The sequence below is a fragment of the Natronotalea proteinilytica genome (genome assembly GCF_055379935.1).
Window position 1 is genome coordinate 461,371 of record NZ_AP043947.1, and the last position, 115,343, is coordinate 576,713.

Consider the following 115,343-nt stretch of genomic DNA (forward strand, 5'->3'; position numbering starts at 1 on the left):
CTGGATGATGCGTGGCGCCTGCCGAAAGGTCAATGTGGGTGTACGCCTCGCCATTGGTCATATACCGCACCGTACGGATGAATTTCCACGTGTACACGCCAAAAGAGATCACCAAGAGCCCCGAGGTCATGTACACGCACACCATGAGCACCGGCGCATCGGCCCGTAAGATGGCCGCCAGCACGGTAATGGCCAACCACGTAGTGGCCGCCTTCCCCAGCCAGGCGCTCATCACAATTTTGCCTACGCGCCGCGCCAAAATAGCACTTCCCGCCACAATGGCCCCATCACGCACAACAACCAGCGCCAAAAACCAAAGCGGCAGGTTGGGCTCGGTGGGTCGAAAGGTAAGCGCCAGCACGGTAAGCACCGCCGCCACTTTGTCCGCCAACGGATCCAGAACCTTTCCCCAGTCTGATACCGTATTGAGCCAGCGAGCCAGGCGACCGTCAAACCAATCGGTGAGGATGGCGATCAGCACCAGCCCCACGAGCCACTCCAGCGACCCTTCGAGCCAGATCAACCCCGCAATGGGGAAGACCAGCGCGAGCCGCACGAGGCTCAATGCGTTGGGTAACGTCCAAAAACGGCCCAGATCGGGCCATCCGGAAGCCGGTTGGGTCATGGGTTCAAGGGTTATGAAAGGATGTGGAGACCAACATGCGACACGCGCGCCTCTTTCGAAAGCGTTTGAAGGGCCATCCTGTTCAAATCCACTAAAACTTTTTTCCGACGAATCGGCCCGTTCGGATTGTATGCTACCTATCGATATGCGGTAGCCCGCACCAACGCACACGTTCCCACCTGCTGCCTCCTCTATGCTTTTCGTCTTGTGCCTGGCTGCGTTTTTTGTCCAAATGGGATATTTAGGGTGGGTGATGTGGCACACCCCGCATGCTCCCCAGCACGGAACGCCGCCGTCAGATGCTGCTTCCAGTGCGCTTCCTCCATGCACCGTGGTAGTTGCTCTACACAATGAGCGCGACGTGCTCCCAGATGTCGCTGAGGCGCTTCATCGCCAAACGCACCCGGATGTTCACGTCGTATGGGTCAACGACCATTCGACCGATGGCACAGCGGACTGGCTGAACGCACACACTGCCGATGATTCGTCAGCCCATGTTGTGCATCATACCGGACCGCAAGGCAAAAAGCATGCACTGGACACGGGCATCGCGGCGGCTCCCACCGAACTCCTTGCCTTCACCGATGCCGACTGTACGCCGCCTCTTACCTGGCTCGCTACCTTGGCCCAGCATCATACCGCTACGGATACGCCCACGGTGCTGATTGGCCCGAGCTTGCCTGCTACGCCTCGCACGCTCTTAGAACGTGTTGCAGCCTACGAAACGTGGACAGCTACAATACCTATGTTGGCAGCAGCCCAGGCCGGGCGTCCATACATGGCGGTGGGCCGCAACCTGAGTTATCCCAAAGCAGCCTACAAGCAAACCGAAGGGCACACGGCACACGCTCACCTGCTCAGCGGTGACGATGATCTGTTTGTACAAGCCGCCCACCGCGCTGGCATTCCCTGTCAGGCTGTATGGACCGCCGCTGCCGAGGTCCCGACCACCGCCCCCGCGTCCTGGGGGACATGGCTTCGCCAGCAACAACGCCACACGTCCAGCGGACGCGTCTACGACCGCAGCCCTGCAGTCCATCTGTCGGGCTACTACGCCGCAGCCGCTGTGCTCTGGCTCTCGCCTCTGCTCATCGGCACGGTGGGCGCCGGACTGCTTGCACTTCGCCTGATTATGCTGTCCACGCTCGTGCAGCGCGCCGATGCGCTGTTTGCTCCACGCGCCCCGATGCTTGCCTTTCCGCTGTGGGATGCGCTGCATACGTTCATTCGCATTGGCACGGCCACCGCCGGACTCCTGCGCCCTCCCACCCGCTGGTAACCCGCGTCGCGGTGAGATCCCGAATCAGGTCCGGGACGCTGGAGCGTCCCAGTGGGCGTGGCGACGCGGAGCATCGCCACGAGAGTACAAACAGTGCACATGATCGCCAGTCCTTTCCAATCAGGTCTCCCTCTCTGACGTACAGGTTTAGCGACGTAAGCACACCCATATCCCGGGCGGCCATTGTACCACGCTAAACATGTACCACAGCGTGCTGTGACGCCTCCAGGGCCTGTTCGATGTTCAGCAGCTCCTGGCAAACCAAAAGCCCTGCCCATTTCGGGGGAGATCTTTACTCACTGCGTTCGTCAGTCGCTTCGCTCGTGTCAGGCTCCGCTTCGCTACGCTCAAGATGACAATGCATGTACGAAGGGGTGCATGCCCAAAACCGTCGTGTGAACTCACTTACACTACACGACATCGTCTTCTGACTGCTCGGGCGGAGTCAACAGTTCATCGCCTTGCTCAAAGTCCGGACTCATCGCCACCATCATCTTCCGAAAGCGCTCAAGCTGCGAGAACGAAAGCCCTACATCCAACCCGCCGACTTGGATGGTGAGCGAGCGTGTTTGCAACATCGCTCGGAAATCATCGATGGGAAGCGAAAGACGCATAAACTCGCCAATGCCGACAAACTCTGGATCCTCGCGCTTCGACACGTTCGTCCACCGATATTCCCAATTATCGGCGCGAATCGACACATCATCGTAATCGAGCCACTGTACGTTGTGCGTACCACTCGACAACAGCATCCGTACCGACTCGGGCGTACAACCTTCGCCCTCGCATGTAGCTTGGGCCTTCACATAGATGATCTGCCGTCCCGAGGTGCCCAGTCCGCTGCCGCCGCGTTCAATCCGTACCGGACGTGTTTCATAGACCGATTGGTCATGCTCAGCATTGTACGTCGTCTGTACCGTTTCACCTGTAATGGTGCATCCCGACGATAGCCCCATGAGCAGCGCCAGACAAAAAGCCGTTCCTGTAAAAAGTAGAGACCGCATATCAATATAAGATGTTGAGAAGAGGGTAGCGTTAGGTCATGGTTCAAGGAAGAGTGGCACCTAAGTAAGTCGGCAGAAATACGTTTACACCTTGTCATCGCGAGGAGGAAGCCTGCGACCGACGTGGCGATCTCATGCCGTGCGATTGGGCAGTACCACCCAGTTTGAAGGCACAAGATTGCACTCTACACAAGATTGCACTCTAAAGGCACGTCCTCGGCTGCGCGCACGGCGCCGCGTCATTAGCCCCCTTGTAATGACAGTACGTAACGATACGTTTGTAAGCTTACCTGGTTAACCCCACATTCGTTGAGCTTGCATATTTACTGCACATAATAGTCGTAAGACAATCCAAAAACAAGACCGGGGCCTCAGATGGTTGAACGTCGCTTCTGTTGGTCCGCTTTTCAAACCGTCTCCCGTTCCCGGCATTGCATCCGCCGTTAGCAACTGCTACGTTGTAACTCTACCGGGCCTTGTGGCCGATCTTTTCGCTACGATATTGCACATATAGACCTATGAGCGACCTTTTTGACACCATCGTGTCCTTGTCCAAACAGCGCGGCTTCATCTTTCAGTCGTCCGAGATCTACGGCGGCCAGGCGGCCACGTACGACTACGGTCCGCTGGGCGTGGAGCTGAAGCGCAACGTAAAAGACCTCTGGTGGCAGGAGATGGTGTACGGCCACGGCGATATTGTTGGGCTGGATGCGGCGATTATGATGCATCCGAAAACGTGGGAGGCCTCGGGCCACACCGAAGCCTTCAACGATCCGCTGATTGACGACAAGGCCTCCAACCACCGCTACCGCGCCGATGAGCTGATCGAAGACTACATCCGCGACCTTCGCCAGGATGGCGACATGGAGCAGGCCGAGGCGGTGTACGAACGTCTCGTGGCCGCGCTCAACAGCGATGACATGGCGGGCGATCTGTACGATATTATTCAAGATGAAGAAATTCGCGCCCCCCGCTCCGGTGCCTTCGATTGGACGCCCGTGCGGCAGTTCAACCTGATGTTCGAAACCCACGTGGGCCCCGTTGCTGAAACAGGCGACCGCATCTTCCTGCGTCCGGAGACGGCCCAGGGCATCTTCGTGAACTTCCATAACGTACGCGAGCCGGCGCGGCAGCATGTGCCGTTTGGCATCGCGCAGATTGGCAAAGCGTTCCGCAATGAAATTGTGGCGCGGCAGTTTGTCTTCCGGATGCGCGAGTTTGAGCAGATGGAGATGCAATACTTCGTAAAACCCGGCGAGCAGCTCGACTTCTTTGCAGAGTGGCGCGAGAAGCGCATGGCGTGGCACAAGCGCTTGGGCGTGCGCCCCTCGAAGCTGCGCTTCCACGAGCACGAGCAGCTCTCGCACTACGCCGACGCCGCCGAAGACATCCAGTACGAGTATCCCATTGGCTGGAAGGAGGTCGAAGGCATCCACTCGCGCACCGACTACGACCTGAAGCGGCACCAGGAGTACTCGGGCAAGAATATGACCTACTACGATCCGTTCGACCAAGAGAAGTACATCCCGTACGTCGTCGAAACGTCGGTCGGCCTCGACCGCACGGTGCTGATGCTGCTTTGCGATGCGTACGACGAGGACGAAGCAAACGGCAACGACCGCACGGTGCTGCGCTTTCATCCCGAGGTCGCACCCATCCGTGCCGCCATCTTCCCGCTCTCCAAAAAGAAGGGCCTCCCCGACATCGCGCACGAAATCGAAGACGACCTGCGTCCGCATTTCAACGTGATGTACGACGAGCGCGGCTCCATGGGCAAACGCTACCGCCGCATGGACGAAGCCGGCACGCCGTTCTGCATTACGGTAGATTTCGAGACCCTCGACGACCAGCAGGTTACCATCCGCGACCGCGACTCGATGGAGCAAGACCGGATTGCCATCGACCAGCTCACCGCCTACATCAACGACCACTCCACCGGCTGGAGCCGCGAGGAGGTGTAGCGCTTCAGAGTAGCGGTCCAATGTTAAGTGATTGACATGCGGTTTACATGATTGCAGCCCGCTCAAACCCCCTCTGTCTGCCGAGCTTCGCCGCAGGCGTGATCCTGTGGACATCTCCCCCTTGGCCAAGGGGGAGAAACCCGTAGGGAGAGGGGGTTCGACCGATACGAGGCTGCAATTTGCAACTGTCTCATCACTTAGCCTCTATCCACTACCCGCCTCAGTTTTGGGCACAGGCGAATGCGCGTGCGCACCAATCAGTGCCGCTGCACGCCACACAACGCATAGCCGCTCTGGTGTCTCGCTCTCCATGGCGAGCACCGGAGCGGCACGTGTATGGGCGTACACCTGTCTTCATTCCTGCGATACTGAGTCATCCTCTTTGTTGTGTTTTTTAGCGCCACAACACGTTTTTCCTTTACGATTTCTCCCCTTTCATTTTTACTTTCTCTCTCGTATGAACCATTGGTACGCTTCATTGAGCATCGGACTGCTTTTCAGCGGCCTGCTCATCGCTCAAACAGCAACGGCCCAACAAGCTTCGAATCCCTCTTCTGCATCAGTGGCCGACACATCTGATGCAAAGCCTCAATCTGTGCAACGGGGATACGCGGCGGCTTCCGTTGATAGCACAGACATGGGCCCCATTGCGTTTTCGGTCAACCGCGCGCTGCAAGGCAAAATCGCCGGGGCCTACGTCACGCAGAACTCCGGCAACCCAGCGGGCGGTATGTCGATGCGCCTACGCGGACCCAGCACGATTCTCGGAGACACCACCCCGCTCTATGTGCTGGACGGCATTCCCATAAGCAACGCCTCGCGCGAGCTCATTGACCTGGGCGGCGGGAGCCAGAATCGCCTCATCGATCTGGCACTGCATGACATTGAGCGCATCGACATTGTGCGAGGTGCTACGGGTGCCGCTCAGTATGGACCGCGCGCCAACAACGGTGTCGTGGAGATTTTTACCAAGCAGGGCACCTCCGGCGCGCCCCGTGTCACGTTTTCCACGCGAGCCCAGACCGAATCGGTGCGTAATACGCTCAACGTCAACATGGCACAGAACGCACAGGGCCAGTTTCTGGATAACGATGGTAACCCACTTCCCGAGGGCGAGCGCCGCTGGGACTGGCAGGACTTTATCTTCGACCGGGCTTATGGCACCGAGCAGGCCCTGTCCATATCAGGCGGATTCGGCGACACACGCTACCGCGCCTCGGGCTCTCATTTTGCCAACCAGGGGATTATCGAAGGCAATCACTTCCGCCGCATCAACGGACGCCTACGGATTGACCAGCAACTGACCGACTGGGCTGCGCTTACGGGAAGCGCCACCTACGCACGGAGCAACACGCAAGACATCCCCAATGGCGGACTCAACCGGGCATATGGTGCGCTGACCGGGTTTATCGCGGGCCCAAATACCTTTGACCCGCGCCCCAACGTCGATGGATCGTTTCCTGACGATGGCTTCCGGCTGAACCCGCTGGAAGTCATGGAACGCTTTGACTTCACGCAGGACACCGATCGATTTATTGGAAGCGCCGCCCTGAATCTGCGTCCGACGGAAAATCTGAGTGTCGACTACGTGATCGGACTGGATACGTATACGCAGGATGCGACTGCGATCGTACCCTCCGGTTTCCTCAGGTTTCCAAACGCTCCTGCCGATGCCCGTCCACGATCTGCGCGCAGCAGCACCTACACCCAGCAGCGCATCAGTAGCACACTGGATGTTAGTTATAGCACCGACCTTTCGAGTACGCTGCGCTCCACAACACTGATAGGCGGCAGCGTGCAACTCGAAACCAGCACGACGGACACAGAGGAGATTCAAGGAAGGCCTGAGGACCCCTTTTCCCAAGGTTTCAGCACGTTCGATACCGATTACGATGTGTACAGTGGGTTCGTGCAAGAGACGCTGACCTGGAAGGACCGCCTCGTTGTTACGGGCGGCTTACAGGTTGCTACGTATCCTTCGTTTGAAGACAGCGGGGCTTCGTTTTATCCGAGTGCACGCCTTACTCACAGGCTTTCTGAGCTGCAGTTCTGGAGCGGTACAGGGCTTGATCGCCTGTTTCCGCGCTTTACGCTTCAAAGTGCACTCGGCTTTTCGGGCGGCCCGGCGTCCGTCCTTCCCTTTTACCGTGCCGTGCCTGAAGGCGTGACACCTGAGCGGCAGCGCGAGGTAGAGATCGGTGCAGACGCGCACCTCTTTACCGACCGCGTGGCCGTGGAAGCCACCTACTACAGGCAGCGTACCAGCGACCTGTTGGTAGGCACGGGGTCGGAGTTAGACCCGACTTTTTCCGGATCATCAACTGGATTCGGCTTTCAGTCTCTCCTAAAAAACGCAGGCACACTCACCAATCGCGGCATCGAGTTGTCGGTGCAGGCACAGGTCGTGGATCAGGCGCGTACGGACTGGACGACCACCATTAATTTCAGCCGCAACCGAAACGAAGTGAGCGGCCTCCCAGAGGATAATCTTAGATTCTCGAACTCTTTTGAGCGGTTGTGGGCGGTCAATGGGGAACCGCTCGGGGTTTTCTACGGCTTTCAGTTTGACCGCGACGCATCCGGTAACGTGATGGACCGTGAGGGCAATATCCTCGTCAAGGATGACGAGGGGCTCTGGCGTCTGCGTGATGATTCTGCCTCCGAGACAGGACAGAGTGGACTTCTGGGCATAGGAGAGCGGGGTGTTATAGGCGATCCGCATCCCGACTTTGTTGCGTCGTGGATCAACGACGTGAGCATCCGCAATTTTGATTTGCGCATGCAGTGGGACGCAGTTGTTGGGCACGACGTGTTCAACTTCACGAGGTACGAAGGGTCTTGGCCCGTCTTAGGGGTAACGGAGTTGTACCAGCAAGAACTTGAAGGAGATTTGCCATCGGGGTACGCATCGGCTGCCCGGCTTGTCCACGAGCATTGGGTCGAAGACGGCTCATTTCTGAAACTGCGCGAAGTCAGCGCCGCATACACGCTGCGTCCGGCGGCCGCACGGATTGAACGCGTGCGCCTCACCCTTGCCGCGCGTAACGTGCTCTCCATCGACGGGTACAGCGGATACGACCCGGAGATCAACGTAGGCGGACAACGTACCGGCGTTCGCGGACTGGACTTTGCCGAGGTCCCCATTCCTCGCACGTTCTCGCTGGGCGTTACGGCCGTGTTTTGATGGATTTTAGGGGATACGCGGGCGAAGTCTCCTGACAACTATCCCGTCGCATCTCTCGTGAATGTCTGCCAACGCCAGAAGGGCTGCTTCGTGTAGAGGCAGCCCTTCGGCGCTTGGGGATAGAACGAACGCACCGTTCGCGAGGAAGCCCTGCAGCGCTACGTCGAGTCTCTGTTCAATCACTCAACAAAGAGACTCAGAACGGATTGTGCTATGGATTCAGAAGGCGCAGAGCTCCCCATCGTCCTGTCATCCCGGACAAGGCGCCCCTGGCGCCGCTGATCCGGAGCCGAGCGAAGCGACGCACAAAGTAATCCATTCCGCCGGTTGAAGGCTGCCTTTACGTCCGGCACGCACCTATCTATTAGGGGATGGATCCCAGATCGTCGCTACGCTCCGTCTGGGATGACCGTGTAGGGGCATAAATACGCTTCTGTACGTTCAACGGCAGATACATGGGGAGATACATGTATAGCACAACGCGTACTCAGACACCTCGTAGAACTCCGCTACGGCAGCACCTCTTCCTTAACCTGTCCCACGCGCCAGTGGGATTCGAAATCGTGGTCGGGGTGCGCAAAAAAGATGTCGCCCGTCTCCGGGTCAACCGCCAGCAAGCGTGGCGTGTCTTCTACTTCGAAAAGCACGTCGCCTTCTGTTGTTACAGCAGCCAACACACGGTTCAACTGCCGTTCGTTCTGGTCATCAAAGTACGAATTGGTGAACTGAATCAGCAGCGTTTCATCGTTTAGCCAGAAGAGGGTGTTAAAGAGCGAACGACGTACCAGCTCTGCCTCCCACTCGTCGCGCGTAGGTTGCTCCTCGGTTTGCTCAACTTCTTTGAACGCGGAAAGAGCGGGTTCAACATCGCCAAGATGGGTCCCGTCGATATCGAAAAGCGCAATGGTGTTCGAGAGGAGAAAGCCCGCCGCAATGCGCTCTGAATACACATCGGTGTTCACAATGGGAGAGATGTCGTACAAAAATCCCGCATGGCTTCCAAATGCATCCGGCAACGGATAGAAACTCTTCGTTACCTCACCAGCCGACGGATCCAGATGGTGGAGGAAATCTGGCGTGCCTTGACGGCCTTCGGTAGAGCCAACAAACAATACCCGTCCGTCTACTGGAAGCGGCTCTATGGAAAAGGTACTTGACGTAGAAACTCGACTGTGGCGCTCTATCAGGGTTCTATTCTCGTCCAACACGGAAAGTGAGCCGTTTCCACTGTTGGGCACAAGCAGGGAGCCCCCTTCCATTCTCAGCGGTGCCATCGGAAACCAGAACCCTTCGGGGGCTTCTGGATCGTCTTCACCGAGATAGCTCAGGAGTTCGCCGGCGCGGGTGTACTCGCGAATTTGATTTTCCCTCGTGTCACCGATCAAAAACCGATCAGGTTCTACGCGCACATGAACGCGATCAGTAAAGACCTCTTCATTTTCTTCGAGTGTGATTGTATCGGTCCACTCAACAACGTCGTTTAGATCCTGCGCTTCGCTTACTATAGAAAATAATCCTAAAGTTATGGCAACTAAAAGTATTCGCATTTTATATTGCTCGTTTTGTTTAGGTAACACCATATAATGGGGGAGCCCTTCTAAGATAAGAAGAACTCCCCCATAACCATTTTTCTACTTTAGACCTTCATAGTCTGTTACCTTATGATTGCACCCTCACATGAGTTTGCACAGCATGTGTCGGTCTCACAGAAAAAGTCTTCGCAACCGTTAGCGTTACCATCTCCATCCGACCTCATCTGCTTATCGCAATTCATTGCTCGTGCCTCGACCGTGCAACTACTGGACTGCTCTCCTAAGAGATCTGCCTCAGAATCGAAAGACAGCAACTCAAAGGCTAAGAAATCTGCTGCCACAACTTCATCAGAGAACTCCACTTTGGGCTCTACTGGAACTTCATCTTCCAGTGGAGTGACTTCAGAATCTAAATTAAAGCCGAAAAGCAAGAACGTGCTTACCAAGATTGATACTACTAAACTGCTGTATTTCACGTTACCTGTCTAATTGTTATTAGGTTTTGACTAACTTCATTTGGGAGTATAGCAGTTTTAAGGGGGGGCAAGACTATAATGTTACAAACAAGCAACTTGCCATTCAAGGGCAGAAATTAGCCGGAGTTAGTGGTCCAGTTGTGGTGGCATGCGGCAATAGTGGGTTGACGAAACGTATCTTGAGAAACAACCCTTCGTCCTGCCTGAGCTTACAGAAGTGAGAGCGCTCTGGCCGAATGGGGAAGCCCCTTTGGTTTGGAGACTATCACGAATCCGCAGAGCGCTCGTCTTGCATGCGTTTCGCCAAGACAAATGTTTTCAGTACATCGTTGATGCGGCTCTGGTAGCCTTCGCCATCGTGCTTGAAGTACCTGACGATGTCTTCATCAAGCCGAATTGTGATGCGTTTCTTTTCCGAAGTGGGTACCACCGCTTGCGCGATCCGAAACCAGTCCGCATCCACTGCATGCGTGTCGGGATCTGCGGCGATGTCCTGCTGGATTTCGGCATCCGTCTTTGCTTGGAGGGCCTCCCAGTCGGTTTGGCTCTCCATGTCGTCCAACTTGTCAGCGGATACGGTTGTAATAGAGGGCTCGCTCATGGTCTCGTGCGCGTCGTGCTGAAATAATTCGATAGCGATTGTTGCGTTGTTTGATATGCGACCACGGCATAAACGTCGCGGAGGTGCGTGCCCTTACGGAGCAGATTCCCGAGACCGGCGTTAGATCCCCTCAAGACACCGATGAAAAGACAGCACCCCCGTCATGGATATACCCAAAAAGATCGTCACGGATGAAAACCAACAGCCCGTAGCCGTCCAGATTGATTACGCGGACTGGCTGGAGATTGAACGTGTGCTCGACCTGGAATCGACGAGCGCAGCGTCTTCAACGAAACAAGGGGGGAAACAGGATGAGTCGTCGCTGAACGAACTCGCAGACGCCGCCGCACCGCACTGGCAGAGCGGCGATGGCCTTGAATACCAGCGTCGCATCCGCGCCGAATGGACGCGTCCTTGGGATCCGGAAGCGGAGGAAGGTCAATCAGCGACGACATGACTCTACTTCTGGGTTCAGTTATCCTTATCGACTACTTGAATGGGATCGACGCATCTCGTGCATACGTTGAGATGCACGAACCGGATACAGCGATCTCTGTCGTTATCATGTTTGAGGCGGTGCCGTACCGCGTGTAAAAACATCGCTTGGTAGCGGTAAGATGTTAAGTGGTCTACATCATCGCGACTCGCTCAAACCCCCTCTCCCTTATTCCGCTTCGCTCCATCAGTCGCCCTGCGGGCTCGTATCGGGTTTCTCCCCCTTGGCTAAGGGGGAGATGTCCACAACCTGAGATGGTGATAATCGTTGATGATCGCTTGCCTGTCCTGAACTCGATTTAGGATCTGGATGACATTCGAGGGGGTGGCATTTGGGTTGAAAGGAGCCTTCGTCTCCAGCACCGTCCCCCCCGACACGTCATCCTGAACTTGATTCAGGATCCACTCGCCCGAGCAGACGCCCAGGTGGGTTCTTCAGGTGGGTTCTTTTTGTGGGGTCCAACAGTCTCTCATTGAACAGACGGTGGGGAAGTCAAATTTCCCATCAACGAAATATCAGAGAGAAAGTTATGTGTAAGGACTAGCCTTAGCCAAGGGGGAGATGTCCACAGGATCACGTCTGCGGCGAAGCTCGAAGACAAAGGGGTTCGAAGAAGACAAAGCAGCGGTGTCCAATCGCTTTATCATTTAGCGTCTATCCACTACCCATCGCTTGTTGATCGCGGCTCTCTTACCCCACCCGAACCCGATCATCAACCGGGTACTGGTGGTGGGCCCACTGCTGTACGCGTCCGTCGGTGTCTACGATTACGTCGATGCGTCCGAGGCGGATGCCGGCCCAGCCGACCTGCGCGATCTGCGTTTCGGCACTGTGGTCGTGGGGCACCACGTGCGGCTCATCCAGAAAGGTATGCGTGTGTCCGCCCAGAATCAGGTCGATGCCTTCCACCTGCTCGGCCACGCGTACATCGCTTACGCGGTCGCTGTCGTACTGGTAGCCCAGGTGCGAGAGGCATACCACCAGATCGCAGCCGTCCGCGCGGAGCTGCTGCACCATCTCGCGAGCCACGCCGACCGGGTCCTCGTACGATACCCCTTCGTGCAGCGAAGGCAAGACGAGTCCGTCAAATGCGATGCCGAGCCCAAAGAGCCCGACCTTCAGCCCGCCAAAGGTGCGCGTGGTGTAGGGCGCTACGTGCGGCTCCATTGGAGAGCCGTGCACGTCGTAGTTCGACGAGACAAACTCGAAGTCGGCATGAGGCAGCGCCTCCATGAACCCGTCCACGCCGTTGTCGAAGTCGTGGTTGCCCAGCGTAGCGATGTCGTAGTCCATGGCCGACATCGTTTTGAACTCGATCTCGCCCTCAAAAAAGTTGAAGTAGGGCGTGCCCTGAAAGATGTCGCCGCTGTCGAGGAGCAGCACATTGTCGTTGCGAGCGCGGATGTCGTCGATGAGCGCAGCGCGGCGAGCCACACCACCCAGCCCCGCGAAGCGTCCGCCGTCGTCGGGGAAGGGGTCGATGCGCGAGTGGGTGTCGTTGGTGTGTAGGATGACGAGGTGCGTCCGATCGCCGGACGCCGCCATGCTGAGTCCGGGCCACAGCGCGGCGCCCGCGGTAGTCGCTGCAAGGGTGCGGAGGAAGTTGCGTCGGGTGGTAGCCATGGTAGGGGCAAGGCAGTTGGATGAAAGAAAACAATGCGCATCCACTAAGAAACGCTGCAGGCGCTACTCGATGCGCTCGATGCGGCCTTCGATTTCGGCGGTGAGGGTGCCCAGGTCGCGGAAGTACTCGATGAAGGCGTCGCGCAGCAGCATGGGCAGCTCTTCGCGTGGCGCCTCTTCAAGCACGGGTGGACCGCCGCCATCGGCGAGGTAGTCGGATGTGACCACGCGGTACTCGGCTTCGAGGTCAACCGGCGCACCGTCGATCTGGAGGTCCTCAATGTCGCCCGAGTTGGCATGTACGCGGAAGGAGAATCCGGCGATGGGTTCGCCGCCGTAGATCTCCATGATCTGCTCGGCAAACGTTATGACCTCGGCCCCCGAGAGCGTGACCACCACCAGGCGGTTTTCGAAGGGCATCAGTTCGTAGACCGTGCCCACGGTAATATCGCCGGGACCAATGGGGATGCGCAGGCCGCCGTTGTTGGTCATCGCCATGTGCACGGGCCCCTCCGACAGCTCGCGAGCGTGGTGCAGCAAGGCATCGGCAGCCAGGTTGCCGAGCGGCCCTTCTGGATTGCCCTCGGTGAGCTCTTCGGGCGCATGGGCGATCACCGTCTCGACCTCGGCTTCCATCTGGTCGCGATACGGAGTCACGAGGGCTGCGACCTCTTCGTCCTGCTCCAGCGAGTCGGAGATCTGTGTATACGAAATGTCTACGCGGCTAGTGGGCTCGTCTGACTCGTCGGCAGCCGGTTCGGTAGTGCCGCAGGCGGTGGCCACCACGAGCAGCGGCACCAGCAGCCAGGCGGGCACGCGCAAGAGAAGGCGATTCATAGAGCAGTCGGTGGGTGGATGCAAAGTAAGACGGGGTGGGTACAGCCCAACAATACGAGAGCTGCTCCGCACGGATCCACACTACGTACACACAACAACAGCATCAGCCTGCAGCGTGGCGATGTCGTCTGGTATGCATCCCAGCTGGTTACGCAGCACGTCAGCGGTGTGGGCAGCGTACCGAGGCGGGGGCAGGATCGAAGTCGAGGGGGCGTCGGCGGCGTATTGGCGGAGTCCAGGGGGATGCGCCGCGTCGTCGCTTCGCATTACCATATCCTCGGCATGCGGATCGGCAAATACGTCGGGGAGGGGGCGCACAGCACCAGCGGGTACGGTACGGGCTTGCAGGGCATCCAGTAACGCGTTGCGGGGGTGCGTCCGGATGGCGCTCCGCAGCGCAGCATCAAGCGCCTCGCGATGCGCCACACGGGCCGCGTTGGTGGCGAAGCGGTCGTCGGTCACCAAGTCGGGACGTTCCAATACCTCGCAGAGCGCAGCAAACTGCCGGTCGGTGCCCACCGCTAACACGATAGCAGACCCATCGGCGGTCGAATAGGCCGTGCCGTACGGGGCAATGTTTGGGTGCGCCGATCCCATCCGCTGCGGCACGTGGTTCGCCACCAGGTAATTGGTCGCCTGATTGGCGAGTCCGCTAACGGCGGCCTGCATGAGCGATACCGGCACGTATCCGCCTTGCCCGGTCTGTGTGCGGCGCAGGAGTCCGACGAGCAGCCCCTCCTTGAGCTGATGCGCGGCCAGCACATCCATAAGCGCAACGGGCATTTTGGTGGGTGGACCGTCGGCAGCTCCGTTCATCGCCATGAATCCGCTCTCGGCCTGGATGACGGCATCGTAGCCCGGACGCGGGTTGTCCGGTCCATATCCGGTGATGTGTCCATACAGCAGTGCCGGGTTCAGCGCCCGCAGCGTGCCGGGATCGGCGCCAAGTGCTTCGGCGCGACCGGGGCGGTAGTTGGCGATCACGATATCGGCATCGGCGGCCAGCTCGTGGAGCAGCGCCTGTCCGGCATCGGTCGATAGATCGATCGCAACCGACTGCTTGCCGGCGTTGCAGGCACAGAAGTACGCCGATCGGCTGTCGGGCGGCGTCTCGCCGGGGGCTGTCCACCGCCGCGTGACATCGCCCTGCGTACGCGGATTTTCGATTTTGATGACGGTCGCCCCCAGCTCGGCAAAAAACTGCCCGACGCTAGGTCCGGCCAACACGCTGGCGAGTTCGAGAACGGTGTACGAGTCAACCATGCTTTGCCTTTTTGGGATACAGACACACTGCAGTTGTCTCAACCGGACGAACCGTCATAGGGGTCCGTGCCTGTTTCACGTTATGTTTACAGTAGAAATGGGTCGAAGCGATACAGGCATCGGGTGCGATGTAGTTTGGCAGCCAGGTGGTGATGCCTATTCATCGATTGCATACCATCAATCCATCATACTGTTATGGCACAGGGCATAAACAAAGTGATTCTGATTGGCTATTTAGGAAACGATCCCGAACTTAAACATACGAACAGCGGTACGGCTTTGTGCACGTTCCCGGTGGCTACAAGCGAGTCGTTTACCAATCGCAACGGGGAACGCGTTGAGCGTACCGAGTGGCACAACATTGTAGCCTGGGGGCGCCAAGCGGAAACGTGCAGCGAGTATTTGGAAAAGGGCCGTCAGGTGTATGTGGAGGGCCGTTTGCGAACAAGCTCCTGGGAAGACAACGACGGCAATACGAAGTATCGCACAGAAGTCAATGCGGATCGGGTTGTGTTCTTAGGCGGACCGAGCACGCGGCGCCGCTCCTCGGACTCCCCACAAGCGGTTGCACAGGTAAGTGAGCCGCCGATCGACGCGTATACAACAGTCCCGAGCACCGCCACGGATGTCGATTCATAAACGGGCTTAGATGCACGACTACCTTTTTGTCATTCTGTTTTTCATGACCAACACGCGCAATTATGTCTGTCAATAAAGTGATTCTCATTGGACGGCTCGGGCAAGATCCGGAGCTCAACTATACAAACAGTGGTACCGCTGTGTGCAACATGCGGCTGGCCACCAACGATAGCTACACGAACCGTGATGGCGAGCGGGTCGAAACCACCGAGTGGCACGATGTGGTGGCGTGGGGCCGCCAGGCGGAAACGTGTGGCGAATACCTTTCAAAAGGACGCCAGATTTATGTGGAGGGCAAGCTCGAAACGCGTTCGTGGGACGACCGCGATGGCAACACCCGGTATAATACGGAGGTGCGTGCACGCCAAGTTACCTTCCTGAGCGGCGATGGACAGGCGCCCGGTGGCGGCGGCGGTGGCAGAGGCGGCCAAGACCGCATGAATCAAGATCGCGGATCCAGTAGCTTCGACCAGAGCCGTCAGCCGCGTAAAGGCCAACAAGGTGGTCCGGGCGGAGGCGGCAACCAGCCACAGCGTCAACAGCAGCAAAAGCAGCAACAACAGCAAGAAGAATCGTTTGAACCCGATGATGACTTGCCGTTTTAGCGTCTTTTGATCGGAGATCTGTTTTGTGAATGCTGCAACGGTGGGGGCGCCTGTCCGGGCGTCCCCACTGGTTGTTGTGGGGGAATGCCTCATTCTGTGTGCAACCTGTAATCCTCCTTGATAAATCTACGATTATTTCGAGATTGTAGACTATATCCCCCAAAACGAGCGATCTTTCGGCGCTCCGCCGGGTACCGTTACATATGCGTACCATGTTTTGATGATAGCGGCCCCTACCCTATGAGTATTGCTCCCTACCTCTCCGACGACATCCGGTCGTCTGTTGACTTTGCTTCGTTTCTCAACACCTTTCGTCACAAGCTCCGCACGGTCTTTCGCGAGCGGGGCGACTTCAACGCGGTGAGCGTCAATCGCGGGTTGCCTCCGTACATGTTGCGTGAGGTGCAATCGGCTACGCCGCTGGCTGCGTTTATCCCCGAAGAATACGGCGGACGCGGAGGGCACATTCACGAATGCCAGGCTATTTTGGCGGCAGCCTCCTACGAGTCGCTTGCGCTCTCGCTCACCTTTGGCATTAACGGCGCCCTATTTCTGCAACCCGTTACGAAATATGCAAATGAGGACGTAAAAGGGCCGATCTTTGAGCGCTTCTTGAAGGATAAAAACATGGGCGGGCTCATGATTACCGAGCCCGAGTACGGCACCGATGCGTTGAACATGAAAACGTCGTACGTTGAGACGGAGAACGGATACCATCTTGAGGGGATCAAGCACTGGGCCGGCCTCACCGGATGGGCCGACTTCTGGCTGCTCACTGCACGGCGCCAATCATCGAGTGGCCAACTTAGCCGCGATATCGACTTCTTCATCGCCGACATGAATCAGCCCGCGCAAATGGTGGAGGTGGAGGAGATGTACGAAAATCTCGGCCTCTATCTCATTCCGTATGGGCGGAACCGGCTTGACCTTACCGTGCCCACCACCCACCGGCTCGAACCCGAAAGCACGGGCATCAAGATGATGCTGGATACGCTGCACCGCAGCCGCATCGAGTTTCCTGGCATGGGCATGGGCTTTTTGAAGCGCATCCTCGATGAATCGCTGGCTCACTGCAAAGAGCGCTTCGTAGGCACCAAGTCGCTGTTTGACCACGATCAGGTGCAAAAACGTCTGGCGTGGATTCAGGCTGCGTTTACGGCATGCTCTGCGATGTGCCTACACACCAGCGAAACCGCGCAGATCGAAAACAACATGGCCAGTAGCAACCTGGCTCCCAACGCGACCAAAGCTGTTGTCACCGATCTGATGCAAGACGCCGCCCAATCGTTCTTGCAGCTCTCGGGCGGCAAAGGCTATCGCCTCGACCACCCTGCCGGACGCGCCACGGTAGACAGCCGCCCATTTCAAATCTTTGAGGGCTCCAACGATGTGCTCTACCAGCAAATTACGGAGACCGTACTCAAATCGATGCGCCGTGCGAAAGAGTCGAACTTGGGCACCTTCCTAAGTGACCTCGACGCCATGCACCGTGCGGCTGACCGCTTTGGCGAAGCCCTCGACTTTTCGCTGGATAGCTCCACGCTCTCGCAGCGTAAAAGCGTAGAACTCGGGCGCGCCCTTGGTCGCATCACCATCATGGAGTACATCATTGAGCTTGGCGATCGAGGCTTCCGCAGCGACCTGATCTCGAATGCGCTCCACGTGATGGAGCAAGAGGTGCACCGCCTACTCTGCTCGTACCAACGCGCTCCCGAACCGCTGGCCGTTGATGCCTATGACGATGAAGAGAGCAGTTGGCTCAACTTCGTAAAGGCGTAGTAGTGCGCTGGTAGTGCTGTGTCACAGGCCAATCTTCGGGTAACACATGGCCACCTAACGTACCGAGAATAACTCACAATCTTGTCATTGCGAGTGCAGCGACGCAATCTCATGCCATCAGGCCGGGTGCAGCCGCCCAATCCACGGCATGAGATCGCACCCCAGGAGTACTCGTTCGCTAGCGCTCACAGCGCCGCGTCAGTCGCAGGGCTCCCTCCTCGCGATGACAATGTTGGACCAGGTAGCGGTAAGGTATTAAGTGATTGACATGTGGTTTACATCATCGCAACACGCTCAAACCCCCTCTGTCTTCGAGCTTCGCCGCAGGCGTGATCCTGTGGACATCTCCCCCTTGGCTAAGGGGGAGAAACCCGTAGGGAGAGGGGGTTCGAACAAGACAAAACTGCGGTCTCCAACCACCTTATCATTTAGCGTCTATCCACTACCTTGGACCATAACATTCAGGTGTGACAAAGTAGTGGTATTCGTTTTCCCACAGGAGGAGCCTCACGGGCTTTTCATTGGAATGCGGTACGCGAATGCTTAGATGCTACCTACATTGGAGACAAGCTCATCGCTATCTCCTCCTATGTTTTCTCCGACTGGCTTCGCTTTCCTATGGCCCGCTTTGGCATTGTCACGTTTCCCGGATCGAACTGCGACCACGACGCCTACCATGCTGCCAAGCATGTGCTGGGGGCAAAGGCTTCCTTTTTGTGGCATCAAGACCGCGACCTGGCTGATGTGGATGTTGTGGTGCTGCCGGGTGGGTTCTCCTATGGCGACTACCTGCGCTCGGGAGCCATCGCTCGGTTTTCACCCATCATGGAAGCCGTTATTGAATTCGCTCACGACGGCGGATACGTGCTCGGCGTGTGCAACGGCTTCCAGGTGCTATGTGAAGCCGGACTCCTCCCCGGCACGCTCGCCCGCAACGATTCGCTGCGGTTTGTTTGCAAACCTACCACCGTACGCGTAGAACGCACCGACACGCCGTTCACCCGTCGGTATGCGCCCCGCCAGGTGGTGTCGCTTCCCGTAGCTCATGGCGAAGGCCGCTACGTGGCCGACGACGAAACGCTCGATGCGCTTGAAGCCAACGATCAGGTTGTCTTCCGATATACCGATGCACAAGGCCGCCCCGATCCAACCGCTAACCCGAACGGATCGGCGCGCAACATTGCTGGCATCTGCAATGCCAAACGCAACGTGCTGGGTCTGATGCCCCACCCCGAGCGCCATGTGGAGGCCCTGCTCGGCTCCGACGACGGACTGCCGCTCTTTCAATCGCTCCTCGACACCGTCGCCGACGAAGTGCCTGGGCATGCAATGGGGTAAGAATCTCCACAACGTTATCTTGCGGTTCTGCCTACTCGCCGTGCACGCATGCCCGGCCTATCGGTGCTTGTGCTCAACTGACTCCTCCTTGTTTGTATGCCGTTTGAGGACCCGATTTCGCTGCTCGATGTGCCGGTAACCAGTGCCCTGTTACTGGCCAACATTGCCATCAGCTGGTACGTGCTGTACGTCAATCCTCGGTTGATGGAGCCCCTCTCGTTTCAGCCATATCGGGTGTTTGAGAATGGGGAGTATTATCGCTTTGTGACAGCCGGGTTTGTGCACGGCAGCGTAGGCCACCTGGCGGTGAACATGATCACGCTCTTCTTCTTTGGCCCGGTGTTAGAAGGGCTGCTGGGCTCGTTCGACTTTTTCCTGCTGTATGTCATCAGTGAGGCGCTTGCCCATACGGTTGTCTTTACATACCACTACACCGACCCCCGGTATGCATCGATTGGTGCTTCGGGCGCGGTAAGCGGTGTGGTGTTTGGCTTCTGTCTGTTTTTTCCGCTGGAGCTGCTCTATCTCTTTTTTGTGCTGCCCATTCCTGCCCTTCTGTTTGCGGTAGGATACGTCGTGGGCTCCATCTATGCGTTCCAGAAGAACCGTCGCGATGGCCAGCGGGGCGGCATTGCGCATGAGGCCCACATCGGCGGAGCCATTGCCGGGGTCCTCGTCACCATTGCGCTGGATGGACGGGCAGTTACGTCGTTTGTCGATTCCATCTCGTCGCTTCTATAGCCGTCGTACCCGGAGGCTGCTCCCAACAGACTACCGATGTAGTCCACGCAGCGGATCGTCGGCATGCAGAAACTGGCCGTGGAAGTTGAGCGGGATAGCCTGTGGCGCCTCAGCACGCGCAATTTCGGTGAATGAAGTCGCGTCAAGCACGAGCAGAAAAGAACGCTCGGCAGCTGCATCAAGTACCACCGAAAGTACCACCCCGTCGTCTTCTTTCGTTCCGTTTGGATCAGCCACAAACACGGGCTCGCCCGGAAAGCAGTCCGGAGCGTGCCAGTGCTGCGCGGTGCCGGCCGACACATCCACCTTGACAAGTTCATCGGTGAAGTGCCCTGGGGTGCGGTTCCCGGCTCCATAGGCATAGCGATATGCCCGTCCGTTGTGCTTTGCGTAATGGATGCGAGGCACCTCTATCCCCACATCGCAGAGACGCTCGTGCGTAACGGTGTGCTCGTTGAGATCGACCCGAAGGCGTTCGGGGCGGGCCATCTCCACATCGGTCCAGCCGCTACGTAGCGCATCCAGATACATCCGATCTACAATCCGCGCATCCGGGTAAGCAGCCATGTCGATGCAGAGGGTGTCGTCGTCCTCAAACGCATTGATGTGATGAAACGCAAACATCGGATCGGTAGAAACGGTGGTGAGGCGCTGTCCGGTATCGCGTTCAAACACATGCACCTGCGTACCGCGCTCGGGCTGCCACTCGAAGTTCTCGATGAACGGGCGTCCGGTAAGCAGCACCTGCAGCGGATCAACCACGAGCGGAAAAGCGACCAGCGCCAGGTAGCGGGGCGTCATCGCAAAGCTGTGCATATACGCCGGGCGGCGCACGGTGTGGGTGCCCAGTTCGTGGCGTGTATTGGTGGCGGCGTCAATGCGGAAAAGGCGATACGTGCTGGTTGGCTTCGAGAAGTCCACGACATAGCTGTAGAGCGTGCCATCGGCAGTGCGATGTGGATGCGCCGTGGTGAGCGGACCGCTAAGCGTGTCGTCGAAGGAGTGCACGCCCAGCGTATCGAGCGTGTACGGATCGAAGCGAACGGGCATCGGCGTTTCGGTAAGCGCCACCCAATCGCCTGCCAGCCGGTGGATACTCACGTTGGCGTTGTCGGTAAGCTGCGGACGAAACACCGTCATGACGCGCTCAAACAGCGATCGACATGGATCCGTGGCAAATGCCGACTGCGTGATGCGATGCTCGGATTCGGCCTCGGTATAAGCGCTGCTTCGCAGAAAGCGGTTCCGATACGACACACCGTCGCCTGTCAGCGTAAAGGCGTGCAACAGCGCCAGTCCATCAAACCAGTGGTTATAGCTGTCGTCGCCCACCTCAAACTGTCCGGGACCATTGCGCACGAGCGTGCCGCGCAGCCACGGGGGGAGCGTGCCTTTTACAGTGAGGGACTGGGCCTCAGGATGTTCGGGCTGGGACGTGAGTCCGAGGGCGTAGGGAGCAGGCATCGTAATGAGATAGCAGCGGGAGACGAACGCGACGTATGCTCTCCACCCGTGGGATGCGAACACGTTTCAACCTGCAGCGCACCACGGTCAAACGTATCAGCTTTGTTGGCAGCAGAGGGGCCTCCACCGATAGGTAGAGATGTGAGCGAGGCGTTCTTGCTTGCCACGCGTTGGTAGCCTACCTTAGTCAGAGCCGCTACGTAACTCAATAAAACTATGTTTACACCTTGTCATCGCGAGGAAGGAGCCCTGCGACTGACGTGGCGCTGTGAGCGCTAGCGAACGAGTACTCCTGGGGTGCGATCTCATGCCCTCGACCTGGGCGGTGCCGCCTGGTTCGATAGCACAAGATTGCGTCGCTACGCTCGCAATGACATAGTCAAAGATACTTTTGTGGGTCTACTTAGTCTGCAATCTGTTGTATTGAGAACCTTGCTATGTCCCGATCTTTTCTGAGTTGGCTGTTGGTGCTCATAGTTGCTGGGGGTACCGGTGCCATGGTTGGATGTGATGCTGCGTCAGGACCTTCCGATACGGCCAATGGCTCCGACCCGGTAAATGGAGAAGGCGGACTGTTTATCATCGGCGGCGGAGCGCAACCTGATGACATGGTGGCTCGCATGATTGCCGAAGCTGGCGTGGATACAAGCGGGCAAGCCGTCATCCTGCCCATGGCTGATGCCGATCCGCTCGATGCCATTGACGAGGTGAAGGCGCGCCTGGAGGCCGCCGGAGCACAATCGGTGCAGGGTGTGCATCTTGCCGGCGGCAACCATCCGACAGACGAAGACCTGGATGCCATTCGGTCGGCACAGCTCATCTACCTGACGGGGGGCGATCAGCGACGGTTTATGGACCGGGTGGAGGAGACCGCGATTCCCGATGCCATCCACGAGGGATACGACCAGGGGGCGATCGTAGCGGGCACCAGTGCCGGCGCGGCTGTGATGGGGGGACACGTGATTACTGGCGATGAACAGCGCTATGACGAGTATCATCCAACGTACCGCACCCTCGAATCCGAAAACCTGATTGTGCGTGACGGACTCGACCTATGGCCGAATGCGATCATCGATCAGCACTTCATCTATCGTAGCCGCTACAACCGCTTGCTCACTGCCGTGCTCGAAAAGCCATCGTTTATCGGCGTCGGGGTTGACGAATCCACCGCCCTCTTGGTAACTGACGAGCAGGCAGAGGTGGTGGGCGACTGGCAGGTCGTTGTTGTGCAACACCCCACCGGTACGACCGCGACCAAAGACAGGCTGTTGGGCGGGCGCGGTCTCACGATTGATATATACCTGCCGGGGGATGCCGTATCTGATCTGTTGTGAGGAGGGCCTGTACATCTATTGGGCTGAACACACCGCAGGGCCAATCCAACCAAGAGCTCTACGATACGTACGGAGACGCGTACATCATTAACCAATATCAGAGGCGCACACCACCATGTCAACGCTGAACTCCTTTCGTAATTCGCTGATTGAGGGCGACTGTCTGGATGTGTTGCCCACACTGCCTGACAAATCGGTGGATATGATTCTGTGCGATCTCCCGTATGGCACCACCCGTAATAATTGGGATAGTGTGATACCATTGAAGCCGCTCTGGGAGCAGTATCTGCGTGTCATAAAAGACCGGGGCGCTATTGTGCTTACCGCGCAGGGCTTGTTCACAGCCAAACTCATTATGAGTCAGGAGCAGCACTTCAAATATCGCATCATCTGGGTCAAATCCAAAGCGACTAATTTTCTGAATGCCAAGCGGCAACCCCTCCGAAAACATGAGGATATCTGTGTCTTCTACAAGAAAGCACCGACGTACAACCCCCAGATGAGCGAGGGCGATCCGTACGACAAAGGGGTGCGTAAAGACCAGTTAACAGGCAGTTATGGCGACTTTGATCCAGCGCATATCAAATCAAGCGGCGCGCGCTACCCCACCGATGTTGTGTATTTCAAAACCGCAGAAAGTGAAGGCGAGGTGTGGCACCCGACTCAAAAGCCCGTGGCACTGGGGCGCTATCTGGTGCGCACGTTTACCAACCCGGGGGATGTGGTGATGGATAATGCGTTTGGCAGCGGTAGCTTTCTTGTTGCTGCCCACCTGGAAAATCGCGACTACGTCGGGATCGAAAAAAACGCCGAGCTTAAACGCTTCAAGGGGCGTGATCTTGATTGTATGGCCGTTGCGCGTGAGCGTCTCAACGCTGCAAATGCAGAGAACGACCCTGCGACTTTGCGTAATCCGACAAATGCATCTCCTACGGAAGCAACCCTCGATCTATTTGCGGATGAGGGGTCCCCGTCGTAGTAACGGAGGAATAGCCCATCCGGTCTTTTAATCTCGCATTGCTTCGAAAGTTATATGTCCGTTGTATACAACGAGCGTAGTTGGGCTATTGACTTGATTTCGTATTTGAGTCAGCGTATTCAAGAGAAGCAGTTGGGCATTCGCCGTATAGGAGGAGAGCACACCGTACAGGATACAGAAGGCCCTCTATTCCCCGATGTGCTCCTTTTTGGAGATCGTGCTGGACAAACGATCTTGCAGGGGTGGGAACTTAAAATGCCAGACACATCCATCACCGACTCTAAACTTATCGAAAACGCCTGTGAAAAGGCAAGACGGCTGAGGGTGAACAGCTTTGTGGTTTGGAACGTCAACCAGGCCGTGTTACACGTCTCCGATGATGATCTAGAGGGGTATGCTCCCAAGCAAACCTGGACGCTTGCAGGACCACCCATCAAAAATCGCAGCAATGTTGCGCAGCGAGAGTCAGATTGGAAGCAACTCGCCAATCGGATGTTGCGTGACGTGGGAAGGTTTTTTCAGCGAGGGGTACTGCAGGACCGAACATTGATCGAAACGTTTTCTGATGATGCATTGATCGAGGCGCTGTTTTCTAGTGCTTCTGAAACAGCCCATCAGTTGCAAAAAGTTATGCGGCGCGATAATCAGTTTCGATCTCGTGTCGAATTGTGGTGGGCGAAGGTTCAGTCTGAGTACGCCACACGTGACCAAGTCGACGTCCTTGCCCATCGCGTGTTGGCAGGATGGATTGGCAAAATCATCTTCTTGCATGTTCTGAAGTCAAATTGTACTACTGCCTATGCTGCAAACGATCTGCACGCAGAAACGGAAATAAAGGATGCATTCAATTTGCTAAAGCAGGTAACAGAGTCATGTAATTTTGCACAGGTATTTAGCAAGCATCTTGGCGAAGAGCAGATCCCACAGCATGCATGGAGGCGTCTGTTAGAGCTGAACGACTTCTTTGCAACAGTTGATATTGAAGCCGTTGGGACAAAAGCCTCCCAGGCTTTGTTGCACAGTACTGTGTCGGTCGCCCAACGAAAAGCCGCTGGACAGTTCACTACCCCTCCATCGCTGGCACGCTTTCTTGTACGTGTGGCTGTGCGTGATCAGACAAAAATGGTGTTTGATCCCTGCTGTGGCACTGGCACAATTGCCGCCGCCGCGTATAGTGAAAAGCGATCGCTTGGGAAGTCTTCAAGTAATGCCCGAGCAACAGTGTGGGCGAGCGATAGGTTTGCATTTCCGCTTCAGGCCGCTACGCTGGCTCTTGCCGATCCAGAGCATATGGGACATGTGCTCCACATCTTCCAAAGCGATGTGTTAGACCTGTACCCCGGAAAGCCTATCACTTTTCATGATCCCCATACCGGTTCCGATATTGAAAAACCACTTCCTGATGCACATTGCGTCGTTTCTAATTTGCCTTTCGTGCAGTTTGAGGACGTCGAAACGTCTAGCTCTACAATTAAGCGGATTAATGAGCATATCGCAGCCGAGACAAATGAGACTGTTCAGTTACCCCGGCGTAGCGATCTATACGCATACCTGCCATTCCACATCTGGACACTTTTAGAGAACGAGGGGCGAGCAGGGCTCATTTTGTCAAATGCTTGGTTAGGTACGGACTGGGGACAAGCCTTCCGTGATGCACTACATATGTTCTTTCATGTCGAAAAGGTTATCGTATCGGGAGAGGGACGGTGGTTTCAGAATGCTGATGTTGTGACGAGTCTTCTTGTACTGAGCAAGCGCAAACCGATACAGGCGCCTCCTGACGATGAAGAGACGGCCTTCATTACCGTCAAGAAAGATATTTCTGAGCTTACAAACCAAGAGGCACGTCGCGTTGCAAGTTATGCGACGCTTGACCGTGCAGAAGACAATTGGACAGATGTAGAAACGTATAGCACGTCAGAAATCCACAATCTGAAGCAGACGGGTGTTGAGTGGACCGCCCTCTTTGCCGATGTGGAATGGTTGGCATCCGTTCATAAAAAGATGGTTGCGGCGTCGGACATTTTTGATATTGGACGAGGCGAACGCCGCGGATGGAATGCTCTGTTTTACCCATCGGATGAGCATGATATTGAAGACCAATATCTCAAACCCGGACTAAAGCAGCCCGCAAAAGCAAAAGGGCTTATCGCAGAGCCCGACATTGAAGTGTTTAGCTGCACGCGAAGCATCGAAGAGTTAAAACAACTGAATCACTCTGGGGCGTTGTCTTGGATTCAGCGGTTTCAGCACGAAACCAACACCAAAGGTACTCCGCTTCCTGACGTGCTTGCACGATCAGGGCTTCATTGGTATGAAATGAAGGCGACCCGTATGGCTGATCTGGTACTTCCTGTAAATCCATTCAAACGGTTGTTTATTCCAAAACTAAGAGAGGCCTCCTTTGTCGATCAGCGGTTTACTCGCTTCTCGCTTACTGATGCAAACGTATCTACAAATCTTTGTCATGCGTTGATGAACAGCGTGGTTGGATTATTTCTGATTGAAGCACTGGGGTTTGGGCGTGGACTTGGGGCCCTTGATTTGAGTACGACCCGAACAAAGCGACAACTTCATCTTCTTGATCCCCGGCGTTTGAATAAAGCACAGAAAAGGCGCATCCGGGAAGCCTTCCGACCGCTGAAGCAGCGCGCTGTCCATCCGCTTCCAAAAGAACTGGAACAAAGAGACCGCAAGATCTTCGACGCGACTGTGTTGAAAGCCTTCAATATCAGCAGCTACGCACCAGAGATACGAAATGCTCTGATGCGACTCTATTCCATCCGAATGGCTGTAGAAACATCACGTTAGACATACCAACACCCCACCCGAGAGCCCTCGGACAGGGTGCATTTGTGGTAGTAGACGTAGCCGTCAGCGTTTTAGTTACCCGCAGAGAGCGTGGTGCCGTACACATCGTCAATGGCTTCGGCCGACACAGTCGCAATCGTTTCGTGCGTGCTGCTGCTGGGATGCACGCCATCGAGCGAGAAGGCCGGGCCGAAGAAGTTGGCTGGATCCGTGACATCCGGAAACGGCGGAATGTCGCCGTCATCACGGAGGTCTTGCAGCACCTCATTGGTCGGCGCATACGCCCATCCGCGATCCTGGGCTTCGGCCTGAATGAAGCTGTTGAATGCCGCAACGCGTTCTTGTAGCATTGTGATTTCGCCGCCATCCAACACGCGTTCGTCGTCGGCGCAGTTCAGCGTTACATCCTCGCCTTCAAGGGCTGCGGGGAGCAGGTCGAGCAACGCATAGTTGGCGGGAACCAGCGTGGTGGTGCCTTGCGCCCCCGCCTCACAACTGGCATCCACGGTAAACGAGCCCCAGGCTGGGCTTTCAGAGTCGCCAAACGCATTGATTTGATCCTCAGCCTGGGCATACGCGGCCCCTACCGAGAAGTGGGGGATCAGCGTCACATCCGCTACGCCGTACAAGATACCGCCTTCTACACCGCTCTCTTCGAGCGCATCCAATGCCTCCGTGTAGCGGGCCTCGAAGTCAGCGGTAGAGGTGAGGTTGTCATCGGTTACGATGCCCGACAGTGCTGTGGGGAGCACGTCGTTGTTGCCGCTCCAGATGCTTACGAATGTCGGTTCAGCAGCAAGGGCCGCCTCCACCTGCGTGCGTCCGCCCAGGAAAAACTGCGTAAGCGCGTTGATATTGCTGGCCTCGTCAACATTGTTGGTGAGGTCAATAACTGCCGAGCCGGGCACCGCAACGTTGTTGAGACGCGTGGGCAGCGGCGTTTCACGTAGAGCACACTCTACATCGCCGGTGCGCTCGCCGGTGATCGGATCAATGATGGGTGGCGGACAGCCATCGCCCGCGAGGGTGGGGATGTCGAACGGCGTGCCCATTTTTTCGGCGAGGAGCACGGGGTAGGCCTCGCCTTGCGTGGTGGCGGAGATACCGTTGGATTGAAAGCCGGCGGTGATGCTGTTGCCCAGCGATACGTAGCGGGCAAACAGGTCGTCTTCAACAGGGGGAGGCGTAAGGCTGTCGTCATCGCAGCCGGTAAAAACCAGAACAGCGGCGAGCAGCACGCCAAGCAGCGTCGAGTAAGAAGCGCGTTGAAAATCAATCATGGGAGACAGAGGCTATAGGTTACAGCGAGAGGGCGAAGGTGAGGCCAACGAGATGCGCGTCGAAGCTGTACAGGCCGTTGGTATCGGGGCGACCTTCAGCAAGTCCACGCGTGCGCCCTCGGCGATCGTTTTGGCCGAGGTATTGATAGGAGGCATCCAGGCGCAGCATGTCGGAGGCTTGCCAGCCTACGCCCACCGTAATGTGGTTGCGGTCGTTTTCGGGGAGCAGCGGTGTAACCACCTCATCGGGGGCAGCGGCTTGGTTGAAGAGATAGCCCCCACGCAGCATCCAGGCATCGGCCAGCTGATACTCGGCTCCCAAACGAATCGCGTTGGTATCGTCGTAATTCTCCTGACGGATCACCGGCTCGTCCTGGTTTTCAAACTCAAGCACGATCTCGTCGAAACTCGACCACTGCGTCCACTGATAGTCAGCCAGCACGGTAAGGCGCTCGGTTACATCCACGCTCGCCCCTAAGACGACCTGCGCAGGCATCGTAAGCGATGTTTCGAGGGATTGGTCGCTCAGGGCAGCGCCGTCAGCAAACGGACCGGCCACCAGCGGACTCTCCCCGCCCAGGAAGTCATCAAGTGTGGGGTTGTCGATACCCGGGAATGCGCCTCCAGGAAGTCCAATGATGTTGCGGAATTGCTCGGTGAGAGGCAACCCGGTCTCAATTTGGTCGAAAGTCGCATCCCCTTCGTAATCGAGTTGCACCGGAAACAGCATGCGTCCCCCCAGGCGAATGCGGTCGGTCACTTTATACTTAATGCCAAAGTGACCGCCAAACCCAATCGTGCCCGACCCCTCAAGCTGCGAGTCGGCAAACGCAGTGTGGAAAGGCACGCCGAGTTGGCCAAAGGTGATGCCTGAATCCCCCAACTCCTGACTAGAGAGATCCACGAGTTGATTCAGCTCTACGGCACCAATAACCACGATAGGGCCACCGCCAATGGAGATACGGTCATCAAACTGATACGACACCGTCGGCTGAATATAAATGGATTCGACGCTATTGTCGTATCCTTCGAAAGCCCCGTCGAAGCTGCGGTCCCACTCTGTGGCCAGCCCGTACGGCACGTACACGCCCAGACCAACCGCCCACTCCGGACTAAAGCCGTACGACGCATACAGGTGCGGTACCGGAATGGGGCTGTTCTGCAGGTCAGTGGTTCGTCCGATGATGTCATCGGTGAAAGAGCCGCCCGCAGCAATGAGCGTGGCCCCGCCGCTGATGGTCCAGCCTTCGGAGCCAGCGAGCAGAGCCGGGTTGTAGAAAATGCCCGATGCGTCGTTGCACGAGTCGGCCACACCCGTGCCGGCACGGGCCATGGCGCAGGTGCCTTGCTCATAGACGCCAAAGCCCTGTGCGGATGCGTTCTGGAGCGGGTTCATCCAAAGGAGGGCGGCCCAAAGAATAGCCAGTCCGCCTGCGCGGAGCATCAGCCCATAATCAGGGAGTACACGGTGGTTCATAATTGGATATGGCCTTGTAAAACAATGGGGGAATATACGCCGATGCACAACCAACGAGAAAGGTCGGAGAGCGGGTAAGCACGTTGGTAGCGCTTTTACATGGTAGAAAGCCGGTGTGTAATATGCAACCAGAATGGAGGACTGATTCGCAAGATAAAGGCGTCCGGCTCGTTTGGCTATCGTCGTGGGGGCTCCACATCTGGATCGGTATCGGGCGGGGCGCCGTCGCCTTCGACTGGACTGTCGGGCGACACGGGGTCGTTCTGTTCAGAGGGCAGAGGCTCACGTTCGGCCTGTACGGGCATCGCAGACGCTGCGTTTGCAGATTGCTCTACGACAACAAGTGCTGCTACATCGGTAGCATGCCCGCCGCCCAGTGCAGTTGTGTGCACCACGCGGGCGCCATTATCCAGCGCTTCGTTAAGCGCCGCCATTCCATGTACGGTCTCGCCGGAAACGCGAATGAGAAACGCCTGCTGGGTTGATTGCGGCATTGAATAGAAAGGCGTCAAGGAAAGAAAAAGCCGAAATCTATATGCGGCAGAGGAGAGAACGGGCTGCAACTCCGTGTCCATCTACCAATATTATTTCTCCACACGCCCTGCTCCCGTTCATGTTGCTATTCTCATGGCTGCTCCGCCCCGTGTTGGTTTGATCTATGACGTATTCGCGTCGTATGTGTGGTCTGACGATGATCCGCCGGATGCCGATGCCGAGTTTGAGCCAATGGAAACGGTTGACGTGCTCGCCAGCGCGCTTGAGCGATGCGGAGCGCATCCGGTGCGCGTGGGCACGGCGCGCGACTTGCAGCAGGCGCTGTGCACGGGGCTCTCGTTAGATGCGGCGCTTACCATTGCCGAGGGGAACGGCACCCGCAATCGGGAAGCGCACGCGCCGATCTTGCTGGAACTGGCCGAGATTCCGCAGTGGGGCTCCGATGCGCTTACGCTGTCGCTTACGCTCGATAAAGCATGGACCAAAGATCTGGTGGTACGTGCCGGGTGGTCTACGCCCGCCTGGACCGTCTTCTCTGGGCCTGAGGAGGTCACCGATGAACAGCTTCCGGCGCCGTTTCCACTTTTCGTGAAACCGCGCTACGAAGGCACCTCCAAGGGCATCATGCCTACCAGCAAAGTCACATCCATGGCCGCGTTGCGCGATGAGGTCGATCGTCAAACCACGATGTATCAGCAAGATGTGATTGTGGAGGCATTTGTAGAGGGCGGCGAGTTTACCGTGGCCGTGGTGGGCAACCAGCCTCCCAAAGCACTGCCTGTCTTGCAGCGTGCGATTGAGCCCGACACGGGTATTGGCGTTCATGCGTTGGAACGTCGCGGCGGTCCAGGTCGTGATTGGACGTACGAACTGCGTGGCACGCTGTCGGAGTCGCTGGAAGCCCGGTTAGAGGCAGCCGCCCTGGGCATCTACCAAAAGCTGGAATGCCGCGATGTGGCTCGGCTCGACTTTCGCGTGGATGCAGCAGGACAACCACAGTTTCTGGAGATTAATCCGCTTCCCACATTCGCGCCTGATGGCACCTTCGCCATTATTGCTGAATTGATGAACCGGTCGTATCCCGACTTTTTAGCGGAGGTGCTAGAGCAGGGATTGCGGCGGCTGGATGTGCTCCCGGCGTCGGCGGCCCGTCGCTAACCCACTTCAGAAACCTGTTTATTCAGTCGCTGCGTACGATTGTCCATACTACGGTTGTCCATACTGTTGAACCCCCTTACCCGCACCGCTTATGTCTTCGCCTTCCTTCGCTTCTGATGTGATGCCAGATCGTGATGTCGATTCTGAATCGTGGACGGACTGGCGCTGGCAGATGCAGCATCGCATCGATTCGGTAGAGGCGCTGCGGGAATGGATTGCGCCTACCGCCGAGGAAGAGGCAGGCATTCGCGAAACCGAAGAGGTGTTTCGGTGGAACATCACCCCGTACTATGCCGCGCTCATGGATCCCGATGATCCGCAGTGCCCGGTGCGTCGGCAGGTGGTGCCGCATATCCACGAGATGAATGATCCCCTGGTTGATGATCTCGATCCGCTGCAAGAGGTGGCCCACTCGCCGGTTAAAAACCTGGTGCACAATTATCCCGACCGGGTAGCCTTTTGTGTAACCGCCGAATGTGCCGTGTACTGCCGCTTCTGCTTGCGCAAGCGCATGGTGGGCGATGCCGATTTTTTCTTGCGCACGGGCGAGTTGCAGGAGGCGATCGATTACATTGCAAACACGCCTGCCATCCGCGATGTGCTGCTTACCGGCGGCGATCCGCTTACCTTCAATGAAGCTCATTTGGAGTGGTTGCTTGAGCGGCTGCATGCCATTGACCACGTTGAACTGATTCGGTTTGGCACGCGCATGCCGGTGAAGTTGCCGTATCGTATCACTGACGCGTTGTGCGAGCTGCTGGCGTCGTATCCGCCAGTGTGGGTGAACACGCATTTCAATCATCCTAAAGAGTTGACAGAAGACGCTACCGCCGCGCTGCACCGGTTGGTGGACGCCGGGATCCCTGTAGGGAACCAGACCGTGCTTATGAATGGCATCAACGATGATGTGGCCACCATGAAAGCGCTCTGTGAAGGACTTGTAGCGCGCCGCGTGCGTCCCTACTATATCTATCAAGCACAGGTTATTGGGGGGACAAGCCATTTGCGCACATCCATTGAAACCGGGATGCAGATTATGCAGGCCCTTCGAGGCCATACAACCGGATTTGCTATTCCCACGTATGTACTTGATACTCCTTATGGAAAGGTGCCTCTTACCCGTTCGTGGGTAGAGGGCCGAGCGGGCGACTATGTGATTATGGATACCTATGATGGAACCACATGGGCCGAGCCGAATCCTTTACCCAACCCCGAAGCCCTCAACTTTGCCTTGCCTTCTGTGGCATACCCTCCTGAAGCGAAAACAATTCCCGATGCACGCGCTACAGCGTAACCGACGACACAAGGCGGGCGTCTCCTATAAATTCACCAAATTGCCGGTAGCAAACGCCATCTGCAAACAGTTGATAATTGACATTGCCGGTGTCTCCATATAAATTTTGACATTGCCTCTCATTGGTTGCTAGGCTGTCTCCCCACGCCAGCCACATTCCTTATATGATTATACGCGCGCTCATCGGACTTGCCGTATGTGTGGTCCTTCTGGCTTGGCTGGGAGAGATGCCGCAACTGTACGCTGTAGCAGGTGGGGTTGGAGGTATTGCATTAGGGCTTGGTTTGTATCGGGTTTGGAACTCATCGAGTGCACATCCGAAGGGGGCCGCTGAGCTGACCGATGAGGACCTAAACCCAACGGCATCTTCTCCTGAGGACGAGGAGCCGCCTCCCGTATCCGACCCAACACCAACAGGTTCTGCAGAGGCAGAGGAATCAAGATCTCCTGGTGCTCCCCCTTCAACCTCGGCGAATGGATCATCGTCGGCACCTCCAGCCGAGGTGGCATCAACGGAGACGCCATCTCACTCTGCATCAGACGGTATGGGGGCGGAACAGTCGGAACTTCCGCCTCACAATCCACGCGTTACGGCGCTGGTGCAGGCTCTGCGCCACACTCTTCAGGCGCACACCGTAGCGCTATTTGTTCAAGAGGAGATGATGACCCTCGAATACGACATTGCTGGCATCGATAGCACAAGCAATCATGTGCAGCATCACGGCAGTTTTTCAACGCCTTATCCGCTGTTGGGGGCTGGCATGTCACGCAATGATGTAACCGTGCAGCAGTTAGGGAATCATCCTGAACTGCGCAATGCCCTCAATTATTACGATGGCCCTGTTTCAATAGACAAAATAGCATTTGCCCCGGTTCGCTATCGTCCGGATGCGGCTACGACGTACTTTCTAGTGGTTGATGCGCCTGCAGATATTCCGTTAGAGCATCGGCGTACCAAGGCTTTGATTGCGTCGGGGGCTGATATGTTGGTACAGATATTGAATTACGATCCGGACGCGTTGCGTGAGCCCGTGACTGCTTCGTCTGATTCCGCGTCGGCGTCGGCTCCTCACGTAGACCAAGACGAACCGGAAGAGGGATCGGCGCAGCCTGCCCCCGACCGTCCACAGCAGTCGTCAGATGCGAGTTCACGTCCGTCGCCGTCAACCGAGTCAGAGCCGCCTTCTGATGAAGTAGAACGGCCCGGCCCGCGACCGCGCAATGAAATTATTGCCGAGGAGGTCGACAAAGCAGACATGGAGGACCGGCCCATGGGTTTTGCCCTCGTGTTGGTAAATCGCTATGAGATTATCGCCGAGCATGGTCAGGGAGCCATCAACGAGGCCGAAGAGGCCCTGCATGATGTGCTCCGCGAGAGTGCCCCGGGGTATCGGATAGAGCGCTTTGGAGAGCTTATGTATGGTGCATTCCTACACACTTCAATCGATGCGATAGGAGAGTGGGCATTGTCGTTGCATCGGGCTATGCTGCGTACGGACGGCCCGCTTAAGGGCGGCGTAAGTATTGGGGTTGTGATGCTAGCGCCCCGACATGAAAAGGCACAAGACTTGCGAGATGATGGGCTCCGTGCACTACACGAGGCGCACCGTAGCGGATCGCCCGTGCTGTTTGAGTAGCGATATTTGAGGAGGCAGTGCGGTGTCGAAAGATCTCCCCCGAAATGAGCAGGGCCGCTCGATCGATCAGAGCCTGCTGAGCGTCGGGGAGATGGTTCCACCGAATGCCATTCGGCGGCTACATGGGCCTCCTCAGTCGGCCTTCGCTCACCATGACAGGTTTTTTGGAGGGAGTTGGGGCACAGAGTTTAGCACGGTTCCCGTACCTAAACAATCACGTGTGACAGAGCAGTAGTAAGTACAGTCAGACAGCGTTTTGGGGTATACCGCCGGTTCGACCGAAGCGTGCCGACAGAGTTCGGAGTGGGGGAAATCGCCACTCATTCGCTGGAAACGGCCATTCAGGCTCTTTCTCTCTCCCGAAAAAACTGGGAGGAGTTTAGATTTGAAACCCCAAGTTGGCCCGTGATCTTACTTAGCGGCATCAGGGTGACCTGCGGGCGCGACAATATGCTGTGTCTCTTGGCGAGGACCACAGGTATGACTTACGCTTCTCCGCGCCGATAGGCCTCTGGGACGCTCCAGTGGAACGCTTCAGCGTCCTCAATCCACATCTGGTGCGTTACCTCGGGTCCATTACGTCGGAAGCAGAACATCCGTTTGTCCGTCGCGACGCAGAAGGGCCAAAGGTCATGCCGGTTGTACATCGCGACGAGGGCGTGGCGTTGCTCTCGGGGGCAATCTTTATTCGCTGCGTTCGTGGGTCTCGTCGGCTGTTGTATCGGGGGCCGCCTGTTGAGCCATTTCCCAGTCTCCTACGTCAGCGCGTACGCTTTGGAGCGAGTCGACAACGGCTTGGTACACATCGCGGTAGGCGGCGGGATGCTCGGTGTAATGCGCCTCGGCGGCCTCAAACGTGGCAGCATCAACGCCATGCCAGGCGAGTACCGTGTCACGGGGAATGGGGCTCACTTCATCGTCGACCTCGCCCCGCATCTCAGCAAGATGAAGATCAACGAGCACGGCCGTCATGGCGTCGGGGGGAAGGGGCGGATCCGGATCGCTGGCACATCCGGAAGCCACGCCGCCCACAGCCAGCATGAGCACGATCGCTCCCGGTATCCAGCAGCGAGGGGCTAAACAAATCAAACGGTTAATCATCGGCAGCGAGCGTAGCTTCATCCTCGTCATCCGATGCCCCTTCTGCCTCCACACGTGTTCGGAAGGTGTGAGCAATGACCTCCATCTGTCGGAGGAAATCGCGCTTGTCGTGCTCGGGGGCAAAGACATGGCCATCGATCATATACACGCGATCGGTATCCTGATCGTAGAAGGTGTAGTTGACAAATGGTCCTCCGGCGCCGCGTTCCTGCAAGGTTTCTGCGTCTTCGTCTGCGCGGTACACCATATGCCAAAGTCCACGGGTTTGGTAGCCATACCGCCCTAAGTGATCGACCTCGTGGGTGTTAAGCGGACGGCGATAGTCGGTGCGAACAAAGCTGCCCAGATTGCCCCGGATGTACTTTTCGTTGAGCGAGTCGCGCCGTTCGTAAATCCACTCGGGGGTCATTTCGCTGGGCGACATGCCATCCACGTAGTGGATCATGAGCTCGCGTCGTGAGTCTGCCAGCACGCGACGCAGCCACATGAAGCCGGTGTTTTCAGTGGTCGTGTCAATCGCAATCTGATAATCATGCTGTACATTGACGGCAAAGTCGTGCCGTGTCATAAGCGTGTCTTCCAGATCGAACTGACGCGCTCGCCTAAACATATCGCGCTCCATGCGTTCGAGCGTGATCTCGTGGAAGTCCGACCGGACGCGTTCGCCGTGGCGCTCCAGCGCATCGATGAGCTGCTCGGTATCGGCAGCGGTCATGTAGTAGATTTTCTGGCTGCGCCGCCACAGGTCGGGGCGCGATACGATCGCGGGGTTGCCATCGCGAACGGTTTCGAGCGCATCGTCAGAGAGCCGATTCCGCAGAAAGTTGGCCAGGTTCGACTGATCGCTCAGCGGCGCGATAAACACCACGTTTTTGTGACCCTGCACCATGTCGAACACCCGGTCAGAGTCCAGATGGACTTGCCGAAGGTCAAATTCGCGTTCGGGAGCGGGCAGGGTTTCTACATAAGGCGCCAGATTATCGCGAATGGATTGCCCCAACCCGGTATCCCAGTGTACGCTATCGACAACCACCATAATTTCGCTTTCCTGACCGGTGGCCCGAGGGCGGTAGTCGCCATCCAAAAACCCATCGCATCCGGCTAGCACCACAATGGCCAGCGCGAGAATGCCAATACTGCGAAGTGTGTACGTCATCATAGTGGGATTCCGTTAGGCGGGAGCATGCAGGGGATGCAAAAGCCGTAAACTTCTATGCTTCTGGATTGCTCCCCGCAAGAACTGGACCCTCTTTTAGCGCACGCGCAAACTGGCGGATGCGGCTGTAGCGTTCTTCGTCAGACAGCGTGTCGTCATCCCAGCAGGCCTCGATCTCTTGGATCAGCGCCGATCCGACGATGAAGCCATCGGTGTGCTGGGAAAGCTCCATCGCGTCGTCGTGGGTGGCGATGCCGAATCCAACCAGGAGCGGATTCTGTGTAACCAGCGAGCGGGCGCGTTTCAGATACGACTGTACGGCCCCGCGCCCGTCAAGACGCGAGCCGGTAAGCCCCGTAACGGACACTGCGTACACAAAGCCGGTCGCCAGTTCGTCGACGCGCTGGATACGTGCGTCGGAGGAGTTGGGTGCGATCAGGAAGACCAGGTCGAGCCCAGCAGCCTGCGCGTGCTCGGTGAGCACTTCGGCTTCCTCGGGCGGCACATCGGGCAGGATCAGTCCGTCGACCCCGGCCTCGGCGGCGCGGGTGCAGAACGTATCCATGCCGTACTGCAGCACCGGATTGATGTATCCCATAAGGAGCACGGGCGTATCGCTCTCTTCACGGAACGTAGCGACCGTGTCGAACGCGTCGTCCATCGTAACGCCATGCGAGAGCGCGCGGGCGCTGGAGCGCTGGATCGGCAGGCCTTCAGCCAGCGGGTCGCTAAACGGCATGCCCAGTTCGATGAAGTCGGCCCCGCCCGCGTCGATCGCGTGCAGGATCGGGACGGTGGCCTCGGGGGTCGGGAAGCCGTTGGTGGTGAAGAGGCCCATCGCGGGGGTGCCATCGGCACGGCAGGCGGCAAGGGTGTCAGAAAGTCGAGACATTGGGTTAGGGGTGGAGGGTTGGACGGGTGGAGGAGGCGTTACCGGTGCTTGGCGATGGTTTGCATGTCTTTGTCGCCCCGGCCTGAGCAGTTGAATACAATGATGCCCTCGGGACCGACTTCACGGGCGAGGCGCTCCATGGGTGCCATGGCATGGGCGGTTTCGAGTGCCGGAATGATCCCTTCCTGCTCAGACATCACACGCACACCGTCCATCGCCTCCGCGTCGGTAGCCGACACGTACTCTACGCGTCCAGTGTCTTTGAGATGCGAGTGCTCGGGGCCGATGCCGGGGTAGTCGAGTCCAGCAGAAATCGAATGCGCGATTTCCACCTGCCCGCGCTGGTCCTGGAGCAGATAGCTCATGGCGCCGTGCAGCACACCTGGCGTGCCCTTCGAGAGCGTTGCCGCGTGGCGTCCGTTGAGCCCCTCGCCGGCGGCCTCTACACCCACCAGGCGCACGTCTTCGTCGTCGATATACGGATAGAAGATGCCCATTGCGTTTGAACCACCGCCCACGCAAGCAACTACGGCATCCGGACATTCGCGTCCCTCATGTTCGTCGAGCTGTGCGCGCGTCTCGTCTCCGATAACGCGATGGAAGTTGCGTACCATCATCGGGTAGGGGTGGGGGCCCACCACCGAGCCGATGATGTAGAACGTGTCGCTGGGATTGGAGACCCAGTCGCGGATGGCTTCGTTCGTGGCGTCTTTGAGCGTGCGGCTGCCGCTCATAGCCGGACGCACCTCGGCGCCCATCAGCTCCATGCGTTCTACGTTCAGGCGCTGGCGCTCCATGTCTTCCTCGCCCATGAACACGATGCAGTCCATACCAAACTTGGCGCACACCGTGGCCGTGGCCACGCCGTGCTGTCCGGCGCCCGTTTCGGCAATGATGCGCGTCTTGCCCATGCGGCGCGCAAGCAGGATCTGCCCGATCGTGTTGTTGATCTTGTGGGCACCGGTATGGCAGAGGTCTTCGCGCTTGGCGTAGATTTTCGCGCCGCCGTAATAGTCGGTCAGACGGTCGCAGAAGGTGAGCGGGGTCGGGCGCCCTACGTACTCGCTCAGGAGCGTGCGATACTGGGCATCGAACTCGGGGTCGGCCTGGGCGTCGGCGTAGGCCGCGCGCAGCTCTTCAAGCACCGGAACGAGGATTTCTGGCACGAAGGCCCCGCCGTATGGGCCGAAGTGGCCCGTTTGGTCGGGAGCCGCATAGCGTGTGTCTGAGGAGGTGGCGTCAGTAGCTACAGCAGGAGCGTCGGACATGGGTTAGGGGGTTTTGGGTGTAGGAGAAAGCAGGCAGGATGTACAAGGGATGCAGCGGGCTACGGGGCGTCTGCCGTGTCTTCAGCGAGTTCGTCTTGTACGGCGCGAAACGTGTCGAAGAACGTGTCGATCTTATCGAGGCTTTTCACGCCCGGGGCGGTTTCGAGTCCACTCGACAGATCAACTGCATACGGACGCATGGTATGCACGGCGCGCTCTATGTTGTCGGCATTGAGTCCGCCCGCCAGGAAGAGGCGGTAGTCGGCGGCCAGGTCGCGCGCTAGCCGCCAGTTGAAGGACTCGCCGGTGCCGCCCCACACACTGCTGTTGTGTGTATCGAGCAGAAACGCCTCAACCACGTCGGTGTAGGGGGCCATGAGCGCGCGCAGCTGATCAGACGACGCATCGTGGCGTACGCGAATGGCTTTGATAACAGGCCGATCGATCTGTGCACACACGGCAGGCGGCTCGGTGCCATGCAGCTGTACGTGGGTGAACCCGGCTGTCTCTACCGCGTGGTTCACGGCATCGGCATCGTCGTTCACAAAAACCCCTACTGAGTTGATGCCATGCACCCACTCCAGAATCTTGGCTACCTGCTTCGGACGGATATAGCGCGGGCTCTCTTCATGCTGGATGAAGCCGAGGTAGTCCGCGCGTTTTCCGGCCAAATACCGGGCCGCTTCAAGGTCGGTAATGCCGCAGACTTTTATCTTTATTGGCATGGCTCGTTTAGGGATGGACGGGTGGAGGGATGGATGGGTTGGAAGGTTGGAGGAGCACGCTTACTTACCTACATACGTCCACACCTCCACACTTACTTCTGTTGGGCAATGGCGATTTCGCGCGCTTCGTTGCGCAGGTCGGTCAGCGCCTGGCCGGGGTCGTCGGCACGCATAAAGTGTTCGCCGATGAGCACACCGTTTACGCCGTTCTGGCGGAGGCGGACGAGCGTTTCGGGGTCGCTTAATCCGCTCTCCGATACCCAGCCCAGGTTGCGTGGTACGTGCTGGAAAATGTCGAGTGAGTTTGCGATATCCACCTCAAACGTGTGCAGGTTGCGGTTGTTGACGCCAAGCAGGCTTACCTGGTCGAAGTCGATTTTGTCGAGATCCTCGTGGGCGTACACCTCGACCAGGCACGAAAGTCCGAGTTCTTTAGCCTGCGCATGCAAGTCGTAGAGCGCTCCGGCGTCTAGCGCAGTAGCAATCAGTAGCACCGCATCAGCACCAACGGCTTTTGCCTCAATGAGTTGATACGGGTCTACGATGAAGTCCTTCCGCAAAAGCGGCGTATCGGGCACATGGGCACGAATCCACGCTAGGCTCTCCAGCGACCCCTGAAAGTGCAGCGGTTCGGTCAGCACAGAGATAGCAGCGGCGCCGTGTTTGGCATACGACTGCGCAATCTGGGCGGGCTGAAACGATTCCCGGATCACGCCCTTCGAGGGGGAGGCCTTCTTCACCTCCGCGATGAACGACATGCCGCGCTGCTTTAGCGCCTTAGCCAGTGACAGAGGCTCGTGGTCGTCAAAGAGCGGACGCTTTTTCAGTTCAGCGGCTGGTGTGGTTCGCTTCCGCTTGGCAATGAGCTCGCGGGTGTCGGCAACAATGTCGTCGAGAATACTCACGGATACGAGGCGGGGTTAGCAGGCAAAGGGCGGGCGGGGTTACTTCGGCGCGTCGTTGGAGGCGTCGATCAGAGATTCTAATGCAGACTGGGCGGCGCCCGAGTCAATGCTTTCGCGGGCTGCGTCGAGGGCTGCATCCAGCGTGTCGAAACGGTCGCTGGTGTGCAAGGCATAGCCCGCGTTCAGGACGACCACGTCGCGGCGCGGGGAGGTGTCAGAACCGTCAAGGATGCCGCGTAGGATACGGGCGTTCTCGTCGGCATCGTCGCCTTGCAGCATCGTGTTCGAGGCACGCTCAATGTCATGCTTTTCAGGGCCGACCTCGCGACTGATGGGCATGCTGTGACGTCCGTTGGCGTCGTACTCAAATAGCGTGGTTGCATCTGCTACCGAGAGTTCATCCATTCCATCGTTCGAGTGGACGGTAATGACGTGTTCGCTATCCAGGCGACGCAGAATCTGTACCATGAGCTGAGCGGTGTTCAGGTCGAATGCACCGACCAACTGCCGAGATACACCTGCGGGGTTGCAGAGCGGCCCCAGAATGTTAAAGCAGGTGCGCACGCCCAGGGATTTGCGCACCGGCATAACGTGGCGCATGGCCGGGTGAAAGTGCGGAGCGAACAGAAACGCAATCCCGGCTTCGTTGAGGCAGTACTCCACGCCTTCTTTCTTCAGGTTGATGTCGATGCCCAGCGTTTCAAGGACATCAGCGGAGCCGGACTTTGAGGAGACCGATCGGTTGCCGTGTTTGGCAACGGTGACGCCGGCTCCGGCGCAGACGAAAGCGGCGGTCGTAGAGATGTTGAACGTGCTGGCGCCATCACCTCCGGTTCCGCACAGGTCAATCGCATGCGGATCATCGCAGTCCACCGAGATCGCAAACTCACGCATCACGCGGGTGAAGCCGACGAGTTCATCCAGATGCTCGCCGCGAGCACGCATGCCGATGAGCAGGGCGGCGACGTGTTCAGGTTGGGCTTCGCCCGACATAATGTGCTGCATGGCGTCGGCTGCGGCGTCTTCGGTAAGCGCCTGGCCGTTGGCGATGGTCGTAAGGTGTTCGTGCATGGGGGACTGGAGGGCGGTGAGACGAGAAAACGAGAGGGTTATCGTTGTGGCGTGACAGCAGGCAGGCGGCGCATCCAGTTGGCAATGAGCGCAGGACCCGCCGCTGTTTTGACGCTTTCCGGGTGAAACTGAATACCTTCGATAGGCCACTCCACATGACGGATACCCATTACGATATCGTCATCGGTGGCAGCGGTGATGGTAAGTTCATCGGGGATGGTGTCGCGGTCGAGGATGAGTGAGTGGTAGCGCGTGGCAGTAAACGGCACATCAACGCCTTCGAAGATGGACTGTCCGTCGTGGGTCACCTCACTCGTTTTGCCGTGCATGAGCGAGGGCGCATGCACCACATCTGCACCAAAGACTTCGCCCATCGCCTGATGACCCAGGCACACGCCCAAAATGGGGGTGGTAGCGCCCATCGCTTCGATGAGCGGCTCGGTGATGCCCGCATCGGCAGGGCGCCCTGGGCCCGGTGAGATCACGATACCATCGGGGTTAAGCGCCTGCACCTCTTCCACCGTCAGGGCGTCGTTGCGCTCCACCACGATGTCGTCGGTATGCTCGCCCAGCAGGTGCACCAGGTTGTACGTAAAGCTGTCGTAGTTGTCGAGGACGAATATCATGTTTAGGGGTGGAGGGATGTAGGGGTGGATGTAGGTGTGAGGGACTACATGGCGGGGTCGTAGGGTACGTCGGTTTCCCGTGCTTGGTTGGCCGGTCCGCACCCGGAATCGGGGTTGGACATCATTTTTACCAATCCGCCCAAGGTGATGCGTAGTGTCTTCTCCAGTTTGGCGGCTTCTTCTGAGCTAAGGTAGCCACTGGCTTCAGCAAACTCGATCCAGACTAAGGTCTCTGCAGCTTCGCTTCCGGCATCGCTGATTTTGCTAACAAAGTGCTTCGGGTAACGCCGCTTGAACCAGGCTTCCCCGATATTGGCACAGATAGACCGCGATGAGCGACGAATCTGATCAGTCAGAGCATACTTTTCCTCAGACGGCCAGCGCTTCGATACCTCAAAGATCGCCATCGACGCCGAAAACGCCTGCTTGTATACGCGTAACTCCCTGTAATCCGTAACCATCGCCCTCTCGTTATTTTCCTGCCTTCCTACTTACACACCTCCACACATCCACCCTTCCACCCTTTTACACCGTCGTTGTCATCATCCCAGTGGCTTCGCGGACGCGGGCCATCAGGGGCTCGGCTTTGGCACGGGCGCGCTGGGCTCCGTCGCGCAGCACGTCGCGTACGTAATCGGGGCGCTGTTCTAGTTCGTGGCGGCGTTCGCGGGCTTCAGCGAAGCGGTCGTCAATCAACGACAGTAGTTCGTTTTTAGCGTGACCGTATCCGTATCCACCGGCTCGATATTTTTCGGCAATGTCGGCACGGGTATCGGCGTCAGCAATGAGCTTGATGAGCGCAAACACATTGCACTGGTCGGGGTCTTTCGGCTCATCAAGCGGAGTAGAGTCGGTGACAATGCTCATCACCTTTTTCTTGAGCGTCTTCCCTTCGTCGAAGATGCCAATGGTGTTGCCATAGCTTTTCGACATCTTGCGTCCGTCGAGGCCGGGCACCACCGACACATCGTCGAGGATGTACGGCTCGGGCAGCGTGAAAATCGGATCGTCGGGGCAGAACGTATTGTTGAAGCGCTGTGCCAGGTCGCGTGTAATCTCAATATGCTGTTTTTGGTCGGCTCCAACGGGCACGCGCGTACCGCCATACATAAGAATGTCGGCGGCTTGCAGCACGGGATAGTTGAGCAGCCCCGCATTTGGATTGAGCCCTTCGCTGACTTTCTCCTTGTACGACACGCCCCGCTCAAGCCGCGACACCGGAATCAGGTTGTAGAAGATCCAGGCCAGTTCGGTGACCTCGGGCACATCGCTCTGGATAAACAGCGCAGCTTCATCGGGGTCGAAGCCAAGGGCCAGGTAGTCCAGTGCCACATCCATGGTGTATTGGCGCATCTTGTCGGCATCGTGCAGCGACGTGAGCGCGTGGTAGTTGACGATGAAGTAGTACGCTTCGTGCTGCGTGTGCAGGTCAAGATGCTGACGCAGGGCGCCGTAGTAGTTGCCCAGGTGCAGGCGTCCAGAGGGTTGGATGCCAGACACAACGACAGGATCGGGGGCGGATGATGGATCGGATGCTGAGTCGGTCATGCGAGGGGGCGTGCAAACAGGTGATCGGGAGTTACGACAGGCGTTTGGCCATGCGTTTAATGACATCAAGGCGCTCGTCGCTGTTGTCGCGGACAAGCTCTAAGATGGCGCGGGTGCGCATCTGGTGTTCGATGTTGCGCCGTTCGTCATGGAGGCGATCGCGAAAGGCTTGCTCGCGTTCAACGAGCTCATCGAGGGCGTCGGGCAGATTGTTGCCCAAATCAACATCGCCCGGTTCGATGTCGGTGCCGTTGTAGGCAGTGCCCCCGGCGCTGAATACCGTTTCGCTGAGCTTGCCCACATCCGCGCGGGCCGTTTTGAGCAGGCTTTCAAGGGCCTCCACAACGCGCCGATCATCGGCTACACGAATGACGGCACGGTAGGCATGGTTGAGCAGAATGTGCTCTTTGATAAACGGATTGATGCGCTCTACAGTCTCTTCGCGGCTGATGGTGCGACCCATCCATCCGCGTCCGAGAAGCGCTTCGGCGATTGGATTCGGCATAGTAAACGGTTATGACAAAATGAGCAAAAAGGGAAGGCGGGAGGTAAGCAAACGGGCGCAGCACTTTGGCCCGATGCTTGGTTTTAACATAGCAAACGAGTCGGGCATCTGCGGCCAGGCCACTGGGTTTTCAACAGCGCCTCAAAGCAAGTCGGTGGTAGCTATGTGCAGGGCTTCGTGCAAGGCGGCGGCTTTGCTGCGTGTCTCCTCAAATTCGGCGGCCGGATCGCTATCGGCCACGATGCCGGCCCCGGCCTGTACGTATACGGTGTTGTCTTGCACCACCATCGTACGAATGGCAATACAGGTGTCGAGGTTGCCCGAGAAGTCGAGGTACCCCACCGCGCCGGCATAGATGCCACGACGCGTGGGCTCAAACGCGTCAATGAGTTCCATAGCGCGCACTTTAGGCGCTCCACTCACCGTGCCGGCAGGAAAGCAAGCCTGCAGCACATCCATGGGCGTTTGGTCGGATTGCACGATGCCGGTAACCGACGATACAATGTGCATCACATGTGAGTAGCGTTCGATGAAGGCGTACCGGTCTACGCTAATGGAGTTAAAGTTGCACACGCGGCCCAAGTCGTTGCGGCCCAGGTCGACGAGCATCAGGTGTTCGGCACGCTCTTTTGGATCGGCGGCCAACTCGTCGGCCAGGGCCTGATCGGCGGCTTCATCGTCGCCACGCGGACGCGTTCCCGCGATGGGGAGCACCTCGGCCTCGCCGTCTTCGACGCGCACCAGCACCTCGGGCGAAGATCCGACCAGCGCAAACTCATCGAAATCGAGGTAAAACAGGTAGGGCGATGGGTTGACCTGCCGTAAGGCGCGGTACAGGTTGAATCGGTCGCCGGTAAAGGGGGAGGCGAAGCGCTGCGACAGAACCACCTGGAAGATGTCGCCATCGACAATGTGCTGCTTGGCATCACGAACGGCTTGCTCGAACGCATCGCGCTCGAAGTTGGACTCGATTTCGGGGTCAGGCAGGTCGAGCGGTTCAGGATGCGGGGCAGAAGCGTTGAGTGTGGTTTCGAGGGCGTCGAGCCGTTTCTGTGCGTCATCGTATGCCGCACGGAGCGGCGTGTCGGGATACACGAACGCGCTGGCCATCAGCACGAGTTGGTGGCGTACGTGGTCAAAGGCGGCGAGGCGGTCGTAAAAGCCCCACACGGCATCGGGCAGGTTGAGGGTGTCGGGTGGGGCGTCGGGCAGGTGTTCGATGAGGCGCACGGTGTCGTATCCCATAAACCCGACGGCTCCCCCACGCAGGCGGGGCAGCTCGGGCGGTGCGACTTCGGTAAAGGGGGTAGTGAGACGCGTAAGCACGTCGAAGATCGTGCCCGAGGCGTCCAGGTCCTGCTGCCCGTCGACGGCGCGTCGGGTGGTGATGTTTACCGAGGCGCCATGGTCGGTAGCACGCACGAGGCGGTATGGGTCGCCTCCCAGGAAGGAGTACCGCGCCAGCTTTTCGCCGCCCTCCACGCTTTCGAGGAGAAACGGATAGTCCATGTCCTCGCGCAGCGCCAGAAAGGCTGCCACAGGCGTAAGCAGGTCGGCACTGCGGCGTCGGTGCACTGGAACGACGAGCGGACCGTTTGTTGTGGTGCGGGCCTTGTTAACATGGCGGGTAAACGCATCGAACGTCATAGCAAAGGAAGGCGATATCAATAAAAAACCCCCTGTCTGCAATAGACAGCGGGTTAGCGAGCACAGCAAATCAACGCACAGGAGGTGCTACGTACGTGCGGGGTGCCCAGTAACCCTGGTACCCCGCCACCAAGCGGCAATGTGTTGGGGGCGTGTATTCATCATGATATGTATATACGGCATGTCTACAGGGGTTGCAAACGCGGCGGTTGAAAATCGTGTTTGGTGCTTCCTTGTAGAGAGATTATGCCGTTTGAGGGGAGGCTTCGCGTCGGCGGCGCTGGTACATGGCCTCTACAATAAGCATGTGGGGCAGGGTGAGCACGCTGATCAGAATAAAGAGCAGCGCGATCATTTGCTCTTGCGCACCAAACGCCTCATTGACCAGGTAGAGTCCCCCAAGGCCCACAAACGAGATCACCGTAAAGAGAGCGGCCTTGCGGTAGAAATAGCTGACGGTGGCGCTACGTCCGTGCGATTGAAAGAAGCGCAGCACTTCAAGGATGTGACCCAGCGAGTGCCAGAGTCCGAAGTACACGGCAAACCCAACCAGCGGATGCGCGGTGATGAGGAGAGCAGCCAGCACCCCGGTGTTGAGCACTTCGCGTCCCAGGTCTACGGGATGTGCGTTTGACCATGCGTAGGCGGCTCCCAACCCAATGAGATGCTGTGCTACGAGTCCAGCCAGCAGCCCGTTAGGCGTGGTTGCAACGCCGGGCCATGTGCTTACGGCCACATCGGCAATCGCGATGAAAATGGGATCGACCACCTCCGGAAAGGCCACAATCGGAAGGCCAATCAGCATGATGCCGCGAGAGGTGTAGAGCATGGCATGGCCGGGCGCTGGCAGACCCCAGTACGCCAGATCGGCCTGCCCAAAGTGGTAGATGGTAAGCAGCAGAAAGATCGCTAGGCTCACGATCGGACTGATCAGCCACAGCACGCCATAGCCTGCCATCAAGGCCAGGTATACGGTATAAAACTTTGCCTGATCGCTCCACGACGGCCCCAACCCGTACAGATCGGCAGCTACAATGTGGTCAACGGCGCCATGCGGAATGCCGGTAAGCGCCACCATCACCATAAGCACGACAAAGGCAACCGACCCCAGGGCCAGTCCGCCCCACACCGAAAGCAGAATAGTGGCCAGTGTGCATAAAAGCACTACGCCGTAGATGCGAGGCTTGCGCAGGGCGGTATCATCGGCAGACATAAGCGAGGGTGACGTGTGCAAAAATGATCATCTGTATACATGCACAGCCCCGCATCAAGTGCCCGCTGGAAACAGATGGGATCTAACAATTCCGGAAAAGACACAATGGTATCATGCGAACGATGCTGAACAGACGAGCCCATGTAGCGTTAGCAATGGTTCGAACGATGCATTCATAAATCCCCTCGACCGCTGTGGCTACGGCACAACAAGGAGACGAAGTAGAAATTGAATACATCGGACGGTTTGAGGATGGCACCGTCTTCGACGCATCGGAAGACCAGGGGGCTATTACGTTCACGCTGGGGGGCGATGCAGTCATTGAAGGCTTGCAGGACCTGGTCGAAGGCATGGAGCCGGGCGAAACAAAGGTAGCTGAAGTGCCGCCTGAAAAGGCTTACGGGGCCCGCCGTCCTGACATGGTCAAAGAAATTGACCGTGCTCAGTTTCCAGATGATATGGATCCGGAAGTGGGAACGGCGCTGCGGTTGCGCATGGACAACGGCGAGCGCGTAAGTGCATTTGTTGCGCGCATCACCGAAGATACCGTCACCATTGATGCCAACCATCCCCTGGCGGGCCATACACTCACGTTCGAGGTTAAGCTTAACAAGATTCTGGATCCAGCTGCCTCGACCAGCGATTGATTGCTCTCGCATAATAAACGTGCCGCGGAGACGCGCATTGCCCCGATCAGGCTCCTGCTTTCATGAAGGCAGGGGCTTTTTATGTGGTGGGTATTATGGAGGCGACAGATCAGCTATTAAGGGGCGGTCTGCGTCTATATACGCCACCTGCTACGTCATTTTCAACGCCTCATTCTGCTCGCGTCATGATCAACAGTTACTTTACGCTACGTGCTCTGGTCAACCACTGGCACGACGATCTGGTTGGGTGCCGGGTGCACGATGCCTTTTCGCAGGTCAAGAATGAGTTTTCATTAGCGCTGACCGGTGCCGAATCCGACTGGATGCTCCGGTCGTCGGTACAACGACCGCTGCTTTTTCTGTTTCGTACCGAGGGCATCAGCAAGAAGAAGCGCAATGTAGCCACCCTCTTTCGCGGGGCACGGGGCCGTGTGATAACAGATGTGCGTATTGCGCATCTCGACCGCATGGTCATGCTCGACCTGAACGACGACTCTCGGCTGGTATGGCAACTGTTCGGGGCACGGGCGAATGTGTTCTGGGTGGATGCGCAGGGCCTCATTCAAGACGCGTTTCGCAACGCGGATCGTCTTGTAGGCAGCGAGGCGCCTACCCCACGTGCCGCCCCCATGCCCGACACGCTCGACGACTTCTTGGGGCGGTGGCGTCCCAATCGCAACAAAACGCGACAGGCCATTCAGTCGGCGGTGCCGCTGTTTGGACGCCTGCTTGCGCGGGAGACCGTCTACCGGGCCGATCTTGATCCGACTGCTGATCCGGAGACGGTGAGTGACCAAGAAAAAGAGGCGCTATACACCTCCGCCCAGACGGTGTTGTCTGATTTGCAAACGCCTGCGCCTCGGCTGTACGGACACGGGCCGTTCCCCGATGCTTTCTCGTTGATTCCATTGCAGCATCGGTCGGACGAGCGGGAGGGGTTCTGCGATGTGGATGAAGGCGTGCGCGTGTCGGTGCGCCGGATGCTGGCAAAGCAGCACTTTGACCGCCTCTATGATCCACTCGACGATGCGCTCACACGGGCGGCCGAGCGTGCACAGCGCACCACCAACAAGATGATGGACGAACTTGCCTCGGAGAGCCGGGCCGATCGGTATGAGCAGTGGGCGCACCTGCTCATGACGCAGCCGGACGTTGAGCCCGGTGCTGAGGAGGTCATGCTTCCGAATATGTTCAGCGAGGACGACGAGACTGTCACGATTCCGCTTGATCCGGCCAAGTCTCTGGTCGAAAATGCCGAGTACTACTACGACCGGGCGCGTCGCACACGGCGTTCGCGCGAGGAAGCCGAAGCGCGCCTCGATGATGCGATTGCCCGCGCCGAATCGGCCCAACAGCTGTTGGATGATTTGCATGCCATCGATACGCTCGACGGTATCAAGCGCTTTCGGAAGCAACGCACGGATGCGCTGGCTCCGTTTCTGGACTCCGGCAGCGCCGATCTAGACACATTTCCGTTTCGGCGGTTTGACCTGGGCGGGGGCTTTGAGGTGTGGGTCGGCAAAAATGCGCGCCAGAACGACGAGCTTACGTTTCACACCGCGCAGAAGTACGATATCTGGATGCATGCGCGCCAGGTGCCGGGATCGCATACGGTGCTGCATCTGCCGAACCGCGACGCCGATCCCGGACGCAAGCGCCTGGTGCAGGCGGCGCAGATCGCTGCGTATTACAGCAAAGCACGTGGCAGCGGGGCTGTGCCCGTTATGTACACGCGCCGCAAGTATGTGCGGAGTCCCAAAGGCAGTGCGCCGGGTGCGGTGACCGTGCAGCGCGAGGATGTGATGATGGTGGAGCCGGGGCTGCCGTAAGTCAGCTACGGAAGCGGGTAGTCATTTTCGATCCAATCTACCACCGCTTCAGCTCCAAATATATTATGCACCTGTTTCCGCTGCTCTAAATGAGGAATGTTGTATTCGTCAAATCGATAGGTGTCCTCGAATACAATGATGTGAGGTGTACCAGCAGTCGACACTTCGCTGTTAAAGTTGTGCAGCAGAGTCTCATTGTTGTAACGGGCTCCCAGACTCACCTCATCCCACTGCTCTGCATTATGGCGCTGCATGAAAGCCAGACCATCTTCTACCATCTCATCCATTGCAGCGAACACAAACTTTGTTGGCATGTCATGCACATTTTCAAAACCTCGTGGAAGCTTCGAAATGGCATCGACAACTTCATCGCGCGATGAGAATCCGCATGACGAGGCCCCCACGTAGTAGACCAGATAGATTTGCTCGTGCCCTCGATACGATACCTCTTCATCGGAGTTCGAACGATCTTGTGCCTGACATGCTATTCCTGTTACACTTAGAAGAATAATCAGGCAGCATGTGGTAGCAAATAGTTGTTTCATCTCTAAAGCTCTGCATCAGTTCAATTGATATTGAAATGTGGCAATCTGCAATGGTGTCTCTTCCCCGTTCACGTAGTCCGGGTCCGCGGTAGCATAAAGATGACCGTTGCGTCCCCCAATGAGAAACAAGTCATCAGGAACGTACACCGTAGCCCGTGGCTCGGCGTGTCCATGCTCGTACACATGCACGCGCTGCGTATCTACGTCCTGACCATCTGGCTTGTACGTTGCCACCGCATAGGTTCTATCCGTAAGTGCATACACATCTGACACGCGCCAGCTCTCGCTCCACCACGCAGCGTGCTCATCGGTGTAGTCGTACGGATTCAGATCAGCGGGGAATGTTGAATCTTCTGGTAGTCCCTGAAGTGTAGGGGTGTCGTCTATGAGTGCAAGGTCGTCCTCGTGATACCACTGCACTGGCGGTTCGCTTGGCAAGACCACAACAACCTGACCGTTGCCCAGTCCGGCCAGCCCACCGAGATTAAACCGGCTGGCAAAGACTTCGTATTCGCTACCCGAGGACACCTGAGCTTCATGAACGGGTTCGCCCTCCAGCGTATGCTTGGCGAGACGCATCTCGCCACCCGTGCTTGAAAGCGTGATGAGATGCGACTGCATCACCTTCATGTCAACCATGCTTGTTGGAAGGGTGAACTGGCGCGTGTAGGTGTAGGCACCTTCCGAACCATCCGGCGCAAAGACGCTTACCGTGCGCCCATCTACATCAAACGCGTACAGGCGACCTTGTGCATCCGCGTCGAGATATGCCAACAGCGAAAACTCGCCCGGGCCGTCGCCCGCCTGGCCGAGCGTCTCCTGAATGTCTCCGTCCGGCGTAACCAGCAGGATGCGCCGGTTCCCGCTGTCGGCCACTGCGATCAGCGAGTCGCCAATAGGCACCACTTGGCGTGTGGAACTGGGCGGCATGAGCGTATCGGGCGCCGTAACGGTGATGCGCGTTTCCTCGCCGAACACGTCTGACCACGACAGGTCGGTGGTAGCATCAGGCTCTGCACCACAGGCGGAGATAAGCATAATAAGCATGAAGAGCCAACCCAATATTTTATTTTCTTTGTCCATACACAACAAAATGAATATCAAGAAAAAAGCGTGGTAAGAGACTCCTATTATTGAGACTCTTACCACGCATTGCATATCACGAAACTGAGTGAGAATGATTATTTACAGCAACTAAAGTTACCATCTCCCAAGCAGTAGTCAGTATCAATAACACAGCCATCTCCGCAACACACTTCTGCCCAATTACCGGACTGTGTTGAACTTAATTCGATGGAACTGTAGGCGCTTGCTAATACGTCTGGAGAAAACACCAAAGCAACTCCTATGCAAAACGGGAAGACGATGAGAGGAATGATGAAAAGTTTTTGCGAGCTTAAATACTCGGCAATTAAATTCATAGCTAAACATGTCAGCTGTTATTTTCTAACTTACTTCACTTTCAAATGAAGTAAGAAGAAATGAGAAAAGAAAGCCGGAGGGGGGGGGGGGGGGGCTTGTCCATTATTTCACAATTGCTCCTCTTGAATTATGACATGCAGTTTAACCGTTCCAAACGTTAAGTAGAGCAAGACACGAAACAGTGACCGTGCAGCGCGAGGATGTGGTGATGGTGGAGCCGGGGCTGCCGGGATAACCTTCTGCACCTGCACTACACATCATCAGGGGGCGCCACGACAATGGCCAGTTTTTGCTCCGTGGGGGATACCGCAATACGAGACGGTGTGGCGGGGGCCCAGTCGTAGACTTCGCACCATTCGGCCGTCTCTGCCTCCCACTGATAGAGCGCGGTGCCCGACGTCATGAGCAGATGGCCATCGGGCGTCCAAGCATGGTCGGCGTCGCCCTCAAGAGCGGGGGCGTGGACCTCAATGTCAGTGGGGCTACGCACTACGATCAGTGAGTCGCCGTCTTGGGTACGATCGACTGCACTGATTGCGTGATCGGTGTGGGGGAGCGCTTGGAGCGATGGGCCAATGTCGGTACGCAGGGTATCAACTGTACCGGCGTCAAGGTCAGCCCACTGCAGGGTGGGAGGCTCCCCGAGCACAAACATGGCTACACGATCGGGATCGGCCCAGGCAAAGTAGCCCACGGGTTCGACGTCTGGCAGAAGCAGCGTTTCGTCGAAGTTGCTGCCCATGGGAAGTTCCCACAGGCGTTGGGCTCCGTCGTCTTCCACACGTACAACGGTGAAGGTGGTATCAGTACGTGGCGTGGGAGAGTATTCGCTGGTTTCGGTGACGGTACGTGCTTGAGGCGTATCGTCATCCAGCGGCCATTCGTAGATGTCGGTTGCGCCCGCGCGTTCTGAGGTATACAGAAATGATGCGCCATTGGCAGTGAACTGCGGCTGGTTGTCGTAGCCGGTCCGCTGAGTGCGATTCACCAGCGTATCCAGCACAAGACGTCCATCGTTGATACTGTACGTGGCCAAGTGAATATCTGTGTTGGGGGCTTCGGAGGGCGTATCGGTATCAGAAGCACACGCACCGAGCCCAATCAGAAAGGGCAAGACCAGAGCAAACAGCCACGCACGAGATCTCATCAGGCCGAGAGGGTGTCAGATTCAAAGAGGAAGGGCGGCAGTGGGCAGGCCAGCGCTTCGGCTACAGCCATGAGCAAATCGGCCTCGGCATCGGTGACTTTATCGTTGGCGAGCACGCACCGTGCGCACGCATCAATGACTTGCTCTTTGAGGGCCGGGCGCGTTTGAGCGAGACGGTCAAGGGCATCGTCGAGGCGTTGCGGCGGAGCGCTCACACGCTTGTACGACGACGGGTCGGTGACATCGTCGAATGCAGCAAGACCTGCTTGAAAGTGCTTGCTGGCTTCTCGATTGGAAGATGCGCCGGCTTGGGCAATCATCGAGAGCAAGGCGATGGCATCGTCCTCGATCTGGCTGAACCGCTTGAAGCGTGCTCGGCTATCGGAAGGATTGGCCAGGTGGTCGAGGCGATGGCGAATGATGGTTTCGAGTGCATACTCGAAGACGGTCAGTTGGTCATCGGCGCGAACCAGATCCTGTACCAGGTCGTGAATCTGGGTGCGCTGATCGTCGGAGAGGTCGCGCAACGCGGGCGCGGCTACGTTGATAAGCGGCAATCGCAGCCGGTGCGGCAGGTCGTGAAGGTCGTTGAGCAAGCGCTCCACCTCGTTCACTACCTCGTCGGGGGCGCGTTTTTGGAGGAGGGTTTCTTGGGCGGTACGCGCATTGGGGTCGGGGTCGAGCAAGAAGCCGTATATGATAGCCGTGGCGCCGAGCGGTTCGTGAGCCGCATCGAGCAGATCATCGGGGAGCGCTGCCCGGATTTTCGCACCCATATCGACCGCGTCGGCGGTCAGTTCACCGGCTTGGTTCACCACATCTTCCGGCGTGGGTGGCTCCTTCGATGCGCTTGATGCCGCGGCGCCCGCCGCCCCAGCGGCAAGACCTGAAACCCCTGCGGCTTGTGCAGCCTGCGAGCTATCACCACCCGACGTAGATCCGGGCTTGCGCTGCTGCTGTTCGGCATCGAAGTCGGAGTCGATTCGCTTGATGCGTTCGTCTAGCGGGGGATGTGTGGCAAATGCACCGCTTCCAAACAGCTTACTCGACACGCCGTCGCTGAAAAACAGGTGGCTTGACTCCTCGGCCTTTGTGTGCTCGATGGTTGACCCGGCGTCGTATCCGGCAATTTTTTTGAGTGCGCCTCCAATGCCATTCGGGTTGCGGGTGAACTGCACCGCCGAGGCATCAGCCAGAAACTCGCGCTGGCGCGACACCGCACTTTTGATGAGGCGCCCACATAGCAGGCCCACACTGCCAATGATTAGCAGTGCTATTCCGGCAGCAATCATGACCAACTGCGATTTGTTGTCGTCGCTACGGCGGCGGCCCATACTGCTGTAGAACGTGGCGCGCAGCAACGTACGCCCGAGGATAGCAATGAGCAGAATGCCGTGCAACACCCCCATCAGGCGGATGTTGAGACGCATATCACCGTTGAGGATGTGGCTGTACTCATGCGCAATGACACCCTGTAGCTCCTCCCGATTTAGTTGCTCCATGCAGCCACGGGTTACTCCAATGACGGCATCGTCGAGCGTGTATCCAGCCGCGAAGGCGTTGATGCCTTCCTCTTCGAGTAGATAGACTTCGGGAGCCGGCACCCCAGAGGCAATGGCCATCTCTTCAACGATATTGCGAAGCTGCTTCTCGTTGAAGTTAGACGGATGTTTGCCAATCGGACGTCCATCCAGGGCTTCGGCTACCACATGGCCGCCTTGCTTCAGTTGGCTCACTTTGAAGACGCTTCCGCCTCCAACAATGAGCACTGTTCCCCCGGCAATTAGCACAAACAGGCCGGGCTGAATCGGTGAAACGGCGCCTTCAGCCATGAACATAAGAAGGATGACGCCTACAACGTAACCCACCACAATGAGTCCAGCGACTGCTGCGATGAACAGAAAAATGAGCCGCGTGGTGTTGCGGCGGGCCTCATCTTGGCGTTCAAAAAAGTTCTTCATGGGGGCGTAAAGAAACTACAGGGGCTTTTGCACAATCCGTGGTCTATAACCTACTGCTGTGTCACAGCTGAAAGTTAGGGTCCAAAATTGTCATCGCGAGGAGGGAGCTTGCGACCGACGTGGCGATCTCATGCTGGTGATTGGGCGGCTACATCCGACCTGACAGCAATGAAGATTGCACTTCAGGAGCATCTGTTCGGTACGCTCACAGCACCACGCCGGGCGTAGTTTTCCTCTTCGCGATGTTAACACCGAACCATAACATTGCAGGTACGACCATGCACAGAAGCAGGGGTACGGTTAGTCGAACGAGATTTCGGGGACCTCGCGAGCGGCGGGGTCTTCGAGCTCGAAGTATTCGGCTTCGCCAAAGTTGAACAGACCGGCGAAAATAACCGTGGGGAAGCTGTTCCGGGCCGTGTTGTACCGCATTACCGAGTCGTTGTACGACTGACGCGCAAACGTGAGCTTCTCCTGAGTGGTTTTTAGGTCTTCCTGGAAGCGCATCACGTTCTCGTTTCCTTTCAGCTCCGGGGTGTCTTCCACCTGGATCTGCAGCCCACTCATCTGGTTTTCGAGGAGCTGCTCGGCAGCAACCAGCTCTTTCATTGCCTTCGAGTCGCCGGGATTGTCAGCTGCTTTCTGGCGGGCATCCTCTGCTTTCTGTCGCGCACTGGTGATTTTGTCAAAGATCTCCGCCTCATGGTCCAGGTAGCCTTTTACAGCACCCAAAAGCTGCGGGATCATCTCGTGGCGATTCTGCAGCTGTACGTCAATTTGCTTGAAAGCATTTTCGTACTGCTGGTCTAATTTCACCAGCTTGTTGTATTGACTGGCCGCATACAGCCCAAGCACAATAAGGGGAATAAATATCACCGCTAAGATGACGATGATGATAATAATTGTGGACATGGTTGGTCAGGGGGCTAACAAACAAAGGAATGCGAAAAATAGGGGGCCAGTGACACATGCGTATTTGCAGTGCGCAAACGGCCATGATGGGGACGGCTTCTCACATAAGATGCATCACTATGCCCCCATAAGGTTCCTGAATCGGCGAAATTCTCTGCTTGACTACCTGAGTACAGTCACGTGTCAATGTTTGAGTTCAAGGGAAATGACAGCCTGCACGATAATAACAAAACACCTGTCATGGTGAACGAGGGCCGACGGAGGAGGCCCATGTAGCCGCCGAATGGCATTCGGTGGAACCATCTCCTCGACGCTCAGCAGATACTGGCGAACCAGAAGCCCTGCTCATTTCGGATAAGTAGACCCACAAAAGTATCTTTGATTATGTCATTGCGAGGAGCGCTAGCGACGCGGCGCTGTGAGCGCAGCGAACGAGTGCCTTTAGGGTGCAATCTTGTGCCATCAAGCCGGGCAGCACCGTCCAGGTCGGGGGCATGAGATCGCCGCGTCAGTCGCAGGCTCCTTCCTCGCGATGACAAGGTGTAAATATATTTCTTTTGAGCTACCTAGTCTATGCACACAACTCGAGATGGTGATAATCGTTGATCACGGGTTGCAATCTGGACTTGTTGTTGACGGGTTGCAATCTGGACTTGTTGTTGACGGGATCATTAACGTATTGGCCAGAACGAGGGACGGCGCCAGCGGGACCTCGTGCGGCCGATGCCTGTTCTGGATCCTGGATCGCGCTCGCAGGCTCGCTTGCCTGTCTGGAACTCGATTCAGGATCCATTCCCCCGACTATTCCCCCGAGAAGACGCCCAGATGGGTTCATTCTGCGTCCAGGCTAAACTGAACCCACACGGTTGAGCGAGCTGCTACGGGTTCTCCACGAACCTGTGCAGGTTCAAAGTCGGCCTCACGCACAATGCGAAGGGCTTCTTCATCAGCACCGTAGCCAATCCCGCGCAGCACCTCCGCCTCACGTACCGTGCCATCGGGATTAATGGTTGCTTGAACGTAGACGCGCCCTTCGACGCCTCTCTTAGCTGCACGCGATGGGTACGACACCTGTTCGGTAAGGGCGCGCAGGCCTCCTACGGGAGCAGGATCTTGCTCGGTGACGGTGTACACCCGGTCTCCGGTGGCTTCGTCTTCTTCGTAGCGCTGCTCATCAGCGTCGTGATCGGCCAGACGTTCAACTTGTTCATCGGACGAATCCACAGCTTGATCAGCGTCTTGGGACGGATCAGGGCTGATTATCAGCCACATGGCAAGCGCCCCGATAAGCATTGACGTAAGAACCACTCCAGTCAGGGTAGCGATGTGAGAGAAGGATCCAGTACTCGTGCCCTCATCAAAAGAGGACGGGTCGGAGCCGGTCGGAGAGTTAGAGCGTGATTCAAACATCGTATTTAAGGTTGAGTCCCTGTCCTTATGAGCAGCAATAGCCTTATAGGAAAAGCTATCAATTTACCTTAAGTTAAAGAGGTCGTCACCAATTATCAACATGGTCTGCGAGTAACCGATGTGGATGTTCAAGTCCGGATCGTCTCTAGTGGCGATCTTATGCCGTTGATTGGGGGGCTGCATCCGGCCTGATAGCATGAGATTGCACCCCAGGAGCACTTCCTCCTTAGGGTCAGGGCGCGTCGCTGCGCTCGCAATGACAAAGGGGGCGTTTTTCTGGGAGCACATGCATTCCCCGAAGAGTGACCTGTGACAAAGCACTACCTTCGCCGTAGTGAACCGGGGTGAGCGTGCGGCGGGATCTGTAGGGCGCTCATCCGGTATTTATCGTGCATAATGTACACGAACCCTTCACGTCCGTCAGGGCATGGTTATGGCAACAACTGTTGATGTACCGCGCGACACCTCTGCTCTCGACGCTGTCATGCGCCCCGTGCTCCCCTGCCAGCGCATGCGGATCCAGTTGGAAACGCCCCTCTCCGACGAAGCATTCCGCGCGCTCTGCGCCAAGAACGAAGGCCTCTCCATCGAGCAAAACCCTGACGGCACCCTCACGCTTATGAGCCCTATCGGCGGTCTCTCTTCTGCTCGTAATTCGGTCATCACCCGCTATCTGGACGAGTGGAGTGCGGAAAACAAGGACGGAGTCTCATTTGACTCCAATGGCTTGTTTAAAATCTCGACGGGTAGTATCCGTGCTCCCGATGCAGCCTGGGTACGGCGCGAACGTTTTATGACACTTTCTGAATCCGAGCGAGAAGGTATCCTGCCTCTATCCCCCGACTTCCTCATCGAGCTCCGTTCGCCCTCCGATCCGCTGGACGTGCTGAAGAGCAAAATGAACGAGTACATGCGCGCGGGGGTGCGGCTCGGCTGGCTCATCGATCCGCTGACGGAAACGGTTAGCATCTACCAGCCGGATACACTCCGCACGACACTCGACCGCCCCGATACTGTAGCCGCCGAGACCGTGGTCAACGGATTCACGCTGCCCATGAAACGCATCTGGGATCCGCTGGCGGAGTAGCGGCTTCCCGTTCGATTCAGGCACCTGCGCTCAATTCTGGAATGCACCTCCACACAGGATGTACCTCCACACTTCCACCCATAAACTCCTACTCCAACCGCTCGATGTCCTCGTCAGTGGCCGGGCGGAAGCGGATGACCTGTCCGCCACTTGCAGCAAGGCGCAGCGTGAGTTCGGTGGTGTGGTCAACGAGGCGCTCCTCGGTCACCATATCGTACGGCGCGTGGTCCCAATGGGCATCGGTGCCGTCGCGGTAGATCTCGGCGACATACTTGGTGTCGGCATCCAGAAAGTGAAGGGGCGCCGAGAGCACCCGTCCGTTCTCGTCGGTGAGGCTGCCCAGATACCAGTCGTCGCCGCCGCGCTCTTTGCGAACCATCGTGATGTAGTTGCCGATGCTGGCGTTAAGCACCTTGGTGTCGTACCAGTCGGTCGGTACGTCTTTGATGAACTGAAAGGCCTCGGGCTGCTCCTCGTAATTTTCGGGGAGGTCGGCCACCATGTGCAGCGGACTGAAGATGGTGATGTATAGTGCCAACTCCTTGGCGAGCGTGGACTTGATGCGGTTATCGGGGCGGTATTCGTCGTAGTGCAGATCCACCATGCCGGGCGTGTGGTCAAACGGTCCGGCCAGGTTGCGGGTGAACGGCAGGGTTGCTGTGTGATCGGGCGGATTGCCCCCTGCATCTCCCCACGCATCATACTCGCGGCCTTTGGCCACTTCGCTGGTCATCATGTTAGGATACGTGCGGCGCAGTCCGGTGCTTTTCACGCCTTCATGCACGTTCAGCGCAATCTGGTGCTCGGCGGCCAGTTCGATAACGTCCAGGTGGTGGTTCACCATAAACTGCCCGTGGTGCCACTCATTGTGTTCATTGCCCTCGTCGTCGTAGCGCACGATTTCAGTACCGTGGCCTACATAGCCGCTTTTCACAGCGCGTACGCCCAGGTCTTCGTAGAGCGCAAACGCATCGTGCATCTGGTCTTCGTAGTGCAAGACGCTGGCCGATGTCTCGTGGTGGCCCATCAGACGCACGTCGTTGTCGAGCGCATATTGGGCGACCTCTTCCAGGTCAAACTCGTCGATCGACTCGGTGAAGCTAAAGACCACGCCACTATCGTACCAGGCTTCGTCCCACCCCTCATTCCAGCCTTCCACCAGCACATGATCGAGGCCATGCTCGGCGGCGAAATCGATGTACCGTTTTGCGTTTTCGGTGGTTGCGCCGAGGCGGTCGCCCGGGTGCCAGGTGGACTTATCGAGGTGCATCTCCCACCAGATGCCATTGTACTTAGCGGGCTTAATCCAGGAGGTATCTTCCAGCTTGTTGGGCTCGTTCAGGTTTAGAATCAGATACGACGTGATCAGGTCGCCCGGCGTATCCGCAAGCTGAAAGGTGCGCCAGGGGGATACGCGGGTATCGGTGACACGCACGCGGTCGCCTTCACTCCACGGCATCAGATTCGACTTGAGCGTGTTCTCGCCCGTGCGTTCCAGCGTCATCGTCGAGAAGTCGACCAGTGCGGCCTCGTGCATGCTGATGTAGAGATCGTTCTCGGTGCGCATGGTGAGCGGCGTATGCACCGTATCGGCCTTGCTAAGCGGCGTATTCTCGAAGTAGTACTCGAACCGATTCCACTGATACGCATCGATGTACCACGACTCATGGTCGCCCGTCAGGCGGAACTCGGTCAGTTCATCCGCAATGCGAAACTCCTCCAGGCCCTCCTGTTCGGGAAACTCATAGCGGAAGCCTACGCCATCGTCGTAGACGCGGAAGGTCACCACCAGATCGCGCTCGGGGGCCTCCTGCTCGGTCAGGTGGATGCGCATTTCATTGTAGTGGTTGCGGATGAACTGCTTCTCGCCCCATACCTGCTCCCAGGTCTCGTCGAACGTGCTGGTTTCGACCTCGGTGATGGCAAACGGCCCGTCGAGATCAGGCGCATCCTCCAGCAAAAATCCGAGCGGGGACGGTTCTACGACCGGCTCGCCCAGTCGCGTGATCTGGTACATAGGCACGCCATCCTGCACCTCCACATGCACCTGGTTAATGGATTCAGGAGAGGCGGTGCTGTGGCGTTCGTCCTCAGGCGGGTCGTCGGATGCCAAAGCGGTGGCAGGCATAGAAAGGAGAAGCAAAGCAACAACCAACGAAGCAAGACGCATAGATTGAGGGCAACATCAAGGAGTGAACCAGCAGATGGTTTGCAGGAGGCACACATGTGCCAAACCATCATGCGAAATGCAGGCCATGCAGGAGGGGTTTCGACAGGGGGGCGTCCTGGATTGCGGGGCCCTTGTTTTTCAGCAATGCGGAGTCTCTTGAGTGGCTACAGTCCGAATCGATATGTAAGCTCCACAAATCCGAGAATGTCGGGTGTGGGGCGAATGGTTTGGTCGGGGGATACGAACGTCAGCGTAGAAGAGGTGGGCAGCCGCACGCCAACGCGAAAGGTGTCGTGAATCAGCAGTCCTCCGGTGAGAGCGCCTGCTATACGTCCTCCGTCGGAATCGATTGCATGTCCGCTGGGCGGGTTTTCGGAGAACGAGGGCGCCATTGTAACGAGCAGGCCGCCACCGGCAAACACACGCAGCAAGTCTTGCTGGATGTAGGGAAGCGAGTACGCACCAATAGTTTCTATCGACATAAGATGCGCATCAAACGTAAACGGCGCATCTGCTGTGCCCGACACCTGTCCCGATACGCCGTTGTACCCGATGCGCAGATCCACGCTATACTGTTCGTACTGTCCCATGCGTCGGTCTACGCCCACATGTAGCGTCGGCTGGGCGGCAGACACATATTTCAGTATGTTATTATTGGGGTTTTGCCGAAGCGCACCGCGGTATCCGTATGCGGTGATTCCCACTCCGCCGTAGATCCCATCCAAAAAGAACGATTGTGTGTCCACCGTCGATGGGTCGTCTGTTGGCAACGGATGGCTTGTGTCTTGGGCGAATCCCGGCAGTGCGAGCAAAGCCATCAGCACCCCCACCAGCCAGGCTGTAACACGTTGTCCCATTGATTTGTGGTCGCTATCCAGGCTATATTTATCCGTCTGTGCCGCACCTGATTGAAACGTATAGGTTCCACCAGGGCATTTCGTTTGGTTGTTCGTCGCCTGCGTGCCTATGTTGAATCGTTCGTCGGTAGCGATAAGATGTTAAGTGATTGACATGTGGTTTACATCATCGCAATCCGCTCAAACCCCCTGTCTTCGAGCTTCGCCGCAGGCGTGATCCTGTGGACATCTCCCCCTTGGCTAAGGCTAACACAACCTGAGATGGTGATAATCGTTGATGATCGCTCGCCTGTCCTGAACTCGATTTAGGATCTGGATGACATTCGAGGAGGGGGCATTTGGGCTGAAAGGGGCCTTCGTCTCCAGCACCGTCCCCCCGACACGTCATCCTGAACTTGATTCAGGATCCATGGTGCGGGGGAGTGCTGAAGCGTACGGATTGGGCACCAACTTACGACACCAACTTACGAACCAAGGCCTGCTTCGATAGCCTGCTGATGTGCTTGTGAAGCGTCTGCTTGTGGGGCGCCTGCTTGTTCTGGATCCTGGATCGCGCTCGCAGGCTCGCCTGCCTGTCCTGAACTCGATTTAGGATCTGGATGACATTCGAGGGGGTGGCATTTGGGCTGAAAGGGAGCTTTCGTCTCCCAGCACCGTCCCCCCCGACACGTCATCCTGAACTTGATTCAGGATCCACTCGCCCGAGCAGACGCCCAGGTGGGTTCTTTTTGTGGGGTCCAACAGTCTCTCATTGAACAGACGGTGGAGGAAGCCAACTTTAAATAAACAACATAGCGAAGAAAAAGTTATGTGCAAGGACTAGTGGCTAAGGGGGAGAAACCCGTAGAGAGAGGGTTCGAACAAGACAAAACTGCGGTGCTCGATCACCCTATCATTTAGCGTTTATCCACTACCCGTTCGTCTTTTTCTGCTCTATTCGTTTAGTGAGACTAACAGTGCGCAAACATATTTTTGTCGGACTAACCGTGATGGCGGGCGGAGCATTTGGGGGCGGTCTCCGATATGCGCTTATTCTTCTGGCTCCCTACGAACCCGGCGACATACCCTGGATCATCTTTGCCGAAAACATTGCGGGCGCGTTTTTGCTGGGGTGGATTGGACGCTGGCTGATGCATGCGCATCCGAGGCATATCTACTTCCGTCTGTTTCTGACCACCGGACTTCTGGGCTCGTTTACTACTTTCTCGACCTATGCCCTTGACCTGGTGTACCTGGTTGAGGCCGGACGCTCTCTCGTGGCGCTTGGCTACGCCTCGGGAAGCATGATACTCGGATTGCTGGCCGCCCTGTCGGGCCTCGTTGCTGCCGATCGTCGCTATGCATAACCTGCTTCTCTCTCCAACTCATGATGTATCTGGCTGTTTGCGTGGGCGCTGCCTTTGGTGCGCTGGCCCGTCATCTCACCGGAGTGTTTGCCACGCGCCTCACCCGGCGTAGCACGCTTGGCACCCTGCTTGCAAATGTGCTGGGGTCGCTGCTGGCGGGAGGCATAGCCGGAGCCTCCCTCGCCTGGGGATTGCCTTCCACATGGCATGTGATCATCGGCACGGGATTTCTGGGCGCGTACACCACGTTTTCGTCCTGGATGGTCGAAGCCGCCGCGTATCTGTGCGACGATGAGTCGGTCAAAATGATAATCTATGTCATAGGTAGCACGATCTTAGGCACGGCTGCAGCGGCTGTGGGCCTGATCGGCACGCTGGCCCTGGTGTAACGGGTAACTGTCCTAATCCACTGAAAAACAAATGTAAAACCCTTTTTCTCGTGCCTCAACTTGACATACGAACATTTTCGTACTATAATACGAAGCGATTCGTAGTACCAAGATGTCACGCATGCCTATGGCTTCCTCTTTGCCCATTCCAACCGATGCCGAGCTAGCGCTCCTGCAGGTGCTGTGGACCCACGGCCCATCAACGGTGCGCGAGGTGCAGCAGCATTTCGATCGCGGCTACACCACCGTGCTCAAGCAACTGCAGATCATGCATGACAAGGGACTTGTCCATCGTGATGAGTCGAGTCGGGCGCATGTGTACCGGGCTGCGGTAGAGGCCGACGCCACGCAGCGACGTCTCATTGACGACCTTGCCGAGCGGGCCTTCGGAGGGTCGGCCCAGTCGCTTGTGCTGCAGGCGCTCGACGCCTCACACATCGATGCGGACGAACTGGAGGCCATTCGTGCAATGATCCAAGATGCTCTGGATGACACCCCAAACGACTCATGACGCTACTACCTACGCACTTCGTTTCTGACGCCCTTGTAAACATGCTGGGGTGGATGCTGCTGCATGCGATGTGGCAGGGCGCTGCGCTGGCCCTCACCGCTGCCGTTGTTCTTTGGCTGCTTCGTAACCAAGCCGCCACCGTGCGTCATGGTGTGGCCGTGGCTGCACTTGCCGCATGCCTCATCGCTCCCATTGGCACGACATGGTGGATGCATACTCCCGAGAGCGAAGCGTCTACCACAACGGCAGAGCCAGCTACGACTCCTGCGCCTCCCCCTGCTATGGTGGAGTCTATGTTGGAATTGAATGCGACCGAGATGGACATGGAATCCGCCTCCGAGTCACAGGCTGGTACGCTTTCAAGCACTGTGGCGTCCTATCAGACGCGGCTGGCCCCGTACCTCCCTTATGCCGTGGCAATATGGGCGCTGGGTGCAACAGGGTTTGCGTTGCGCCTGGCGGGTGGATGGTGGTGGACGCGTCGTCTTCGTGCGCAAAGCGAACCAACCCCTGCGCACTGGCAAGAGCAGGTACGTCGTTATGCCAACGAGATGGGTCTTGCAACGTCGGTCCCGTTGCGCTGGACAGCCGGTGTGTCGAGTCCGATGGTTGTCGGATGGTGGCAGCCGGTTCTTCTGGTCCCACTTGGCTTCCTTAGCGGAATGCCTCCCCACCACGTAGAAATGGTGCTGCGACACGAACTGGCGCACATCCGCCGTAACGATATGCTGGTTAACGCTTTGCAACGCCTTGCTGAAACGCTGCTGTTCTTCCATCCGGGCGTGTGGTGGCTCTCCGCGCAAATCACCCGCGAGCGGGAATGGTGCTGTGACGACCTTGCCATCGCAGATGATGCAGATCGCATTACGTATGCCACGGCGCTGAGCCAGTTAGCGGCATCCAAGCAATCGTGGGGACTAGCGGCAGCCGACGGATCGCTTCTGGCACGGGTGCAACGCATCTTGCAGGGCGATGCCCCCGTACCGGTGCGCCCTCGCTGGGGATTGGGCCTCACAGCGGTTCTGCTTCTGGGAACTCTGGGGCTGGCCGCTTGCGCATCGAACGGTCTTCTGGCGGATGAGGCGGAATCCAACACCGAAGAGACAGCCGAAGCCCCCACACCGCTGATGCCCTCCTCTCCGCTATCCTCATTAGAGCCAACGGTCCCACCTGCTCCCCCGGAGCCGCTCCCTGTGGATTCTCTTCCTGCAGATTCCGCTGAAACGGCCCCGTTCGAGTTCAACCCTTCCAGCGGACGCTCCCAACGATGGGCGGAAGCCGACACGACCAACTGGGATTCAGTCCGACAGGCCCATCGCGAATGGCGCGAGGCGTGGGCGGAAGCTGACACGACTGACTGGGACTCGATCCGACAGGCAGCTCGTGAGTGGCGCGAGGCATGGGACAGTGACACGACTGACTGGGACTCGATCCGACAGGCAGCTCGTGAGTGGCGCGAGGCATGGGACAGTGACACGACCGACCTGGGGCGACTCCGACAGGGAGCTCAGGAATGGCAAAGGGCATGGGACAGCGATACTACTGAACTGGGCCAACTCCGTCAGGAACTTCAGGAGTGGCAAAGGGCATGGGACAGCGACACGACCGAAGTGGGGCAACTCCGCCAGGAACTTCAGGAGTGGCAAAAAGCATGGGGCAGCGACACGACCGAAGTGGGTCAACTCCGTCAGGAACTGCAGGAGTTGCAAAGGGCATGGTACAGCGACACGACCGAAGTGGGTCAACTCCGTCAGGAACTTCAGGAGTGGCAAAAAGCATGGGACAGCGACACGACCGAAGTGGGTCAACTCCGTCAGGAACTTCAGGAGTGGCAAAAAGCATGGGACAGCGACACGACCGAAGTGGGGCAACTCCGTCAGGAACTGCAGGAGTTGCAAAGGGCATGGTACAGTGACACGACCGAAGTGGGGCAACTCCGCCAGGAACTGCAGGAGTTGCAAAGGGCATGGTACAGTGACACGACCGAAGTGGGTCAACTCCGACAGCAACACCAACAATTACGTGAGCAGATGCGCCAGCAAATTAAGGAGTCGCAAGAATCATGGGACGCTGACACAACCGATTGGGACTCGGCCAGACAGCAAGACCGACAATTACGTGAGTAAATCCGCCAGCAACTTCAGATTCGTTCACAAAGCCGCCAGCAGCGCCGCCTTCGGACGCCCTATGGAGAATGTGAACAGGTTGAAGGGTCGGAACGCCAGGTTCATTTTGGAGGCAGCTGGGTACGATCCGACATTCACGCCCTCAAGTTTGGCGCCCCCTCGGATGTAGAACGCATCGTGTGGTATGCCTACGACCCGGAAACGGAGACGCGTGGCGAAATGCTGCACACCACGCATTCCCTTGAAGGCTCCTGCCAACCTATTCCAAAAGAACTGGAGTCCGATTACCTCGTGGGCCGCGTCTACTCCACCAGTGCCCCGATGGTGTGGATAATACCGATACCATTCCAGAAATTTTGTATGTGGGCTTTGAATAGCGAAACCAATCGCTTCCCTTTCCCAGCATCCTGACAAACAAAGCTCGGCAGCCGGTGTACAGGAGTCCACCGCGTATCCCCGTTTGTTTGTCAGGATTCAGCACCCTTGTATGACTGCCCCCCATCTGCTTATAAACATTGACCACGTGGCTACCCTGCGCAATGCCCGTCGCGAGGCCGAGCCCGACCCGGTGCACGCCGCCGCGTTGTGCATGCAGGCTGGCGCGCATGGCATTGTCTTTCACCTCCGCGAAGACCGCCGCCACATCACCGAGCGTGACGTACGGTTGCTAAACGAAACCGTCCACGCCAAGCTCGACTTTGAGTTGTCTACCGATCCGGATGTCGTCGATATTTGCTGCGCTACCCAGCCGACATTAGCCACGCTGGTGCCAGAGCGGCGCGAAGAGGTGACCACCGAAGGCGGGCTCAACGTTCAAGCCAATACTGATCGCCTGGATACCGTTATACCCCGGCTGTATGGTGCCGGCGTGGAGCAGGTAGCCTTGTTTGTAGATCCAGAGCCTGATCAGATCGAAGCCGCTGCCGTAACAGGGGCGAACGCGGTTGAATTGCACACGGGCGATTACGCCAACGCCACCACCGAGGACGCACGCAACGAAGAACTTCGCCGTCTTGCGAAAGCTGCGCAGGCCGCTCACGGAGCAGGTCTCCGGGTGCACGCCGGACACGGGCTCGACTACACCAACATCCAGGCCTTTGTGCGCACCGTGCCGCATGTGGCGGAGGTCTCCATCGGGTTTGCGGTGGTAGGCCGCGCCGTGCTAAGTGGCATTGAGCAGGCGGTCCGCGACATGCACCGCCTCATACAGACGGCTTAATCTCTTTTACTGCGACCCTTTACTATGTTTGATGATATCCCCGACGGGCACCGAAGCGGCTATGTCTCCCTCATTGGAAAACCGAATGTAGGCAAAAGCACGCTGATGAACGCGCTGCTTGGTCAAAAGCTTTCGATTGTAACCCGCAAGCCGCAAACGACGCGGCATCGCATTGTGGGCATTCACTCTGGTCCGGAGCACCAAGTTATTTTTCAGGATACGCCCGGCATCATTACTCCGGAGTATGGGCTGCACGAAGCGATGATGGGCCAGGTGAAAACGGCCATACGGGATGCCGACCTGCTGCTCTTTTTGGCCGATGCAACGTATGACACGCCCGACACACTCAGCCTTGAGCATATTCACGACAAGCCAGCGGTGCTCGTGCTCACCAAAATGGACTTGATCCCGCAGGATCAGGCGCTGCCGCTGGTTGAGAAGTACGTGGATCTGCATGCCTTTGAAGAGGTGGTGCCTACCTCAGCGCTCAACGGGTTTAACCTGGATGTGCTGTTGGATACGGTGCGCAACCACCTTCCAGAGGGGCCGCCGTTTTATCCGAAGGACATGGTTAGCGAACACCCGGAGCGGTTCTTTGTGGCCGAGATCATCCGCGAGAAGATCCTGGAGTACTTCCACCAGGAGGTGCCCTACTCAGCCCAGGTCAACATCGTGCAGTACAAGGAGCGCGCTGATAGCAAAGACTTTATCGATGCAGAGATTGTCGTTACGCGCGAGAGCCACAAGGGCATTCTGATTGGCAAGGGCGGGCAAGCATTAAAGCGGCTTGGCAAGGCGGCTCGTCGCGGTATCGAAGAGTTTGTTGGCGGATCGGTGTACCTGCAACTCCACGTAAAAGTGCGCAAGGACTGGCGCGACCGTGATTCGTTCTTGCGTGAGTATGGCTACCGAGACTGAAATCTGTTTGGATCTTGAAAGCTTGCTAATGTTAGGTAGTGGAGAGACGCGACATGCCACAGATCGCCGGAGACGCAAGCGGTCCCCGTCTACGGGCTTGACTCACCTCGTGCCGTTCCATAGCCCGGGATTAGGAGCGAAGCGGATATTCCGGGGGCTCTAGCCCTACATACAAAAACCCGCCTCACCAATAAATGACGAGACGGTATGTTCTCTCGTGGCGATGCTCTGCGTCGCCACGCTTGCCGGGACGCTCCAGCGTCCCCAGGTCGCTCTCCCGTTCTTTTCCGCTCCCGACAGTGGGCGCAATCCCTCCCCCCCAAATCCCCCTCCTCTGAGGCTAGTCCTTGCACATAACTTTTTCTTCACTATGTTGTTTATTTAACGTTGGTTGCCTCCACCGCCTGTTCAATGAAAGACTGTTGGATCCTACAAAAAGAACCCATCTGGGCGTCTTCTCGGGGGAATAGTCGGGGGAATGGATCCTGAATCAAGTTCAGGATGACATGTCGGGGGGACGGTGCTGGAAGACGAAAGCTCCCTTTCAACCCAAATGCCCCCCCCCGAACGTCATCCAGATCCTGAATCGAGTTCAGGACAGGCAAGCGAGCCTGCGAGCGCGATCCAGGATTCAGAAAAGGCATCGGTCGCACGAGGTCCCGCGGGCGCCGTCCCTCGTTCTGGCCAATCCGTTGATGATCCCGTCAACAACAAGTCCAGTCAACACCAAGTCCAGATTGCAACCCGTGATCAACGATTATCACCATCTCGAGTTGTGTGCATAGACTAGCCTCTGAGGGGGACGTGATGAACGCCTTCCACGGTTCCTTCCTCCCCGCGGTCGGGGCGCTTCGCCGCGCTCGCAATGACAAGATTGTGAGTTATTCTCGGTACGTTAGGTGGCCATGTGTTACCCGAAGATTGACCTGTGACAGAACACTATCTGGTGGCGGTAAGATGTTAAGTGGTTGAGATGTGGTTTACATTATCGCAACCTGTTCGGAACCCCCTCTCCCTACGGGTTTCTCCCCCTTAGCCAAGGGGGAGATGTCTACAGGATCACGCCTGCGGCGAAGCTCGAAGACAGAGGGGGTTTGAACAAGACAAAACTACGGTCGCCCACCGCCCTATCATTTAATGTTTATCCACTACCCACTAGCCCTACATACAAAAACCCGCCTCACCAATAAATGACGAGGCGGGATGATGGGCCAAAGGGGCCAGGTGTAAGTCCCTTGAGGTTGCGCGTGTTACGCCTCCTCATCGGGCTTTTCTTCGTCGCTGGTTTGGTCTTTGATCTCGCTAAGGTTGTCTTTATTCAGCACGTTATCGACAACCCCATATTTAGCCGCCTCTTGTGCGCTCATCCAGTAGTTGCGATCCGAGTCATCCTCAACGCGGTCGTAATCTTGTCCGGTGTGCTTAGCCAGAATCTCGAACAGGCGTTGTTTGAGCCAGAGAATTTCGCGTGCTTGGATCTCGATATCAGAAGCCTGGCCTTCTGCACCACCAAGCGGCTGGTGGATCATCACGCGGGAGTTAGGCAGGCAGGCGCGTCGTCCGTCTTCGCCTGCAGCCAGCAGTACCGATCCCATTGACGCCGCCAGGCCTACACAAATGGTGGCGACCGGCGCATCCACATACTGCATGGTGTCATACACACCGAGTCCGCTGTAGATGACACCCCCTGGCGAGTTGATGTACAGGTTAATGTCGCGCTCGGAGTCATCACTGGCCAGGTAAAGCAGTTGGGCCACCGTAAGGTTGGCCACCTGGTCGTTAATCGGCGTACCAATAAAGACGATGCGTTCTTTCAGCAAGCGGCTAAAGATGTCGTAGGCGCGCTCACCACGCGTAGTTTGCTCCACAACCATGGGCACGAGCCCGGACATAGGCTGATCGCCCATGCCGCCGCTGTAAATGCTTGAGGGGAGGGAGGTTAGGCTTTTGCTGAACTTTATAAAGTCGTCAACCATGAGGGCAATGCAGTTGCGGGAAGCGAATGATGGGGGACAAGCAAACCTTGTCGTGTTTTGTATGGTTCCTCTGTCCCCCGCACCGAGTGTGCTTAACACACCGACCACGGGGGATTTAGAGGACTTCGTTACGTTCGACGTTTGCAACGCGGGCTATGGCAAGCCATCACGTTGCTACGGAGCCGTAATGATGGAGGGCTCGTCTTCATCGTCGTTGTGATCATGGTCGTGGTCAGGCGCATGATCGTGGTCGTGGTCGTGCTGGGCCTCCATCTCTTCGCGGAACTCGTCCAGGGTCAACTCGCGCGTATCAAAGCGGGCAATCAGTTCATCGTACACCTTGCGGCTTAAGATTTGCTGTTCTACCTGGTCCATCATGCGAGGCATGGACTGGTAGAATTGCTGGATCTGTTGGGCGCTGATTTCGTCTTGCCCTTGCATTTGCTCGCCAAAGAACTCCTGGAAGTCCTCATCCGACACTTCGATGTTGGCGTCTTCGACCACCGCGTCGCGAATGAGCATCCAGCGGGCTTGGCGTTCGGCATCGCCCCGGTATTGATCGCGAAAGTGCGTATGGTCAAAGTCGTCGGGTAGCTCACCGTCGTACTCTTCTTCGGCGAGCTCTTCCTCAAACGAATCGAGGAACGACTCAACCACAGAGGGCGGCACCGGTACGGTGTGCAATTCGATCATGCGGTCTACGATTTCGCCCTGCACCATCTCGCGGGCCTGGCGCTCGTACGAGTCGGCAATGCGTTTGAACATTTCAGCACGAAGCTCCATCGGGTCTTCCATCTGACCATCCGTGATGCGGCGCACCAATTCCTCGTCGAAGGGCGGCAGGTCGCGGCGCTTCACGTCGTTTACGGTAATGTCAAACACACGCGCTTCCCCCTGCTCATCAGACGGCGGCGGGGGCAATTCGGCTCGTACGGTGTCGCCCGCTTCCGCGCCAATGATGGCCTCACGCATGGCGCTGTGCAGCCGCTCATCGTCAAGAAAGAACGTGACGTCTTCATCTCCCTCGCCAATAATCGGTGTTTCCGAGGCCAGATCGATGCGCTGCAGATCCACACTAACGTAGTCGGATTCGCCAGCAGGTTCACTGACCGGAACGAGATCGGCCTCTTGCTGACGCATGTTTTCGATCTCTTTGTCTACATCGTCGTCGGTCACCTCATGAATGAGCATGGGGATCTCTTCCTCGGACATGTCGGCCAGTTCGATTTCAGGGCGTACGCCAAAGCGGAGCACCGTGCGTAGGTCCTGGTCGATTTGGTAATCGACTTCAGAGAGTTGCGGACGTCCCATCATTTCGATGTCGTCCCGCTCGTTGAGAAGCTCCTCAAACGCGGTCTGCGTGACTTGCTCCGCTACGCGCATGCTCAAGCGGGGGCCGTGCATCTGTTTGACCATTTTGGCTGGGACCTTGCCCTTTCGGAAGCCCTTGATATTCATGTGAGATCGCTGCTCGCGCACGGCTTCGCGAACGCGGTCTTTGAGTTCGTCAGCAGAGGCGGTAACCTCTAGCTCGTATTCGACGGGCGATATCTCGGTGAGTGTCGTTTCCATAGATGATGGAGCATAACGTGATCAAGACAAGGCCACAACCATGCGCGGCGGGCGCAGGGCGAATGGCATGACGGCAAGAGATATAAATGCATTGCGTGCTCAAAAGATCACGTCTCTACGACGTATTGGGCGGATGGCACACCAAACACCCGTGAAAAGTGAACGGTGCGCATGGGCTCGACGATTGGTCTGCACCCTGAGTATGGATCTGAGTATGGATCTGGATGGAATGAATGGAGGCGCTCGTAGAACCCTGACGGGCAACAGTTCAATGTAACGCTTTTGCTTGGCGATGCACCTATCGTTTCCACCTCTCGTGTATACAGCAAATAATCACCACAGGCTTGTTGCATTGCTTTTTGGCCCGGCAAAGCGTTACAACTGATTGCTTGCCTGCTCGTTGCTTAGTGTGTTTCGTATGACAGTCGCCAACCGTTTTTGGTGGGGGAGCCCTTGTTGTTATGGGACACACGAAACTCAAATCCGTCTTTGTGTATCACGTCCTGAAGACAAGCTCATTTGTACACCATAAATACGCAAAAGTGATACACAAACCGTAAATTAGCTCCATGAACGCGTTATGTCCAAGGCTTCCCGCGTACCGGATACTGCGCGAATTAAAGGGAGACGTAATTACCTGTATGCGGACACATAGCGGGCGGAAACCCGCGCTGTACGTATTTGAACCGCTTAAGACATTGTTGGGACATACAGGTGAACACTTCATTTGAGCCCGCACGCACGGCCTTGTTATGCTGCAATCGCAAACCGCCCGTGGATCTGGAAAAGGCGCTTGTGGAGGCGGTAGCGGTGGTGGGGTGGGATAACGTGTTCTTGACATACCGTCGTGGCTGACTGTATATTAGAGCTACCGTCTTCTCAATTTACGCAAGGCTCCTCATGAACATCTCCTCGGCGGGATCGGTCATTAGCACCATTCTGCGGCACGATGCTAAGCAGACGAGTTACAAGATCGCGCTGCTTCGTAGCATCAATGACGTGGTGCTCAATTATCCGACGCTTAACGCACGCGGCACCGATATCGCAATTCCATTGCTCACGCTGGCCGAGCACTGGATAGCTTATTACTGGCCATTTGTGGATACGGAGGCGCCGATCTGGCAGGGCATACGTTCGGATCATAACGGGGAGTTACGTAACGACATAGCATTTCGTCCGCAGCTTTCCGCACTCTATCGCGCCTGGTCTGATCTTCACGGCTCATCGCGTCCCGCAGACGGATTTTTACTCTTCGACGAGATGCGCGTGGAGCGCAAGCGCGAATCTCTTCCCGCCTCTTTGAATGACCGCTACCGTACTGCCCGGAAAAAGGTGTCCAGATCCATTCGGTATCCAATTAAATACGCGGGACCAGGTCAGTGGACAGTTTTTCAAAAGCCTAAACCGCTGTACCAACTGGATGCGTCAGTTCGTGCGCTTCCCAGCACGCCGGGCAACTACTCCTGTCTCGTGGTCCCTGCCGATCTGTGGGATACGTTTCGCGAGCTTTCGTTGTGGGTCGAAGCGCTCTGCATCCACGAATGGTGTTTGTTTACGGAGACAGTCGAACAGCCCAGTTCAGAGGTAGACCGCGGCACGGTCTACAGGCTCCTCACAGCTCGTCCCGACAGCCGTACAGCGCTTACGTGGGAGCGCAACCACATCGATGTGCTCATGATGGAAGGCCACGTGTTCACCTGTCCGTGGTCAGAAAAGCAACTTCGCTCCGGCAGCGATTACGCCGTTGATCACCTCATTCCGCTGGCGGTCTATCCGATCAACGAGTTGTGGAATCTGGTACCCACGGATCCCAACTTCAACAGCCACAAAAAGCGCGATCGTCTTCCTACCGAAGAGCGCCTCCAAACGGCACGCCCGCACCTCGTTAATGCATACCAGCACTACGTACAACAGGCGGATCTGGAGACCGCACTCCGCAGCGACGTAGCGCATCGGTTTACAGAGGTAGACCTTCAGGGGACCTCATTCCCCGAATCGGTCACGCACGCTACCATGCAGTTCATCAGACAGGTGGCAAACGCCCGCAACTGGTCCCGTTTCTAACGCCATAGATCACCATTCTGCTATGTCCAATCAGCCCAATCCCAACGCACACCTCACCGCAAAAGAGCGCGATCGCCCTTCGTATCCCACACGTCGCCTGCTCTCCATGAACCGGATTGAGGGGCGCGTGCTCGATTTTGGATGCGGACACGGTGCCGACGTCACCTTTTTGCGTAAGAAGGGATACGACGTGACGGGCTACGATCCACACTACGCACCGGAGAAGCCAGAAGGACGCTTCGACACGATTCTGTGTCACTACGTGCTGAATGTGCTGATGCGGCGCGCTCAGGCCCGTGTGCTCATGGAGGTGGCTGAGTTACTGGATCCGTCTGGCAGCGCATACTTCACCGTACGGCGCGATGTAAAACGGCCCGGATTCCGCATGCATTACGTGCATCGCAAACCCACGTATCAGTGCAACGTGGTGCTTCCCTACGAAAGCGCACTACGCACGGAGTTCTGCGAAATATATCGCTATCGGCATTACAACCAGCGGGATACGACGGGAGACTGCCCGTTTTGCCATCCCGATGCGGAGCGCGAACTGATCACCGAATCCGCTCAGGCCTACGCCATCCGCGACAAATATCCCGTATCCGACGGACACGTCCTGATTCTGCCGAAACGCCACGTAGAATCATACTTCGATCTGCATCCCGCCGAACAAACCGCCTGCTGGATGCTTGCGCAGCGCGTACAGGAGCTGCTGACTGAGCGCTACGGGCCAGACGGCTTCAACGTGGGAATCAACACCGGTGCAGCAGCCGGGCAGACCGTGTCCCACGCCCACATCCACATCATCCCCCGCTACGAAGGCGATGTCGCGAATCCCACCGGCGGCGTGCGGGGCGTGATTCCGGAAAAGGCGGATTATACTGGATTTACATGAGTGTGTGCAGACGCCACTCGTGCAGGAGGGACCGTGCGGCCCCGTGGACTGTTGGGCGGTAGAGATTTTGCCAGATTGGGCGGTCCAGGGCTTCGCTACTTTGGAAGTCGCTCTTGTAATTCCTGGCAGCCCTGTTGTAGTGACGGGAGGTTCAGTTCGGCGCATGCGGAGCCAATGTGACGAACAAGTGCATCAACGGCGGGCTGGCAATCACGCTCACGATCCAGCTTCGGATATGCGTCCCTTTCGTTTACGTCGCGTCCTTGCAACGCATAGATCCATGTTTCAATGTTGCGCTTGGGGATGAGAAGGCTAATGAGCTCTGCAGACTTGCGCCGTGCAAGATCGCAAGAACTAAGTTGTTGCTGAAGCTCTCGCTGTCGTTCCTGAACCGAATACGCATCAGCATCCATCATCACGATCAAGCCGATATCCATGTGGGAGCTTTTTCTGCGATACACAGCTACTTCGTCAGCGTACGACTCACGCACCCACTGCTCAGCTGACCCTTTCCCGCTTGGAGCTTGCTCGATGCGAAAGCGGCGGGTTGAAAAGCCCAACTCCTTCAGAAGCCGATACAAAAAGGTGCGATGTTGAATGTCCTCACATACAATGATAATTCGTGCGTTACGATGTCCCATCTGCGTATTCATTCATTGATCCATCCGCGGGCAACGAAATCAGAAACCGTGATGCGGCCCAACTCATCGACATCGATAGGTTGAGTTCGCACAGGTCCTGCGCTAGATCGAGAGAAGAGAAGCCCCTTCTCTAAAGCCAATAGATCGATAAGTTCGGGGTGATGGGAGATTAAAATTGCTTGGGCATCGGATTCCTGACATGCCATTTCTAATTCTAAGAGCCAGGGCTGAATTTCAGGCAGAGCAAGATAGTTTTCAGGCTCATCAATGCATAGAATGGTTCCTTTGTGCAAGGTGAAGCGCATGATCGCATAGAGCACGATCAATGCACGCTGCCCGTCAGAAAGCTCGTCGAAACGATATGATGTGAGTTCATCATGCGACGCGTCTGTATTATGATCAATTTGCATTTCCATGATCCGTCGCTCTCCTCCATCGGAGAGCATACGAAGCGTTTGAAACCCATCAATCACTTCGCGGAGATCGTCAAAGAACTCTAACTGCTGGTTGGGACGCTCTTGAGAGACATGCCGGTACCACGACGCAAAGTTCGTAAATCCAACATCAGGTTGTGTAGCTTCCTTTTTGCTCTCGGCCGTCATCGAAAACGGCGCGATTCGCAAGATGTGGGTATTTGCAAGCCGGCGCTTAAAATGCGTCAGCCGCTTGTTGTCATTCCGTGGCATGATTGTAGCCAGTGCAGATCGGCTCCAATCAAACGGATACGTAGGGCCTTTTGAGAAGTCGTCTCGGTACAACTGGACTTCCCCCAACTCGAATGAGAAAAGAGGACGACCATCCAGATGAAGACATTCTTTCTGGATGCGTTGTTGTACATTCTCAAGGTCGTGCTCTACCTCCAGTCGGTAGGTGTACACTCTCCCATCGTCCTCAACAACCAGCTCGATGGTTTGCGTATTACGGTGTTGCCAGCGGGTCAATGTTCGCGATGAAAATACGTCTCCAATCTTTTTTTCGTCAATGACCAGTTTCTTGATGGCAGAAAGCACTTCGAAAAATGCTGTCTTTCCAGCACCATTGTCCCCAATCAGAAGATTGAGGGAGTTGAGATTGATCTCCGTGTTATCAAAGCATTTGTAATTGTCGATGTAGATGCTTTGCACCATAAATACCCCCTGTTGTGATTGGGTGTCAGCGTCCAAACTACCCCACCACCAGCCGCTCGGCTTCTTCCTGCAGCGTGGTGCGGCCCAGCGCCTCGCCGATGAGGGTCGCCGAGGTGGCGTCGACGATGCGGACGTTCACGTAATCGCCCTTCTCGTAGTCCTCGCGGTCGAACACCACCATCTTGTTCGTGTCGGTGCGTCCGCAGAGCTGGGCGTCGCTCTTCTTGCTGGGGCCTTCCACGAGGACGGTATGTTTGCGTCCGATCTCGTTGGCGTTGCGCACCTCCGAGATGCTGCGCTGCAGTGTGATGATCTCCTCCAGACGGCGTTGCTTTACGTCGTCTGGCACATCGTCGTCGAGCTTGCGGGCCGCGTACGTATCCGGACGCTCGCTGTACTTGAACATGTAGGCGTGGTCGTACTCCACCTCGCGCATGAGGGAGAGCGTGTCCTGATGCTGTGCCTCCGTCTCGCCGCAGAACCCGGCAATGATATCCGTCGATAGCGAGATGCCCGGACACAGCGCTTTGGCGCGATCCACCAGGTCCAGGTACTGCTCGCGGCTGTACGTGCGGCGCATGCGGTCGAGCACTTCGGTGTTGCCGTGCTGCACCGGCAGGTGGATGTAGTTGCACACGTTGTGCCGCCGGGCATGCACCTGCAGCAGCTCGTCGGAGCAGTCTTTCGGGTGACTCGTGGAGTAGCGAATCCGAAGCTCGGGCGACACCTGGCTGATGCGGTCGAGCAGCTCCGCAAACGACACGTCGGTGCCGTCGTCGTCGGTGTAGTGGTACGAGTTCACGTTTTGACCGAGCACCGTCACCTCCTTGTAGCCCTGGTCAACCAGCTCCTGGCACTCGCGCAGAATAGTGGATACAGGGCGGCTGCGCTCACGTCCGCGGGTGAACGGCACCACACAAAAGGCACACATGTTGTCGCAGCCACGCATGATAGAGACGAACGCCGAAATCCCGTTCGAGTCGTATCGGACGGGCGAGAGGTCGGCGTAGGTTTCTTCTTTGGAGAGCTGCACGTTCACTGCGGCTTGGCCGGTCGAGTCGGCTTCGGCAAGCAGACGCGGCAGATCGCGGTAGGCGTCGGGGCCCACCACCAGGTCAACGCGCTTTTCCTGCTCCAGCAGCTTTTCGCGCAGGCGTTCGGCCATGCAGCCGAGCACGCCGATCATCATAGGCGCATCGCGCTTGCGCTTCTTGGCCCGAAGCATGTCGAGGCGGCGCCGCACCTTTTGTTCGGCATTCTCGCGTATCGCACAGGTGTTGATGAGCGCCACATCGGCCTCGTCAACGTCGTGGGTCAGGCCGTAGCCGTTGCTCTTGAGGACCGACGCCACGATCTCTGAATCCGACACGTTCATCTGACAGCCATACGTCTCCAGATACACCTGCCGCGCCCCCTGCACCTCGTGCCCGGCCATCTTCGGACGGTCAAGATCGTCGGTGTCGATGTCGTCGTTTTCCTGGGCGCGCTCACGACGCAGTTCGGTATCCAGAATGTTGATGTCTTGAATCGGCTCCATAGCGCGATATCCGATAGGTAGAGTCAAACTATATGCGTCGATGCTTTACGCAACGGGCGTTATGCGGTTCAGCCGTTTCGCGTCTTCGACGTTGTCGCGCCGCCAGTCGTAATCGAACTGAAAGCAAGTGAAATGTCCATCGCCATAGTCGGTGGAGCCGAGGGGCAGCGCGAGTTCCATGCTGCAGGTGAGCACAATCAGACCCGAAGCGAAAAACGAGCGCCACATATGCACACCAGTTGGTAGGAAAGTGCATCCGTAGTTTGAGTGTGCGGAGATCCGGCGTTGTTACATCACCTGTAGCATCGTTTCTCTTCTACTCGTAACCTTTTCAGGGCTCTGATCGTGGATGGAGTGTCACGATATCTGCAGCGTTCCGTTATATAGTCCGCCAGCCATGCTATATCTTCAGATTCCAGCGACATGGTGTTCCGTTGGTGTGTTGCTTCTAATGCTGCTGCAAACAGCACCGAGTCATGCGCAGGATGCCGACTGGGACATCGCCCGCTATGATGTAGACGTGGCGGTGGATACCAGCGGCACGTACGCCGTCACCGAGCAGATTGCGTTTGACTTGCGCCAGGGCACGTTCACCCGGGGCGAGCGGCGCATTCCCACCCGGCAGATGGACGCGCTGCGCGATGTTGAGGTGACCAGTTCCGAGGTGGCAATCACCGACGTATCCACCCGTACGCAAAGCGGCGAGCGGGTCATTCAGTGGCAGTACCCCGAGCGCGACACCCTCACGACGTTTACGCTAACGTACACCGTGGAGGGTGCGCCCTACACCGAAAACGGACGCACGGTGATCGACTGGCAGGCGGTGGGGGATGCGTGGAATGTGCCCATCCGCGCGATGCAGGCGACCGTGCAGCTTCCGTTTCCCGAGGTGGAGCGCGATTCTATTCGACTGGAACCTGCTGCTGACGCCTCACTCGACTCTATGGAGGCGGGATGGCAGGCTACATTCGCTTACGGCGAGTTGGCTCCGAACGAAGGCTATCGCCTGCGCATCCACCTGCCCCGCGTGATTGATGCGCCCGAGCGCACGTCAAGCAGCCCAGAGTGGACAAAGGTATTTACCGGGATCGGGCTGGGACTCTTTGGGATGATCGGGGGTGGAGCAGCCGCGTGGTGGCTCGGACGCCCCCCTGCGCCGTCGGTCCGGCGTCCGCGTGAGCCCCGGCTGCCGATCAGTGAGGCCGGCTACCTGGTGCTGCGCGAGCAGATGTACGGCTGGCACCGCCTGTTTAGCGCGATGATGTTTGATCTCGCCGAGCGTGGGCACCTTACGTTGCGACGCGCAGAGAAGGAGGCGTCGTGGACTGAACCATCTACGGAGACAATCGAAGTAGAGGTGCACGCGCAGTCGCACACGCTCTCTGATCGTGAAGAAGCGCTCATCGAGGCGTTGCGCTCGCACGATACGCTAACCGACTTCTTTCAGAAGAAGGGGACATGGCAGCATAGACAGGTGAAGCAGATCCGCAACGACCTGGTCGCACGCGGCTGGATCATAGAGCACCCGGCGCGTTCGTGGGGGAGTGCGCTGGGCGGCGTTGCACTTTTCGCGGGGGGACTTGCAGGGCTGTTTACGCTTTCGGGATGGATGGCCGCTGTAGCTGCTGGACTTGGGATGGGAGCAGGTGTCGGTGGTGTGCTCATCGCCACGCAGTATCGTACGCTCAGCGAAACGGGCGTCCGCGAGCGGGCCGAGGTGCAGGCGTATCTGGATCGGGAGCGCACCGCGGTCGAATCTACACTCGATGCCAATCCTGTGGCGGCGGCGCACCGGTTTGTAGAGGTGCTACCGTGGCTGACGCTCGACACGTCGGTGAATAGCACGTATGTGAAAGCCATCAACGACGCGTTGGAGAAACGTCCCAATGCGGTCACGCTGCCGCCGTGGATCGAAGACCGCGTGGGAAAAGGGGAAAGCAAGGAGGTCTTCACCACCTTCCTGCCGCTCTACATCGTGATGATGAGCAGCACATCGGTATCGGCTTCTGGGAGCGGTTCGTCTGCCAGTAGTGTATCCGTCGGCGCAGGTGCTACCGGTGGTGTCGGCGGAGGCGGTGGGGGCGTGTCGTGAATCCGAATTCGCTACGGAGCCATCAGAAATACGATTGGTGCAAAGGGAGTGTACAAGCGGCCTGTCTGATCGCAGATTGATATTGGGTGCCATTATTCAAAACTGTACCAGTACGCTGTCACCAGCGTGTCATTTTGTATGCTAACATGCATGTCATTTAATGATCTTATGCTTTGTATATTCTGTCTTGCTTTTGTTGGATACTGATACGACCCATCTTATAAGCTGTAGGTATCTAATGGCAAACAACCCTTGTAGTCGGTTCAAATAATATATACATTGCGATGCATACGACTTTCACAAAGTTAATAACGATATGCAGCGCTCTTTTCTCATTTGTGGACTGGCCCTCTGTGTTGCTCTTTTGGGTTGTAATGATCGTATGATCAATGCGGTTGGACACGAATCAGCCTCGATTGGAGATAGCACAATCGAGTTGGTTGACGGTGCGCCGACAGGCACGGTAAAGGGGCATGTCGTTGATGCGAAAACGGGGGACAAGCTTCCTGGAACAACCGTAAGTTTTCCCGAGCATGAGCAGGGAACAGCTGCAGATGGAAGCGGCACGTTTCGCATCGAGGATGTGCCTCAGGGCGCGCACCACCTTGTTGCCAAGTTTTTGGGCTACCACACTGCTGAGACGTCAGTCGATCTCACCGAAAACGGTGTTTACCTCCGCATTTCGTTGGACCGGAAGCCTGAAGATCAGTTGGGTGATATTATTGTTCTGAAATGTTTTCCGTCGGATTCGAAGGATGAAGGTGAGTAGCAGATGCTGCATATACAGCCAAACTCGGCTCTTCTCAAATCATCTCCAGTCCAATGTCCATACTACGGACTCTTTCCATCATCATCAGCGGATGTGCCATGCTGGCAGCCGTGTGGATAACTGGCGCAGCCCCCTCAGCAGGAGTCCTCAAGTTCGGAGGAAAGCCTACCAATAACACAGACGGCAACACCTTACCAAACACTGGCCAAGAGCGCGCCCCCGCAGTTCACCCAACGCCCCCGCCCACAGCCAGCCAGTGAGCGCACCGTTCGGTCGGGCTCGTGGAGGGAGGTCGGTGCCGAGCGTCCGGCGCTCATCAATCCCCGTGCGCTTCGCGCCTATCGGGGCGATGTCTTTTTCCGCAATGAGTCCGAGCACAAGGTGTATCGGTACACGCCCGATGGCGAACATGTGCGCACGTATGGAGAAGGGCGCGGCGTTGGGCCGGGCCAACACATGAACGTAAAGGGATATGGCATTGCATCAAATGGCCAGGTGGTTGTAGGTGATGTACAGGGCCGAAAAATCTCGGTGTTTAACGAAGATGGGACTGTGGAGCGCACGGAGCGCCCCGACTTTGACCTCATGCGACTGGGAGTTACGAGCGATGACCAAATCGTCACGTTGGCGGCACCTACTGCCGTACGGTTTCGATCTCTGATGGGAGGCGGCCATCGAGAAGGGGAGGACGTTGTGCGCGATCCATACAAGTGGATTGGCGTGTTAGATGGCGGTCTACGGGGCGACTCTCAAGGCGGCGCCATCCAGTTCTCATTCTACTATGGCTACCTGATTCGGTGGCATGGCAACGGTAGCATCGATTATATCCGCGAAATGATCGGTGATTACCCCCCTACGCCTACTGAACCGGCAGGCGCTACAAAACGCGCAGTGCAGAGCCAAATTCGCTTTCGAGTAAACGATGTGTCGATTCAGGATGATGAAGTCCATGTGCTGTTAACGTTTTTTGAGTCAGATGAAAATTCGCATATCGTAGATGTGTATAACTTGAGAAGAGGCACCTATCTGTACAGCTACGAACCGCCCAAGCCTTTGCGGAGCCTTGCCGTTTCGCGTGATCATATCATTGGTGGGCAGGACACCACCTTCGTCGTGTGGGATCGCAGCGCGGTTGCAGAGTGAGCGTATATGCCGTCTCGCGGGGCATGATGGAGGCAGGTTCTACCGGTGGCGCGTCGCAGGGCTGCTCCCGGGTAGTGGTTGATTGTACGTGATCGTTTTACGGCTTGAGGATGGATCTGCAGGTTATCCTGACGCCGATAGGCGAACGGATCGGGGCCGCCGTCTGCTATCCCCAGCAAGGCCGCGCGTTGTAGCATTCCCTGTGTGCCTTATACCGTAGTCCTCCGTCGGCTCGTGTTGAGATGCTTCACTGAGTTCAGCATGACTCATGAGAAAATGCGGGGACGAATGCCTTTGGAGAGGCCCTCATGTAACGTTTTGCCACTACCTACTGCTGTGTCACAACTGAATGCCTCCTCGTCGCGATGTACAACCGGCATGACCTTCGGCCCCTCTGCGTCGCGACGGACGAATAGACGCTCTGCGTCCAACGTACCCCCAAGGTAAAGAAACCAGGTGGTGGATTGGGGGACGCGGGAGCATCCCAGCAGGCGTGGCGACGCGGAGCATCGCCACGAGAGTTGGAATTTTGCGCGTCCGCCAGTCATCCTGCCGCCGTGAGACGGAAGGGTCTCAACGCCATCCTTGCAGGTCTGGCACATCCGGCCTGATGGCAGGAGATTGCGTCGCTCCGCTCGCAATGCCAAGGGTGTGAGTGTTTCTCGGTACGTCAGGGTACACATGCGTTACCCAAAGATTGACGTGTGACAGCGCACTTACAGATAGATGCGTACGCTCAGCACGTTCATCAAGTCGGTGACGTACGGTTCAACTACAGCGGCGTAGTTAACATCCACGTCGAGGGTGCCAAGCGACTGACTGAGGCCAAATCCAAGGCTGGGCTGCCATCCGTTGATGCCGTCTTCGCCCAGCCGGTCGATGCCGCCCCGAACGGTAAACGTTTCGACGAATGCATAGCTCACTCCGATGCGTCCCATGGATTCGTGGAGGCGAAAGTCGCGCGTTTCAAATCGTTCGCTGGGCTGGGCCGAGCCCTCGCGGGGGAGGCGCACGCGTTGTTCGCGGTCGGTGAAGCGCGATTCGTACTCGGCCAGCAGACGCAGACGGTCGTCAAGCAGGCGGTGCGAGGCGCTCACGCGGACGCGCACAGGAAAGAAGTCGGTGGCCGAGCGCCCGCCCACGCCGCCCGTATCCCACTCGTATTTTGCCAGCAGATCGCTCACCGAGAGCCCAATGTGCGTGCCTGATTGGACGGTGTAAATCAGTCCCAGATCTACGGCCAGTGTTTGCACCGTCCCGACGTCATCGACCAGATCGGCGAAGTAGAGCTTGAGCGTAGCGCCTCCGGCCAGGCGGTCCCAGAACTGATTACCAAAAGCCAGAAACAGTGCATACTCGTCGGTGGAGAGCGTTTCGGTGGGGCGTCCGTCGCTGTCACGCCCATCAATGTCGCTCACGCCCGCTCGCATCACGCCTGTGCTCAGGCCGGCGGTGGGGCCAAGTGGAGCGTCAAAGGTGATGTGCTGCATATCGCGATCGAACGTCATGAGGGCCGCCGAGAGCGAGATGTTTTGCGCTTCAATACCTGGAGCCAGGGCTGGGTTGTAAAACGCTGCCGACTGCGTTCCGGGGGCGGCGCTTACCGCATTGCCCAGCGCCATTCCATGCGCTCCGAACCCAACGCGGGCAAATGCCCCAGCCCCGGCGTCTTGGGCCTGCACGGTATGTCCTATGCTACTTGCAAGTAGGAGGGGGCCTACAAGCAGAGCCAGCAGGGCATGCCACACAGATGGACTAAATGGCTTGTGCAATACATCCATGACGCCTCGAAATCAGTCAATCAACAAAATTTTGCCACGGGCTTCGTCCTGATCGGTCTCCACTTCATAGAAGTACGTCCCGTTGGGGAGGCGCAGACCGCCGTCGTCGGTGCCATCCCATGCGATTTCTTGTTCGCCGGGCCCATCGCCCTGAGCACGAAGCGTGCGCACAGGCCGCATGTTAAAGTCGTACAGACGGATACGGGTAGACCCGGCCTCGGCCCGCTCATAGCGGATGCGCACCACGCGATCTGACGAAGGGGTAAAGGGATTGGGATACGCGTAGGTCTCCACACCGTCGGTGCCGGGCTCGTCGGGGTCGAGCGGGAAGTTGGTGCGGAAGAGCGTCCAGGTGCGTCCGTTGTCGGTGCTGCGCAAGAGGCCATCGGTGGTGCCAGCCCATACGGCATTGCGGGTGGTGGTAACGGATCGTACGCCCGCGTCGGGGCGATGGAACTGACGCTCGTCGGCCAGTTCAAAGCGGCGCACGGCGGTCCAAGAAGCACCATCGTCATCCGAGATAAAGAGGCCGTTGTCGCCGCCCGCGTAGATGTGGTTGTCGTCGAAGGCCAGGTCGAAGATGCGTTCGTCGACCAGAGTTTGCTCGTAGGTGGCGCCGCCATCGAGGGTGCGGGTTACGCCGAAGCGCTGGGCGGGTGCCCCCGGGCGATTTATGGGCCAGGTGACCATCCAGATGGCGCTTCGGTTGGTGGTGCGTGGTTGTTCGGCCAACACCACGACATTGTCGCCGGTGAGAGCATCGGGCGTGCCGGTATGCGTGTCGCGCGTCCAGGCATGGTTGCCGCCAGCTGCCACATCGTTGGGGGCCGAGCGGTTCACGCCGCCTGCGGTGCCAGCCCACACGGTGCCCGTTTCGTCAACGAGTACCGTAGCCCCAACATGATTAAGCCAGCCTTGTCCATTATCAAACGGGGCGACCTCAAAGTCGTAGGTGGCCTCGGGGGTAATGGCATCAAGGGTGTCGGGGGGGAGTACAACGCGGGTCCAGCTTTCGGCTTCATCGGTGCTGTAGCGCAGACCGGCATTGCCGCTAGCTACCCAGAGCGTGTCGCCCGAGGGGGAGCGCGCCAGGTCTTGCGGAGCGCTTCCTGCTTCTTGTACGATGGGGCGGGCCGAGAGGGTGTTGTTGCCATACGTGATGAGTGTGTCGCCAATGGTATCGAGCGCTGCTGGAGCTTGCTCGAACGAGTCGCCGCCATCCGACGATACTAAGAATCCGCCGGCTGCGGGAACGCCATCCGAATCGAAGGCAAGTCCTGCCGTAACTCGTCGAGTGTCTGTGGGATCGGTGTGCAGGTCGATGGCAAAGAGGACATTATCCTGCAAAGCGGGCACCTCTGGATCGCGAAAGGTAGCGCCGCCATCGGTGGTGAGCGTCAGGTTGGGGCCGGCCCATAGCGAGTCGCCCTGTGCACCCAGGACCTGCACGAAGTTGCTTCCGGGGCCCGGTACGTCGGTGAATCCGGCGGCTGGGGTTTGGGCGGGTGCGGTGGCTGGCATGAGTAGGGCTACACATCCCCATAACATCGCCATGGCAGAACCCAGCACGGAAGGGGTGAAGTGGGTGTTCATGAGGCGGTGGTGGTATCGGGCACAATGCGAAACTGGCCAAGGGCAACGTTGCTCTGCAGGCTATCGGTGGCGGTGGCAAAGACGCGCACGGTGTACTGATTGAAGTCGGCAGGCAGGTCGATGCGTGCGTTGATGCCGTACTGGTTATCCTCGGGGAGAGCCGGGAGTTCGCCCACCGCGCCTATGTTCGCGCCACTGGCCAGAATGGAGAACGATACGCGTTCGATGGGCGCATCCCCGGGGAGAGCGTCGGCGAGCATCACCAGATCAACGGGGACGGTATCGGCGGTATCACTAACGATGACCTCTTGGGGCGCATACTGCAGGTTTTCGATGCGTGGAGGAGTTGGGTCGACCTCGGGGGCACCGGGTGGGTCATCACATCCGCTCATCGCAAGCAACAGGGCGGCCAAAACGGCCAGGGTAAAGCGCAGCATGGCGTTATACGATGGTGAGCGGTTTTAAGCTAAAGCACGAGATAAAGATGGCGATGCACAAATACCCCACCCAGCGGCGACCGCGCGAGAGCGGTTCGCGTTTTCGCACCGGGGGATGCTCAACCTGAATGAGCCACACGATGAGGAGGGTCCACACCAGCCAGCCGGTATACCCAATGGTATGCAAGCCAAGCCATTGCAGTTGCGCCAGGGCGGTACCCAGCAGCAGCCCGCCCAGGCTAAGAGCTTGCATCAACGGATTGTTGCTGAAGATGCTGCGTCCATACAAGTACAGAATGCCGGTTAAGATCCCCCAGGCCATCCACAGTCCCCAGTCGCTGTAGTCGAGTAGTGCAGGGAGGGCCGTTTCCATGAACCCGATGCTGCCCGAAAGCAGCAGGATCCACACAAACAGCCGGGCAAGGCGTCGATGCCAGCGGGCTCCCACCAGGGCATACAGAATGTGTCCGCCGTCGAGTTGGCCTACGGGGAGTAGGTTCAGCGCCGTGAAAAAGAGAGCCAGCCATCCGGCAAAGAGCACCGGATAGTGGTAAATCTCCCACATAGGTGGCACGTTGTCAAAGAATTGCGAGAGCGTCCAAAACAGCGGGGTTTGGCCCACGACGATAAGAGCGGTTTCCTCGTCGTCCACCTCAGGGGGCTCGTCGGGGAAGGTGCCGTACTGCTCGATGTGCTCCTTGAGCGGTTCGTGTCCGGGTTGGTCGAGCAGATACTCGGGGGGCGGCAGCGTGGCAAATGCATACAGCAAGATGCCAAAGGCCACGACAAACCCCGCGACGGGTCCGGCGGCGCCAATGTCGAACAGCTTACGCATCGACGGAATGGGCTCCCGAATCCGAATAACGGCTCCAAAATTGCCGATGCCGTTGAACGGAAAGGGAATGTAGTACGGCAGCGAGGTGCGCACGTTGTGGTAGCGGGCGGCAAAGTAGTGCCCAAACTCGTGCACCGTCAAGAACGTGAGCAGCGGAATGGCATAGCGGAAGCCATCCAGCCAGAAGTGGTACTCGCCTGCCACTTCATAGTACAGAACGCGGTTCACCCAGATCGCGCCCGCGTACACGGTGGATCCGAGCGTGAGCATAAAAAGCAGAATGTGTAACCACACCCGATCCTCGGAGGCGCTAGCTGTGCGTGATGAGCGGGGCGGCGACGGAGGGGTAGACATGAAAGGGAGGAATCAGGAAGGATGTTGAGCTGGGGCGCTTGAACGGACGGTGTGTGGCGGTTTTAGCAGTTCATGTTTTTCCCTGGGGGCTAAGTAAAGTCAGGCACGAAGTTGGGGTTTTGTGCGTTTCAAAGCGGCATCATGTACGTCCGAACATTCTTAATACACGCTCTCATTCGTACGGCGTCACGCTTCACATAAGTGATTGATCTACGTGGCTTTGCGGAATCCCTCCCCCTAAATCCCCCTCCTCTGAGGGGGACCTGAGGGATCCCTTCCACAGTTCCTTCCTCTTCGGGGAGGAAGGGTAGGATGGAGGGGAAACCACTCGGCAATCCCCAAAACCATTGTTGAGGTCACTTAGTGCTGTGTCACAGGTCAATCTTTGGGTAACGCATGGCCAACCACCTAACGTACCGAGAATAACTCACAATCTTGTCATTGCGAGCGCAGCGACGCAATCTCATTGCTTTCAGGTCGGATGCAGCCGCCCAATCAACGGCATGAGATCGCCACGTCGGTCGCAAGCTCTCCCGCGAACTGGACAGGGCCGCTGTATGCGTCAGTAGCTGCTGAGCATCGAACAGGCTGTGGAGGCGTCACAGCACGCTGTGACGGTACGGGGGCCTCCACACTAAGCGCATACTTTTCTCACGGTCAGGGCACGTACCATGAAAGGTGGTTTGTTGGTATCATCGTGCAGGCTGTCACTCGCCCTGAACTCCAACATTGACACGTGATCGTACTCATGTGAGGTCGGCGAGTCCGGTGGCCATGCGGTCCATCGCTGTTTCCAGATCGTCCATCGAGGATGCGTACGAGATGCGCAGTCCACCAGGGGCGCCGAAGGCTTCGCCAGGGACGAGCGCTACGTGGTGCGTTTCGAGCAGGTACATGCAGAGCGCTTCGCTGCTGTCAATGGCGGTGCCGTTGGGCGTGGTGGTTCCAAACAGTGCTGACACATCCGGAAACAGGTAGAAGGCGCCCTGGGGCGTAGGGCATTGCAGGCCGTCCATTTGACGCAAGCGCTCGATGACGTAGTCGCGGCGTTGACGGAAGGCGCGCACCATATGGCGTACCGGCTCCATATCCATCGCTAGCGCGGCGGCACCGGCTTTTTGCGAGATACTGCTGGGGGCCGACGTGAGTTGTCCCTGCACCTTGGCGGCGGCTTTGGTGATGGCCGTAGGCGCTGCCAGGTAGCCCAGGCGCCAGCCCGTCATGGCGTAGGCTTTCGAGAAGCCGTTCACCGTGAGCGTGCGGTCGTACATGCCGGGCAGGCTGGCAAACGCGATGTGTTCGGCGTCGAACACGACATGCTCGTAGATCTCATCGGACAGCACATACACATGGTCGTGGGTCTGGAGGACCTCTGCCAGGGCGTGGAGTTCGTCTTCGGTATATACCGATCCGGTGGGATTTGAGGGGGAGCACATCACCAGCATGCGTGTGTCTTCGGTGATGGCGTCGTCGAGTTGTTCGGGCGTCAGCCGGTAGTGTTGTTCAGGGGTCGTGGACACGACGCGCGGGGTGGCGCCGGCAAATCGGGCCATTTCGGGGTAGCTCACCCAGTATGGAGCGGGAATCAGCACCTCGTCTCCGGCATCGCACAAGACATGCATGCCCAGGGCCACCGATTGCTTGGCTCCGTTGGAGCACAGGATCTGTTCTGGGGTGTAGGAGAGCCCGTTATCGCGTTGTAGCTTCTCGCAGAGCGCCTCGCGTAGCGACGGCATGCCGGGGTTTTCCGTGTAGTTGGTGAACCCGTCGGCAATGGCCTGGACCCCGGCATCGGCGATGGGCTGGGGAGTGTCAAAGTCGGGTTCGCCGGCGCTTAAGGCAACAACCGGGTGGCCGGCGCGACGTAAGGCCGAAGCCTTTGCTTTCATTGCAAGAGTGGCCGAGGGTTGCATTTGAGCAACACGGGCGTTGAATCGGGGGGGAGCAGAATCAGCCATGCGAAGGCGGGAGGTAAGCGATAAAGAGTGGAGACGAAGGTATCAGGAGGCGGTAGACTTAGCGTTCCGCTTAGCGTTAAGGGCTTCCACGACAGGGGGCGGCACGAATTTCGACACATCGCCTTCCCATCGGTTCACATCGCGCACGATCGAGGCGCTCACAAAGGCGTGCTCCTCCGAGGTCATAAGGAAGATCGTTTCGACATCAGGGGCGAGCTTGCGGTTGGCGAAGGCCATTCGGAACTCATAATCGAAGTCGCTGACCTGACGCAGGCCACGGACAAGCACATCGGCTCCGGTTTCTTTGGCGCGGTCGACAATCAAGCCTTCGTGCGCTGCCACCCGAACACCATCGAGCGAGGGGGTGCAGGCTTCAATGAGCGCGATGCGTTCTTCGGTCGAAAAGAGTGTTTTCTTTGTGGCGTTTACGCCGACTGTAACTTCTACGGTGTCGAACAGGTGGAGCGCACGCTCTAGCACATCCAGGTGGCCATACGTGAACGGGTCGAACGTGCCGGGGTAGAGGGCAAGCACAGGCAAAGGAAAAGACGATGTGGAGACAGTTAGGTTACAGCTTCTTCCGCTTCCTCAGATGAGGTGTCAGGGTCATTGGGGGCAGGCAGGGGCGGTCGAAAGAGGCTGACGATGGTGCGCCCGTAGGCCCGATGGGTCATCAGGTCGGGGTGCTCATCAAAAAAGTGATGGCTGCTGTGTTCAAGCGTGAACACGCCATCGGGTTTGAGGTGGGGCAGCGCCAGGTCGGGGAGTTCGCGCATCGCCTCCAGCTTGTAGGGCGGGTCGGCCATGATGAGGTCGAGCGAGAGCCCATTGTAGCGCCGCAGATACGTAACGGCATCACCCTGTACAAACAGGCATTGCTCTTCTACGCCAAGGCGTTCCGCGTTTTGGCGGGCTGAGTCAAGCACGCGCCCATCGCTTTCAACAAATGTGACAAGCGATGCCCCCCGGCTGATGGCTTCGAGTCCGAGGGCGCCGGTGCCAGCGAACAGGTCAAGCACCTCAGCATCTTGCAGGTAGATGCGGCTATCCACCAGGCTGAAGAGCGATTCGCGCGTTCGAGCAGTGGAAGGGCGTGTGCGATGGCCGTCGGGCGAGGTTAGCGTATGGCCACGAAATTGCCCTGCAATGATGTGCATGACGCTGTAGAAGAACCCTGATGAAAAACGGTCTGAAACATTCTACTTTTACTTTTACCTGTGGCGGTGAATCAGGTTCGGTGCCCTGCCGAAGGGGGACGCACATACAGTCTTGCCGAGCATGAAGGGCCAATCATGTTGAAGCGGCTCCACCCCGACAGGTGGGTAGCAAGATAGGAGTTAGCGCCCGTGTTGGAGCATGCCGTATGCCGCGGCCCATCCGTGGGGCGGGGTCGGTTGGGTGTGGGTTTCTGTGCTGCTGTGCGGGGGCAGCACGATGCGACGCGGCGATACGGTACCAATAGGTGGAATTGCGAGTGCGGCCTGCACGCTTTCACCATACGTCCATACGGCGTGAAGGTCGGCTGGGGGTACGTGAAGTCGGTTCAGTAGGCTGGTGGCAAAGTACGCACGGTCGGGCGGCGTGGGGGCGTGCGGGGTGTAGTGCACATAGGCGCAGTGGGTGTCGTGCCATAGTGCGTATTCCGTATCGTCGCCATAGCATCCGATGCCCAGGTGCCAGCCGGTTTCGGTGGAGGCATGGGCATCCAAAACGACAGCCGGGCGCACATGCACTGTTAGATCGGCCTCTAACACATCGGCCCACTGTTGCAAGCGAGCTTGAACATGCGAAGGCAAACGTACGGCACGATACCATTGGTGGCTTGTGCGTCCGGGTAGGGGCGTGGGAACAGAGTGAACCGTTATGTGCGTGTCGGTTTCTGTCTCGGTGCCGGTTAGCAAGGCCGCCTCTTGCCGAAGCGCGTGGCGGGTTTGCGAGGGGTTCATCGTTGCAGGCAGCGGCGCCTGCACCGTCAGTCCATAGGCTGGGGGGAGCGCCACATGGAGGTGGTCAACGCGAGGCTTGGCCCCAACACGGGCCACGGCTTCTTTCAGGTGGCGCTGAATCACATTCAAGGTTTGCTGATGCGGAGCCGATCGGGGAGGCGTCTCAAACAACGCCTGCATACCGGGGCGATCGAGTGTGATGTCTCTATGCGTATGCCATGTTACGGGCGGATACGCTCCAACCGCTATGCGGCACGTCGTATCCGAAACATCGATAACAGCATCATATCCTGTAGGCATAGGGGGGACTTTTACTTTCGGCACAAGTAGCAGAGCGCTGTGCTCATGCCGTTTGCGGATGCACGCCTGCCCGCCCCCGCCGTTACGCTTCTGTTAGCGAAGCGTTGTTGATGCGGCGGGCGGGAACGCTGGGACGTTGAAACGGGGTGGATAAGCCTGTGTGGGTGTTCGATCAGGCTACTAGGCGAGCGGGCTACTCCCAACTGGCCACGTTGGTACGGGTGGGGTCGCCTGTAAGCGTCCCGATTTCGTCATCCGAGTCGGGTGATTCGAGCAGGTAGGTGGGCACCTGGCCCGTATCGCTGAGCGTGTAGATGAACATTTCGCCCGAGCGGGGCGAGTAGAACATCGAGTCCAGCTCAAACGAGGTACGGAAGAGACTGTCGCGCGCGTTCAATAGTTCTTCGTCGCGTTCAATGTGCGCCATGAGCTGGTCAAGCGAGTCGGGAAAGGTGGTGCTGTCTCGCTCGTAGCGGTTGAGGCTGGTTCGGATGTCGGTCATGCGATCACGGACCTCCTCCGTGATACGCTCCTCCCGTTCAATTTCCGCATACGGGGCGGTGATAGAATAGTACAGAAAGTACGCAAGCCCGATGATGACAATAGCCAGCACGACTTGCAGGATGGTCCGAGTACGATCGCTGTGTAGCGCCATGAATGCAACGGTGAGTCAAAACAAGAGCACGAGGGTGTGGGGGGATGTGCTGAGTAGACATATTTTTCTCGCTACCCAGCACGCCCAAAAGTATGCGCTTTCGTTGCGAAATGCAACCACGATGCAATAGATCCCGCTAGTGGGGCTCTAGAACATGCGTTGCACGCAAACGCGCAGGTGCAAATAGCAACAAATAGTGGAGAGGGCCCACTCTAGTTACGGGGTGGTGAGCAAAGGTTGGGCAGCTTCGAGTGATCCATCATGCGGCGCAGGCTCCAGCCCCATGATTTCCGTCATAAGCGGATACAAGTCTACAAAGTTCAGGCTATCGAGGCGGGCTTGACCGTCAAATGCGGGCCCATGCGCCATAAGGATAGTCTGCATATTATCGAGTTTGGGGTCGTAGCCGTGCGTTCCGCCCTCCAGGCGGTCGCGATTATTTTCAAAGTACGGCGTTGTAGAGATTGACCAGGTGTCTTCTGCAATGGCAATGATTTCGGGGATGCGGTGGTGACCCTGAAAGTGCAGCTCTTCGGGTACATCGTCGCGATGGTAGGCGTCGATGGGAGCCAGGGCATCCAGCGTGTCAATGATCGGTTGCGGGTCAACGCCGTCGCGCGGAGAGATCATCGCCACCGGGGTAAAGTCCGTGATGTGGACATCGTCGGTGTCAAAGTGTTCATCCAGCAGGATGGTGCGGTCGGGGGAGATGGGGCTCATGCCATGATCGGAGGTGATGATCACGTTGGCCGATCCATGCAAGCCGCGTTCATCAAGGCCATCAAAGAGGCGTTCGATGTACCCATCGACCTCGTACAGGGCCTGACCTACCTCTTCATGCTCGGGCCCATACCGGTGGCCGCGCGAGTCCACCTTGCTAAAGTAGAGCGTGATGAAGTCAGGTCGTTCGGCGTCGGGCAGGTCAATCCATTCGAGCACCTGATCGACTCGGTCTTCGCCGGGGATGCGCCCGTCGTATTCGGTCCAGTAGCTGGGGCGTGTGCCGTCGATCTCGGCCTCGGAGCCGGGCCAGAAGTAGGTGGCTGCGGTTTGGCCTTGCTGCTCGGCCGTTACCCAGATCGGCTCGCCGTCGTCCCACCAGCGTCCATCGGTAACGGCGTCGTCATTGCTCATTGTGAAGCGGCCCAATTCATCATCGTACATGTTATTGGAGAGGATGCCGTGGTTCGACGGATACAGGCCGGTAACGAGCGAATAGTGATTTGGAAAGGTTTTCGTTGGAAAGACGGGCACGAACCGTTCAACGAATGCACTTTCCTCCATAAGCGCTTCCAGGTAAGGCGCATCGTACAGGTCAAAGTAGTCGTGGCGAACCCCGTCAATGGAGATGAGGATGAGCGGCTCATAATCGGCGGCTTCGGTTTCCTCCTCAGACGGCGGGTTGACGGTGTCGTTAAACTCGGGCGGTTCTGCACATCCCACTCCGAGAAGAGCGATGAGAAGAACGCTGGCAAATAGACGCAATGTGGACATGAACAAGGGGCGCGGTTTAGTAAGGCCGACGGATACGTAATGTATACGTTGCACTCTTTCAAGGTTGCATTCAGGGCCTCCACGTCAACAGTTCGCGTTATGGATTGCCTGCGCAGTAAGATGTGGTGCTTTCTACCGCAACAAGCCGTATCGTAGCATCAGCCGGAACGACAAACTCGCTAAAACCGACGGGGTCGGTGGGATGCCCCCAGTCGTATGTGTAGCCGAGCCCGGTAAAGGGGTAGCCCCCCGGTTGGTGGGCAAACGCAAACTGGTCGGCCAACCAGGTGCGGTGAGCGTTGGTTGCGCGCAGGCGGGCGTTCGGCTGCGGGTCCTGCGGCCAGCAGTGGGCATTCGTTGTGGACGGGTTGGGACACGGGCGGAACAGAGACTGCACGTCTACCCAGAACGTGATAAAGTGGGTGTATCCGGCGTATGGGGGCAGCCCTAAACGTTGCTCCAGGCGCCGGTCACGCGCGTCATCGGGAAGGGCGTTGCAAAACTGCTGTACTGCCGGAACGAGGGTCGTCCATACGTCGCTCGCTACGCGGAGGGTATCACCGGGAGCGGCGTTGTGGTGGGCTTCAGCGAGATGAGGGCTATCTGTCCAGGTAACGACTTGGATCCATCGGGTGCCTGTGGTGTCGGTTTTCTGACGTAGCGTGTCGTTGTGAGGTGTAACAGGCGTGAGAGGCGCTACCGCGGCGGCGTCAAGCGTGGCAGCTTCTTCAATGGCTGTGTTGTAGATGGCGGCCAGCGCCGTTGAGTCTGAAGGCAGGTGTTCGTGCGGAGCGGGTGCTGTGTGGGAGGCTGCGCTGCATCCAATCAGCACACCACTCAGCACGATCCCTACAAGCATTAAGAACCTGTTCATTGTGTAGTTAGCGGCCAATCAGGTAGTAAATGATGGCGCCTACCAAGGGAAAGATAATAATGATGAGCGCCCAGATGACTTTGTTGAGCGGCCCGCGGCCCCGGTCGCCAAGCAAGTCAATGAGTGCCACTACAGCAACCACTACGACAAAAATTGAGAAGAGGTTGCCAGGGAATGACACAAGGTGGTCGGTTAGGTTGCGTCCACAGCCGGTCAACACGAGCAGCAGTGGCAAGAGCAGCAGTGGGGTGGCGCGTGCAAACAGACGGTCTAACATAGCATCAAAACGGTGTTGGAGTAGAAGGTAACGAGCGTTATGGTATCCAACCTACGCATCGGGCTGGAGAAATGATACACTGAGGCCGCAGACAGGGTAGGCACATGCAGCGAGGGGATCGGTATAGGCGACCCCGTGATTCGATTTGAAGCGTCTCGCACCGTATCATCATGACCCTGTATACCATTTTGGTTCGGCTCCTGCGGTTGATCAATCATCTATATTTTGTGGATGTGCGGTCATCGGGGCGGGAGCATGTGCCGGAGTCGGGGCCTGTGCTGCTGGCTGCCAATCATCCGGGGTCGATTCTAGATTCAGTTCTCATGACCACCCAAATCCCGCGTCCGATTCGGTTTCTGGCACGCAGTGGGCTGTTTCGCATTCCGGTGCTGGCTACGTTCTTCCGACAGATGGGGGCGATTCCTATTTATCGGTCAAGCGAAACGAAAGGGGCTGGGCACCGCAATCGCGAGGTGTTCGAGAAGGTATATGAGCTCTTTGAGGAAGGGGGATGTGTGGGGATCTTCCCCGAAGGAAAAAATGCGCCTCGCACGCAGGTAACGCCAATCCGCACCGGCACCGCTCGGATGGCGCTGGGGGCCGAAGCGCGCAACGACTATGAACTGGGATTGGTGATTGTGCCTGTGGGCATCAACTTTGAAAGTCGCGATTTGCTCACGGCAGCGGTGCTGCTTCGTTTTGGCACGCCGATTCGCGTATCCGACTATGCCGAGATGCATCGTTCGCAGCCCGATCAGGCGGTGCAGCAGCTCACGGCAGATGTGCAGGCTGCGCTTCAGCGGCAGGCTATGCACATCGAAGACGAAAAGGCCCAGGCGCTGGCTGACGACCTGGCCTCGGTGCTTGGCGATAAGGTGGCCGCCGCCATGGCAGGTGCCCCCGATGAAGATGCGCGCTCCTCTTCATGGGGGCAGCGCGTGGTGGATTGGGTGCTTGGGTTGTATCAGCGAACCACCTCTGCCGATAGCTATGCGTTTGAGCTTCGCATGCTGCGCCGTAAGTACATCTACGACGTGTTGCACCGCGCCTCGCAAGCCGCCCCTGAAGCGGTAACTGCTCTTCGCAACCGCGTGGAGCGATACAAGGATCACCTGCGCCAGAATCAACTGCGCGCTGCGCTTTCCGATTCGTTTGAGGGTCCGGTGCGTGAGCGGCTGCTGCGGTTGCGCATGACGCTGTATGCCGTGGGAATGGCCCCCATTGCAGCGTTTGGGTTCGTGCATAACGCAGTCCCTTATCTCTTCACGAAGCTTACCGCCCGCCAAATTGACGATGAGGCCATTCGCGGGTTTGCCTACTTTACGCTAGGCATTGTTGCGTTTGGTCTTGCGTACACCGCAATCGGGGTGGGACTTTGGCGCTATACCGAGCTGAGCTGGGCGCAAAGTCTGGCGTATGTGGCGCTGTTGCCGCCAACTGGATTTGCGGTGCTTACATACCGGCGCACCATCTTGCTCTACCGCGACCGCATTCTGGTACGTACCTTTTTGTGGAATGAGTCCGACCGGGCGTTCTTGCAGTCGGAGCGAACGGGCATTGCACAGCGCTTCTACACGCTGGCAGAGGCGTATGGCCCTGAGGTTGACTGAGATACTTCGTGCTGCTTTGTCACGGTTTCTTTCTGATCGTTTTCTACGTATATCTCCCTGTTGCTATGTTGCTTGCTGTTGACTTGGGACTGAAAGCTGGGTTTGCGGTGTATAATACCAAGGGCCAGTTGCAGTCCTACCGATCCAAAAACTTTGGTGCGCCGTCGCGGCTAAAGCGCGGGGCATATCGTACGCTCCAGGAGCATCCGGAGCTTACCTGGGTGGTGCTAGAGGGCGATCGTGCCATGGCCGAGGCGTGGCAAAGTCATGCCGACCGCAATGGGCTATCTACCGGGTGGATTCAGGCATCGACCTGGCGCAAGAAGCTCCTGAATCCGAGTGAACGCCGCACTGGTAGCGATGCCAAGGCCGCTTCAGACACGCTGGCTCGCAAGGTCATTGAATGGTCGGGGGCGCCGCGCCCGACTTCGCTGCGCCACGACGCTGCCGAGGCTATTTGCATCGGACTCTGGAGTGTCCTGAACCTGGGCTGGCTGGAACGGCGTCCGCAGGAGTTGCGGTAAGTGTCTTCACACGTCCGTTTTGGGTATGTACTGCTCCGTTCATGCATTGTCATCTTGAGCGGAGTGGCTCCGTCTAGGAGACGCGGAGTCGAAAGATCTCCCTCGAAATGAGCAGGGCCACTCGATCGATCAGAGCCTGCTGAGCGCCGAGGAGATGGTTCGACGTGCTCCGGGCGGGGCCCGTCGCGTGCTCACCATGACAGTTTTTTTGGAGGGGATTGACACACAGAAGTTGGCACGGTCCCCATACCATAACATTCAGGTGTGACACAGCAGTAGTGGGTGTGACACAGCAGTAGTGGGCTGTGGCAGGTCAATCTTCGGGTCCCAACGCCCCCATTTCATGTTGTCATCTTGAGCGTAGTCCGACACGAGCGCAGCGAGATCCCGGATCATGTCCGGGACAGGCGAACGCAGTGAGTAAAGATCTCCTCCGAAATGAGCAGGGCTTTTGGTTTGCCAAGTAGCTGCTGAACGTCGAACAGCCCCTGGAGGCGTCACAGCACGTATCACAGCACGCTGTGACGGTACAAGGGCTGTACACCTTCCGTACGGTCAGGGGCCTATCCTGGCAGTTTTTTTGATCGAGGTGGGGCAGAATATACCACCAGGTTCAGGTTATCGCGCCATGCGGTACGCAAGCAGCTGGCGGGTGCCGTGCAGCACCAGGTGGGGCTCGTGGAAGGACGGCAGTGAGATGGCGTCAGCTAGCAGAGGGGCGGCCCCACCGGTGAGTACAACACGGGGCGTGTCGGGGAGGGTGTCGGCCAGCGTTTCGGTGAGCCCCGAGGCCATGCTTATAAATCCGTTCATGATGCCGCTCTGCAAGGCTGTTTCCGTAGATGTGCCGATCGGGTGAGGGGGCTGCTCCAGCGAAACGATCGGCAACTGGGCGGTACCGCCAGCTAGGCTGTCGCGAAGCAACTCGGGGCCCGGTGCAATGACGCCGCCGAGATACGTGCCGTTGCGGTGCATCACCTCGCAGGTAAGTGCTGTGCCTGCGTCCAGCACCAGCACGCTGCGGGAGGCGTCGCGCCCGTGTTGTAGCCAGGCTCCCGCGGCAGCGGCCAATCGGTCGGCGCCCAGCGTGTCGGGCGTTTCGTAGGCAAGGGCAAATGGAAGCGGCCCCTCCACATCGAGCACAGAAACAGGAATACCGTGGGCCCGCAGTGCGTCCTCAGCCGCGGACGTAGCATCGGGGACCACCGAAACGATGCCCGCCTGAGCCGACGATTCGTGGCACAGCGGTGCCAGTACGGTTCTCCAGGCCGACACTGAGGCGAGCGCGCTTGCATCGAGGGACAGGCGGCCCGTAGACCGGAGGTGCGCCCCTTCAAAGCGGCCCCACTTCACTGCTGTATTGCCAATGTCGAAAATGAGCCAAGAATGAGCCATGGGAGCAGCGGCTTCGCAACGATGATGAAAGGTAGGCGAGGACATAGCGAGACGAGCCGTTACGCTGGACGCGTGGTGATTTCGCCCGCGCTGAAAATGCGTTCGCCGTAGGGTGTTTCCATCCGCAGAGCCCCCTCAGGGGTGATACCGACCACTGTGCCCGTGCACTCTCCGGAGGCATCGGGACGACGAACGGTGCGGGACGTGCCGCGGTGAAGCATGCACGCTTCGTAATCGTGGCGTATCGTGCGGCGCCCAGAGGCTGTATGGAGGGCATCGTAGTGCGTTTCAAGCTGCATCATGATGGCAGCCCAGAGCGCAGCACGCGGGTGGGGTTGGCCGGTGGCTAGCCGAATGGAGGTAGCAGACACCGCCTCCGGAAACGCGGTCTGGTTCACATTGCATCCAATGCCGAGCACAACAAACGTGGCGGCCCCGGCATCGGACGGCGTGCCGCGAAGCGTGGTTTCAAGCAGCATGCCACAGCACTTGCGTCCGTCAATGAGCACATCGTTGGGCCATTTGATGGATGGTGCGATAGGCGTTTGCCCAGCAATCGCATCGGCTACGGCGAGGCTGGCGGCCAGTGGAATCAGCGTGAGCCAGCGGGCCTCCAGTGCCGGGCGTAGGATAACCGATCCGGTGAGGGCTTGATGCGGCGGAGCGATCCAGGAGCGTCCATGGCGGCCTCGGCCTTTCGTTTGGTGCTCTGCAAGCACCACTGCGCCCTCTGGGGCTCCACGGCGGGCCCAGTCGGCGGCGACGGCATTGGTAGAAGGCACGCTGTCGTGATACTGCATGGGGCGGCCCAGGCGGTCGGTGTGGAGCGCCTCAGCGATGGCGGTGTCAAGGGCGGTGTTTGGCATGAGGAGCAGCGTAATCCGTGGAATAACGATAAGATGGTATCGGCTCAACCCTAATACATCAGGAGGGGGGCCATGTTACTATGCCTCTCTTTTGGGTAAAATGCGGGAAACTAGAAATGGGCCATCTGCCGCCGATAAAAAAGCAAACAGAGTGAGTGGCATACGTATCGAGCGTTTCGACCTCTGGACCGTAATTCCTAAAAATAACGCGTTCACATGAGTCTATTAGTGCTTTGAGGCGAACTTCATACAGGTGTAGAACTCGCTTAACGCAGACTGGTAGACAAACATGCATTTACTTGTAACAACAAGTTAGGAGGTGCTGGAAACGGAGATGCCATCAGGCTGAGACGTTGTACCTGCATACTCCGAGGGCTGCTTGCATGGAGTTAATATCTACCCTCTCGTTTCTAAGTCCCGAACTGGCGAGCCGTCTTCAGTTCGGGTGGACGATTACCATCCACATCATTTTTGCCGCTACCTCGATTGGCCTTGCGCCTTTCCTGGTGTACTTTACGGTGCAAGAAGTTCGGAACGATAGCGAAAAGTATGCTCGTCTCAGGGCGTTCTGGACAAAGATCTTTGCGGTTGGTTTTATCATGGGAACGGTGACGGGCATTCCCATGGGGTTTATGTTTGGAACGAACTTTAGCGTGTTCTCTGAGGTGGCGGGCGAAATGATTGGCGGACCGCTCTCCTTCGAAACCAAAATGGCGTTCTTTACCGAGGCGGTCTTTCTGGGGATCATGCTCTTCGGGCGTCATCGCGTGCCCGGTTGGTTCTACGTCTTTTCGTCGGTAATGGTGGCTGTAGGCGCCTGGTTGTCTGCATTCTGGATCATCGTGGTTAATGCCTGGATGCAAACGCCGCAAGGCTTTGAATTGGTTGAGAAAGGAGGCATTGAGGTGGCACAGCTGACAGATCCGCTTGCCGCGTTTTTGAGTCCGCGTATGCCATGGATGTACGCACACATGCAGACAGCCTCTGTTATCTCGGTAGCTCTTGTTATCGCAGGGGTAGCGGCCTACTTTGTCTGGAAGAACCGCGACAATGTCGTGTGGCGCACTGCTTTAAAGGCCTCAGTGCTGGTGATTCTGGTCACATCCATTATCCAAGTTGTGCAGGGCGACATGTACGGCCGACATGTTGAGCAGACGCAGCCTCAGAAGTTTGCTGCGATGGAGGCCCACTACGAAACGGGATCTGCCGATCTTCACCTCATTGCCTTTCCAACAGAACTGGAAGCTTTCACGGACCCACGAGCTGAAAATCTGTACACCATCAGCATTCCGTATCTGGCATCATTCCTTGCCAGCGGAGGAGATCCGGACCACGAGGTGACCGGGCTGAACGACTTTGACTACGAGGCTCCTCCGGTAGCCTGGGTCTTTTGGTCCTTTCGCATCATGGTTGGCCTAGGGTTCTTGTTTGTAGCACTTGGGCTTTGGGGCGGTTATCGCCTCTGGCGAGGAGGGCTCTATCAGGATACACTGTATCTGAAGACCATGATGGCGTCTGCTCCGCTTGGATTCGTAGCGCTTATCACCGGATGGTACGTCACGGAAATTGGTCGGCAGCCCTGGATCATCCAGGATGTTCTTCGTACGGAGGATGGGGTGTCGACCACGCTGTCCTCAGCCGAGGCCACCTTCACGTTGCTTGCCTTTGTGGTGGGCTATATCGTGCTCTTTGGCATCTTCATGTACGTGTTCAAGCGGTTGATTGGCAAAGAACGCGCTGAGATGACTGAATCCGTTTCTCACGAATCATCGCCTGCACGTGACCATGGATAGGATTTTCTCAACATCGGAGTATCTGCTCCCCGCTCTGCCTGAGATCTGGTTTGGCTTTGTAATGGTATCCATAGGCGGGTATCTGCTGCTCGATGGCTTCGACTTCGGGCTGGGCATGTTGTACGGCGAAGCGAATGAAAGCGAGCGTCAGACCCTGCTCGCTGCGTTTGGACCCGTTTGGAAGGCCAATGAGGTGTGGCTCGTTCTCTTTGGCACCGTGCTCTTTGCCGGCTTTCCGCGTGTCTATGGAACGCTCCTGAGCGATCATTACCTGCTCGTTTTTGCACTGCTCTTTGCCCTTTCGATGCGTGGCCTTGGCTCGAAACTGCGCGAAGAGTCGGCTGGAGATAGATGGGTGCAGTTCTGGGACCGTGCGTTCGTTGCGGGTAGTGTGTTCTCTCCGTTCTTACTGGGGATGCTCGCCGGAAGTTGGGTGCTGGGGGCTGCATCACCGTTCGAACTGGGCCCGCTGATGATTGGCTTCACACTGGTCGCCCTCTCCCTGATGCTGGGTGCTTCGTTTTTAGCCACAAAAACCGAAGGCCCATTACAGCAGCGAATGGCCAGGCGCGCTCGCTGGAATAGCCTGGCTTACCTTGCCGTTGTCGTACTTACAGCTGTCGTGCTCTATGTGGCACATCCCGGTGTTCGCGAAGCGCTATTCTCCATACCGGCTGCACTTATCGTCGTCGGATCGGTGATGAGCGTTGTACTTGTCATGCGTCTGCAACAGCAAGGCAAACACATGGCAGCATTGGGCGGGGCGGGCAGTGCAGCAGCTTTGCTTGTGATGTTGGTGGCCTATCTCATGTATCCGTTTGTGTATCCCGCTGACGCACTCACCATACGGGATGCAGTTGTATCTCCCCTGCCGATGAATACAACTTTTGTGATGGCCGTCATTTTCTTTCCGGTTGTAATTGTTTACTTCGGGTTCCTCTATTCCGTCTTTAGCGGCCCGGCGCGCCCTCAAGAGCAACCTGGATATGGATGAGCCAGGCCAAATATGTAAGACTTAAGTAGATCAACAAAAATACGTTTACATCTTGTCATCGCGAGGAGGGAGCTTGCGACCGACGTGGCGATCTCATGCCTTTCGATTGGGCGGTGTCGACCAGTTTGAAGGCACAAGATTGCACCCTAAAGGCACTCCTTCGCTGACGCTCCTCGCAATGACATACTCGAAGGTTCTTATGTGTGCCTACTTAGATCTGAGTTGTCAGTAGCTGCTGAACGCCGAGAGGAGGCTCGACGCACCAGAATGTTGGTGGACTTCGGCGTTTGGCACCACTAACTACATCTCCTCCAACACACGCAGCGTGGTCACGCTTTGCACGGACTCGGGACTGCGCAGGGGGACGGTAAGCCGGGTGCGAAAGCGCATGGTGTGGGGTAGCCAGGCATCGGTTGGGCTAGGCTGCAGGGTAATCACGAAGAAACTATCTTCTTCATAGAGGAGCGCGCGCTCGGCCCGAACTACATACGTGCCAATCACTGTGTTCGTGCCGGGCAAGACATCCACACGCGCATAGGGTAGCGTAAGGCCTCGTCCGTCTTCTGTGTCGCGTGCTACAATTTCGATGCGATCCACTGCAAGTCCACGTCCAATCGTATCGCGGTGCACGCCGTAGTGATAGGCGGATCGCTTACGGGCTTCCAGAAACGGTGGATCTTCGGGGTAGGCGTCGCGCAGTCGGTTTTGAGGCAATTGTGAGGGATCTCCCTCCGGCGCAAATCCCCCTAAGCGGCGATCGGGCAGTGTCCCCCACTCCTCATGGTTGACGCGCGTTGGGGACGCATCCAGCGGGTGGTGCCAGGTCTCCGTCTGTTGGCCGCGCAGGGCCCCGTTGGGGGTGAACACATCGGTACGGCGGATGCGCTCAAGCGGATGGCGCGGCAGGGCGGCAAATGCCGAATCTATAAGCGCGAAGTCCAGATTCTCCAGCTGCTCTACCACCGTGTCGCCGGTTTCGCTCCATGCTGTGGTGTCGGCCTCGGGAAGAAACCGGGGCGGCGGGTCGAGCTCCGATTGGCATCCCACTGTTAGGAGCAGTGCAAGCACAGGGGCGAAGAAAGGAAGCGGCATCCGAAACGAAGCAGGGGACATACAACACATACATCGAGCGAGAAAAACGAGCATAGGCAATTCGATGAAAAATTGATCGGGGCTCCTCCCGTACGCCTGCATGGGTCGCCTCCGATGCCTATGTTGGAGCGTACCCCACACCCATACGCGCCGAAAAGTTTCAGGCGGTGGGTATTTGTATCAACCCGTTGTACCTACGCTCTATGGATACTTCTGCTTCGCATCGACATGCACGTTCGGTTGCTGAGACGGCGGCGCGTGCTGCTGGCACCGTGATTCGTCGGTACGTGGGGAACGATCCGTCGGTGCAGGCTAAAGGCACCAATGATTTTGTGACCGAGGCCGATACGGCAGCGCAGGAGGCGGTTGTGCAAGTGCTTCAGGACGCGTTTCCGGATGATGCGATACTGGCCGAGGAGCAAGACGATGCGGAGTTGGCCGCGCCCGACTATGACGGGCGACGTTGGATCATCGATCCGATCGATGGCACTACCAACTTTATGCACGGCCTGCCTCCGTATGCGGTGAGCATTGCGCTGCAGGAAGGCTCCGAGATTGTGGCTGCGGTAGTGTACGATGTAGCTCACGATAAGCTCTATGCCGCCGTTCTTGGCGAAGGTGCCATCTGCAACGGTGAGCCCATTCGTGTCAACCAGTCGGCTGAACTGCAGGAGGCGCTTGTTGCTACCGGGTTTCCGTACCGGCGTGTTGAGCATATAGATACGTATCTGCAGGTGCTGCGTGAGGTGCTCCTCACCACACGCGGAGTGCGCAGACACGGGGCCGCCTCGATCGACCTGGTGCGTGTGGCTGCCGGACACGTAGGCGCGTTCTACGAAACCGGTTTGCGTCCCTGGGATGTGGCGGCTGGCGCGCTCATTCTGCGCGAAGCGGGCGGCATGCTCACTGACTTTGAAGGCCAAGGGGCGCTCACGCCGATCTTTGAACGACAGGTTATGGCCACCAACGGGCGCCTACACGATGCCCTGCAACCCCTGCTTGCTCCGCTCATTGACACCCATGCCTGACGAACACGCTATCCGAAATGAACTCGTTGGGCTCTTACTACACTGACTTTTTCCTCAACCCCTGATTGTATGTCTGATTCTGGATATGGACTTCTCGAAGGCAAAACTGGCATCATTTTTGGCGCACTGACAGAAGACAGCATCGCCTGGCACGTGGCCGAGGCCGCCCACCGCGAGGGCGCACAGTTTGCGCTCTCGAACGCTCCGGTTGCACGCCGCCTGGGCAGCATGGACGAACTGGCCAACGCCACCGATAGCCCCGTCATCTGGGCCGACGCCACCAGCGACGATGACCTCGAAGCGCTCTTCAACGAGCTCAACGAGACCTACGAGGGCGGTATCGACTTTATCGTTCACTCCATCGGGATGGGCGTGAATGTGCGCAAAGATAAGCCGTACGAAGACCTGAACTACAACTGGTATCAAAAGACCCTCGATATTTCGTCGGTGAGCTTGCACCGCATTGTGCACCACGCGCTTGAAACCGGTGCGCTGAACGATGGCGGATCGGTGGTGGCCATGAGCTATATCGGCGCGCAGCGCATCTTCTCGAAGTACTCCGAGATGGGCGATGCCAAGGCGCTGCTTGAAAGCATTGTGCGCTCCTTTGGCTACCGACTTGGTAAGCGCGATATCCGCATCAATGCCGTGTCCCAGAGCCCCACCCGCACCACAGCCGGTTCGGGCATTGAAGGATTCGACGCCATGTATGAATTCGCCGAGCGCGTTTCGCCCATGGGTAATGCCGATGCTGCCAGCTGTGCCGATTACACCGTTACGCTCTTGAGCGACCTCACACGCATGGTCACGATGCAGACCCTCTACCACGACGGCGGATTCAGCACCATGGGCATCTCCGATGAACTGGTTGAGGCCATGCGCGACGCCTTCGAGAACGCCGACGATGCCTAACCACAGCCCCTGTTGCTCTGTCCCGCCTGAATGATGAGGGTTCAACATTGTCATCGCGGCCAAGGCGCCCCAGCGCCCCAGCGCCGGGATCTTCCCTGGCAATATAGCCGGAGCGTTGGTCTCGTACAACCCTTTAAATGATGTCATCTTGAGCGTAGCCTGACACGAGCGGAGCGAGATCCCGGATCAGGTCCGGGACAGGCGAACGCAGTAAGTAAAGATCTCCCCCGACTTGGGTCTAGTCTATGCACACAACCTGAGATGGTGATAATCGTTGATGGTCGCTTTCCTGTCCTGAACTCGATTCAGGATCTGGATGACATTCTAGGGGTGGCATTTGGGGTGAAAGGGTGCTTTCGTCTCCCAGCACCGCCCCCCGACACGTCATCCTGAACTTGATTCAGGATCCACTCGCCCGAGCAGACGCCCAGGTGGGTTCTTTTTGTGGGGCCAACAGTCTCTCATTGAGCAGACGGTGGGGAAGTCAAATTTCCCATCAACGAAATATCAGAGAGAAAGTTATGTGTAAGAACTATGACCCTGGGCAGGGCCGCTGAATCGTCCAGAGCCTGCTGAACATCGCGGAGATGGTTCGGCTGCGGCCTCCTCCGTCGGCCTTCGCTCACCATGACAGGTGTTTTGAAGGTGATGAGACGTAGAGCCGGGATCTTCCCTGACAACGTAGCCAGATCATTGGCCGCGTACAACCCAAACACTGATCTGTCACACACCACCATGCCCCGCATTCGCTTATTTGTGTCGGACATCGACGGCTGTCTTGCGGCGCCGTATACGCCGTACAACTTAGATACGCTACATACACTGGCCACGTACACTCGTGAAGCAGGGTCTATGGACACGCGCGGCGATGCCGTTCTTCCGGTGCTTTCCCTCTGCTCGGGGCGCCCGTATTCATACGTTGAAGCCATGTCGCAGGTGCTGGGACTGACTACGCCCGTGCTTTTTGAGAGCGGCGCCGGGATGTTCGATCCGGTGGCGGCGCAAACGACATGGCACCCCGCCTTCACAACCGAGTTACAGGAGCAGATAGCCACCATGCGCGACTGGTTTGCGCGCGAGGCTGTGCCCGGCACCAAAATATCAATCGACCATGGCAAGCGGGCCCAGGCGGGCATCGTCACGCCCGACCCCGACGAGATTAAAGCCGTGCGGCCTCGTGCCATTGCGTTTGCCGACAAGCATCTGCCTGACTTAAAGGTGTGCACCACCGATGTATCCATCGATGTGATTTCTCCCACCATCACCAAAGAAGTTGGATTGCAGTGGCTGGGCGAGCACCTGGATGTAGACCTCAGCGAAATGGCGTTCATCGGCGACACCGATGGCGACATTGAGGCGATTCAGGCGACCGCTTATGGCTTTGCCCCCGCCAACGCCCACGATATTGTGAAAGCCGAAGCCGATTACGTAACTGAGAGTGCCGTGGCTGAGGGCACGCTGGAGGCGTATCGGCACTGCATGACCACCAACGCCGAAATGGATTCGGCTTAAGTCTCCGTTTGTATGGATTCCTTTATATCCCCCATGTACACGTTTCGCTTCCTATTCGCTACCTGCCTGGTCTTGGGCATCGGTCTGCTGGTGGGTCCTATTGCCCATGGGCAGCCCGCTTCCGACCGTGTGGAGCATGCTGCTGAAGAGATTTCTGATGCGGCTCTGCATTACATAACCGGCCACCAAGGGACGCGGTTGTATCGGTATGCCAATGATAATGCGCCCCTGCAGCGCATGCCCGTTCGCACACCGCTTCATGAGTTAGGATGTGAAGACGAATGGTGTCGGGTGCAGTTGGAAGATGGTGATCAAGGGTACGTGCGCGAAGAAGCACTCTCCAATGTATGGATCCATGTCGATAAAGACCGCCGCCGTGTGCATGTGTATGCAGGTCCAGAACACGTATCCACATACAAAGCCGACTTTGGTCCGAATGTGTTTTTGGACAAAGAGCGGCGGGGCAGTCAGCAAGAAAGCGATCACTGGCGTACGCCCGAAGGCCTTTTTCATGTTGTGAATAGAAATTCAAACAGCATGTACTACAAAGCGCTCGTGCTCGACTATCCCGGACGCGATGATGCCGAGCGTGGGCTGGAGCAGGGCTTGATTTCGGAGGCTGAGTATGCGTCTATCATCCAAGCGCATGATGAGCGCCGCATGCCGCCGATGTCTACGCAACTCGGTGGGTGGATTGAGATCCATGGCGATGGCACCGGAGCGGCTACCACTTGGACGCGCGGCTGTGTGGCGCTCCACAATAGCGACATGGATCATATTTGGAAGTATGCTGAAGTGGGCACGCCCGTGCTCATTGAATGAAGACGCAGGAGATCGTATTCCTGTGTGGATTTCCGGAACTGCCTGCGCGATCTTCGATTCATGCGAACGAGCGAGTGGCCTGCTTTGGGCTTCTGGCCTTTCGCTCCAGACTAAACGATGTGTCGATCTCTACTTTGAATTGCTATCCCCCCCTATGCGTACTTTATCGTTATCAACGGTTGTCGCTCTACTAGTAAGTGCTTTGGTTCTGGCAGGATGCGGCGAGAGCGATCCGTCAGCCCCCCCTTCCGACTGGGAAACCAATGATGATCGTTGGTGGACAGCGGATGCAGATACGGCTGAAGCATTCCGAGACTTGAGTGACCTGCAAGCCATGGGGGTCTTTGATGAAGAAGAGGCTGAAGACCTGGCCATCGAAGACGACCAGGTAAGCGGTGAACAGTTTATCCGAGGCGTCAAGCAAGGACTCAACGACTTCTATCAGAGCAATCCGCAGGTCATAGATGAACTGTTTGAAGAGTACGCTCGTCCCGAACTGGGTGAGGAAGCGCGCTCTGGCGATGTGGAAGACCTGGTGCAGGAAGCGGTACAAGATGTACGTAATCTGCTCGATACGTATTATCAGCGCCCCCAGCTTGAAGGGAGTCCGAGCGTGACGTACCCCCGTGCGCTTCATGAGGAAGGTGTAAGCGGTACGGTTGTGTTGCAAGTGCGTGTGAACAGCAGCGGCGAGCCTGTAGCGGTACGAGTTCTTGAATCGGTGCACCCTGAACTGGATGCAATCGCCATGCGTGCAGTAGCTACGATGGAAGCGACTCCGGCCCGCGTGCGCTACAGCGAAGATGATGAGTGGGAAGACATCGAAGGGTGGATTCACTTCGATCTGCCGTTCCATGTCTAATCCTTAATTACATTGTAGCATAGCGTACAGATGCGTGCGCCGCCTGTGCTTCAGATGGATTGTTCCATCTTGGAGCACAGGCGGCGTTTTTGTTTTAGGGGGCCTATGGAAATAGCCGTGCTACAGCCTCGCGGTGCCCGTCGGATCGACGCAGAATAGCTGTTCACGCAGCGCTAATTATACGAGATGCGGGACTTCGATGTACACGTTTGTAGAGGCCCGGGATATCCGCTGCGCTCCTGATCCCGGGCTATAGACGGAAGAACGGAACGAGGTGAGCAACCCCATAGCCGGGGACAGTTTGCGTCTCCGGCAACATTGAGGCACGTTTCGTCGTCCGCCGACTGCAAACACCTGTATGATGATTCAACGCAGATGGTATTAGGTCTCGTATCATCCACTATCTCCCCCAAACCAATTAAGAGCAAGACGTTAGCCTATAAATTGCTGGAAGCGGTTGCATCTTGTAGTGGAGATATGTACCTATAAGGTGTAGATATGAAATTAAAGGGGCGCTTCGTAAAAATATTCTGCTACATAACGTGGCAGAGTTCAACAGGATGAGCGTATTGCAAGAAGCCAACTCGTAATAATGTGCTTTATCTCGGTGCGTGACAGCGTCCAGCGCTTCTTCGGTGTTCGTCCGCCTGACGTTGCGATTGCCCCTCAGGTAACCCTCCAACGGTGAATCCCAATCCGGCTCTACCGAACCCCAAACAAATGGTTATGGCTATCCGATACGCAACTGTTCGCTTCCTTTCATGCTTGCTGTTTAGCATTCTTCTTGTTGGTGGGTGGGGCTTCTCGGCCCATGCTCAAACTGTCGCGTTTGACGAGGCCAGCAATTACAACGACTGGGATGGCGATCCTTCTTTCAATGAAGGAAATGGATTCAACGCCTGGACATTTGATCAAGATGAGGCGGGTGGTGATGCTGGTCGTTATTTAGGGGGCACAGCTGGCGGTGCGATTGATCCAGGGTTTGGACTGTTTAGCGGAAACGACCCGGATGCTTTTTCAAGCGCGTTCCGGGGATTTGAGGAGTCCCTTGAGCCTGGAGACACATTCAGCGTTGACATCGGGCATTCCGAGAGAAACTTTGGAGAGATAGGGCTCAATCTTTTTAATGATGGTGATGTCGTTTTCACCTTAAAGCTTGTTGATGAAGTTTCAGAGTGGCAACTCAATGATGGAGGAAATGACTTTGATATTGGTGGCCAGGGTTTCGAGGCAGACACACGGCTGACATTCACCTTCACCTATGAAGGCGGGAGTGAATATTCCTTCACCTTTGGCAATGCCTCAGGAGACAACTTTACAGCCTCGTCCGACATTTCTGCAATTGATGAGGTTGGATTTTTTAACGAGGACCAAGGTGGAGGCGAAAACTTTGGAATTGACAACCTCCAAATTACCGCCGATCCCCCAGTCGTTAACGTGACCCAGGGTACCGATTATAACACCATCCAGGAGGCCATAAATGACGCTAACGCCGGGGACGTAATTGAAGTGGCTGAGGGGACGTATGCAGAGGAGATTGCTGTAACCGTGCCGCTTACTATTGAGGGGGCGAATGCCGGCACGCCGGGTAACGACACCCGTTCTGCGGAGTCGCGTATCGTGCCCGCCTCGGATGGTCAGGATGCGCTCGTGACGGTACAGGCGTCCGATGTTACGCTGGATGGGTTAGCATTCGACAGCGACAATCCAAACTTGACGGGAGATCGCAATGGAAGTGGCGGGGTACTTATCCCTTCCAACGTCACAGGAGCAGGTAATCTGACAATTACCAACAGTGTATTTGAGAATTTCCCGAACGAATCGAGTAGCCCGGGGCTCGCTTTTGGAGCAGGAATTGCAGGGTTAGCTTCAGATGGCAATCCATCGACCGGCAACGAAATTAGCCGCAACCTTTTCCGTAACTTTGAAGGGTATGAGTTCCCGTCAGGGAGCGATCCCGAAAAAGCAAGTGTAGGAATTGGCCTGGCAGACAATTTCTACGCGGACGTATCTGACAACGTCATGAACAATGTGGCGTTTGGCATTCTCATGTTCGGAATTGCTCCTGCCTCTCCGTCTCAGACCATCTCAGGAGGAAGCATTTCGGATGTGCATCGTGGCATTGTATTCTATCCAGGTGATCGTGACGCGGAATATGTCGTTGAAGACGTATCGATCAACCAAGCCGATGAGTTTGGCATTGTGTCGTTCCGGTTTGACGGATCTGCGGAGGGACTCGGCAATGGAAATAGCGATATTGAAACGACCATTCGTAATGTCGAAATAAGAGGGACAGGAAACATTGAGGGTGATGCCTCAGGCATTGCTACCAATGCGTTCGATGGCGACGGCCTGTTAACAACCACCATTGAAGAGAGCACGATCAGCGACAATCAGAAGCGAGGCATCAACGCCCGCGGGGGCGATGACGATGCGGTGTCGGTAACCGTCCTTCGTTCTGTTATTGAAGGCAATGGGTATGATCCGAATGCAAATGAAAATGCAAATGGCATCATCGCGCAGCGTGGTGCAGAAATCACGGTGGAAAACAGCATCGTAAACAATGAGTCAGCGAATCGATCGGCCCCCGAGGCTGATGCGGTGTCGGTGAAAGCAGAAGGACAAGGAGGGGCTGGAGCCGATGGAGGCGTGATGCGTGTTTTTGATTCGCAGATTCTGGCGCCCGTTGGCAATGCCGCCGCTTCAGAGTCTGGAGATGGCGCTGCGTTGGATGCCTCGGGCAACTGGTGGGGCGACACGGATGCGGCTACCTTTGCAATTGATGATGAGGCTGGAGTCATCGACTACTCTCCATTTCTCGCCAGCGATGCCAACGCAGCCACCACCGGTTTTGAAGGCGACTTCTCCACACTCATCCTTGACAGTAACAGTCCCGACCAACAGGCCAATACCAAACTTGAAGAGGCCGTTGCGTTAGGTGGAACCGAGGAAATCATCTTGCAATCAACCGCGGGCGAGTACAATGTGCCTGCTGGAGGTGTGGAAGTGCCCGGACGCCTCAGGGTGGCTGATGACCTCGACTTTGACGGAGCAAGCGGTCCGGTCAGTGTTGTAAACAATGAGTTGGTCGTTGAAGATGGCGTCTCTGCGGACCATGACTTCGATATCCAAAATCGCTTTGTGGGGGCCGATGGACCCGAGGGCGAAAATGCGGGATGGCGTATCCTGGGCGCCCCGCGTGCCGGCGTGACGGGCGACGACTTTAGCAATAATCTGACGCAGGCTTCAGACGGAAGTATTCTCTATACGTGGGATGGCGAAGGCCAAACGTTTGTGGAAGAAGAACTGGAGACAGGCTCGGCGCTTCCATCGGGCGAGGGCTTTTTCCTCTACCTGTTTGACCTTGATAATCGCGACCGCATCGGCCAAGACCCAAGCACCTCGTGTGAGATCGAAGATGCGTGCATTAACGTCGTTGGCCCTGTCGAGGCAGGCAGTCCTACCAACGGATTTGGCGTGCAAGATGTCAGCGTCGATGTGGCAGGCGAAGACAATCCGACCTCTACAGAAGCGGGCTATGTGCTTGGCAATCCGTTCGCGCAGTCGTTCGATCCGGGCGAAATCATCGTCGAATCGACCGGAGACCCATTGGGAGGCGGCGGTAAGTTTGTCGCGAATGTGCAAGCCTGGAATCCGCTGACCGGCGAGTTTGAAGTAATCAACACGAATCCTTCAGATGGAGAATTCGCCCCCTGGCAGGGCTTCTGGGTGCTGCGACAAGAGAATCCGGTGGACCTGCAAGCAGAAACGCTCACGTTCCAGTCGGGCGGTCTCAGCACAGGGGCCCCGTTCATTCCATCCAAGTCAATGGTGGCTCCACAGAACGGACGCCTATTCGTGACCCTTGAATTGCAGGATGCAAGCGGCGAAGTGCAGTCCACAAGTCGTACCTCGCTATACGCGCACGAAGATGCAACCCTGGGTAGTGATGCATACAATGCGTCCCGTATCATGCCCCCGACGTCGTCGTATGCGTTGGCATCGTTTGTGCGCGAGGATGGCGCCCGTCAGGCGCAGCACAGCGTGCCGTACGATCTGAATGACTACGTCGAGATTCCGCTGCACGTGGAAGCAGTCAACATGGAGGGCACGGCGGTGCTTTCTACGGATGACTGGCGCGACATTCCGGCCACGTGGACGCTCGCGGTTACGGATACTCACACCGGTGAAATCACGCAACTGGAGCCCGGCCTCGAGTACGCGTTCGACCTTAGCGGATCGACGGCATCCGGCGACGGGCTCGGCGGACTCGCCTCCGACGAAGTAGAGGACCCCCGCTTCATCGTCACTGCCGGACCAGGCGGTGCCCTGCCGGTCGAACTCACTGACTTCAGCGGTCAGACCGATGGCACGGATGCAGTGCTGGCTTGGACAACCGCGTCGGAGACCGACAACGCGGGCTTCCGCATCCAGCAGCAAACCGATGAGGGCACGTACGAAACGCTGCAGTTTGTTGACGGCGCGGGCACGACCGATGACGAGACCAGCTATCAATTCCGTGTAGAAGACCTTTCGTACGGCGCGCATACCTTCCGCCTGGAGCAGGTAGACCTGGACGGCACCGCCACGCCGTCGGAGCCGGTGACGGTGGAGGTGCAGCTCGAGGAAGCGTTTGCGATGACGCGGATGGCACCGAATCCGGTGTCGCAGCAGGGTCAACTGGAAGTGGCTGTGCGCGAGACGCAAGACGTGACGATTGAGCTGTACGATGCCATCGGACGTCGAGTGCAGACGCTGCATGACGGCACGCTGGAAGGCGGACAGTCGCATCAGGTGCAGGTGGATGCGCAGAGGCTCTCAAGCGGAATGTACTTTGTCCGGATGCGCAGCAGCGCCGGCACACAGACCGAACGCTTTGTGGTCGTGCGGTAACTGAGAATCTTCCATGTCACGTAGTGTTGATATTTTAGCAATAGTCTGATTCAATGAGCAACCAACACGCAAAACATACGCACGATCAGGACGGTGGGCACAAAAACCACACGTCAGATCAGAAACCCGCACGTGATTCCCATACTGAAATCTACGAGCCGCCAAGCGTGCGCCCACTGGGCACACTCCCTGAATCAACAGGGATGCCCACGTCGGCGCAAACCTTTCCGCCTACGCCTACGCCTTGATGGCTTCAATCGACCAGCAAGTAAGGGGGCTTGGATCATGCATGTACCCTGTATGACGAATCCAGATGGTTCGCACAGATGAATCTACCTTTGTAATTGGTGCTGCTGCGTCTCATGCGATTCGGAGTCCGCGCATCCAGGTCACATGGCCTGCTGACAGACAGGTCTTCCGCGACACCAATGAATCCGGAGAGAAGGGGCGTTGGGGCGCAATAGCTGATGCGCTTGCGTTGCGCCCTGTAGCCAAATCTGATGCTCCCATGTCGCCGGATGTGGTCGTGCATGTGTCTTCTGCAGGTCGCATACCGGTGCCGTCCGGGGCGAAGCAGGTCGCCAATGACAAACAGGGAGCCGTGTGGCGCACCTCCAACGGTTGGCTCCTGAAGCGTGCAGGGTACACCGCAACCGTTGCGGCCTCCACCCCGAAGGCAACCCTCTACGCTTCAACGGCTCCAACAGCGATGTACGCCTTTCGCGATCTGATGACGATGTTGCTGCCCCGAACAGGGTGGGTCCCCATACACGCTGCTTGCGTACAGCCTGATGATCCGAACACAAACCGCCCCACGGTGCTCATTGCAGGGCCATCGGGATCCGGAAAGTCCACGCTAACGACGGGCCTCCTACTGGCAGGCTGGCAATGCATAAGCGACGACCTGCTGGTGCTGCCGCCTCCTGAACACGAACGGGTCTTCGCGTACTCCATGATGAAAGCCATCCGCATCTGCGACGATGCATGGACGCGTCTCGGATTGAACGACGCCCACAAAAAACCGCTCGACACGTTCGGACGCTATGCCTCGGCTGCCAAGCATACCCTTACCGCATCAGCGTTACCAGATCGGTCAGGCATGCATTCAAATCGCGCCATTCGTTGCCCACACGGCGCACCCACCTGCATCCTCCTGCCCGAAATTGTAGAGCGCCCCACCAGTGCCCTGGTCCCTTTGTCACGTGTGCAGGCACTGCCTGCACTTATGGCCGAAAGCATTCCCACGACGATCCTTCCCCCCGAGGCAGCACAGGGCCAGTTGCAACGCATCGGCGCGCTGCTGCGTCAGTGCACAACATACCGCCTACACGCCGGGCGCGACCTCTACCAGGACCCCAGCCGCCTGGCTTCGCTGCTCCAAGACGTTGCTTCCGCACCAGTACCCCACCCCTAACCATGTCCAACACCAACACATCTTCAGCGTCCGAACAGCATGCAATTCGACGTACCGACGAGGCGGTGTCTACTCAACTGGATGCCGACTCCACGGTGGTGCTGCACGTCGGCACCCAAACGTACTACGAACTGAATGTCACCGGTCAGGTCGTGTGGCGCTACCTTGGCGAGCACGATAGCGCAACGCTTGCCGAACTCGCCGACGCGCTGCAAACGCACGTGGACGCAACGAACGAGACGCTTACCAATGCGCAAGCGCAATCAGATGTGCAGGCCTTTGTACAGTCGATGAAAGACGCCGATCTTGTAGAACCGGTCCCCCCGACGGATTGATGTCGCGTTGCTCTGCCCTACCATACCACCACCAACCCCGCTGGCGGCGCATGCTACACTGCTTGCGTACCCTACCGTGGGTGTGCTGGTACGCTATGCGCGTATGGTGGTATCTGTATCGGGTAGATGCGCCCGGAACAGCCCTTCCCGACTGGCTCGCATCCGTAGAGCGTTCGGCCCACGGGTCGCTTAATCCACACGCCTGTCAGTCCGTTGTGCACCGCATCGTAACACGCTCTCGCAAACATCGATGCCTGCCCCGCGCGCTCGTGCTCTTCGCCGTGCTGCAACACAGTTCGTGTTCAGATGTGCAGTTTTGCCTCGGAGTACGCCCCCCCGTGACTCCTCGCAGCCGGTTCGCCCATGCCTGGGTGGAAACCGACGGCTATCCCTTCGGTGAGGGCACCAACCCCCGCGATAGCCATCGCCTGCTCTACACATATCCCGATCCCGCGCACGCTTTGTCTGACACCGCTCCCATCGTCTCTACGCGCCATGCTTGATCCCGGTACCCTGTCGCCATCGGTGCGTGTGGGACGCGTGGCGTTGCAAACAGCACTGGACGTTGCTCCCAAAGACGCCCTCACCCATGTTCTCGACACCCATGGGAAGCGCTGCGACCTATCTCGGTGGACGGCCTGGTGTCAGTATCACAACGTCATTCCTTCGCTGTATCGCGTGTTGAGTGCGCATCCGCACCCAGCCGCGCAGGCCCTACAGCAGGCCCTTGCGCCACAGTCGCGAGCTATCGCCGCCGCCGGACTTCTGCAGGCGCAGGCGCTGCACGAAATTTTGGAGGCGTTCGCCACCCACGGCATTCAGGTGATTCCAATCAAAGGCATCCACCTGGATGTGCGTGCCTACGATGGGCCCGGGCAGCGCAAAGACGGCGATCACGACCTGCTTGTTCGTCCTGACCAGTTGTCCGATGCCGTTCGGGTATTGCAAGAACTCGGCTATCGATACAGCAAGCCTTCTATGCCCGTTGAGACGTGGCACAGCGTCCCCATTCACCATGGCCCTCCGCTGATCAAGCACGCCGGGCCGATGCCGTCGTGGGTCGAGTTGCACTGGGATGTGCTGCCCGATACCGAAGGGCTCCACTGGCACGATCCAGAGCAGGTGACAGCGGACTTCTGGGCGCGTTCGGTTTCCAGCACGCTACTGGGAGCCCCCATACGCGAGCTCGCCCCCGAAGACGATGTGTTGCACCTCATGCTCCATGCCGTGCGCCACCTGGCCCAGCACACACGCGGGCTCACCGCGCGCCTGTCCATGGTCGAAGACCTCGCCCGGCGGGTGCAGTCGCTTCCCCATCTACGGTGGGAAGCGGTTGCCGAACGCGCCCGCACCCTCGGACGGGCATCCGTACTGGGCCCAATCCAGTACCTGTGGACGCATGTCTTGGGGGCCGAGGCCAACTCGCTGTTTCCGGATGCCCTTTCGATAGACAGATGGCCCCGACGGGCGTGGGAGCGTCGGTTGCTTCCAACGCGCCACCTACTGGCCGATCCGCCGCCCGAAGCCAACGCATCGCGGGCGTTTCATCATGAAAAAGGAAAGTGCACGCTCGTCCACTTGATGCTGTTGGAGGCCTCTCGGGATCGGTGGCAGCTTATTCGCAAAGGGGTTGTGAGTCCGCTCTGCACGGTCAACGAGCAGGATCGCGCTATCGCTCCGGCCCTGCCAGATGCGGCTCTCCTGCCGGTACGCTGGCTGCGGCTGGGCTGGCGTGCTGTGCGCGGGTAGATACCACGTCTGTGTGTAGGGACACGGCGCGCCGTGTCCCTACGTGATCTGTACACGGTGCGAGGGAGGATCCCCAGAGCGCTAAGCTACCAGCACGCCAGCAATCGTGGCCGTCATCCACGAGGCCAGGGCGCCGCCAAGGACGGCCCGGAGCCCCAGC

Annotated in this window: 99 protein-coding genes (2 of these 99 only partly in view); 44 read left to right on the forward strand and 55 right to left on the reverse strand. The window is 57.5% G+C overall.

The annotated features are described in order from the left end of the window. Positions 1-625: the 5' portion of a CDP-alcohol phosphatidyltransferase family protein gene (locus ACZ5AL_RS02075; protein ID WP_464511845.1), read on the reverse strand. The gene continues 125 nt to the left of window position 1, outside the view; 625 of the gene's 750 nt are visible here — the first part of the coding sequence; it begins with the start codon at positions 623-625; the stop codon falls past the left edge of the window. Between the two features lie 193 nt (positions 626-818). Here ACZ5AL_RS02075 and ACZ5AL_RS02080 point away from each other — a divergent pair, with 193 nt between their 5' ends. Then, positions 819-1,904, forward strand: a complete 1,086-nt coding sequence (locus tag ACZ5AL_RS02080) for a glycosyltransferase (RefSeq protein WP_464511846.1) — start codon at positions 819-821, stop codon at positions 1,902-1,904. Positions 1,905-2,314: 410 nt separating this feature from the next. Here the strand turns inward: ACZ5AL_RS02080 and ACZ5AL_RS02085 are convergent, their stop codons facing one another. Further along, positions 2,315-2,908, reverse strand: coding sequence for a hypothetical protein (locus ACZ5AL_RS02085; protein ID WP_464511847.1), 594 nt, complete (start codon positions 2,906-2,908; stop codon positions 2,315-2,317). A gap of 518 nt (positions 2,909-3,426) precedes the next feature. Between ACZ5AL_RS02085 and ACZ5AL_RS02090 the strand changes: the two genes are divergently transcribed. Together ACZ5AL_RS02090 and ACZ5AL_RS02095 are read left to right on the forward strand one after the other, a co-directional pair. Next, complete coding sequence (locus tag ACZ5AL_RS02090) at positions 3,427-4,869, forward strand: glycine--tRNA ligase (RefSeq protein WP_464511849.1); 1,443 nt, start codon at positions 3,427-3,429, stop codon at positions 4,867-4,869. Positions 4,870-5,326: 457 nt separating this feature from the next. Next, positions 5,327-8,053 (forward strand): TonB-dependent receptor plug domain-containing protein, encoded by a 2,727-nt coding sequence (locus ACZ5AL_RS02095; protein WP_464511850.1) that lies wholly within the window; start codon positions 5,327-5,329, stop codon positions 8,051-8,053. A 509-nt stretch (positions 8,054-8,562) separates the two neighbouring features. Here ACZ5AL_RS02095 and ACZ5AL_RS02100 read toward each other — a convergent pair. Both ACZ5AL_RS02100 and ACZ5AL_RS02105 read right to left on the reverse strand, forming a co-directional pair. Beyond that, positions 8,563-9,600 carry a hypothetical protein gene (locus ACZ5AL_RS02100; protein WP_464511851.1) on the reverse strand — a complete coding sequence of 346 codons (1,038 nt, stop codon included), beginning with the start codon at positions 9,598-9,600 and terminating at the stop codon, positions 8,563-8,565. Between the two features lie 726 nt (positions 9,601-10,326). After that, the gene (locus ACZ5AL_RS02105) at positions 10,327-10,662 is read right to left on the reverse strand and encodes a BrnA antitoxin family protein (RefSeq protein WP_464511852.1); all 336 of its coding nucleotides are present in this window, start codon (positions 10,660-10,662) and stop codon (positions 10,327-10,329) included. 163 nt (positions 10,663-10,825) lie between these two features. Between ACZ5AL_RS02105 and ACZ5AL_RS02110 the strand changes: the two genes are divergently transcribed. Beyond that, the gene (locus ACZ5AL_RS02110; RefSeq protein WP_464511854.1) at positions 10,826-11,119 is read left to right on the forward strand and encodes a hypothetical protein; all 294 of its coding nucleotides are present in this window, start codon (positions 10,826-10,828) and stop codon (positions 11,117-11,119) included. Next, positions 11,116-11,256: a hypothetical protein gene (locus ACZ5AL_RS02115; RefSeq protein ID WP_464511855.1), complete on the forward strand. Its 141-nt coding sequence runs from the start codon at positions 11,116-11,118 to the stop codon at positions 11,254-11,256. The genes ACZ5AL_RS02110 and ACZ5AL_RS02115 overlap by 4 nt, the downstream gene beginning before the upstream one ends. 592 nt (positions 11,257-11,848) lie before the next feature. On the opposite strand, the gene ACZ5AL_RS02120 is transcribed toward ACZ5AL_RS02115, so the two are convergent. The 3 genes from ACZ5AL_RS02120 to ACZ5AL_RS02130 all read right to left on the reverse strand — a co-directional run bounded on the left by ACZ5AL_RS02120 (position 11,849) and on the right by ACZ5AL_RS02130 (position 14,881). Next, positions 11,849-12,781, reverse strand: a complete 933-nt coding sequence (locus ACZ5AL_RS02120; RefSeq protein ID WP_464511856.1) for a bifunctional metallophosphatase/5'-nucleotidase — start codon at positions 12,779-12,781, stop codon at positions 11,849-11,851. Between the two features lie 63 nt (positions 12,782-12,844). Further along, positions 12,845-13,618, reverse strand: a complete 774-nt coding sequence (locus ACZ5AL_RS02125; protein WP_464511858.1) for a 5'-nucleotidase C-terminal domain-containing protein — start codon at positions 13,616-13,618, stop codon at positions 12,845-12,847. A gap of 81 nt (positions 13,619-13,699) precedes the next feature. Next, complete coding sequence (locus tag ACZ5AL_RS02130) at positions 13,700-14,881, reverse strand: CaiB/BaiF CoA transferase family protein (RefSeq protein WP_464511859.1); 1,182 nt, start codon at positions 14,879-14,881, stop codon at positions 13,700-13,702. Between the two features lie 195 nt (positions 14,882-15,076). Here ACZ5AL_RS02130 and ACZ5AL_RS02135 point away from each other — a divergent pair, with 195 nt between their 5' ends. From ACZ5AL_RS02135 to ACZ5AL_RS02155, 5 genes are all read left to right on the forward strand, one after another. Next, the gene (locus tag ACZ5AL_RS02135; protein WP_464511860.1) at positions 15,077-15,520 is read left to right on the forward strand and encodes a single-stranded DNA-binding protein; all 444 of its coding nucleotides are present in this window, start codon (positions 15,077-15,079) and stop codon (positions 15,518-15,520) included. A gap of 62 nt (positions 15,521-15,582) precedes the next feature. Beyond that, positions 15,583-16,125, forward strand: a complete 543-nt coding sequence (locus ACZ5AL_RS02140; RefSeq protein WP_464511862.1) for a single-stranded DNA-binding protein — start codon at positions 15,583-15,585, stop codon at positions 16,123-16,125. A gap of 240 nt (positions 16,126-16,365) precedes the next feature. Then, entirely contained in the window at positions 16,366-17,904 is a 1,539-nt protein-coding gene (locus ACZ5AL_RS02145) for an acyl-CoA dehydrogenase family protein (protein WP_464511863.1), read from the forward strand. A 618-nt stretch (positions 17,905-18,522) separates the two neighbouring features. Next, positions 18,523-19,242: a phosphoribosylformylglycinamidine synthase subunit PurQ gene (gene purQ, locus ACZ5AL_RS02150; protein WP_464511864.1), complete on the forward strand. Its 720-nt coding sequence runs from the start codon at positions 18,523-18,525 to the stop codon at positions 19,240-19,242. Positions 19,243-19,338: 96 nt separating this feature from the next. Beyond that, positions 19,339-19,983, forward strand: coding sequence for a rhomboid family intramembrane serine protease (locus ACZ5AL_RS02155; protein ID WP_464511866.1), 645 nt, complete (start codon positions 19,339-19,341; stop codon positions 19,981-19,983). A 30-nt stretch (positions 19,984-20,013) separates the two neighbouring features. Here ACZ5AL_RS02155 and ACZ5AL_RS02160 read toward each other — a convergent pair whose 3' ends face one another. After that, a complete protein-coding gene (locus ACZ5AL_RS02160; protein ID WP_464511867.1) occupies positions 20,014-21,447 on the reverse strand; it encodes a carotenoid oxygenase family protein in 1,434 nt (477 codons plus the stop codon). A gap of 437 nt (positions 21,448-21,884) precedes the next feature. Here ACZ5AL_RS02160 and ACZ5AL_RS02165 point away from each other — a divergent pair, with 437 nt between their 5' ends. From ACZ5AL_RS02165 to ACZ5AL_RS02175, 3 genes are all read left to right on the forward strand, one after another. Then, positions 21,885-22,781 carry a cyanophycinase gene (locus tag ACZ5AL_RS02165; protein ID WP_464511868.1) on the forward strand — a complete coding sequence of 299 codons (897 nt, stop codon included), beginning with the start codon at positions 21,885-21,887 and terminating at the stop codon, positions 22,779-22,781. A gap of 115 nt (positions 22,782-22,896) precedes the next feature. After that, positions 22,897-23,760: a DNA-methyltransferase gene (locus ACZ5AL_RS02170; protein ID WP_464511869.1), complete on the forward strand. Its 864-nt coding sequence runs from the start codon at positions 22,897-22,899 to the stop codon at positions 23,758-23,760. 54 nt (positions 23,761-23,814) lie between these two features. Next, complete coding sequence (locus tag ACZ5AL_RS02175; RefSeq protein ID WP_464511871.1) at positions 23,815-26,571, forward strand: N-6 DNA methylase; 2,757 nt, start codon at positions 23,815-23,817, stop codon at positions 26,569-26,571. Between the two features lie 71 nt (positions 26,572-26,642). Here ACZ5AL_RS02175 and ACZ5AL_RS02180 read toward each other — a convergent pair whose 3' ends face one another. The 3 genes from ACZ5AL_RS02180 to ACZ5AL_RS02190 form a co-directional block, all read right to left on the reverse strand. After that, on the reverse strand, positions 26,643-27,851 hold the full coding sequence (locus tag ACZ5AL_RS02180) for an SGNH/GDSL hydrolase family protein (RefSeq protein WP_464511872.1): 1,209 nt from the start codon (positions 27,849-27,851) through the stop codon (positions 26,643-26,645). A gap of 19 nt (positions 27,852-27,870) precedes the next feature. Further along, positions 27,871-29,328 carry an OmpP1/FadL family transporter gene (locus tag ACZ5AL_RS02185; RefSeq protein ID WP_464511874.1) on the reverse strand — a complete coding sequence of 486 codons (1,458 nt, stop codon included), beginning with the start codon at positions 29,326-29,328 and terminating at the stop codon, positions 27,871-27,873. A gap of 176 nt (positions 29,329-29,504) precedes the next feature. Next, entirely contained in the window at positions 29,505-29,822 is a 318-nt protein-coding gene (locus tag ACZ5AL_RS02190; protein WP_464511875.1) for a hypothetical protein, read from the reverse strand. 133 nt (positions 29,823-29,955) lie between these two features. Here ACZ5AL_RS02190 and ACZ5AL_RS02195 point away from each other — a divergent pair, with 133 nt between their 5' ends. The 3 genes from ACZ5AL_RS02195 to ACZ5AL_RS02205 all read left to right on the forward strand — a co-directional run bounded on the left by ACZ5AL_RS02195 (position 29,956) and on the right by ACZ5AL_RS02205 (position 33,912). Next, positions 29,956-30,981, forward strand: coding sequence for a D-alanine--D-alanine ligase family protein (locus ACZ5AL_RS02195; RefSeq protein ID WP_464511876.1), 1,026 nt, complete (start codon positions 29,956-29,958; stop codon positions 30,979-30,981). 91 nt (positions 30,982-31,072) lie between these two features. Then, a complete protein-coding gene (locus ACZ5AL_RS02200; protein WP_464511877.1) occupies positions 31,073-32,275 on the forward strand; it encodes a KamA family radical SAM protein in 1,203 nt (400 codons plus the stop codon). Between the two features lie 164 nt (positions 32,276-32,439). Further along, positions 32,440-33,912, forward strand: a complete 1,473-nt coding sequence (locus tag ACZ5AL_RS02205) for a hypothetical protein (protein WP_464511878.1) — start codon at positions 32,440-32,442, stop codon at positions 33,910-33,912. A 684-nt stretch (positions 33,913-34,596) separates the two neighbouring features. On the opposite strand, the gene ACZ5AL_RS02210 is transcribed toward ACZ5AL_RS02205, so the two are convergent. The 13 genes from ACZ5AL_RS02210 to ACZ5AL_RS02270 all read right to left on the reverse strand — a co-directional run bounded on the left by ACZ5AL_RS02210 (position 34,597) and on the right by ACZ5AL_RS02270 (position 46,569). Then, positions 34,597-34,953 (reverse strand): DUF4296 domain-containing protein, encoded by a 357-nt coding sequence (locus ACZ5AL_RS02210; RefSeq protein ID WP_464513310.1) that lies wholly within the window; start codon positions 34,951-34,953, stop codon positions 34,597-34,599. A 52-nt stretch (positions 34,954-35,005) separates the two neighbouring features. After that, complete coding sequence (locus ACZ5AL_RS02215) at positions 35,006-36,172, reverse strand: DUF4837 family protein (RefSeq protein WP_464511880.1); 1,167 nt, start codon at positions 36,170-36,172, stop codon at positions 35,006-35,008. 52 nt (positions 36,173-36,224) lie between these two features. Further along, positions 36,225-37,061 carry a tryptophan synthase subunit alpha gene (trpA, locus tag ACZ5AL_RS02220; protein WP_464511881.1) on the reverse strand — a complete coding sequence of 279 codons (837 nt, stop codon included), beginning with the start codon at positions 37,059-37,061 and terminating at the stop codon, positions 36,225-36,227. A gap of 38 nt (positions 37,062-37,099) precedes the next feature. Then, positions 37,100-38,329 (reverse strand): tryptophan synthase subunit beta, encoded by a 1,230-nt coding sequence (gene trpB, locus ACZ5AL_RS02225; protein WP_464511882.1) that lies wholly within the window; start codon positions 38,327-38,329, stop codon positions 37,100-37,102. Positions 38,330-38,388: 59 nt separating this feature from the next. Continuing rightward, positions 38,389-39,054, reverse strand: a complete 666-nt coding sequence (locus ACZ5AL_RS02230) for a phosphoribosylanthranilate isomerase (protein ID WP_464511884.1) — start codon at positions 39,052-39,054, stop codon at positions 38,389-38,391. A 92-nt stretch (positions 39,055-39,146) separates the two neighbouring features. Then, a complete protein-coding gene (gene trpC, locus ACZ5AL_RS02235) occupies positions 39,147-39,959 on the reverse strand; it encodes an indole-3-glycerol phosphate synthase TrpC (protein ID WP_464511885.1) in 813 nt (270 codons plus the stop codon). 39 nt (positions 39,960-39,998) lie between these two features. Then, positions 39,999-41,030, reverse strand: coding sequence for an anthranilate phosphoribosyltransferase (gene trpD / locus ACZ5AL_RS02240; RefSeq protein WP_464511886.1), 1,032 nt, complete (start codon positions 41,028-41,030; stop codon positions 39,999-40,001). A gap of 38 nt (positions 41,031-41,068) precedes the next feature. Beyond that, on the reverse strand, positions 41,069-41,656 hold the full coding sequence (locus tag ACZ5AL_RS02245; RefSeq protein WP_464511888.1) for an anthranilate synthase component II: 588 nt from the start codon (positions 41,654-41,656) through the stop codon (positions 41,069-41,071). A 44-nt stretch (positions 41,657-41,700) separates the two neighbouring features. After that, entirely contained in the window at positions 41,701-42,117 is a 417-nt protein-coding gene (locus ACZ5AL_RS02250) for a four helix bundle protein (protein WP_464511889.1), read from the reverse strand. Positions 42,118-42,181: 64 nt separating this feature from the next. Next, positions 42,182-43,204 carry a tryptophan--tRNA ligase gene (gene trpS / locus ACZ5AL_RS02255; protein ID WP_464511890.1) on the reverse strand — a complete coding sequence of 341 codons (1,023 nt, stop codon included), beginning with the start codon at positions 43,202-43,204 and terminating at the stop codon, positions 42,182-42,184. A 31-nt stretch (positions 43,205-43,235) separates the two neighbouring features. Next, a complete protein-coding gene (locus ACZ5AL_RS02260) occupies positions 43,236-43,709 on the reverse strand; it encodes a hypothetical protein (RefSeq protein WP_464511892.1) in 474 nt (157 codons plus the stop codon). 141 nt (positions 43,710-43,850) lie between these two features. Next, positions 43,851-45,356, reverse strand: coding sequence for an anthranilate synthase component I (trpE, locus tag ACZ5AL_RS02265; protein WP_464511893.1), 1,506 nt, complete (start codon positions 45,354-45,356; stop codon positions 43,851-43,853). A gap of 244 nt (positions 45,357-45,600) precedes the next feature. After that, positions 45,601-46,569, reverse strand: coding sequence for a Brp/Blh family beta-carotene 15,15'-dioxygenase (locus ACZ5AL_RS02270; protein ID WP_464511894.1), 969 nt, complete (start codon positions 46,567-46,569; stop codon positions 45,601-45,603). A gap of 194 nt (positions 46,570-46,763) precedes the next feature. Between ACZ5AL_RS02270 and ACZ5AL_RS02275 the strand changes: the two genes are divergently transcribed. Together ACZ5AL_RS02275 and ACZ5AL_RS02280 are read left to right on the forward strand one after the other, a co-directional pair. Beyond that, on the forward strand, positions 46,764-47,216 hold the full coding sequence (locus tag ACZ5AL_RS02275) for an FKBP-type peptidyl-prolyl cis-trans isomerase (RefSeq protein WP_464511895.1): 453 nt from the start codon (positions 46,764-46,766) through the stop codon (positions 47,214-47,216). A 185-nt stretch (positions 47,217-47,401) separates the two neighbouring features. After that, positions 47,402-49,045 (forward strand): Rqc2 family fibronectin-binding protein, encoded by a 1,644-nt coding sequence (locus ACZ5AL_RS02280; protein WP_464511897.1) that lies wholly within the window; start codon positions 47,402-47,404, stop codon positions 49,043-49,045. Positions 49,046-49,050: 5 nt separating this feature from the next. Here the strand turns inward: ACZ5AL_RS02280 and ACZ5AL_RS02285 are convergent, their stop codons facing one another. From ACZ5AL_RS02285 to ACZ5AL_RS02315, 7 genes are all read right to left on the reverse strand, one after another. Next, entirely contained in the window at positions 49,051-49,590 is a 540-nt protein-coding gene (locus ACZ5AL_RS02285; RefSeq protein ID WP_464511898.1) for a hypothetical protein, read from the reverse strand. A 15-nt stretch (positions 49,591-49,605) separates the two neighbouring features. Further along, complete coding sequence (locus ACZ5AL_RS02290; RefSeq protein WP_464511899.1) at positions 49,606-50,637, reverse strand: hypothetical protein; 1,032 nt, start codon at positions 50,635-50,637, stop codon at positions 49,606-49,608. Between the two features lie 134 nt (positions 50,638-50,771). Further along, positions 50,772-51,011, reverse strand: coding sequence for a hypothetical protein (locus ACZ5AL_RS02295; RefSeq protein ID WP_464511901.1), 240 nt, complete (start codon positions 51,009-51,011; stop codon positions 50,772-50,774). Between the two features lie 251 nt (positions 51,012-51,262). Further along, on the reverse strand, positions 51,263-52,159 hold the full coding sequence (locus ACZ5AL_RS02300) for a TolB family protein (protein WP_464511902.1): 897 nt from the start codon (positions 52,157-52,159) through the stop codon (positions 51,263-51,265). Then, positions 52,159-54,120 carry a M48 family metallopeptidase gene (locus ACZ5AL_RS02305; RefSeq protein WP_464511903.1) on the reverse strand — a complete coding sequence of 654 codons (1,962 nt, stop codon included), beginning with the start codon at positions 54,118-54,120 and terminating at the stop codon, positions 52,159-52,161. The genes ACZ5AL_RS02300 and ACZ5AL_RS02305 overlap by 1 nt, the downstream gene beginning before the upstream one ends. A gap of 300 nt (positions 54,121-54,420) precedes the next feature. Continuing rightward, entirely contained in the window at positions 54,421-55,032 is a 612-nt protein-coding gene (locus ACZ5AL_RS02310; RefSeq protein WP_464511905.1) for a LemA family protein, read from the reverse strand. An 831-nt stretch (positions 55,033-55,863) separates the two neighbouring features. Then, positions 55,864-56,442: an energy transducer TonB gene (locus ACZ5AL_RS02315; protein WP_464511906.1), complete on the reverse strand. Its 579-nt coding sequence runs from the start codon at positions 56,440-56,442 to the stop codon at positions 55,864-55,866. Between the two features lie 433 nt (positions 56,443-56,875). Here ACZ5AL_RS02315 and ACZ5AL_RS02320 point away from each other — a divergent pair, with 433 nt between their 5' ends. Continuing rightward, entirely contained in the window at positions 56,876-57,529 is a 654-nt protein-coding gene (locus ACZ5AL_RS02320; protein WP_464511907.1) for a Uma2 family endonuclease, read from the forward strand. Positions 57,530-57,617: 88 nt separating this feature from the next. Here the strand turns inward: ACZ5AL_RS02320 and ACZ5AL_RS02325 are convergent, their stop codons facing one another. Both ACZ5AL_RS02325 and ACZ5AL_RS02330 read right to left on the reverse strand, forming a co-directional pair. Beyond that, positions 57,618-59,657, reverse strand: a complete 2,040-nt coding sequence (locus ACZ5AL_RS02325) for a glycoside hydrolase family 97 protein (protein WP_464511908.1) — start codon at positions 59,655-59,657, stop codon at positions 57,618-57,620. A gap of 206 nt (positions 59,658-59,863) precedes the next feature. Next, the gene (locus tag ACZ5AL_RS02330; RefSeq protein ID WP_464511909.1) at positions 59,864-60,556 is read right to left on the reverse strand and encodes a hypothetical protein; all 693 of its coding nucleotides are present in this window, start codon (positions 60,554-60,556) and stop codon (positions 59,864-59,866) included. Between the two features lie 956 nt (positions 60,557-61,512). Between ACZ5AL_RS02330 and ACZ5AL_RS02335 the strand changes: the two genes are divergently transcribed. From ACZ5AL_RS02335 to era, 6 genes are all read left to right on the forward strand, one after another. Beyond that, the gene (locus ACZ5AL_RS02335) at positions 61,513-61,902 is read left to right on the forward strand and encodes a FluC/FEX family fluoride channel (RefSeq protein ID WP_464511911.1); all 390 of its coding nucleotides are present in this window, start codon (positions 61,513-61,515) and stop codon (positions 61,900-61,902) included. A 20-nt stretch (positions 61,903-61,922) separates the two neighbouring features. Next, on the forward strand, positions 61,923-62,291 hold the full coding sequence (locus ACZ5AL_RS02340; protein ID WP_464511912.1) for a FluC/FEX family fluoride channel: 369 nt from the start codon (positions 61,923-61,925) through the stop codon (positions 62,289-62,291). Between the two features lie 127 nt (positions 62,292-62,418). Then, a complete protein-coding gene (locus ACZ5AL_RS02345) occupies positions 62,419-62,802 on the forward strand; it encodes a BlaI/MecI/CopY family transcriptional regulator (protein WP_464511914.1) in 384 nt (127 codons plus the stop codon). Next, positions 62,799-64,928, forward strand: a complete 2,130-nt coding sequence (locus tag ACZ5AL_RS02350; RefSeq protein ID WP_464511915.1) for a M56 family metallopeptidase — start codon at positions 62,799-62,801, stop codon at positions 64,926-64,928. The genes ACZ5AL_RS02345 and ACZ5AL_RS02350 overlap by 4 nt, the downstream gene beginning before the upstream one ends. Before the next feature lie 487 nt (positions 64,929-65,415). Next, positions 65,416-66,147, forward strand: coding sequence for a pyridoxine 5'-phosphate synthase (locus ACZ5AL_RS02355; protein WP_464511916.1), 732 nt, complete (start codon positions 65,416-65,418; stop codon positions 66,145-66,147). Between the two features lie 24 nt (positions 66,148-66,171). Next, on the forward strand, positions 66,172-67,065 hold the full coding sequence (gene era / locus ACZ5AL_RS02360; protein ID WP_464511918.1) for a GTPase Era: 894 nt from the start codon (positions 66,172-66,174) through the stop codon (positions 67,063-67,065). Between the two features lie 1,250 nt (positions 67,066-68,315). Here era and ACZ5AL_RS02365 read toward each other — a convergent pair. Together ACZ5AL_RS02365 and tig are read right to left on the reverse strand one after the other, a co-directional pair. Next, positions 68,316-69,041 (reverse strand): ATP-dependent Clp protease proteolytic subunit, encoded by a 726-nt coding sequence (locus ACZ5AL_RS02365; RefSeq protein WP_464511919.1) that lies wholly within the window; start codon positions 69,039-69,041, stop codon positions 68,316-68,318. A 174-nt stretch (positions 69,042-69,215) separates the two neighbouring features. Continuing rightward, positions 69,216-70,613, reverse strand: coding sequence for a trigger factor (tig, locus tag ACZ5AL_RS02370; protein ID WP_464511921.1), 1,398 nt, complete (start codon positions 70,611-70,613; stop codon positions 69,216-69,218). A gap of 900 nt (positions 70,614-71,513) precedes the next feature. On the opposite strand from tig, the gene ACZ5AL_RS02375 reads away from it, so the two are divergent. Then, positions 71,514-72,677 (forward strand): hypothetical protein, encoded by a 1,164-nt coding sequence (locus ACZ5AL_RS02375; RefSeq protein WP_464511922.1) that lies wholly within the window; start codon positions 71,514-71,516, stop codon positions 72,675-72,677. 22 nt (positions 72,678-72,699) lie between these two features. Next, complete coding sequence (locus ACZ5AL_RS02380) at positions 72,700-73,569, forward strand: HIT domain-containing protein (RefSeq protein WP_464511923.1); 870 nt, start codon at positions 72,700-72,702, stop codon at positions 73,567-73,569. A 95-nt stretch (positions 73,570-73,664) separates the two neighbouring features. On the opposite strand, the gene ACZ5AL_RS02385 is transcribed toward ACZ5AL_RS02380, so the two are convergent. Genes ACZ5AL_RS02385 through ACZ5AL_RS02400 form a run of 4 tightly spaced genes read right to left on the reverse strand, consistent with a single transcriptional unit; the run spans position 73,665 to position 77,102 of the window. After that, positions 73,665-74,210, reverse strand: coding sequence for a hypothetical protein (locus tag ACZ5AL_RS02385; RefSeq protein ID WP_464511925.1), 546 nt, complete (start codon positions 74,208-74,210; stop codon positions 73,665-73,667). Between the two features lie 8 nt (positions 74,211-74,218). Next, positions 74,219-75,337: an AAA family ATPase gene (locus ACZ5AL_RS02390; RefSeq protein WP_464511926.1), complete on the reverse strand. Its 1,119-nt coding sequence runs from the start codon at positions 75,335-75,337 to the stop codon at positions 74,219-74,221. 37 nt (positions 75,338-75,374) lie between these two features. After that, positions 75,375-76,874, reverse strand: a complete 1,500-nt coding sequence (miaB, locus tag ACZ5AL_RS02395) for a tRNA (N6-isopentenyl adenosine(37)-C2)-methylthiotransferase MiaB (RefSeq protein ID WP_464513311.1) — start codon at positions 76,872-76,874, stop codon at positions 75,375-75,377. A gap of 45 nt (positions 76,875-76,919) precedes the next feature. Next, entirely contained in the window at positions 76,920-77,102 is a 183-nt protein-coding gene (locus ACZ5AL_RS02400) for a hypothetical protein (protein WP_464511928.1), read from the reverse strand. Between the two features lie 169 nt (positions 77,103-77,271). Between ACZ5AL_RS02400 and ACZ5AL_RS02405 the strand changes: the two genes are divergently transcribed. From ACZ5AL_RS02405 to ACZ5AL_RS02415, 3 genes are all read left to right on the forward strand, one after another. After that, positions 77,272-78,966, forward strand: a complete 1,695-nt coding sequence (locus ACZ5AL_RS02405) for a DUF2207 domain-containing protein (RefSeq protein WP_464511929.1) — start codon at positions 77,272-77,274, stop codon at positions 78,964-78,966. Positions 78,967-79,348: 382 nt separating this feature from the next. Then, the gene (locus ACZ5AL_RS02410; RefSeq protein WP_464511930.1) at positions 79,349-79,735 is read left to right on the forward strand and encodes a carboxypeptidase-like regulatory domain-containing protein; all 387 of its coding nucleotides are present in this window, start codon (positions 79,349-79,351) and stop codon (positions 79,733-79,735) included. A 381-nt stretch (positions 79,736-80,116) separates the two neighbouring features. Next, complete coding sequence (locus ACZ5AL_RS02415; RefSeq protein ID WP_464511932.1) at positions 80,117-80,878, forward strand: hypothetical protein; 762 nt, start codon at positions 80,117-80,119, stop codon at positions 80,876-80,878. A gap of 716 nt (positions 80,879-81,594) precedes the next feature. Here ACZ5AL_RS02415 and ACZ5AL_RS02420 read toward each other — a convergent pair. The 12 genes from ACZ5AL_RS02420 to ACZ5AL_RS02475 form a co-directional block, all read right to left on the reverse strand. Beyond that, the gene (locus ACZ5AL_RS02420) at positions 81,595-82,659 is read right to left on the reverse strand and encodes a PorV/PorQ family protein (RefSeq protein WP_464511933.1); all 1,065 of its coding nucleotides are present in this window, start codon (positions 82,657-82,659) and stop codon (positions 81,595-81,597) included. A gap of 12 nt (positions 82,660-82,671) precedes the next feature. Further along, entirely contained in the window at positions 82,672-84,213 is a 1,542-nt protein-coding gene (locus ACZ5AL_RS02425; protein WP_464511934.1) for a WD40/YVTN/BNR-like repeat-containing protein, read from the reverse strand. A 35-nt stretch (positions 84,214-84,248) separates the two neighbouring features. After that, positions 84,249-84,689 carry a hypothetical protein gene (locus tag ACZ5AL_RS02430; protein ID WP_464511936.1) on the reverse strand — a complete coding sequence of 147 codons (441 nt, stop codon included), beginning with the start codon at positions 84,687-84,689 and terminating at the stop codon, positions 84,249-84,251. Between the two features lie 4 nt (positions 84,690-84,693). Continuing rightward, entirely contained in the window at positions 84,694-85,878 is a 1,185-nt protein-coding gene (locus ACZ5AL_RS02435) for a site-2 protease family protein (RefSeq protein WP_464511937.1), read from the reverse strand. Between the two features lie 746 nt (positions 85,879-86,624). Next, complete coding sequence (locus ACZ5AL_RS02440; protein ID WP_464511938.1) at positions 86,625-87,836, reverse strand: pyridoxal phosphate-dependent aminotransferase; 1,212 nt, start codon at positions 87,834-87,836, stop codon at positions 86,625-86,627. Between the two features lie 42 nt (positions 87,837-87,878). Then, the gene (coaD, locus tag ACZ5AL_RS02445; protein ID WP_464511940.1) at positions 87,879-88,376 is read right to left on the reverse strand and encodes a pantetheine-phosphate adenylyltransferase; all 498 of its coding nucleotides are present in this window, start codon (positions 88,374-88,376) and stop codon (positions 87,879-87,881) included. 23 nt (positions 88,377-88,399) lie between these two features. Further along, positions 88,400-88,993: an RsmD family RNA methyltransferase gene (locus ACZ5AL_RS02450; RefSeq protein ID WP_464511941.1), complete on the reverse strand. Its 594-nt coding sequence runs from the start codon at positions 88,991-88,993 to the stop codon at positions 88,400-88,402. Between the two features lie 180 nt (positions 88,994-89,173). Further along, the gene (locus tag ACZ5AL_RS02455; protein ID WP_464511942.1) at positions 89,174-90,082 is read right to left on the reverse strand and encodes a hypothetical protein; all 909 of its coding nucleotides are present in this window, start codon (positions 90,080-90,082) and stop codon (positions 89,174-89,176) included. 193 nt (positions 90,083-90,275) lie between these two features. Next, on the reverse strand, positions 90,276-90,737 hold the full coding sequence (locus ACZ5AL_RS02460) for a hypothetical protein (RefSeq protein WP_464511944.1): 462 nt from the start codon (positions 90,735-90,737) through the stop codon (positions 90,276-90,278). A 216-nt stretch (positions 90,738-90,953) separates the two neighbouring features. Next, complete coding sequence (locus tag ACZ5AL_RS02465; protein WP_464511945.1) at positions 90,954-92,231, reverse strand: alkaline phosphatase family protein; 1,278 nt, start codon at positions 92,229-92,231, stop codon at positions 90,954-90,956. Positions 92,232-92,328: 97 nt separating this feature from the next. Next, positions 92,329-93,090: a hypothetical protein gene (locus ACZ5AL_RS02470; protein ID WP_464511946.1), complete on the reverse strand. Its 762-nt coding sequence runs from the start codon at positions 93,088-93,090 to the stop codon at positions 92,329-92,331. Positions 93,091-93,112: 22 nt separating this feature from the next. Beyond that, a complete protein-coding gene (locus ACZ5AL_RS02475) occupies positions 93,113-93,382 on the reverse strand; it encodes a PLDc N-terminal domain-containing protein (RefSeq protein WP_464511948.1) in 270 nt (89 codons plus the stop codon). A gap of 170 nt (positions 93,383-93,552) precedes the next feature. On the opposite strand from ACZ5AL_RS02475, the gene ACZ5AL_RS02480 reads away from it, so the two are divergent. Together ACZ5AL_RS02480 and ACZ5AL_RS02485 are read left to right on the forward strand one after the other, a co-directional pair. Beyond that, positions 93,553-94,992 (forward strand): 1-acyl-sn-glycerol-3-phosphate acyltransferase, encoded by a 1,440-nt coding sequence (locus tag ACZ5AL_RS02480; RefSeq protein ID WP_464511949.1) that lies wholly within the window; start codon positions 93,553-93,555, stop codon positions 94,990-94,992. Positions 94,993-95,057: 65 nt separating this feature from the next. Then, positions 95,058-95,516 (forward strand): hypothetical protein, encoded by a 459-nt coding sequence (locus tag ACZ5AL_RS02485; RefSeq protein ID WP_464511951.1) that lies wholly within the window; start codon positions 95,058-95,060, stop codon positions 95,514-95,516. Between the two features lie 618 nt (positions 95,517-96,134). On the opposite strand, the gene ACZ5AL_RS02490 is transcribed toward ACZ5AL_RS02485, so the two are convergent. Together ACZ5AL_RS02490 and ACZ5AL_RS02495 are read right to left on the reverse strand one after the other, a co-directional pair. After that, positions 96,135-96,956: a type III pantothenate kinase gene (locus ACZ5AL_RS02490; protein WP_464511952.1), complete on the reverse strand. Its 822-nt coding sequence runs from the start codon at positions 96,954-96,956 to the stop codon at positions 96,135-96,137. Between the two features lie 14 nt (positions 96,957-96,970). After that, positions 96,971-97,777 carry a biotin--[acetyl-CoA-carboxylase] ligase gene (locus ACZ5AL_RS02495; protein ID WP_464511953.1) on the reverse strand — a complete coding sequence of 269 codons (807 nt, stop codon included), beginning with the start codon at positions 97,775-97,777 and terminating at the stop codon, positions 96,971-96,973. 383 nt (positions 97,778-98,160) lie between these two features. On the opposite strand from ACZ5AL_RS02495, the gene ACZ5AL_RS02500 reads away from it, so the two are divergent. Both ACZ5AL_RS02500 and ACZ5AL_RS02505 read left to right on the forward strand, forming a co-directional pair. After that, complete coding sequence (locus tag ACZ5AL_RS02500) at positions 98,161-99,570, forward strand: cytochrome ubiquinol oxidase subunit I (protein WP_464511955.1); 1,410 nt, start codon at positions 98,161-98,163, stop codon at positions 99,568-99,570. After that, positions 99,563-100,564: a cytochrome d ubiquinol oxidase subunit II gene (locus tag ACZ5AL_RS02505; RefSeq protein WP_464511956.1), complete on the forward strand. Its 1,002-nt coding sequence runs from the start codon at positions 99,563-99,565 to the stop codon at positions 100,562-100,564. Before ACZ5AL_RS02500 ends, ACZ5AL_RS02505 begins: the two co-directional genes overlap by 8 nt. Positions 100,565-100,864: 300 nt before the next feature. On the opposite strand, the gene ACZ5AL_RS02510 is transcribed toward ACZ5AL_RS02505, so the two are convergent. Continuing rightward, positions 100,865-101,677: a hypothetical protein gene (locus tag ACZ5AL_RS02510; protein WP_464511957.1), complete on the reverse strand. Its 813-nt coding sequence runs from the start codon at positions 101,675-101,677 to the stop codon at positions 100,865-100,867. A 182-nt stretch (positions 101,678-101,859) separates the two neighbouring features. On the opposite strand from ACZ5AL_RS02510, the gene ACZ5AL_RS02515 reads away from it, so the two are divergent. From ACZ5AL_RS02515 to ACZ5AL_RS02560, 10 genes are all read left to right on the forward strand, one after another. Next, a complete protein-coding gene (locus tag ACZ5AL_RS02515; protein ID WP_464511958.1) occupies positions 101,860-102,684 on the forward strand; it encodes an inositol monophosphatase family protein in 825 nt (274 codons plus the stop codon). Positions 102,685-102,753: 69 nt separating this feature from the next. Beyond that, positions 102,754-103,596 carry an enoyl-ACP reductase FabI gene (locus ACZ5AL_RS02520; protein WP_464511960.1) on the forward strand — a complete coding sequence of 281 codons (843 nt, stop codon included), beginning with the start codon at positions 102,754-102,756 and terminating at the stop codon, positions 103,594-103,596. 735 nt (positions 103,597-104,331) lie between these two features. Further along, positions 104,332-105,108, forward strand: coding sequence for an HAD family hydrolase (locus tag ACZ5AL_RS02525; protein WP_464511961.1), 777 nt, complete (start codon positions 104,332-104,334; stop codon positions 105,106-105,108). 12 nt (positions 105,109-105,120) lie between these two features. Then, positions 105,121-105,930, forward strand: coding sequence for a L,D-transpeptidase family protein (locus ACZ5AL_RS02530; protein ID WP_464511962.1), 810 nt, complete (start codon positions 105,121-105,123; stop codon positions 105,928-105,930). A 154-nt stretch (positions 105,931-106,084) separates the two neighbouring features. Then, on the forward strand, positions 106,085-106,792 hold the full coding sequence (locus ACZ5AL_RS02535) for a TonB family protein (RefSeq protein WP_464511963.1): 708 nt from the start codon (positions 106,085-106,087) through the stop codon (positions 106,790-106,792). A 726-nt stretch (positions 106,793-107,518) separates the two neighbouring features. After that, complete coding sequence (locus tag ACZ5AL_RS02540; protein ID WP_464511965.1) at positions 107,519-111,685, forward strand: T9SS type A sorting domain-containing protein; 4,167 nt, start codon at positions 107,519-107,521, stop codon at positions 111,683-111,685. A 313-nt stretch (positions 111,686-111,998) separates the two neighbouring features. Beyond that, positions 111,999-113,099, forward strand: coding sequence for a hypothetical protein (locus ACZ5AL_RS02545; protein WP_464511966.1), 1,101 nt, complete (start codon positions 111,999-112,001; stop codon positions 113,097-113,099). A gap of 2 nt (positions 113,100-113,101) precedes the next feature. After that, the gene (locus ACZ5AL_RS02550; protein WP_464511967.1) at positions 113,102-113,434 is read left to right on the forward strand and encodes a PqqD family protein; all 333 of its coding nucleotides are present in this window, start codon (positions 113,102-113,104) and stop codon (positions 113,432-113,434) included. 95 nt (positions 113,435-113,529) lie between these two features. Beyond that, entirely contained in the window at positions 113,530-113,937 is a 408-nt protein-coding gene (locus ACZ5AL_RS02555) for a lasso peptide biosynthesis B2 protein (RefSeq protein WP_464511969.1), read from the forward strand. After that, positions 113,930-115,183, forward strand: coding sequence for a nucleotidyltransferase family protein (locus ACZ5AL_RS02560; RefSeq protein ID WP_464511970.1), 1,254 nt, complete (start codon positions 113,930-113,932; stop codon positions 115,181-115,183). Before ACZ5AL_RS02555 ends, ACZ5AL_RS02560 begins: the two co-directional genes overlap by 8 nt. An 81-nt stretch (positions 115,184-115,264) precedes the next feature. Here ACZ5AL_RS02560 and ACZ5AL_RS02565 read toward each other — a convergent pair whose 3' ends face one another. Continuing rightward, positions 115,265-115,343, reverse strand: the final stretch of a protein-coding gene (locus tag ACZ5AL_RS02565; RefSeq protein WP_464511972.1) for a NupC/NupG family nucleoside CNT transporter. It continues 1,232 nt past the right edge of the window; only the last 79 of its 1,311 coding nucleotides appear in the window; its start codon lies beyond the right edge, outside the window; its stop codon occupies positions 115,265-115,267.

Bases quoted from the DNA above. Each gene is read 5' to 3' on its own strand.
- ACZ5AL_RS02080 (WP_464511846.1), top strand. From the start codon at position 819: ATGCTTTTCGTCTTGTGCCTGGCTGCGTTTTTTGTCCAAATGGGATAT.
- ACZ5AL_RS02085 (WP_464511847.1), bottom strand. From the start codon at position 2,908: ATGCGGTCTCTACTTTTTACAGGAACGGCTTTTTGTCTGGCGCTGCTC.
- ACZ5AL_RS02090 (WP_464511849.1), top strand. From the start codon at position 3,427: ATGAGCGACCTTTTTGACACCATCGTGTCCTTGTCCAAACAGCGCGGC.
- ACZ5AL_RS02095 (WP_464511850.1), top strand. From the start codon at position 5,327: ATGAACCATTGGTACGCTTCATTGAGCATCGGACTGCTTTTCAGCGGC.
- ACZ5AL_RS02100 (WP_464511851.1), bottom strand. From the start codon at position 9,600: ATGCGAATACTTTTAGTTGCCATAACTTTAGGATTATTTTCTATAGTA.
- ACZ5AL_RS02105 (WP_464511852.1), bottom strand. From the start codon at position 10,662: ATGAGCGAGCCCTCTATTACAACCGTATCCGCTGACAAGTTGGACGAC.
- ACZ5AL_RS02110 (WP_464511854.1), top strand. From the start codon at position 10,826: ATGGATATACCCAAAAAGATCGTCACGGATGAAAACCAACAGCCCGTA.
- ACZ5AL_RS02115 (WP_464511855.1), top strand. From the start codon at position 11,116: ATGACTCTACTTCTGGGTTCAGTTATCCTTATCGACTACTTGAATGGG.
- ACZ5AL_RS02120 (WP_464511856.1), bottom strand. From the start codon at position 12,781: ATGGCTACCACCCGACGCAACTTCCTCCGCACCCTTGCAGCGACTACC.
- ACZ5AL_RS02125 (WP_464511858.1), bottom strand. From the start codon at position 13,618: ATGAATCGCCTTCTCTTGCGCGTGCCCGCCTGGCTGCTGGTGCCGCTG.
- ACZ5AL_RS02130 (WP_464511859.1), bottom strand. From the start codon at position 14,881: ATGGTTGACTCGTACACCGTTCTCGAACTCGCCAGCGTGTTGGCCGGA.
- ACZ5AL_RS02135 (WP_464511860.1), top strand. From the start codon at position 15,077: ATGGCACAGGGCATAAACAAAGTGATTCTGATTGGCTATTTAGGAAAC.
- ACZ5AL_RS02140 (WP_464511862.1), top strand. From the start codon at position 15,583: ATGTCTGTCAATAAAGTGATTCTCATTGGACGGCTCGGGCAAGATCCG.
- ACZ5AL_RS02145 (WP_464511863.1), top strand. From the start codon at position 16,366: ATGAGTATTGCTCCCTACCTCTCCGACGACATCCGGTCGTCTGTTGAC.
- purQ (WP_464511864.1), top strand. From the start codon at position 18,523: ATGGCCCGCTTTGGCATTGTCACGTTTCCCGGATCGAACTGCGACCAC.
- ACZ5AL_RS02155 (WP_464511866.1), top strand. From the start codon at position 19,339: ATGCCGTTTGAGGACCCGATTTCGCTGCTCGATGTGCCGGTAACCAGT.
- ACZ5AL_RS02160 (WP_464511867.1), bottom strand. From the start codon at position 21,447: ATGCCTGCTCCCTACGCCCTCGGACTCACGTCCCAGCCCGAACATCCT.
- ACZ5AL_RS02165 (WP_464511868.1), top strand. From the start codon at position 21,885: ATGTCCCGATCTTTTCTGAGTTGGCTGTTGGTGCTCATAGTTGCTGGG.
- ACZ5AL_RS02170 (WP_464511869.1), top strand. From the start codon at position 22,897: ATGTCAACGCTGAACTCCTTTCGTAATTCGCTGATTGAGGGCGACTGT.
- ACZ5AL_RS02175 (WP_464511871.1), top strand. From the start codon at position 23,815: ATGTCCGTTGTATACAACGAGCGTAGTTGGGCTATTGACTTGATTTCG.
- ACZ5AL_RS02180 (WP_464511872.1), bottom strand. From the start codon at position 27,851: ATGATTGATTTTCAACGCGCTTCTTACTCGACGCTGCTTGGCGTGCTG.
- ACZ5AL_RS02185 (WP_464511874.1), bottom strand. From the start codon at position 29,328: ATGAACCACCGTGTACTCCCTGATTATGGGCTGATGCTCCGCGCAGGC.
- ACZ5AL_RS02190 (WP_464511875.1), bottom strand. From the start codon at position 29,822: ATGCCGCAATCAACCCAGCAGGCGTTTCTCATTCGCGTTTCCGGCGAG.
- ACZ5AL_RS02195 (WP_464511876.1), top strand. From the start codon at position 29,956: ATGGCTGCTCCGCCCCGTGTTGGTTTGATCTATGACGTATTCGCGTCG.
- ACZ5AL_RS02200 (WP_464511877.1), top strand. From the start codon at position 31,073: ATGTCTTCGCCTTCCTTCGCTTCTGATGTGATGCCAGATCGTGATGTC.
- ACZ5AL_RS02205 (WP_464511878.1), top strand. From the start codon at position 32,440: ATGATTATACGCGCGCTCATCGGACTTGCCGTATGTGTGGTCCTTCTG.
- ACZ5AL_RS02210 (WP_464513310.1), bottom strand. From the start codon at position 34,953: ATGCTGGCTGTGGGCGGCGTGGCTTCCGGATGTGCCAGCGATCCGGAT.
- ACZ5AL_RS02215 (WP_464511880.1), bottom strand. From the start codon at position 36,172: ATGATGACGTACACACTTCGCAGTATTGGCATTCTCGCGCTGGCCATT.
- trpA (WP_464511881.1), bottom strand. From the start codon at position 37,061: ATGTCTCGACTTTCTGACACCCTTGCCGCCTGCCGTGCCGATGGCACC.
- trpB (WP_464511882.1), bottom strand. From the start codon at position 38,329: ATGTCCGACGCTCCTGCTGTAGCTACTGACGCCACCTCCTCAGACACA.
- ACZ5AL_RS02230 (WP_464511884.1), bottom strand. From the start codon at position 39,054: ATGCCAATAAAGATAAAAGTCTGCGGCATTACCGACCTTGAAGCGGCC.
- trpD (WP_464511886.1), bottom strand. From the start codon at position 41,030: ATGCACGAACACCTTACGACCATCGCCAACGGCCAGGCGCTTACCGAA.
- ACZ5AL_RS02245 (WP_464511888.1), bottom strand. From the start codon at position 41,656: ATGATATTCGTCCTCGACAACTACGACAGCTTTACGTACAACCTGGTG.
- ACZ5AL_RS02250 (WP_464511889.1), bottom strand. From the start codon at position 42,117: ATGGTTACGGATTACAGGGAGTTACGCGTATACAAGCAGGCGTTTTCG.
- trpS (WP_464511890.1), bottom strand. From the start codon at position 43,204: ATGACCGACTCAGCATCCGATCCATCATCCGCCCCCGATCCTGTCGTT.
- ACZ5AL_RS02260 (WP_464511892.1), bottom strand. From the start codon at position 43,709: ATGCCGAATCCAATCGCCGAAGCGCTTCTCGGACGCGGATGGATGGGT.
- trpE (WP_464511893.1), bottom strand. From the start codon at position 45,356: ATGACGTTCGATGCGTTTACCCGCCATGTTAACAAGGCCCGCACCACA.
- ACZ5AL_RS02270 (WP_464511894.1), bottom strand. From the start codon at position 46,569: ATGTCTGCCGATGATACCGCCCTGCGCAAGCCTCGCATCTACGGCGTA.
- ACZ5AL_RS02280 (WP_464511897.1), top strand. From the start codon at position 47,402: ATGATCAACAGTTACTTTACGCTACGTGCTCTGGTCAACCACTGGCAC.
- ACZ5AL_RS02285 (WP_464511898.1), bottom strand. From the start codon at position 49,590: ATGAAACAACTATTTGCTACCACATGCTGCCTGATTATTCTTCTAAGT.
- ACZ5AL_RS02290 (WP_464511899.1), bottom strand. From the start codon at position 50,637: ATGCTTATTATGCTTATCTCCGCCTGTGGTGCAGAGCCTGATGCTACC.
- ACZ5AL_RS02295 (WP_464511901.1), bottom strand. From the start codon at position 51,011: ATGAATTTAATTGCCGAGTATTTAAGCTCGCAAAAACTTTTCATCATT.
- ACZ5AL_RS02300 (WP_464511902.1), bottom strand. From the start codon at position 52,159: ATGAGATCTCGTGCGTGGCTGTTTGCTCTGGTCTTGCCCTTTCTGATT.
- ACZ5AL_RS02305 (WP_464511903.1), bottom strand. From the start codon at position 54,120: ATGAAGAACTTTTTTGAACGCCAAGATGAGGCCCGCCGCAACACCACG.
- ACZ5AL_RS02310 (WP_464511905.1), bottom strand. From the start codon at position 55,032: ATGTCCACAATTATTATCATCATCGTCATCTTAGCGGTGATATTTATT.
- ACZ5AL_RS02315 (WP_464511906.1), bottom strand. From the start codon at position 56,442: ATGTTTGAATCACGCTCTAACTCTCCGACCGGCTCCGACCCGTCCTCT.
- ACZ5AL_RS02320 (WP_464511907.1), top strand. From the start codon at position 56,876: ATGGCAACAACTGTTGATGTACCGCGCGACACCTCTGCTCTCGACGCT.
- ACZ5AL_RS02325 (WP_464511908.1), bottom strand. From the start codon at position 59,657: ATGCCTGCCACCGCTTTGGCATCCGACGACCCGCCTGAGGACGAACGC.
- ACZ5AL_RS02330 (WP_464511909.1), bottom strand. From the start codon at position 60,556: ATGGGACAACGTGTTACAGCCTGGCTGGTGGGGGTGCTGATGGCTTTG.
- ACZ5AL_RS02340 (WP_464511912.1), top strand. From the start codon at position 61,923: ATGATGTATCTGGCTGTTTGCGTGGGCGCTGCCTTTGGTGCGCTGGCC.
- ACZ5AL_RS02345 (WP_464511914.1), top strand. From the start codon at position 62,419: ATGGCTTCCTCTTTGCCCATTCCAACCGATGCCGAGCTAGCGCTCCTG.
- ACZ5AL_RS02350 (WP_464511915.1), top strand. From the start codon at position 62,799: ATGACGCTACTACCTACGCACTTCGTTTCTGACGCCCTTGTAAACATG.
- ACZ5AL_RS02355 (WP_464511916.1), top strand. From the start codon at position 65,416: ATGACTGCCCCCCATCTGCTTATAAACATTGACCACGTGGCTACCCTG.
- era (WP_464511918.1), top strand. From the start codon at position 66,172: ATGTTTGATGATATCCCCGACGGGCACCGAAGCGGCTATGTCTCCCTC.
- ACZ5AL_RS02365 (WP_464511919.1), bottom strand. From the start codon at position 69,041: ATGGTTGACGACTTTATAAAGTTCAGCAAAAGCCTAACCTCCCTCCCC.
- tig (WP_464511921.1), bottom strand. From the start codon at position 70,613: ATGGAAACGACACTCACCGAGATATCGCCCGTCGAATACGAGCTAGAG.
- ACZ5AL_RS02375 (WP_464511922.1), top strand. From the start codon at position 71,514: ATGAACATCTCCTCGGCGGGATCGGTCATTAGCACCATTCTGCGGCAC.
- ACZ5AL_RS02380 (WP_464511923.1), top strand. From the start codon at position 72,700: ATGTCCAATCAGCCCAATCCCAACGCACACCTCACCGCAAAAGAGCGC.
- ACZ5AL_RS02385 (WP_464511925.1), bottom strand. From the start codon at position 74,210: ATGGGACATCGTAACGCACGAATTATCATTGTATGTGAGGACATTCAA.
- ACZ5AL_RS02390 (WP_464511926.1), bottom strand. From the start codon at position 75,337: ATGGTGCAAAGCATCTACATCGACAATTACAAATGCTTTGATAACACG.
- miaB (WP_464513311.1), bottom strand. From the start codon at position 76,874: ATGGAGCCGATTCAAGACATCAACATTCTGGATACCGAACTGCGTCGT.
- ACZ5AL_RS02400 (WP_464511928.1), bottom strand. From the start codon at position 77,102: ATGTGGCGCTCGTTTTTCGCTTCGGGTCTGATTGTGCTCACCTGCAGC.
- ACZ5AL_RS02405 (WP_464511929.1), top strand. From the start codon at position 77,272: ATGCTATATCTTCAGATTCCAGCGACATGGTGTTCCGTTGGTGTGTTG.
- ACZ5AL_RS02410 (WP_464511930.1), top strand. From the start codon at position 79,349: ATGATCAATGCGGTTGGACACGAATCAGCCTCGATTGGAGATAGCACA.
- ACZ5AL_RS02420 (WP_464511933.1), bottom strand. From the start codon at position 82,659: ATGGATGTATTGCACAAGCCATTTAGTCCATCTGTGTGGCATGCCCTG.
- ACZ5AL_RS02425 (WP_464511934.1), bottom strand. From the start codon at position 84,213: ATGGCGATGTTATGGGGATGTGTAGCCCTACTCATGCCAGCCACCGCA.
- ACZ5AL_RS02430 (WP_464511936.1), bottom strand. From the start codon at position 84,689: ATGCTGCGCTTTACCCTGGCCGTTTTGGCCGCCCTGTTGCTTGCGATG.
- ACZ5AL_RS02435 (WP_464511937.1), bottom strand. From the start codon at position 85,878: ATGTCTACCCCTCCGTCGCCGCCCCGCTCATCACGCACAGCTAGCGCC.
- ACZ5AL_RS02440 (WP_464511938.1), bottom strand. From the start codon at position 87,836: ATGGCTGATTCTGCTCCCCCCCGATTCAACGCCCGTGTTGCTCAAATG.
- ACZ5AL_RS02450 (WP_464511941.1), bottom strand. From the start codon at position 88,993: ATGCACATCATTGCAGGGCAATTTCGTGGCCATACGCTAACCTCGCCC.
- ACZ5AL_RS02455 (WP_464511942.1), bottom strand. From the start codon at position 90,082: ATGCCTACAGGATATGATGCTGTTATCGATGTTTCGGATACGACGTGC.
- ACZ5AL_RS02460 (WP_464511944.1), bottom strand. From the start codon at position 90,737: ATGGCGCTACACAGCGATCGTACTCGGACCATCCTGCAAGTCGTGCTG.
- ACZ5AL_RS02465 (WP_464511945.1), bottom strand. From the start codon at position 92,231: ATGTCCACATTGCGTCTATTTGCCAGCGTTCTTCTCATCGCTCTTCTC.
- ACZ5AL_RS02470 (WP_464511946.1), bottom strand. From the start codon at position 93,090: ATGCTTGTAGGGATCGTGCTGAGTGGTGTGCTGATTGGATGCAGCGCA.
- ACZ5AL_RS02475 (WP_464511948.1), bottom strand. From the start codon at position 93,382: ATGTTAGACCGTCTGTTTGCACGCGCCACCCCACTGCTGCTCTTGCCA.
- ACZ5AL_RS02480 (WP_464511949.1), top strand. From the start codon at position 93,553: ATGACCCTGTATACCATTTTGGTTCGGCTCCTGCGGTTGATCAATCAT.
- ACZ5AL_RS02485 (WP_464511951.1), top strand. From the start codon at position 95,058: ATGTTGCTTGCTGTTGACTTGGGACTGAAAGCTGGGTTTGCGGTGTAT.
- ACZ5AL_RS02490 (WP_464511952.1), bottom strand. From the start codon at position 96,956: ATGTCCTCGCCTACCTTTCATCATCGTTGCGAAGCCGCTGCTCCCATG.
- ACZ5AL_RS02495 (WP_464511953.1), bottom strand. From the start codon at position 97,777: ATGCCAAACACCGCCCTTGACACCGCCATCGCTGAGGCGCTCCACACC.
- ACZ5AL_RS02500 (WP_464511955.1), top strand. From the start codon at position 98,161: ATGGAGTTAATATCTACCCTCTCGTTTCTAAGTCCCGAACTGGCGAGC.
- ACZ5AL_RS02505 (WP_464511956.1), top strand. From the start codon at position 99,563: ATGGATAGGATTTTCTCAACATCGGAGTATCTGCTCCCCGCTCTGCCT.
- ACZ5AL_RS02510 (WP_464511957.1), bottom strand. From the start codon at position 101,677: ATGTCCCCTGCTTCGTTTCGGATGCCGCTTCCTTTCTTCGCCCCTGTG.
- ACZ5AL_RS02515 (WP_464511958.1), top strand. From the start codon at position 101,860: ATGGATACTTCTGCTTCGCATCGACATGCACGTTCGGTTGCTGAGACG.
- ACZ5AL_RS02520 (WP_464511960.1), top strand. From the start codon at position 102,754: ATGTCTGATTCTGGATATGGACTTCTCGAAGGCAAAACTGGCATCATT.
- ACZ5AL_RS02525 (WP_464511961.1), top strand. From the start codon at position 104,332: ATGCCCCGCATTCGCTTATTTGTGTCGGACATCGACGGCTGTCTTGCG.
- ACZ5AL_RS02530 (WP_464511962.1), top strand. From the start codon at position 105,121: ATGGATTCCTTTATATCCCCCATGTACACGTTTCGCTTCCTATTCGCT.
- ACZ5AL_RS02535 (WP_464511963.1), top strand. From the start codon at position 106,085: ATGCGTACTTTATCGTTATCAACGGTTGTCGCTCTACTAGTAAGTGCT.
- ACZ5AL_RS02540 (WP_464511965.1), top strand. From the start codon at position 107,519: ATGGCTATCCGATACGCAACTGTTCGCTTCCTTTCATGCTTGCTGTTT.
- ACZ5AL_RS02545 (WP_464511966.1), top strand. From the start codon at position 111,999: ATGGTTCGCACAGATGAATCTACCTTTGTAATTGGTGCTGCTGCGTCT.
- ACZ5AL_RS02550 (WP_464511967.1), top strand. From the start codon at position 113,102: ATGTCCAACACCAACACATCTTCAGCGTCCGAACAGCATGCAATTCGA.
- ACZ5AL_RS02555 (WP_464511969.1), top strand. From the start codon at position 113,530: ATGCGCGTATGGTGGTATCTGTATCGGGTAGATGCGCCCGGAACAGCC.
- ACZ5AL_RS02560 (WP_464511970.1), top strand. From the start codon at position 113,930: ATGCTTGATCCCGGTACCCTGTCGCCATCGGTGCGTGTGGGACGCGTG.